The organism is Mesorhizobium sp. WSM4307, assembly GCF_007003945.1.
Taxonomy (GTDB): Bacteria; Pseudomonadota; Alphaproteobacteria; order Rhizobiales; family Rhizobiaceae; genus Mesorhizobium.
Genome location: NZ_VFTB01000011.1, coordinates 113,070 through 226,925, shown reverse-complemented (window position 1 = coordinate 226,925; position 113,856 = coordinate 113,070). Strand labels below are relative to the sequence as shown.

The following is a 113,856-nucleotide window of genomic DNA, read 5'->3' as shown; positions in this document are numbered from 1 at the left end:
GTCAGCGCCGCCAAATGGTTCGACGATCCGGTCAAGATGGCACAGATCGCCGACATCGACGTGTTCATCGAACTGATCGGCGGCGACGAGGGGCCGGCGCGCCTGTCGGTCAAGGCGGCGCTCGAAGCCGGCCGCCACGTCGTCACCGCCAACAAGGCGCTGCTCGCCAAGCATGGCGTGGCGCTGGCCGAGATCGCCGAGAAGAAGGGCGTGCTGCTCAACTACGAGGCGGCGGTGGCCGGCGGCATTCCGGTCATCAAGACGATGCGCGAGGCGATGGCCGGCAATTCGGTCAATCGCGTGTTCGGCATTCTCAACGGCACCTGCAACTACATCCTCACCCGCATGGAGGCCGAGGGCATTTCGTTCGACGCCTGCCTGAAGGACGCGCAGCGGCTGGGTTACGCCGAGGCTGATCCGACCTTCGACATCGAGGGCCACGACACCGCGCACAAGCTGTCGATCCTGACCAGCCTTGCCTTCGGCACCAGGATCGCCGCCAACGACATTTATATGGAAGGCATTTCCAACATCACCCAGGCCGACATCCGTGCGGCCGGCGATCTCGGCTACCGGATCAAGCTGCTCGGCGTTGCCCAGCGCACCGAAAGCGGCATCGAGCAGCGCGTGCATCCGACCATGGTGCCGACCGCTTCCGTCATCGCGCAGGTGCATGGCGTCACCAATGCGGTGGCGATCGAGACCGACATTCTTGGCGAATTGTTGCTTTCTGGCCCCGGCGCCGGCGGCAACGCCACTGCCTCGGCCGTCATCGGCGACATCGCCGACATCGCCAAGAGCCGGCCCGGCTTCCAGCATGGCCCGGTCTTCGGCCTGCCGGCGAAGGAGCTCAGGCCCTACAAGAAGGCGCAGATGCGCAGCCATGCCGGCGGCTACTTCATCCGGTTGACCGTGCATGATCGCATCGGCGTCTTTGCCGCGATCGCCAAGCGCATGGCCGACAACGATATTTCGCTGGAATCGATCGTCCAGCATGCGGTCAGCGGCGAGGCGGCGGCGCAGAAGACGGTGATCCTCGTTACCCATGAGACCACCGAGGCCGCCGTGCGCAAGGCCGTCGACGGCATCACCAAGGACGGTCACCTGACCGACAAGCCGCAGGTCATCCGCATCGAGCGGGCAGGGTAGTCGTCCCCCGGCCGGTAACGTCCTCGCCGGCGCCTGCGGTCGACAGATGGCGACCAGCCGCGCATTGGCCGGAACGAATTCGTTGCGGCGCCGTTCTCTTGGTCAGTAACCAAGGGAGCTGCTTCATGGCCGATACCAGCAAGTCCGACACCCCCTCCATCGACGATATCCAGAAAACGCTGGAAAAGCAGATCGCTGAACTGCGCAAGGAGATCACCAAGATCAACAAGAGCATTTCGGCAAGGGGCGCGGAAATGCTCGATGATGCCAGCGAACAGGCTTCGGATTTTTATGAGACGGCCGCGGCGCGTGCATCGCGCACAGCACAGCAGCTGCGCAGCCAGGCTCAGGCGGTTTCGGAAGTCGCGCGCGAAAACCCGGGCACGACGACAGCCGTGATCGGCGTCGTCGGCCTGCTTGGTTTTCTGGCCGGGATCGCCGTCGGCCAGTCGATGAACAACGACACGCCCCGCCGTTGGTATTGAGCGTGCCGGTAACGGGCTGGCAGTGCCGGCTCGTTTCCCGTTTCAGGAATTCATTTGAAGGAGGGCATCATGGCTTCATCCATGTTGATAGGCATACTGATCACATTCCTCGTCATCATTCTCGTTCTCTATCTCGTGCAGCGCCTGCCGCTCGACGCCAGGATGCGGCAGATCGTGCAGGTCATCGTTATCATCATCGGCATCATTTCGTTGCTCAGATATCTCGCGGTTTTCTAGATCGCGGCGGCAATCCTCAGTGCTTCTTCAAGGCGGCCCGGTCGTTTCCGACCGGTCCGCAATCTTGTCGGAAATGCGGTTCAATCGATTGATATTGCTGGCTTTTCGATAAAACGTCCGGCAGGTCTTGCCGTTGTCATGCTCGTTTGACAAAACAGGCCCGCCTCCGGCGGGAGGCGCTATGCCAACGAGGATTTGCCGAACATGAATGTGGCCCAGAACATCGTTGCCGGCCTTGACCGGATACTCACCATGGAACTGGTGCGCGTCACCGAAAGGGCCGCCGTGGCGGCTGCCAGGCTGCGCGGCCGTGGCGATGAACAGGCTGCCGACCAGGTCGCTGTCGACGCCATGCGACAGGAGCTCAACCGTCTTGCCATCAAAGGCACGGTGGTGATCGGCGAGGGCGAGCGCGACGAGGCGCCGATGCTCTATATCGGCGAAGAGGTCGGCACCGGCAAAGGACCGGCAGTCGACATCGCGCTCGATCCGCTCGAAGGCACGACGATCTGCGCCAAGAACCTGCCCAACGCGCTTGCTGTCATCGCCATTGCCGAGAAGGGTAGCCTGCTGTTCGCACCCGACGTCTATATGGACAAGATCGCCATTGGTCCGGGCTATGCCGAAGGCGTCATCGATATCGATGCTTCTCCGGCCGAGAACATCGCGAGCCTGGCGCGAGCCAAGGGCGTCGCGGTCTCGGACATCACCACCTGCATCCTCGACCGGCCGCGCCACGCCAAGCTGATCGATGCCGTGCGCGCCACGGGAGCCGCGATCCGGCTGATCGGCGACGGCGATGTCGCCGGCGTCATCCACACCACCGACCCGGAGGAGACCGGCATCGACCTCTATCTCGGCACCGGCGGCGCCCCGGAAGGCGTTCTGGCCGCGGCCGCATTGCGCTGCACCGGCGGCCAGATGCAGGGCCGGCTGATCCTCGATACGCCGGACAAGGTCGCGCGCGCCGCCAAGATGGGCATTTCCGATCCGAAGCGGATCTACCATGCGGAAGACATGGCGCGCGGCGACGTGCTGTTCGCGGCGACCGGCGTCACCGACGGCAACATGCTGGCCGGCGTCAAGTTCGGCCGCACCTATATCACCACCCACACCATCGTACTGCGCTCATCGTCGCGGACCGTGCGCGAGATCAAGGCGCGGCATCAGGATCTGGATAAGTTCTAGGCCTCCTTGCGAAGCCGCACCGCAGTTGCTAGCCCTTGGCTGCATCTGAAGCCTGGCGGCGCAAGGATTGACGATGAATGTGTTCGACTGGCACGCGGATCCGATTTCGTGTGCCGCGCCCATCACGAAATCCTATCGCAACACCCAGAATGTGCGCCGCTATTTCACCCGCGAATGCGGCGATACGTTCAGGTTCGATCGGCCTTTCATGGCCTGGCTAAAGGACGGTCGGGACAAGACAATGGGCGACGCCGCCGACGAATGGATCAGGCGCGCCTGGCTGAAAAGCGGAAAGCGTGGTTTGTCTTGAATTCTCCTGCGACGCCACCCGCCGCGAACCACCTGGTTTTGCCCGTCTTTGGCCCTAAAGCGCGTCGCGTTCACGCGCAGCACTTTAGGCTGTTGTCCGCGCATGTCGTTAGCCCAAAACCGCTGCACATTTTTGCGCGACATGCTCTATCCTGCGGCCGACCATGAATTGGCAAAGCGCATAATGGGCGAAAGGCGCCTTTTCCTCGATGTCAGGCAGTCGGCGACCGGTCTCTCCTGGGAGCACCGGCTGACCGAACGGCAGGACATGGTCGCGCTTGCCATCGCGCAAGGTCATGGCGTGCCCGACATCGTCGCGCGTGTTCTGGCCGGACGCGGCGTTACCGCCGACGAGACCGAGCGCTTCCTCGATCCCACGATCCGCGACCTGTTGCCCAATCCGGTGTCGCTGACCGACATGGACAAGGCCGCAACCCGAATCGCGGCGGCGGTGATGGCGCGGGAAAAGGTAGCGATCTTCGGCGACTACGATGTCGATGGCGCCGCCTCGTCGGCCTTGCTGAAGCGGTTTCTGGCACATTTCTCCATACCGTCGGAAATCTATATTCCGGACCGTATCTTCGAGGGTTACGGTCCCAATCCCGATGCCATGCGCGAACTCGTGTCGCGCGGCGCGACGCTGATCGTCACCGTCGATTGCGGCACCAACAGTGCCATTTCCGTCGATGCCGCCAACGAAGCCGGCGCCGATGTCGTGGTGCTCGACCACCATCAGGTCGGCGGCGCGTTGCCGGCCGCGATTGCGGTGGTCAATCCAAACCGTGACGACGATCTTTCCGGGCAGGGGCATCTGTGTGCCGCCGGTGTCGTGTTCCTCGCCCTGGTGCAGACCGCGAAAATCCTGCGTGGCCTGAGCGATGTCGCGCCGCCAGACCTGCTTTCGCTGCTCGATCTCGTGGCGTTGGCGACCGTTTGCGATGTGGTGCCGCTCACCGGCGTCAACCGTGCCTTCGTCGTCAAAGGCCTGCAAATGGCGCGCCAGCAGAAGAATGAAGGCTTGGCCGCATTGGCGCGGGTATCGCGCATTGGCGAGCCGGTCAGCACCTTCCATCTCGCCTATCTGATCGGGCCACGCATCAATGCCGGCGGGCGCATCGGCGATGCGGCGCTTGGCAGCCGGCTGCTTGCGACCGACGATCCGGTCGAGGCGCGGACCATCGCCGAGACGCTCGACCGGCTGAACCAGGAGCGGCAGCTGATGGAGCAGGAGATGCTGGCCGCGGCGCGCGCCGAGGCCGATGCCGAGCTTGCCGGTGGCAGCGGCCCGGCGATCGTCGTCACCGCCAGCAACAACTGGCATCCCGGCATTGTCGGCCTGCTCGCCTCGAGGCTGAAGGATCATGCGCGCCGGCCGGCTTTCGCCATTGCCTTCAACGCTGTGGGCATCGGCACCGGTTCGGGCCGTTCTGTGTCGGGCTTCGACCTCGGCCGGCTGGTGCGCGAAGCCGCCGATGTCGGGCTGATCGTCAAGGGCGGTGGTCATGGCATGGCGGCCGGCATCACTGTGGAGCGCGCCAGGCTCGGCGAACTCAGGTCGTTCTTCGAGGAACGGGCGGCTGCCGACGTGTTTCGGCTACAGGACGAGGAGAGCCTGGCGATCGATGGCGCGCTTGCGGCCGAAGGCGCGACGCTCAGCCTGCTCGACGCGCTGGAAAAGGCCGGCCCCTTTGGCGCCGGCCACGTCGCGCCGGTCTTCGTGCTGCCGCGCCATCGGCTGGCCGACGCCAGGCCGGTCGGCACCAACCATATACGCTGTGAATTGCAGTCGGACAGCGGCGGCCGTATCCAGGCGATCGCCTTTCGTGCCGTCGATACGGTGCTTGGCGAATTCCTGTTCAAGAACCGTGGCAAGAGCGTGCATGTCGCCGGCTCGCTGTCTGGTAATTACTGGAACGGCAACCGCACGGTGCAATTCCGCATTGTCGATGCGGCGCGGGCGTAGCCGCGTCAGTATCTATGCAGCTTGGTTGGCCGGCGCATAACGCATTAGCGTCACATCCTGGGGCAGGCTTTCCCTGCCGAGCGGTTTCAGCCTCAGCGACAGGCCGGACTGGAAGTACGGCTTGCCGCCCCCCAGCACGACCGGGTGCATGTACAGCCGGTATTCATCGATAAGCCCTGCTCGTGCCAGACCGGCGGCAAGGTCTGCGCCGCCGAGGATGACGAGGCCATCCGTCTTTGACTTGAGCGATCTCACCGCGGTCTCGGCATCGCCATTCACCAGCCGGGCATTGGGCCCGACCTGCCGAAGCGTGGTCGAGAAGACGATCTTCGGTGTCTCTCGCCATGCGCGGGCAAAGTCCCGCTCGACCTCGGTGGAGCCGGTCTCGCGCTCAGGGCTGTCCCAGAAGCGCATCGTCTCGTACATCCGCCGCCCGGCAAGCACTGCTGAGGCTAGCCTCATCATGTCATTGAAATACTGATGCAATTCTGTCTCCGGCACTGGCAGTGCTATGTCCTCGTCCGATCGGGCGATATAGCCGTCCAAAGAGGTGAGCATGGAATAAACGAGCCTGGCCATTGGCGCCTCCGTATAAAGCAGCACAGGCCAGCATAACCAATTGCGTTTTGCAATCAGTTTTTCACACAACAGGCAAATGAAAAGGCCGCCAACGCTTCAAGGGTGCAGCACCACTCCGTCGATGGGACGCAACGGACGGTGTTTCGGACAGCGGCTGGCCTCAGGCGAGAACGGTCTGCAGCCGGGTCAGTTCGCCGATCTGGGCCATCGTCGCCTGATAGCCGAGCTGGATCGCCTCGTCGGCGCGATGGAATTCGGTGAGGCCGATATGGCTGAGTTTGGGCTGCAGCGACATATCTGGCGGATCGCCCGCCAGCCTGGCGCGCGAGATGCGGTCCTGGATGATGTTGAAAGCCTCGACCATGACGCCGGTGATGCCGAGGCGGGTCTGATGCGACTGGTGCTCGGTGCCGACATGGCCGGGGCGCGGCGCGTCCTTTTCGACAACAAGTTCGCCGGCGCTGTGTTTGATCACGGCGGCGCGGCCGAACAGGTCGTAGTGAAGGTTGACCGCCACGACGAGCGGCTGCTCGTAGGCGCGGCAAACCGATACCGGCACCGGATTGACCAGCGCGCCGTCGACCAGCATGCGGCCGTTGCAATTCACCGGCTCGAACACGCCAGGCAATGCGTAGGACGCGCGCATGGCCGTGATCAGCGAGCCGTGCGACAGCCAGATCTCGTGGCCGGTGCGGATTTCCGATGCGACGCTGACGAAGGGTTTTGGCAGGTCTTCGAAACGGACGCCCGCCACATGCTCGCGCAGACGGGCATCGAGTTTCAAGCCGCCGAACAGGCCGCTGCCGCGCAGATTGAGATCGAGCAGGCCGAAAATGCGCCGCTTCGTCAGGCTGCGGGCGAACTCTTCCAGCTCATCCAGTTTGCCGGCGAGATAACAGCCGCCGACCAGCGCGCCGATCGAGGTGCCGGCGATCATCGAAACTTCGATGTCGGCTTCATCGAGCGCGCGCAGCACGCCGATATGAGCCCAGCCTCTTGCGCAACCGCCGCCCAAAGCGAGCGAAATGGCTGTTTTCTTGGGAGATTTCGTTTCGGACGCGCCGCCGGAAGAGGTCAGGCCGTTGGCCTCCCTGACATCTGGTCTGTTACGCAATGACGCCCACTCGAGCATCATGATCTCCCTTGTCCCAAGACTAATATACGGACAGGCCGTATCGAAATGATGAATCTGTGTGGTTGGTGTGAGGCAGATGGTTCAAGACGATGGCTTCCGATACGTGAATTCCGCATCGAACAGCGGCTTGCTGCCGTCGTCAACAAGTGTCCCCTTGCCGTCGACGAGTCCCACCGTCCGATAAAAGCATGAACGCCGGCCGGTGTGACAGGTTGCGTCGTGGCCCAACACTTTGACGCGCAGCCACAATGCATCCTGATCGCAGTCGGTGCGCATCTCGACGACATGCTGGAAATTGCCCGAGGTTTCGCCCTTCTTCCAAAGCGCGTTGCGCGAGCGCGACCAGTAGTGGGCGATGCCGGTTTCCAGTGTCAGCGCCAAGGCTTGCGCATTCATATGCGCGACCATCAGCAGCATGCCGTCTTGGGCATCGGTGACGACGACGGTGACCAGGCCGGCGGCGTCGAAGCGCGGCGAAAACACCGCGCCTTCCTCCAGGGCTTTCTTGTCTGATGGAGTTTTGGGAAATTCCAGTGCCGACATCGCCGGTGTATCTTCCTGTTTGACCATGATCTTACCCGAAAACCGGTCCGCGTTTTTCAGGATCATGGCCTAGCGATATCGGCCTAGACGTTATGCCCCGCCGCCGCGAACCATGGTGACGAAACGAACCTGCTCCTCGGGCGTGTCCTTGAAAACGCCGGTGAAGGTGGAGGTGAGCGTGGTGGAGCCCTGCTTGCGGATGCCGCGCATGGCCATGCACATGTGCTCGGCCTCGATCATGACGGCGACGCCGCGCGGGTTGAGCACATCCTGGATGACGCCGGCGATCTGCGCGGTCAGCGCTTCCTGCGTCTGCAGGCGATGGGCGAAGATATCGACGACCCGCGCGATCTTGGACAGGCCGACGACCTTGCCATCCGGCAGATAGCCGACATGCGCCTTGCCGATGATCGGCACCATGTGGTGCTCGCAATGCGAATGGAACTGGATATCCTTGACGATGACGAGATCGTCGTAGCCGGCGACCTCCTCGAAGGTGCGGCCGAGTTCATCGGCCGGGCACATGTCGTAGCCGCCGAACATTTCGCGGTAGGCCTTGGCCACGCGCTTGGGTGTGTCGATCAGCCCCTCGCGGTCCGGATTGTCGCCGGTCCAGCGCAGCAATGTGCGCACGGCGGCCTCGACCTCGGCCTCGCTCGGCCTGTCGGTGACCGGCTTTTCCATGTAGGCGGCCTGGGGCATGAGTTTCTTGATGACGGCATCCATAAAAGGCGTCTCCCGTAGTTCCTCTCCAAGGAGGAACGAGTTGAACGGACCACGACCTTTCGGTGTCGGAAACTCGCCCCGTTTCCAGCCCCGTAAGCGGCGTGAACTTCCCGGCCAGGACAGCGGCGCTCATCGCTTGTCGTTACCGGACTGCCAGCATTATATAAGGTCGCAGCGAGCGAAAGGAAGACGCAGCAGCGGCAATCGCTGTTCGCTTGGCGGCGACGGATTGGAAAATAATGATCAACGATGTCTACAACGCGAAAATTCTCGGTTTTGCCGGAAACATCGCCCGCATCGGCCGGCTCGAGCATCCGGACGCGACCGCCAAGGCGCATTCCAAGCTGTGCGGTTCGACCGTTACCGTCGATCTCAAGATGGAGGACGGCGTGGTCACCGACTTTGCCCATGACGTGAAGGCCTGCGCGCTCGGCCAGGCGTCGTCCTCGATCATGGCGCAGCATGTCGTCGGCGCGAGCGCCGAGGAATTGCGCACGGTGCGCGACGCCATGCTGAAGATGCTGAAAGAGAATGGCGCGCCGCCGGAAGGGCGCTTCGCCGACCTCAAATATTTGGAGCCGGTGCGCGACTACAAGGCACGGCACGCCTCGACCATGCTGACCTTTGACGCCGTGGTAGACGCCATCGGCCAAATCGAGAAGAAGCGCGCCGAACAGGCGGCCTGATCTTGCCATTTCCCGTTCTGACGATGCGCGGACTTCGCGGCAGCCCGCGACACCGACCCTTTCATGGCCTGGTGTTCGTCTGGAGCCTTGCCGGCGCACTCATGTCAGGCTGTGGCTCGAGCCGGGCCGACGTGGCAGTCACGCGGGATATCCACGACTATCTCATGAAGGCTATCCAGACCTGTTGGGCAGTGCCTGCAAATGCCACGAGTGTTGCGCGCGTCCGGATCAGCCTGAACAAGGACGGCTCTCTCGCCGGTCCGCCAAAAATCCTCGATCCTGTCACACCACAGCCGGACAAGGTCGCCGAGGCTGCCGTCCGGGCCATCAAGCGTTGTGCGCCGTTTCCCGGCCTGACGTCCTATGCGGCGCACTACGATCTGTGGCGCGAGGTCGTCCTCACATTCCACCCGGCACAGGACACGTCGGGCGGGCGTCCAGCAGTCGGGGTAAACGACATCGACAAGCTTCTCGATAAATACAAGAACGCAAAGTAGCGGGAGCTCCGGCCCGGAAACCGGCTTAGACCTTTGCTTCCAATGTCCGTCTGCTTGAGGCAAATTCACTTCGGATCCAGTCGGCGAACGCTGCGGCCGGCTCGGAAAGCTCCTTCAAGCTCCTGGCCACCAGCCAGTAGCCGCCGGACGCAACGTCGATGTCGAACGGCTTGACCAGCGCGCCGGTTTCGAGCTCGTTGCCGATCTGCAAGAGATCGCCCAACGCCACGCCATGTCCGAGCAGGGCGGCCTGCTTTGAAAGCGATATATCCGCCAGCATCGGCCCGCGCGCGGGCACGGCATCGGCCTGCACGCCGGCGGCTTCGAACCAGCGCGTCCAGCCCTGGCGATTCTCCTCATGCAAAAGTGTGTAGCGGGCAAGGTCGATCGGCTTTTCGAGGGGAGGGCCCGAGGCGAGCAGCGCCGGCGACAAAACCGGTGAATCGACTGTGGAGGCAAGCCGCTCCGCCTGGTTGCGCGGCCACGAGGTCGCCTTTGCGCTGAAGCGCAAGGCAAGCTCGGGCTGATCGCTGCGGAATTCGATCAGCCTGGCATCGACTTCGAGGGACACGTCGATATCGGGCCGCAACTGGCGAAACCGGTTGAGCCGAGGCACCAGCCAGACGGAGGCAAGCGACGGCTCGACGCTGACGCGAACCACGGATTGCGCGGGGGCGGCGACCAATTCCGAAAGCAGTTTGTCGATGTCGTCGAAACTCCTGACCAGTTGGGCGAGCAGCCGGCGGCCGGTGTCGGTCAGTTCGACGCGGCGATGGTGACGTTCGAACAAGGGCTGGTGCAGGAAGGTTTCAAGTTCGCGGATCTGGCGGCTGATCGCCGCCTGGGAAACGAAAAGCTCCTCTGCGGCCTTGCTGAAGCTCAGGTGCCGGCCCGCCGCCTCGAAACTTCTCAATGCAGTCAACGGCAGCCGCCCGCGCTTCATTCGCATAACCCAGGATTATCCGAAGTGGAAATTATACTCGTTTGAAGGCCAAGGCCAGCGGCGATCTAATCGCGTCAAAGGAGACCGACCATGATCCAGTTCCTGAGCATCCTTGGCGATGTCATGCGGATCGCAACATTCCAATGGTGTGACGAAAGCCACCATGCAAAGTGCGGCGAGGAGCCTGTCCGCAACGGCCGCTGGGCGCCTCCGGTTGACAGGCTGCCGTCTCGTCGCTCCCGCCCATGACAGCACAGGGGGCAAGGGGCAGGGATTGCGTTCTCCCGACGAAGCTCACATCTATCGCACGGGAAACGCGATACGGAGACTGCGGTGCACGACCCGCACGGGCATGCCCATACTGTCAGACCGCCGGGGCGAGGGCGCAACTGGCCCGGCCCGTGGCGCAAGACGCCTGGCCGTCTCGTCGGCACTTCGCTCGTGCGTCTCTACCAGCTGACGCTGTCCGGCTTTGTCGGCAATTCCTGCCGGCATCTGCCGACCTGTTCCGAATACGCGCATGAGGCGATCGCCCGCCACGGCCTGTGGGCCGGCGGCTGGATGGGGTTTTTCAGGGTGCTGCGCTGCGGGCCGTTCGGCACGCACGGTGTCGACCTCGTGCCGGAGTTGCTGGCGGATCGCTACGTCTGGTTCATGCCGTGGCGATACTGGCGGATCGGCAAGAAGCGTGGCGAAGCAAAGGGCTGATCGCACCTGACGGGTTTTGCGCGGGCGTCTCGTTCTTTACGAACTGGTAGGGTTAACGCCAGCCTGCACAACAACTGCGCATTTGAGACAAAATCGAGACAAGAGACCTCGCTAAGCCCGCTCGCGAACACCCTTCTGGAGCGAGCATCAATGCGTAACATCGACCGTCTTCCCTTTATCCTGGCTGGAGTCCTCTTCCTGCTCGCCTGGTTGCTGGGGTTCCCGATGCGCGCGCAATCGGCGCCGCTTGGGGATGTGCAGTGCACCCTCATTGCCGATGCGGCGAGCGGCAAGGTGCTTTACCAGGACGGCACCTGCGACCAGCGGTTCAGCCCGGCCTCGACGTTCAAGGTGCCGCTTTCGCTGATCGGCTATGACGCCGGCATCCTGGGCGACGAGCACACGCCGAGCTGGGACTACAAGCCAGAGTTCGCGGCCGTGAAGCGGGACCAGAAGACAGTCGACCCGACGATCTGGGAGAAGGATTCGATCCTCTGGTATTCGCGTGAAATCACTCGCAAGCTTGGACCCGAGAGCTTTGCCGGCTATGTCTCGAAACTCGACTATGGCAACAAAGACGTTTCCGGCAATCCCGGCAAGAATGACGGGCTTACCCATTCCTGGGTCAACTCCTCGCTCAAGATCACGCCGGTCGAGCAGGTCGATTTCCTGCGCAAGCTGCTGGCGCGCAAATTGCCGGTCTCGGCCAAGGCCTACGACATGACGTCAGCCATCATCCCGACGTTCCAGGCCGGAGGCTGGACGGTGCAAGGCAAGACCGGCAGCACAAGGCTGGCCAGTGATGCCGACAAGATCAGGGACAAGCGTTCGCTCGGCTGGTTCGTCGGCTGGGCGAAAAAGGACGGCCAGCAGATCGTCTTTGCCCGCCTTGTTGTCGATGCCACCCGCACCGATATGCCAAAAGGCCTCAAAACGCGGGCGGCGTTTCTGAAAGACCTGCCACTGCTGGTGAAATAGGTCGCTCAGATGCTCCGGCGCGCGCGGATGATGTGGCCGCCGGAATTGTTCGTCATTTCCTTCGGGGCCTCGGAAAAACGGGCGGCGATATCGCCGCTCTCGATATCTTCAATCTCGTCGAAGCCGAGCTCCCCCATGGATTTCGCCAGCTCGGCCGGCACGAAGAAGCTGATCCATGGCTCCCCGACAGACGCGACGCGGGCCGCATGGAAGGCCAGCGCCGCCTGTCCCGCCGCGCTGCGGTTCGCAGCCGGTTCGCTGTAGTCGAACACGACCTCCGAGCCGGGGACACTCGCTATCCAGGACAAGGTTTTGAAGATCGCTTCCTTCGTCAGGTAGGGAACGACCCCCAGCCAGATGAAGAAGCTCGGCGCGGTCGACTGCAAGCCGGCCGCGGCCAGTTCCGCAGACAGGCTTTGCCGCTCGAAATCGACCGGCACGAATCTGGTGGCGGCTGGCTCGGCGAGACCGTTGTCGGCAATGCATTTGCGTTTCCAGGCTTGCGTGGCCGGGTGATCGACTTCGAACACGCTGAGGTCCCGATACGGATTGCGCAGCGAAAACGTATCGAGGCCAGCGCCAAGCACGACGAGTTGCCGGACACCGCGACGCACCGCCGCCGCCAGCCAGTCCTCGGCGAAGCGTGCGCGCGCTGCCACGAACAGGCGCATGCGCCGGCGGCGCTCGTCTTCCTGTTCAAGCTCGCGCGCCGCGGGAGCGGCTTCACCCAGAATCGCGATCGCGTAGGGATCGCGAAACAACCCTGCCTGCGGTGAAAATTGATGCAGAGCCCTCATGCGGGCGACGCCAAGGGCGGTTCGGCTGGGTGTTGCGTTTTCCATATCGGCAATTCCAGACGATTGCGGGGATGTTCGCAAGCCTGGGCGGAGGGCTGCGACATCACTGCCGACATTTCCTGACGGCCGGCCAGTCAGCACTCTTTACCTGGCCCGGCACTGCCTCTAAAACCCGCGCGCTGCCGTTTGTCCATGTGATTGGCGCATCCGGCTTTATCTTGTGTATGTCGTAACCCCAGGACCATCATACATTTTTGGGTGACATGCATTTCAACCACCCGCGCTCGTTTGCGGGACTGGATAGGAGAACCATATGCTGAATTCCGTTTCCCTGACATTTCCCGATGGCTCCGTCCGCGACTACGACGCGGCGATGACCGGTGCCGGCCTTGCCGAATCGATCTCGAAGTCGCTGGCCAAGAAGGCCGTCGCCTACGCTATTGACGGCACCGTGCGTGACCTCAGCGACCCGCTCGGCAAGTCCGGCAAGGTCGAGATCATCACCCGCGACGATGCGCGCGCTCTCGAGCTTATCCGCCACGACACAGCGCACGTGCTGGCGGAGGCCGTGCAGGAATTGTGGCCGGGAACGCAGGTGACCATCGGTCCGGTGATCGAGAACGGATTCTATTACGACTTCGCCCGCAACGAGCCGTTCACACCGGACGACTTTCCGGTGATCGAGAAGAAGATGCGCGAGATCATCGCGCGCAACAAGCCGTTCACCAAGGAAGTCTGGTCGCGCGACAAGGCGAAAAAGGTCTTCGCCGACAAGGGCGAGCGCTACAAGCTGGAATTGATCGACGCCATTGCCGAGGATCAGGACCTCAAGATCTATGCCCAGGGCGACTGGTTCGATCTCTGCCGTGGCCCGCACATGGCCTCGACCGGCCAGATCGGCAACGCCTTCAAGCTGATGAAGGTGGCCGGTGCCTATTGGCGCGGCGATTCGAACAACCCGATGCTGACGCGCATCTACGGCACGGCCTGGGCCGACCAGGCGCAGCTCGAAGCCTACCAGACGATGCTGGAGGAGGCCGAGAAGCGCGACCACCGCAAGCTCGGGCGGGAGATGGACCTCTTCCATTTCCAGGAAGAGGGGCCGGGCGTTGTCTTCTGGCACGCCAAGGGCTGGAAGATGTTCCAGAACCTGGTCAATTACATGCGACGCCGCCTCGACGAGCAGGGCTATCAGGAGGTCAACGCGCCGCAGGTGCTCGACAAGAGCCTGTGGGAAACGTCGGGCCATTGGGGCTGGTATCGCGACGCCATGTTCAAGGTGACGGTTGCCGGCGACGATACCGACGACGACCGCGTCTTCGCGCTAAAGCCGATGAACTGCCCTGGCCACGTGCAGATTTTCAAGCATGGGTTGAAGTCTTATCGCGATCTGCCCGTAAAACTTGCGGAATTCGGCAATGTGCATCGCTACGAACCGTCGGGCGCGCTGCATGGGCTCATGCGTGTGCGCGGCTTCACGCAGGATGATGCGCATATCTTCTGCACCGAGGAGCAGCTGGCGTCGGAATGCCTGCGCATCAACGATTTGATCCTGTCGACCTATGCTGATTTCGGTTTCGACGAAATCAGCGTTAAGCTGTCGACGCGGCCGGACAAGCGCGTCGGCACCGACGAGGCCTGGGATCATGCCGAGGCGATCATGGGCAGCGTGCTGGAGACGATCAGGACGCGGTCCGGCAACCGGATCAAGACCTCGATCAATCCGGGCGAGGGCGCCTTCTATGGGCCGAAGTTCGAATATGTGTTGAAGGACGCCATCGGCCGCGAATGGCAATGCGGCACCACGCAGGTCGATTTCAACCTGCCGGAACGCTTTGGCGCCTTCTATATCGGCTCGGATTCGGAGAAGAAGCAGCCGGTCATGGTGCACCGCGCCATCTGCGGTTCGATGGAGCGCTTCCTCGGCATCCTGATCGAGAATTATTCCGGCCATTTCCCGCTGTGGTTCGCGCCGCTACAGGTGGTGGTGGCAACGATCACATCGGAGGCGGACAGCTACGCGACCGAGGTGGTGGCAAAGCTGAAGGCCGCCGGTCTGCTGGCGGAAGCCGATCTGCGCAACGAGAAGATCAACTACAAGGTCCGCGAACACTCGCTGGCCAAGGTGCCGGTCATCCTCGTGTGCGGCAAACGCGAGGCGGAGGAACAGACGGTCAACATCCGCCGGCTCGGCTCGCGCGACCAGGAATCGCTTGGCCTTGCCGAGGCGATCGCGCAACTGACCGAAGAGGCCGTTACGCCGGACCGCAGGCGCAAACGCGCGGCCTGATCCGTTAGTTCCCAGGAATGGCGGTGGAGCGATCCACCGCCATTTTCATATCCCTGTCACGCCAACCTTGTAACGAGCCCTCATGCTCAAGCTGAAGACGCGCGAAAAACCGTTTCCCGAGCTTTCCTATGCCAATCCGCGACAGCCGGCGCTGACGCGCTGGGTCATCCATTCCATTGAAGGCCTGTCGGGGCGCGACCGCTATGCCGCGCTCTATGATTTCTGGCGCCGCCAGGTGGTGCCATCAGGCGAGCGCGTGTTCAGCCGCATGCTCGACCTGATCGACGTGCGGATCCGCACCGCCGACCAATGGCCGCCCGCACCATTGCCGGACACACCGCTGGTGATCGTGGCCAACCATCCGTTCGGCATTGGCGACGGCATTGCCGTGCTGTCGCTGGCGGAGCAGTTGGGGCGGCCGTTCCGGGTGATGATCCACAAGGATCTGCTCAAGATCCGCGAGATGGAGCCCTATTCGCTGCCGATCGACTTTTCCGAGACCAAGGAAGCGCTGAAGAACAACATGGCCGTGCGCCACGAGGCGGTACGGCTGCTGAAGGAGGGTGTCACCATCGTGGTGTTCCCCGCCGGTGGCGTCGCCACCGCGCCGAAAGGCTTTGGCCGGGCGCGCGACCTGCCATGGAAGATGTTTCCGGCGCGTCTGGTGCAGGATGCCAAGGCGTCCGTCATTCCGATGCATTTCTCCGGACAGAATGGCAGGCTGTTCCATCTGGTCAGCGGGCCGATGAACATGGCCGAGCGCGATGGCCGCGTGGCCAAATTCGTCGGCAAGGCTTCGCTGACGCTGCGCCTTTCGATGCTCATCCACGAATTCGCGCGGCTGTCCGGCAAGGCGATCGACGTGCGCGTCGGCGACGTTCTGAGCTGGAGCGAACTGGAGCCGCTGCGCGACCGCAAGGCATTGCTCGACCGGCTTTACCGCGGTGTGTTCGACCTGGCACCGCAGGTGCCGCGCCGCCGGATTCCCTTCCTGCCCGCGCGGACCAAGCTGGCCGCCTGAAAGCTAGAGAATTCGCAGCGGAGGCTAGTCCGCGCCTTCTTCGGGGTCCATGGCCGCCGCTTCGGTCGCCAGAACCTCGATTTCCTGGTTCTGCCCGGCCACGACCGTGAAATCCTTCTGATAGATGCGGTCGCGGTTCTTGGCGATGATGGTGTAGTCGCCCTCGGCAAGCACCATCGAGGCGAAGGCACCGACGGTCTCCTTGATCGGATCGCCGGATTCGTTCAGCAGCGACCATGACGTGTCGGCGATGGCCTCGCCACCGGCTTCGCGCACCAGCTTCATGGTGATCTCGGCGGCATGATGCTCGACAGTGGCTTCCGTCAGCTTGCCGGCCTCGACGCGAATGTCGGAGCGGATCACCGCATTGACCGCACCGTAGGTCGAGACGACATGGTAGATGCCGGCATTGAGCCGCACGACGCTGTTGGGTTCGACATCGGGAATGATCAGCGCGCGGTCGCCATTGGCCTCGGCGGTGCCCTCATAGATCGAGAAGCGCAGTTTTTTCGGGGGAATGCGCACGCCGCCGGACAGGACCGCGTCGAGCTTCAGGCCACCGGCGTCGAGCACCAGGCTTTCGCGCTTGGCTTCCTTGCCGACAGTGATGCGCTTGGTGGCGCCGGCGCGGCCATAGGAGGCATGGACCAGATAGCTGCCGGGTTCGAGCTGGAAGACGGCGCTGCCGCCATGCGCCGAGGCGACCATCGGCAATTTGCCGTTGACGGCTTCGGGCTTGAAGACACGCCAGACGAGGCCGCGGGTGATATCGGTGCCCTTGTCGGTCAGCTGCGCCGACAGAGTGATGGCGCCACCGCCGCCAAGCGCCAGCGGGGCTTCGCTCTTGGGCGTCGCGTAGCTCGAAATTCCGGGGAGTTTCAGGTCGCTGACGCCGTCCTTTTCCTGCCCAGCAGCCAGGGAGACCGGCAGCAGGAACAGCGCGGCGCAGAGCCAGACCAGGAAAAGACGCAGTCGCCCCTCAAACATGCCTTGCGTTGAAGCCCATGGCGGTGGCAATTTCAAGGCTTAAGAGTCCGATCGATAGACTCTTCAGCCGGCGCTTGCGCGCCTTTGCCCGAGCCGCCCGAATTCCCGATGGTGCGCTTCAGCTCAAAACAGAGTGTTCAGGAGACTTGCGCCCATGGCGTCGCCGATCATCGACTTCCTGCTGACCCGAAATTCAGCGCCGATTCCGGACCTCAAGGAGCCGGCGCCGAGCGACGCCGATATCGCAACGATGATCGCCGCCGCCACGCGCGTGCCTGACCATGGCCGGCTCGAGCCCTGGCGCTTCATCCTCTATCGCGGCGATGCCCGCATCGAGATCGGCAGGAAGCTAGCGACGCTTGCCGAACAGCGGGAAGGGCCGCTGCCCGAGGGCCGCCGCAACCAGGAACTGGCGCGCTTCTCCCGCGCGCCGCTGGTGATCGGCGTGGTGTCGGTGCCGAAAGAGAACCCCAAGATCCCGCAATGGGAGATGTTCCTGTCCGGCGGCATGGCGGCGATGAACCTTATGATCGCAGCCAATGCGCTGGGATATGGCACCAACATGATCAGCAACTGGTATTCCGACGTGGCGGAGGGCAGGGCGATCCTCGGACTGGCGCCGCAGGAGCGCGTCGTCGGTTTCATCCATATCGGCTCCTATGCCGGCCCGGCGCCGGAGCGGCCACGGCCCGATCCGGCAAAGCTCTATGCCGACTACTCAGGAGCCTGGGCAGGCTGAATGTTCTACGAGCCGCCCAAGGGACACGGGCTGCCGCACGATCCGTCGAAGGCGATCGTGGCGCCGCGGCCGATCGGCTGGATATCGACGCTGAACGGGGCAGGCGAGATCAACCTGGCGCCATACTCCTTCTTCAATGCTGTTTCGACGCGGCCCTTCATCGTCTGGTTCTCCTCGGAGGGCGAGAAGGACAGCGCCACCTTTGCCCAGGAGACCGGCGAGTTCGTCGCCAATCTGGTCAGCCGCGATCTCGCGGAGAAGATGAATTATACGTCCGTCAACGCGCCGCGCGGCGTCAACGAGTTCGTCTATGCCGATCTCGCCATGGCGCCTTCGCGTCTCGTGAAGCCACCGCGCGTGGCGGCCGCGCCTGCCGCGCTGGAATGCCGGGTGACGGAGGTGTTTCGCCCGAAGGCGCTGGATGGAACGCCGACGAGCGCCGTCGTTGTCGCCGGTGAGGTGGTCGGCGTGCACATTGACGACGCCTTCCTGAAAGATGGCCTGTTCGACATCATCAAGGCTGGCAATGTGGCTCGGCTCGGCTACATGGACTACGCCTGCGTCAATGAAGTCTTCTCGATGCGCCGGCCACGCTGGGGCAAGGAGTAGGTTTCTGGACCTGGCAAGTCACCGCGCCTTGTCGGCTTTCCGTCGGGCCGTCATGACGGCTCTGATATAGCCGGGTTCCCCGATCCGAATGCTGCCGTCGGGAAGGCCGAGGATGCGGTCGAGAGCGATTTCGTAGAGCCTGACGCGTTGTTCCAGGACTTTGATCGCGACCTCCATATCGGCGTCGCTACCGCCGGTGATCGCCTTGGCGACGACATCGTGCGTGGCCAAGCCGAACTGCATGACGATATCGGCGACACCCTCCGGATCGAAGGTCCTGAAGGTGCCGTCTTCGACACCTTGCCGGATGATCTTGACCAGCAGGGGCGAAAACGACGCGTTGGCCGCCAGGTTGATGCGGTGGAAAAGCACCAGATTCTCCGGCCGGAACATCGTTTCGAAAAGAGCCCAGGCCTCCGCCGCGGTCTCGATCTTGGCCTGCCGCGACTGGCTGAGCAGGCTGTTCAGCCGGCCAAGTGGGTCGAGGCCGGGATCGTCGAGTATACCCTGGACCCCAGCCAGTGCCTGCCGCGCGAAACGGTCAGCCAAGGCTTCCAGAAGAGCCTCCTTGGAGGGGAAGTAGTGATAGAAGGCGCCCTTCGAGATGCCGGCGGAGGCAATCACGTCGTTGAGGCTCGCTCTGTCGTAGCCCTGCGTCAGGAACAGGGCCTGGGCATGGTCCAGAATGTCTTCTCGCCTGATCTCTGGATGCTTGATGACACGGGGCATGACGAAACCTTCTGCACGCGACGGCCGTTCCCGTCCAGCACGGATATCAGATAGTCCGCTTGAATTACAGACCAGTGGTCGGTATGATAGACCATTGGTCTGTTTCAGCCAATGCGGGCGAGGGGCATAACGTGGAAGGTCGATCATGATCGCGAAATTGGTGTTTCAGACATTCATCTGGTTCGGCGTCATGGGCGCCTTGCTCTTCCTGTCGGCCGGAACGCTGCATTGGCCGGGGGCGTGGGTCTATCTGATGGTGATGGTGGGGCTCAGCCTCACCATGGGCGTGGCGCTGGCGCGGCGCGATCCGGGCCTGATGAACGAGCGGCTGAGCCCTCCCATCCAGAAGAATCAGACCGCGGCCGACAAGGTCCTGCTCTCCATACTTCTCATCGGCATCTTCGGCTGGCTGAGCTTCATGGGATTCGACTTCCGTTTCGGCTGGTCGGCGGTCCCCTTCTGGGCGCAGACGGTCGGCGCGCTGGTCCTGCTGGTCGGAATCTGGATCTGCTACCTGACCATGCTGGAGAACAGTTTCGCGGCACCCGTGGTGAAGATCCAGGCCGAACGTGGACAGCGCGTGATCACCACGGGACCCTACAGCTACGTTCGCCACCCGATGTATGCCGGCGCCATCCTCTTCTTCGCCGGCACCGCACTCCTGCTTGGCTCCTGGTGGGGGCTGGTATCCGTGCTCGTGTTCATCGTTCTCCTCGCCATGCGCACCTTCATCGAGGAGAAGACCCTGCGCACCGGCCTGCGCGGCTATGACGACTACGCAACCCGGGTCCGCTACCGCCTGATCCCGATGGTCTGGTAGCCGCCGCACCAGACCGGCGCGTCAGGTTCGCCTCACGGCGGCTTCCTTGGCAGTGACCGCGAAAAACGATTCCCCTTCCTCCGAACACACGCTAAGAGAGCGGCTTCGGCGATGCGTTGGGGTTGGCGCATCGACCTTGGGGATAGTGCGGGGGCACCACTGGCATGAAGAGACGAGACACGCTGGAAACCCGGCTGCGCTACGGCTTTGACAAGAGCATGGCCGCCGGCCCGATCGCGCTGATCGGCTGGCTTGCAGTCGTTTCCCTGCTGATCATCATCGCCGCCGCGGCTTTCCTTGCCGTGACCCGCATCGCGCCGGAGGGTGGCGAGCCGCTGAATTTCTTCGAGGCGTTCTGGGAATCGCTGATGCGCACGCTCGATTCCGGGACGATGGGCGGCGACACAGGCTGGGCCTTCCGCCTCGTCATGCTGGCCGTCACGCTTGCCGGCATCTTCGTCGTATCGGCCCTCATCGGCGTGCTCAGCGCCGGCGTCGACGGCAAGCTCGACGAATTGCGCAAGGGCCGTTCTCGGGTGCTGGAGGCCGATCACACCATCATCCTCAACTGGTCGCCGTCGATCTTCGACGTCATCTCCGAACTCGTCATTGCCAATGCCAGCCGTCGCCGTCCGCGCATCGTCGTCATGGCCAATATGGACAAGGTCGCGATGGAGGATGAGATCGCGGCCAAGGTCGGCAAACTGGGCAACACGCGCATCATCTGCCGCAGCGGCGATCCGACCGATCTCTATGATCTCGCCATCGTCAATCCGCAGACCTCGCGGTCGGTCATCGTGCTGTCGCCGGACGGTGACGATCCGGATTCGCAGGTCATCAAGACGGTGCTGGCGCTGGTCAACGACCCAAGCCGGCGCACCGACCCCTACAACATCGCCGCCGAGATCCGCGACGGCAAGAATGCCGAGGTCGCCCGCGTCGTCGGCGGGTCCGAGGTGCAGCTCGTGCTGGCCGATCAGCTGATCTCGCGCATCGTCGTGCATTCGAGCCGGCAGTCGGGCCTCAGCGGCGTCTATTCGGAGCTGCTCGATTTCGACGGCTGCGAGATCTACACGACCGCGCAGCCGGAACTCACCGGCAAGACGTTCGGCGAGGCGGTGATGGCCTATGAGCATTGCGCGCTGATCGGGCTTTGCGACCAAAGGGGGCGCGTCAATCTCAACCCGCCGTCGGATACGGTGATCGGCAAGGACATGCGCGCCATCATCATCGCCGAGGACGATGCCGCGATCAGGCTCGGCAGCACCGGGATCAAGATCAATGCGGCGGCGATCCGCGGCCCCCGGCCCGTCGAGGCGAAGCCGGAGCGCACGCTGATCCTCGGCTGGAACCGGCGCGGTCCGATCATCACCTATGAACTGTCGCGCTATGTCGCGCCTGGTTCGATCCTGACCATCGCCGCCGATACGCCTGGCCTCGAGCAGGAAGTTGCCGGACTGCCGGTCGCCGGCGACAATCTGGAGGTTTCCTGCCGCATCACCGACACGTCGAGCAGCACGGCACTTTCAAGCCTAGACGTGCCTTCCTACAACCACGTGCTGGTCCTCGGCTACAGCGAAACCATGGCCGCGCAGCCGGCCGACACGCGCACGCTGGTGACACTGCTGCATCTGCGCAAGATCGCCGATGATGCCGGCCTGCACATCTCCATCGTCAGCGAGATGATCGACGTGCGCAACCGCGAGCTTGCGGCGGTGACCAAGGCCGAAGATTTCGTCGTCAGCAACCGGCTGGTCAGCCTGATGCTGGCGCAGGCGTCCGAGAACCAATATCTCGCCGCGATCTTCGATGATCTGCTCGACGAGCAGGGCTCCGAAATCTACATGCGGCCGGTCGCCGACTATGTCGCCATCGACCAGCCCTTGACCTTCTGGACGATCGCGGAATCGGCGCGGCTGCGCGGCGAGATCGCGATAGGCTACCGGCGCATCCGCGCCGGAGTTGCCGACCAGCGGGCGCTGGGCGGCGTCACCGTCAATCCCCTGAGGTCGGAAGCGCTGGCCTATCTGCCGGAGGACCGGATCATCGTGCTGGCGCGGGACTGACGAGCAAAGGCTCGCCAGACTAAGCGGAGAGCCCGGCTGCCTTGGCGCGTGCCAGCAGCCGTTCGGCCAGCCGCAGATGCGGGCGGTCGAACATCTTGCCGTCAATGCCGACGACGCCGGGATTCCCGGCCGCCTCGAACGCCGCGACGATCGCCGCCGACTGCTTCACCGCCTCGGCCGAGGGCGTGAAGGCGGCGTTGATCACGGGCACCTGATCGGGGTGGATGGCCATCTTGCCGGTGAAGCCGTCGCGCTCGGCCTCCGCGCATTCCGCGGCGAAGGCCGCCATGTCGCGAAAATTCGGGAACACGGTGTCGATCGCCGCGACCTCCGCGGCTGCGGCCGCCAGGATGGTCGTCAGGCGAGCGTGGCGGAACACGTCGGTGTAGCGTCCGTGCTCGTCGCGGGCCGTGCGCGCCCCGACCGCCGCAGACAGGTCTTCCGCGCCCCAGGTGAGACCGGCGAGCCGCGCGCTTGCGCCGGCGTAGGTCGCGGCGGCGAGCACACCCGCCGGGGTTTCGGTTATGATCGGTACAATCTTGATGGCGCCGTCGGCCAAGCCGTTCTCGGCCTCGCGCACCCTGAGTTTTGCCGAGAGCTGCTGCACATCCTGGCCGCAGTTGGACTTCGGCAGCATGATGCCGTCCGGCTTCGCCGGTACGAGCGCGGCAAGATCGTCATCCGTCAATCCGGTCGACAGGTCGTTGACCCTGATATAGATGGCCGAGCTGGTTTGCCCCCTGCGTTCGGCGATAAAGCGTGCCGCAATGTCTCGCGCCGTCGCCTTGTTCTGCGGCGCCACGGAATCCTCGAGGTCGACGATCACGACGTCGGCGCCGGCGCCGAATCCTTTTTCCAGCTTTCGCTCGGAATCGCCGGGGACAAACAGCAGCGAGCGCATCAGGCGACCTTCTTCAGCATCATCGCTTGCCTGGTGCACTTGGCGACCAGGTCGCCATGCTGGTTGTAGGCGCGATGTTCGAATTCGACGATGCCGCGATCCGGCTTCGATTTCGATTCCCGCACCGAGATGACAGTGGTCTCGACGCGGATGGTGTCGCCGTGGAAAACCGGATGCGGAAAGGTGGTTTCCTTCATGCCGAGATTGGCGACCGTCGTGCCGACCGTGATGTCATTGACCGAAATGCCGATCATCAGGCCGAGCGTGAACAGCGAGTTGACCAGCGGCTTGCCCCATTCGCTTCTGGCGGCGAAATCGAAGTCGATATGCAGCGGCTGCGGGTTCAGCGTCATCACCGAAAACAGCATGTTGTCGCTCTCGGTCACGGTCTTGCGCAGCGTGTGCCGGAAGACATGGCCGACGACGAACTCTTCGAGGTATAAGCCGGCCATTTTTCAGTCTCCTGCGCTGATTGACGGTTGATAGGCGCTGCATCCGGCGGTCGCAAGCCAGTTAATGAACATGGTGAACCGTTCGTAAACCATTTCTGCCTACCGTCTTCAGCGGGGCCGGAAACCTTCCGGCAAGGGGCGTAAGCAGACGGGCATGGTTGTTGTTTCGCATTTCCTGAAATGGATCTACACGGCAAGAGTGTCCGAGCGCGCAGCCGCGGCCAATGCGCTGGCCCGGGCCTATGTCAATTCCGAATTGCCGTTCGAGGACCGCTGCGCCGCCGAGGCGGCGCTGACGCTGCTGCTCGACGATGCCTCGTCGAAAGTGCGGCTGGCGATGGCCGAAGCGCTCTCCATGAGCCACCACGCGCCGCTGCAGATCATCAGTGCGCTGGCGTCCGACCAGCCGGAAGTCGCCGGTGTGGTGCTGGCGCGCTCACCGCTGCTTACCGATGCCGATCTGATCAACCGCGTGGCGGCGAGCCAAAAGGCGACGCAGAAGCTCATCGCCGACCGGCCTGTCGTCTCGATGGCGCTGGCGGCGGCAATCGCCGAGATCGGCGAGTCGGAAGCCTGCGCGGTGCTGCTCGCCAATAGCGGCGCCGACATCGCGTCGCTGAGCTTCCGCCGCATGGCCGAACGCCATGGGCATCTGCCGCTGGTGCGCGAGGCGCTGATTTCGGACGCCCGTCTTCCGGCCGACTGCCGCCACATGCTGCTCATAAAGCTCGGCGAGACATTGAAGACTTCACCGCTGGTCATGGCATTGATGGGCGCCGCGCGGGCCGATCGCGTCCTGCGGGACGCCTGCGTCAAGGCCTCGGTGACGCTGATCGAGGGCACGCGCCAGGAAGAACATGCCGCGCTGATCGAGCATCTCAGGCTGCGTGGCGATCTCACCGCGAGCTTCCTCATCCGCACCATCGCGCATGGCAAGGTCGATTTCTTCGGCTCCACGCTGGTGGCACTCGGCCAGCAGTCCGAACCGCGGGTGAGGGCGCTGCTGGCTGGCGGCCACGATGTGGCCTTGCAGGCATTGTTCCGCGGCGCAGGCCTGGCTGCGGCAACGCATACGATCATCCTGCGTGCGCTGAAAATCTGGCGCGAGGTCGCCAATGGCAAGCGCGTCGCCGGCGTGCAGGAAGTCAGCTGGCTGATGCTCAAGGAGTTGGGCGGGCAATCCGCGGAAGGCGATCTCGCCGCCCTGGTCAAGTCGATCCATCTCGACGCGCTGCGCGAAAACGCACGCGGCCATGCGTTGGCGATAGCGGCGGCTTAGCCTCGGTCTTTCGCGAAGAAATCCGGAAAATCCTCCATCGCTGCGGCAATGATGCGCAGGGATGCCGCGATCTGCAGCATGTCGCCGGTGGCGTTGCGCTGGGCGATGCTCGCCGCATACTGCCGGGCGACAGCGACCGTCGCTGTCTGCGGATCACCCGGAGCGCGGAACAGCAGCTCGCGCGCCAGCCCTCTCAGGAAATTGGCGATCGAAAGTGCGGTTTCGGACGGGATGGCATGGTTTTGGTTTGTGCCGCGCAGCCTCAGGATCTCCAGGCCGACCGTCACGGCAGCAACGCCGCCGCCCAACACCGCCTCGCCCTTCCTGCCGGAGTTCTGCACCAGCGGCATCAGCTGGTTGACGCGGTCATAGGCGAGGCTTTCGAAGGCTGAACGCCTCGGCACGCGCTCGTGCAGGCAAAGCCGTGCCAAATCCTCGCGCATGGCCCGCACGATGCGGTTTGCCGCGAGCCACGGATCGGCGGGCAGCACGGCAATGAAGACGCCGATGGCCAGCAGGATGCCAACCAGCACGGACGCCGAGCCGGCGAAGAACGGGCCAGGATCGTAGGTCATCGCCTGATGCGGACTGAGGAAAGCGAGGAAGTTGATGGCGAAGGCCGTGGCCACGCCGACATAGCGCGGATTGGCCATGCCCAGCGCCGTCGGCACCAGGATCGGCACGACAAACAGGACGAACCAGCCGAAGCCGGGCAGGGCGGGCAACGCTATCTGGCCTATGAGAAAGGCAAAGGGCAGGGCAAGCAGCGTTCCCTTGAAGAAGCCCCAGGACACCTGCACCGGATCGGGGCGAGCGGCGAAAAGGCTGGATACGACGGCAACGAGAATGACCGTACCCGCTGCCTCGGACCATTTCGTCGTCAGCCAGAAGGCCGCGACCAGCAAGGTGGCAAGGGCAGCGCGCACGGCATTGCGCGATGCGCCGGGGTAGTCGCGGTGCACCACCAGCGCAGGCTGCCTGCTGGCGCGGCCGGTACGTGTGACCGGCGCGCGCAAGGCATCGAGCCCGCGCAGCACCTGCTTGAGCGCCTCGGCAAAATCGGCGGCGATGGTGAGGCGCGTGATGGTGCCGACCCTGTCGTCGCCCTGGTCGACCGAGGCATCGGGCAGTTGCCGGGCCTTGGCCGAGATCGCGTCGAGCCGTTCCACCCAGGGTGCCGTATCGTCCAGTGCGCCGGGCTTTGCCGCCAGATCGCCGACAAGGGCCTGCAATTCCGAACGCACCGGGATGAGGGCGGCGTTTTTCGGCGCGGCGTGAGAATGCAGCGCAAGTGCCGCCGACAGGGCCGAGAGCAATTGTCCGATGGTGCGCCGAACCGGGTGGGCACGCGGCGCGAAGCTCGGCGCTTCCAGCCTGGCATAGGCGCGCATTTCGCCAAGTGTCTGGGTGTCCGCGACGAGTTTGCGATGGAGTGCGGAAAGTGTCGCTGTATCACCTCCCGAGAAGGCCCCTGCGGCATAGGTGGCAAGGTCAAGAATGCAGCGCTTCAGCCGCGATATGATGGCATCGCTGGCCAGTTTCGGCAGGATCAGCCTGCTGGTCACGCCGGCGCAGACGATGCCAAGCACGATTTCCGCGCAACGGGCGACAGCGAGATCGACGACCAGATGCGGCTGTCCGAAGGCAGGCAGGCCGATGATCATCGCCGTGTAGCCGGCAAGAGCCGCACCATAGGCTTCGGGATTGCGCAGCAAGGAGGAAACGAAGGTGCAGATGCCGATCCAGACGGCGAGCACCGTCACCAGAACCCATGGGTTGGTGCCGAAGACAGTGGTGATGCCGATCGCCGCCAGCCCGCCGGCCAGCGTGCCGAGCAACCGGTAGAAGCCCTTCGCCAGCACCATGCCCGCGACCGGCTGGGCGACGATGAACACCGTCATCATCGCCCATTGTGGGTGGTCGAGCTTGAGGGCATAGGCGGCGAGCAGCGCGATCAGGCCGGCCGAAACGGTGCGCAAGGCGAAAATCCAGTCCGATCGCGTCGGCTGCGTCAACCCGGCCAGGCTCGTCTCGAAATAGGCCTTCAGCCGCGCCCAGGTCACATGCCGGTCTCCTTATCGGAAGCGCAAGCTAAACTGGCCAGCGGCTAAATATCCAGCACTTCCGTCTCGGCGAATTCGGCACGTTCCTGGATAAAGCGGAAGCGCGCTTCCGGCTTGGTGCCCATCAGAGCGTCGACTGCGTCCTTCGTCGCTGCCTCGGCGTCGATCACATCGACCCGCAGAAGCGTGCGCTTCCTCGGATCCATTGTGGTCTCCTTGAGCTGCGAGGCCATCATCTCGCCCAGGCCCTTGAAGCGGCCAAGTTCGACCTTGCCGCGCCCGGTGAATTCGGTGCGCAGGAGCTCGTCCTTGTGTGCGTCGTCGCGGGCGTAGGCGACCTTGCCGCCTTGCCGGATCGAGTAAAGCGGCGGCACCGCCAGATAGAGATGGCCGCCACGCACCAGCGCGGGCATTTCCTGGTAGAAGAAGGTGATCAGCAGCGAAGCGATATGGGCGCCGTCGACGTCGGCGTCGGTCATGATGATGACGCGGTCGTAGCGCAAATCCTCGTCGCGGTACTTTGATCGCGTGCCGCAGCCGAGCGCCTGGATCAGGTCCGATATCTGCTGGTTGGCGGCCAGCTTGTCATTGCCGGCGCTGGCCACGTTGAGGATTTTTCCGCGCAATGGCAGTACTGCCTGGCTGGCGCGGTCGCGCGCCTGCTTGGCCGAGCCGCCGGCGGAATCACCTTCGACGATGAACAGTTCGGCACCGGCCGCCGCGTTCTGCGTGCAGTCGGCGAGCTTGCCCGGCAGGCGCAATTTGCGCACCGCACTCTTGCGCGACACTTCCTTTTCCTGGCGCCGGCGCACCCGCTCGTCGGCGCGCGCGATCACCCATTCCAGCAGTTTCGAGGCTTCCTGCGGATTGTCGGCCAGCCAATGGTCGAACGGATCGCGGATCGCGGTCTCGACAATTCGAATTGCCTCGATCGTCGCCAGCCTGTCCTTGGTTTGGCCGACGAATTCGGGTTCGCGGATGAACACGGACAGCATGCCGGCCGCCGAGATCATGACGTCTTCCGAGGTGACGATCGAGGCGCGCTTGTTGCCGACGAGATCGGCATAGGCCCGCAAGCCGCGCGTCAGCACGTTGCGGAAGCCGGCCTCATGGGTGCCGCCTTCGCCGGTCGGGATGGTGTTGCAGTAGGAATTGATGAAGCCGTCGCCGCCGAACCAGGTCACCGCCCATTCGAGCGAGCCATGGCCGCCTTGCTTTTCGCTTTTTCCCGCGAAAATTTCCCGCGTCACCTGGAAGTCGTCGCCGAGCGACGCCTTGAGATAGTCCTTCAGGCCGCCAGGGAAATGGAACTCCGCCTTGGCTGGCGTCTGGTCCTTTTCCTTGATCAGCGAGGGATCGCAGGTCCAGCGGATTTCGACACCGCCGAACAGATAGGCTTTCGACCGCGTCATGCGGTAGAGCCGCGCCGGTTCGAAGGCCGCGCCCTTGCCGAAGATCTGCTCGTCGGGATGGAAGCGGATTTTCGTTCCGCGCCGGTTGTGGACCTCGCCAAGCTGCTCCAGGCCGCTCACCGGAATGCCGCGCGAAAAGCGTTGGCGATAGAGCTGCCGGCCACGCGCGACCTCGACCTCGAGATGATCCGACAGCGCGTTGACCACGGAAACGCCGACGCCGTGCAGGCCGCCGGAGGTTTCATAGACCTTGGAGTCGAACTTGCCGCCTGAATGCAGCGTCGTCATGATGACTTCGAGCGCCGGCTTCTTGAATTTCGGATGCGGATCGACCGGGATGCCGCGGCCATTGTCGGTAACGGTCAGAAACCCGTCGGCCGAAAGCTCGACATCGATGAAGGTGGCATGGCCGGCAACCGCCTCATCCATCGAATTGTCGATGACCTCTGCGAACAGATGGTGCATCGCCTTGTCGTCGGTGCCGCCAATATACATGCCTGGCCGGCGGCGCACAGGCTCCAGGCCTTCCAGCACCTCGATGTCGGCGGCGCTATAGCCCTCGCTGCCATCCTTGGTCGCGGCCGGGCGCTTGGCTGCTGCCTGCACAAGCGGGTCGGCCGGGCGCGCCGGCGAGCGAACCGGCTGCGGCTGCTTGTCCATATTGCCGAAGAGATCGTTGTTGTCGTCCATGCCTGCCATAGGGTCCGGTGCTGCGAATCACCCGTCGATACTGCCACGCTTTTCAGCGCCAAGCGACGGAGGTTCCTGTTACGTTCGGGGATTTGACCCGTCTTATCCTAAAACCATTCGATAACCAAGCGGGCGGAAATAGGTCGAATGCCGCCTTTCAAAATTCCTGTTTCTTTAACAAACCCGCCTAGCGTGAGCCCCAACAAAACAAGAAACGACGGGCATCAGGGGTTTCGGCGTGAGGGGCAAGGCCATAACGATGATCGGCATCGCCGCCGTTTTCGGCGCGATCTCGATCTTTGCCGCGGATTTCTGGGTCAAGAGCCAGGCCAAGGCCGATGCCGAAGAGAAGACGGCGTCGATCGCCGCTCCCGCCCCGCCCAGGATCGAATTCAAGACCATCGTGGTGGCGAAAGCGCCGCTGCGCTACGGCCAGGAACTCGACCGCGCCAAGCTGATCGAGATCCCGTGGCCGCAGGATTCGCTGCCGCAAGGCGCCTTTGCCACCATCGACGGATTGCTCGGCGAGGGCAATCGCATCGTGCTGTCGCCGATCGAGGTCAACGAGCCGCTGCTGCTGACCAAGCTGTCGGGACCGAACGGTCGCGCGACGCTCTCCAACATGCTGACGCCCGGAATGCGGGCGGTGACCATCCGCACCGACGAGATCGCCGGTGTCGGCGGCTTCGTCACGCCGGGCGACCGCGTCGATGTGGTGCTGACGCGCGATGCCGGCGAAATCCAGGAAGTCGCCAAGAACGCGCAAGGCGCGGCCGGTTCAACCGTCACCTCCGAGATCGTCGTTGCCGACGCCAAGGTGCTGAGTGTCGGCCAGGGTGCCGACGAGCGCCAGACGACGCCGCAGATCACGAATTCCGTGACCATCGAAGTGACGACCGAAGGCGCGCAGAAAGTGGCGCTTGCCCGCACCGTCGGCACGCTGTCGCTGTCGCTGCGCTCCGCCAGCGAAGGCGGCGACGGCAAGAACGGCGTCACCACCATCTCGTCCTTTGGCGGATCGGTGGCGGCCAAGGCTCAGGCCGCGGCCGGCTCGCTGTTCGACGCAGTGACCAAGGAGCCGGAGAAGCCGAAATTCAAGACGGTCATCGTGACGCGCGGCACGAAGGCCGAGGAATATCAGGTTCCTGAGCGGGACCAGAATTAAAGGCCGGTGGGGACCGGACGGGACAGGGCAATGTTGATGCGTACCCTATATCGAATGATGGACCGATCGCGCTTTGCGCGCGCCTTGGCGATGGCTGCTGCGCTGGTTGCCGGCGGGATGCTCGCCTTGCCCGGCCTGGCCAAGGCGGACAATGACATCGTCTATGTCTCGGCGACCAAGAATGCGTCGATCAAGGTCGCCAAGGGCAAGCCCAAGACGATCGTGACGAGTGCCGCCTTCTACCAGATCGTCATCGGCGATCCTGAGATCGCCAACGTCAATCCGCTGACCGACAAATCCTTCTATGTGCTCGGCAACAATCTCGGCACAACCGGCATTGCGCTGTTCGACGAGAAGAAGCAACTCGTCGGCACCGTCGACATCGAAGTGACGCTCGACACGGATCAACTGGCCAGCACCATCCGCGCCAGCGTGCCGGACGCCAAGATCAAGGTCGGCTCGGCCAATGGCCGTGTCGTGCTATCGGGCGAGGCGGATGATGCGGTCGCCGCCGAAAAGGCGAACAAGATCGCAACGCGCTTTTCCGGCACCGAGGAAGTGATCAACTCGGTCAACATCTCGTCGTCGCAGCAGGTTCAGCTCAACGTACGCTTCGTCGAGATCAACCGCCAGGCGGGGCAGGATCTGGGTGCCAAATACGCTGCCAATTTCGCCTACGGTTTCGGCGGGCGCGATGTTTCGCTCGACCCAGGAACCGTGCCGACGGCCGGAACCGGTGAAATCATCGGCCGGCTGCTATCGAACGGCGTGTCGATCGACATCGCCATCAAGGCCCTGGAAGAGCGCGGCCTCGCCCGCCGGCTGGCCGAACCGAACCTGATCGCCCGCTCGGGCGAGACGGCGAGCTTCCTGGCCGGCGGCGAATTCCCGATCCCGGTCTCTGAAGACAACGGCAAGATCTCCGTCAGCTACAAGAAATACGGCGTCAGCTTGGACTTCACGCCGACCGTCCTCAAGGATGGGCTGGTCAGCCTCGACATCGCGCCGGAAGTCTCCTCGATCGATGCGTCGTCCTCCTACAACATCGGCACCATCTCGGTGCCGGGATTCATCGTGCGCCGCGCCAGGACCTCGGTCGATCTCAAGAACGGCCAGAGCTTCATGATCGCCGGACTGCTGCAGTCGCAAAACGACATCACCACGTCGCGCATTCCCGGCCTCGGAAAGATGCCGGTGCTCGGGGCGCTGTTCTCGTCGAAATCCTATCAGCGGCGCGAGACCGATCTGGTCATCATCGTCACGCCCTACCTGGTCAAGCCGGTCGATCCGTCGAAGAAAATGGTCGAGCCGACCGACGGCACGCGGCCGGCCAGCAATGTCGACTATTTCCTCAACAACACCGAGGAGGTGAAGGCGTCGGACACTGGCCGGGCGCTGGCGCTGGCCGATGGCAGCGCCGCACGGACCGCTCCCGCCACCACGGTCGGGCACTTCCTCGACCTGCCGAAGGACTGAAGCCATGCGTGTGGCCTTGAAATCGAGTGTCGCCTTGCTTCTTGCCGGCTTGGCCAGTGGCTGCACCAGCGACGATTACATACGCACCGAAGGGGTGACGCCGGGCTCCGGCGACGCCCAGGCCGCCAACACCGTCATGCAGATGGTCGATCCCTGGAAGTACGGCGTCCAGAACACAAGGCTTCTCGTGCCTGCCAAGCGCGGCGATGCCGTGCCGGTCACGCCGGATCAGGCCGCCGCTACGAAGGCTTCGCAACAGACCACGGGCAACTGACCCCAAAGGGCGATCGCGCTCACAGGCTGACAAAAATGGCAAACGGCATCAAGACCAAGAAGATCCTGCTCGTATCGACGGACAGGACCTTCGTGCAGGACACGCGGACCGCATTCGCCGCCTCCGAGATCATCCAGCTCTCGACAGTGGAAAAGAATGTCACCGAACTGCGCGGCGAGATCCAAGAAGCGGACTTCGGCGCCATCATCGTCGACATGGACGCGGCGAGACTGGAGGAGGTCGAGTCGCTGCAGCGCGTCATGCGCCGGCTGGAGGGCAAGGCGCCGGTGGTCGTGGTCACCCAGGAGTTCAACGCCGCCGCCGTGCGCATCCTAGTGCAGCTCAAGGTCGCGGACTTCCTGGTCAAGCCGATCACCACGGCCGATCTGGTGCGCTCGGTGGTGCGGGCCCTGCAAGGGCCGGGGCGTGAGGAAAACACCGAGTCGCAGATCTACACCTTCATGCCGGCCGCCGGCGGCGTCGGCACCACGACGCTGGCGCTGCAGACTGCGTTCCAGCTGCATCACTCGGTGACGCGCGGCGCCTCGACCTGCGTGGTCGACCTCAATTTCCAGCAGGGCGCCTGTGCCGAATATCTCGACCTCGAGCCGCGTTTCGACATCACCGAGATCGAAAACCAGCCCGAACGCCTCGACCGGCAATTGCTCGACGTGATGCTGTCCAAGCATGCCAGCGGGCTTTGCGTTTTGGCCGCACCGACGCATCCGGCGGAGATGCGCTCGTTCAAGACCGACGTCGTGGTGCGCATGCTGGACCTCGTCTCGGCCTATTTCGACAATGTCGTCATCGACATGCCGCGCACGTGGTTTCCCTGGACGGAGACCGTGCTGCTTGGATCCAACAAGCTCTATATCGTCGCCGAAATGACGGTGCCGTGCCTGCGCCACACGCAAAGGCTGATCCAGGCGGTCTATGAGACCGCCGGCAAGGAAGTGAAGCCGAATGTCATCGTCAACCGTTTCGAGCAGAAGATGTTCGACAACGGCATCAAGCAGGCGGATGTCCAGGAGATCCTTGGCGAGCATTTCGTCGGCGGCATCGCCAACAATTACCGGCTGGTGCGCGAGGCGGTCGACCGCGGCGTGCCGCTGCACGAGATCGATCCCAATGCCAATGTCGTCAACGATCTGAAGAAGATCATCCTGCCGGAGGAGGCGGTCGCGACCGGAGCCAAATCGAAGTCGCTGTTCGGTCTCGGCAAGGGCTTCTTGAAGAGGAAGGCCGGATGACCAGCCGTTTTTCCACCCTGCAGAACCGCGATGCGCGTCCGCAGCGCCCGGCGGAGTCGACGCCGGTCGCGCATCATGCGGTCGTCATCCCGACCAGCCGGAAGGCTTTGCCGGCAAAGCCGGATGTCGCGCCGGCAAAGAACGCCAACAAGGTGCTCGATGCACGCGTGCGCATTCATCGCATGCTGCTCGAGGAAATCAACCTGGTGGCGCTGGAGCGCTTGCCCAAGGAGGAGATGCGCCGTCAGGTGCATGATTTCGTTTCGGAAAAAACCCGCCAGGAGCGGATGGCGATCAACACCGCCGAACTCGAAGCGCTGGTCGACGATATCGTCGACGAGATGGTCGGCCTTGGTCCGCTCGAGCCCTTGCTCAAGGATCCCGACATCAATGACATCCTGATCAACGGCCACCAGAACTGCTTCATCGAAAAGAAGGGCAAGCTGCAGCAGGTCCATATCCCGTTCAAGGATGAGGCGCATCTGCTTAGAATTATTAACAAAATCGTCGCTGCGGTTGGCCGCCGCGTCGACGAATCGCAGCCGATGGTCGATGCCCGCATGCTGGACGGCTCGCGCTTCAACGCGGCCATCCGCCCGGTCGGCGTCGACGGGCCGCTGGTGTCGATCCGCAAATTCTCCAAGAACAAGCTCGGCCTGCACAAGCTCGTCGAATTCGGCGCCATCACCCAGAACATGGCCGAGGTGCTGGCGGCGGCCGTCCACGCCCGCAAGACGACGATCATTTCGGGCGGCACCGGCACCGGCAAGACGACGATGCTCAACGCGCTGTCGGCCTTCATTCCCGAAGACGAGCGGTTGATCACCATCGAGGATGCGGCCGAACTTCAGCTCCAGCAGCCGCATGTCGCGCGCATGGAGACGCGCCCCGCGAACATCGAGGGCCATGGTGAACTCAAGCAGCGCGATCTCGTCAAGAACGCGCTGCGCATGCGCCCCGACCGCGTCATCCTCGGCGAGTGCCGTGGCGAGGAGGCCTTCGACATGCTGCAGGCGATGAACACCGGCCATGAAGGGTCGATGGCGACGATCCACGCCAACACGCCGCGCGATGCCATTTCGCGCCTCGAGCAGATGCTGGGCATGACCGGCATGCCGATGACGGTGCAGTCGATCCGCAGCCAGATCGCCAGCGCCATCGACATCATCGTGCAGTTGACCCGGCTTTCCGACGGCAAGCGCAAGGTGACGAGCGTCGCCGAAGTGACCGGCATGGAAGGCGACGTCATCCAGATGCAGGAGATCTTCCGCTTCGTACGCACCGGCATGGATGCCGATGGCGGCATCCTCGGCTATTTCGAGGCGACCGGCATCCGGCCGCGCTTCCTTGAGGATCTGCGTGCCATGGGCATCGAGTTTCCCGGACGGTACTTCGAACCCGGCCGGCCGCAGGAGTAGCCAGGTGTTCGACGGGCTGAGCGCAATCTATGTCGTCTATGCCGGGGCTGCACTTACCGGCATCATGATCGCCGAGGCCTGCTATCTCCTCTATGCCGGACGCAGCGACAAACGCACCGCCATCAACCGGCGCATGAAGCTGCAGGAAAGCAAGATCAGCCAGGAGCAGGTGCTGATCCAGCTGCGCAAGGAGCGCGGCCTCGACGCCGGCACCTCGCTGTTCTCGCCGGACCGGTTCCGCGCGCTGCGCACACAGTCGGGCATGATCATGCCGCTGTCGAAATTCCTGATGATCACCTCGGGCATGGCGATGGCCGTGGCCCTGGTCGCCATCTGGCATGGCTTGCCGCTGCTGATGGGGCTTCTCCTGTTCGTCGTGCTGATGCCGCTGGTGCCGGTGATGGTGATGCGCTCCAAGCGCAAGCGTCGGCTCAAGCGCTTTGGCATGCAGCTGCCCGAGGCACTGGAGCTGATCACGCGCGGCCTCAAGGCCGGTCACCCCGTGCCGGTGGCCATCGCCATGGTGTCGCGCGAAATGCCCGATCCGATCGGTACCGAGTTCGGCGTCATCGCCGATGAGGTGACCTATGGTTCCGACCTGGTCTCGGCGTTGAATTCGCTGTTCGACAGGGTCGGTCATGAGGATCTGCCGCTGTTCATCACCGCCGTGTCCATCCAGTCCAGTTCGGGCGGCAACCTGCGCGAAATTCTTGACGGCCTGGCGCTGACGATCCGCGAGCGCGGCAAGCTTCGCCGCAAGGTGCGCGCCATCTCGACCGAAGGCCGCATGTCGGCCTACATCCTGACGGCGATACCGGCGCTGCTGTTTGCCGCGATCATGGCGCTGATGCCGGGCTTCTACCGTGATGTCTGGGACGAGCCGAAAACCTGGTACCTGATCGGCGGATCGGTGACCTGGCTGATGCTGGGCAATCTGATGATGTTCAAGATGTCGAATTTCAGGTTCTGACATGCAGGGCTTCATCGAATTCCTCGCCTCGCTCGCACCGACCTCCCTGATGCCGGTGGCGATCCTGCTTCTGGCCTTGGGCAGTGTCGCCGTCGCCTGGCCGATGGTGGCGGCGAAGGGCGACCGCAACGACGTCAAGCGCCGGCTCAAGGTCGACCATGGCGCCGTAGCCGCGAAGCCCGAGCCGCTGCAGAAGAAGAACGCCAATGTCGTGCGCGAAAAGGCGGTGAAGCGGGCGCAGGAATTCTACGCCAAGAGCGATCCGGAAAATGTCGCCCGGTTGCGCATGAAGCTGATCCAGGCCGGCTACATGGAGCCGCGCGCCGTCGGCACGTTCTTCATCATACGCTTCTCGGCGCTGGTCGGCGGCGCGATCGGCGCCTTTGTCCTCAACCAGTGGCTGGCCAGCGCCGAAGCGACGATGACCAGCCGCTGGGCTTTCGTCATCCTGTCGGGCGTGGCAGGCTATTTCCTGCCCGGCCTGGTGCTGACCCAGCAGGTGCGGGAGAAGATGCGCGAGTACCGCAACGGCTTTCCCGACTTCATGGATCTGATGATCGTCTGTTCGGATGCCGGCATGAGCATGGAAGCCGGTATTGAGCGCGTCTCGAAGGAACTCGCCAAGACCTATCCGGCGCTCAGCCAGAATTTGCAGCTTGTGTCGCTGGAACTGAGGGCAGGGCGCAGCCTCGACGATGCGCTGAAGGCGCTCGCCGACCGCCTCAGCCTGGACGAGGTTCGCTCCTTCGCCACGCTGCTGCAGCAGTCGAAGGAACTCGGCACCAGCCTGTCGGGCGCGCTGCGCGTCTTCTCCGACGAAATGCGCCACAAGCGCATGTCGCTGGCCGAGGAAAAGGCACATGCCTTGCCGGCCAAGATGTCGATACCGGTGACGGTGTGCATCCTGCCCGTTGTACTGATGATCGCTGTCATCCCGATCATCGTCAAGATGACGGGCAGCCACTAGGCGACATCGATGTTCAGCGGCCAGCCTGGCACATGGCGGCTTGCGGGGCTTAATGCCAAGCTGGGCCGACAGCCCGAACTCGGCCCTTCAACATGAGGATCCCATGCGAATACTGTTATGTGCCGCCGCTCTCGCCGCCAGCCTGTGGCCCGCCCTGGCCGCCGCCGACGATTGCGGCGATGCCGCCGCACTGTTGCGGCAGGCTTATCCCAAGCTTCAAAAGAGCGCCGACGGCCGCTCTTTCACGCTCGAACCGCATACCAGCATCCCGCTCGCGGTTCCTCAGGACAGTATTCCGGGCCTGGTCTGCAAGGTCTGGCCCGCCCATGACGATCTTCTGCTGGCCGCGGTGCCGCTGATCGACAGCGCCCAATCCGTCGACGGCCAGCATGTTGGCGACATCGAGCTTCTGGTCGTCGACAGGAAAACCCTGCAGGTACGCCAGCGACTGCTCCAGCCCAGGCAGATGAACGACGATGCCGTCGCCATCCGGGGCATCGAATTCGATACCGCTCGCTATGGGCTGGCGCCCGGTGTCACGGCCTTCGGCCTGCGCATCGACATGGCCAATCATTCACAGCCCAATCCCTTCAACGAAACCGACCTGCGGCTCTACGCCATATCAGGCAACGCGCTACGTGCGGTGCTCGACGGGCTTGCCGTAGCCGGCTATGGCGGCGAAGGCGACGCCAGTTGCGCGGGGTCCTTTCATTCCAGCCAGGTCAGCCTGGCGATGAGCCCGACGATCCATCGCGGCTATCATGACATCATCGCGGTCGAGCGGCAGGATACCGACGAGCCGTTGCCCGACAAGGATGGCGAGTGCCAGTCCCACCCCGGCAAGTCGGTGAGCCGGACCCACCGGCTGCGCTATGACGGCAGCCGCTATCCAGTTCCGGCGGCGCTCAAGGCCATCGATCCGCCGTGAGAGAACCTCCTGCGTCCGCCTGAGGCGTTGGGGCCCAGTGGTTAATGGCTGGTATTGCGGAACCCAAATCTTAGCTGCATTTCTGCACCGAAGCTTAATCGATTTGCTCTAAAGTCTTTACCTGAAGAACGACCCGGCAAATCGGGCGACGGGGCAGGGCATGCGTCAGACACAATTTGCGGCGGTGGCCACGATGGCGGCCGTCCTTGTTATCACCGGGTGTACGACGAACAACAACGTCGACACGACCAAGACGACCGCGATCCAGCCGGCGGCGAAGGATGTCGACACATCCGACCTGGCGCAGGGCAAGGCGCAGTTTCGCGACGCCAATTATGGTCTCGCCGAACAGCATTTCCGCAAGGCCGTCGAGCTGAAGGCCGACAATGCGGAGGCCTGGATGGGGCTGGCCGCCTCCTATGACGAGCTCGGCCGCTTCGACTTCGCCGACCGCGCCTATGGCCAACTCCTGAAGGTCGCAGGCCGCAAACCGCAGATCGTCAACAATATGGGCTATTCGCAACTGCTGCGCGGCAACAAGAAGAAGGCAAGGGCGCTGCTGCTCGAGGCGAAGGCCGGCATGGCCGACCCGACGGTCGTCAACGCCAATCTCGCTTTGCTGAACAAGGGCTGATGCGCGTTCGATCCTCGCGCCGGCCAAGGGTCCGATTTCCGGCCAGGCACTGTCGACGCTTTGTAAACCCTAACCGCAGCTTGGGTCGAAAGACCGGCTGAAAACCATGTTCGAGGGCTGCCGCTGACCTAGAATGCGGCGTAACCGCCGACGCTGGAGAGGCTCCCGCCCGATATGCTGGATTTCAGTTCGCTCCTGCTCGCGGCCGCGCTGTCGGGCACATGCCTGGCCGTCACCATGTTTGCCATCTGGCTCACCGCGCCGCGGGCGCGTTTCGTGTTTACGGTGGCGTGCGGCATTATCGTGCTTGTCGCGCATGTGATCCTGTTCTGGCGCTACACCAAGGAACCCGATCCTCTGCTTTGCCAGATAGCGCTGGCGCTGCTCAGCCTGGGCTTCCTGATCATCTGCCTTTCGGCCATGCAGTATCTCGGCGTGCCGGACCACAGGCGTGCGATCGCGCCGACACTTGCCGCCATGGCGGTCTGCGCGGCCTTCACCTTTCTCGGTCTTGACGGTGTCGGCTTCATTGTCACCTACACGACGGTGACCGTGCTGCTGGCGACGATCGGAGCCATGTTCTGGGTCAATGGCAGCCACGATCGCCGGATCCTGCTGGTGGTTTCCTTCCTGAGCGGCACCTGCGCGGTGTCGTTTGCCCTTTGCGGTGTGGTTCTGATGGCCAAGGGGCAATGGGCGCTCGGGGCGGCGCCCGACAACTGGGCCGAACGTCTGAATTCCGTCGTGGCGGTGGCTTGCATGACGGGCCTGGGTGCCTTGACGCTCTCGCTGCACCATCTGCAGGCGCAGATCGAGCTGAAGGCCGAGACGATGACCGATCCATTGACCGGGCTGATGAACCGTCGCGGGTTGATGTCCCTCCACGGCGAGCGGCCGTTCGGTCCGTTCATGGCGGTCGTCATGTTCGACCTCGATCATTTCAAGAGGACGAACGACATCTATGGTCACCCGGTCGGGGACCAGGTGCTGTGCCGCTTCGCCACCGTCATCCGGAAATATGCCAGGACCGGCGTCGACGCCTTTCGCCTGGGCGGCGAGGAGTTCGCCATCGTCATGTCGCGGATGACGGAAGAGCGGGCCCATGATCTCGCCAGCAGGATCGGCGTGGCCTTCGGCACTGAAATCGTTCCTACCGCGCTCGGTCCGTTGCGCAGCACGGTCAGCGGCGGCATCGGCTTTGGCGGCGCCGACGGCAGCAGCCTCGACGAGGTGCTGGCCGAGGCGGACGTCGCGCTCTACGCGGCCAAGCGCGCCGGCCGAAACTGCGTCATCAGCCGCTACAGGATGGGCAAGGCCGAACCGGTCAAGCCGGCCTTGCGCTCTGCGTAGGACTGCTACTCAGCCGCTCCGAGATAATCCGATAGCGGCGGGCAGGAGCAGACCAGATTGCGGTCGCCGGCGACATTGTCGATGCGCGACACCGGCGGCCAGTACTTGGCCGCTGTATCGGCGTCGCCGGCGGGATAGGCTGCTTCCAGGCGCGAGTAAGGGTGGGTCCACTGGCCGGCCAGCGTCTCGGCGGCGGTGTGCGGCGCGTTGACCAGCGGGTTGTCGGCCAACGGCCAGTCGCCCCTGGCGACTTTCGCGGCTTCGCCGGCAATGGCGATCATCGCCTCGCAGAAGCGGTCGAGTTCGCGCTTCGGCTCCGATTCCGTCGGCTCGACCATCAGCGTGCCGGCGACCGGAAACGACATGGTCGGGGCGTGAAAGCCGTAGTCGATCAGGCGTTTGGCAATGTCGTCGACGCTGATGCCTGCGCTCTCCTTGAGCACGCGGGTGTCGAGGATGCATTCATGCGCGATGCGATCGTGCCGGCCCTTGTAGAGCAGCGGGAAGTGCGGCGCGAGCCGTGTCGCCACATAATTGGCCGAGATGATGGCGGTCTCCGTCGCCTGCTTCAGTCCGGCGGCGCCCATCATGCGGATATACATCCAGGTGATCGGCAGGATGGAAGCGCTGCCGAAGGGGGCCGCCGACACGGCATGCGCCGAGCCTTCGGTGACATGGCCCGGCAGATAGGGCTTCAGATGCGCCTTGACGCCGATCGGGCCGACGCCGGGGCCGCCGCCGCCATGCGGGATGCAGAAGGTCTTGTGCAGGTTCATATGGCAGACATCGGCGCCGATGTCGGCGGGCCGGGCGAGCGCGACCAGCGCGTTGAGGTTGGCGCCGTCGAAATAGACCTGGCCGCCATGCTCGTGGATGAGGGCGCAGAGATGGCGTGCGCCTTCTTCATAGACGCCATGCGTCGAGGGATAGGTGAACATCAGCGCGGCGAGGTTTTTGGAATGCTCGTTGGCCTTGGCCCGCATATCGTCCATGTCGATATTGCCGTCTTCCAGGCAGCGCACGACGACGACGCTCATGCCGGCCATCGCCGCGCTCGCCGGATTGGTGCCATGCGCGGAGGAGGGGATCAGGCAGACCGTGCGATGGCCTTCGCCGCGCGAGCGGTGATAGGCGCGGATGGCGAGCAGGCCGGCATATTCGCCCTGGCTGCCGGCATTGGGCTGCAGGCTGACCGCGTCGAAGCCGGTGATTTCGGATAGCCAGCCTTCCAGCTCGCCGATCATGGCGCGATAGCCGGCCGAATGGCTGGCCGGTGCGAAGGGATGCAGATTGGCGATGCTTGGCCAGCTCACCGGCATCATTTCGGCCGCCGCGTTGAGCTTCATGGTGCAGGATCCGAGCGGAATCATGGAGCGGTCGAGCGCCAGATCCTTGTCGGCCAACCGGCGCAGCAGGCGCATCATGTCGGTCTCCGACTTGTTCTCGTTGAAGACCGGCTGGGTCAGAAACTCCTTTCCACGCGGCTTGCCGGGAACGGTGCTGTCGGCCGAAGAGGCAGCCTTGGCACCGAACAGGGAAGCGATCGCATCGAGATCGGCATCGGTCGAGGTCTCGTCGAAGGCGATGCCGACATGGTCGGCGTCGAGGATGCGCAGCAGCCGGCCGGTCTTCTCGGCGGCTTCGGCGATTTGCGCGGCCTTGCCTTTCGCCTCAACCGTCACCGTGTCGAAGCGGCTGGCGCCGAGCACCGAAACGCCCGCCGCCTTGAGGCCGCTCGCCAGACGGTTGGCCAGAGCGTGGATGCGTCCGGCGATCGCCTGCAGCCCGGCGGGGCCGTGCCAGATGGCATAGGCCGTCGCCATGTTGGCGAGCAGCGCCTGCGCGGTGCAGATGTTGGAGGTCGCCTTGTCGCGGCGGATATGCTGTTCGCGCGTCTGCAGGGCCAGGCGGTATCCGGGCCGGCCCTTGCTGTCGGTCGACTGGCCGACGAGGCGGCCGGGCATCAGGCGCGTCAGTTTATCGGAGACGGCGCAGTAAGCGGCGTGCGGGCCGCCGAAGCCCATCGGCACGCCAAAGCGCTGCATCGGGCCGACGGCGATGTCGGCACCGAGCTTCGCCGGCGCTTCGGTGAGTGTCAGGCCAAGCGGATCGGCGATGAAGACGACCAGCGCGCCAGCGGCGCGGGCCTTGTCGATCGCCGCCTTATGGTCGCCATAGACGCCAAGAGTGTCGGGCCAGGAGACGAGCAAGGCAGCGGTGTTGTCGTCGATCGTCTCGCCGTCGATCTCGATGCCGAGCGGTTCGGCGCGGGTGCGCACCACATCCAGCGTCTGCGGATGCGGCGTGCCGGCGAACGCCACCTTAGTGCGCTTGTCGCGGTGGTGGCGCAGCGCAATGCCGACCGCTTCGGCGACAGCGGTTGCCTCGTCCAGCAGCGAGGCAGACGCCACCGGCAGTCCGGTCAGTTCGGTGACCAGTGTCTGGAAATTGAACAGCATTTCGAGCCGGCCCTGGCTGATCTCGGCCTGATAGGGCGTGTAGGCCGTGTACCAGGCCGGATTCTCGAACAGATTGCGCTGGATGACCGGCGGCACGTGGACGCCGTGATAGCCGGCGCCGATGAAACTTTTCAGCACCGTGTTCTTCGCCATGATGGCCGACAATTCGGCCAGCGCTTCGGCCTCGCTGGCCGGCGCGGGCAAGGTCAGCGGCAGATCGAGGCGAATCGACTGCGGTACGGCCTGGCTGATCAGCGTCTCGACGGAGGGAACGCCGATAACGGCAAGCATGGCCCTGACATCGTTGACGCCAGGACCGATATGGCGGGCCGAGAAGGGGGTAAGTGCTGCGGTCATCATCTCTGTGTCCTGATTTCAGGCGATATGGGCTTTGTAGGCGGCCTCATCCATGAGGCCGGCGAGCTGACTTTCGTCGGCAAGCTTCATCTTCCACAGCCAGCCGGCGCCGGTTGCCGCCGAGTTGACCAGCGACGGGTCGGAAGACAGCGTGCCGTTGGCCTCGGTGATCTCGCCGTCGACCGGTGCGTAGACGTCGGAGGCCGCCTTGACGGATTCGACCACGACGGCGGTGTCGCCCTTGGTCAGCTTCTTGCCCGTTTCCGGCAGTTCTACGAAGACGAGGTCGCCGAGCTGCTCCTGTGCGTAGTCGGTGATGCCGACGGTGGCGATACCGCCGTCGACGCGGAGCCATTCGTGATCCGATGTGAAATAGGTCTTTGCCATGGAGATCATCCTTTGCGGTAGCGATGAGGGGTGAAGGGCAGGGAACTGATATCGACGGGGATCTTCGTGCCGCGTACCTCGGCGAACACGCGTGTGCCGGGCTTTGCCAGCGATGCGGCGACATAGCCCATGGCGACCGGATGGCCGGCCGAGGGGCCGAAGCCGCCCGATGTGACATGGCCGGCGGGATTGCCATCGGCGTCGAACAGAGCGGCGCCGGCGCGCACCGGCTGGCGGCCTTCCGGTTTCAAGCCGACGCGTTTCCACCACGGCCCCTGCGCGACCTTGCGCAACACGTCGGCGCCGATAAATGTACCGGTGGCACGAACATCCTTCGGGATCGCCCACATCAGTCCGGCACTGGCTGGGTCGGTCTCGGACGTGATGTCCTGACCGTGCAGGCAAAGCCCGGCCTCAAGCCGCAGGCTGTCGCGGGCGGCAAGGCCGATCCACAGCACGCGCTCATCGCCAAGCAGTTTGGCTACGAGATCGCGCGCGTCGGCCTCCGGCAGCCCGATCTCGAAACCGTCCTCGCCGGTATAGCCAGACCGGCTCATGAACCAGTCTTTCCGCGGTTCGACACCATGCATGAACAGCAGCGAGCCGGTCTCGATGCCGGCGCGGGAAAGAGCCGCCCATGCCTCCGGGCCCTGGATGGCCAGGAAGACGCGATCGAGCGGCTCGACCTTGGCGTCGAAATCTTGGGCAAGCGCACGCAGATGCTTTTCGTCGGCGACCGCGTTGCCTGCATTGGCAACCACCATGAAGCGCTCGTTGCCGAGCCGGGTGACGATCAGATCGTCCAGGATGCCTGCGTGGTCATTGAGAAAGAAGGACAGTTTCGACTGCGAGATTTCGAGCGCGCCGGCATCCAGGGGGCAAGCGCGGTTGAGTAGTGCAACCGCCTGTGGCCCGCTGACCTCGAACAGTTTCATGTGCGAGATATCGAAGAGACCGGCATGCTCGCGCGTGTGCAGGTGCTCCTTCATGACGCCGGCCGGATAGGTCAGCGGCATCGACCAGCCGGCAAAGGCGCCGAAGCGCGCACCGGCGGCTGTGTGGATATCTTCCAGGGGAAGGTGTTTTGAGTCGTCGCCCGTCATGTCGTCTCCAGAGTCGCACGCAATCGGCCGCGAATGGCGACCAGTCCGTGCCCCTCTGTCTGAAGCCTGAGAGACTCGCGCAGCCGGAACTCTGTCAGCGGCGCTTACACCTTCGGCGCGGGGGCAAGCCCCGACTTTCCAGAGTGTCTTTCCCGTCCACGGTTCTTTTGCCTGAGAGATTTCGGGCGATTTCCCCTTCGGCGGCAGCTCTCGCTGCTCTCTCCCGCAAACAGGTAGGACTCAGAATCCTGAGCCCTCGACGCGCCATCCATAGCCCGTCGGCGACACCTTGTCACCTCCCAGCGACATGTTACCGACAAGTCTTCGCTAACCACGCCGTTTGCCGGTTTTTCAAGACACTCCTGATATAGCAGGCCGAGGTAACGCTTTGGGGCGGACGGGGACGACAATGGGCGAATTGATCATGAGCGCGCCGGTGGCGGGGCTGACCTCGAAGAATCGCATTGCCCCGGAGGATGTGGTGATGCTGCGCCGCGACGTGTTTGCCGATGGCGTGGTGATCCGAGGCGAGGCCGAGGCGCTGTTTGCTCTCGACCAGACGGCCCAGGACAAATGCGCGCAATGGGCACCGTTCTTCGTCGAGGCGGTGACCGACTACATCGTCCATCAGGAAAAGCCGTCCGGCTATATATCGCAGGACAATGCGGACTGGCTGGTCCGCACGATCTCGCGCGACGGCATGGTCGACAGCCGCACCGAACTCGAATTGCTGGTCCATGTGCTGGAAAAGGCGAGATCCACGCCGAGCAAGCTTTGCGTCTATGCGCTGGAGCAGGTCGCCCATGCCGTCATCGACGGCAAGGGGCCGCTGATGCTGGGCGGCGCGCTGGTGCCCGGACTGATCGCCAAGGCGGAAGTCGAGCTGCTGCGCCGCATCCTGCATGCCCATGGCGGCGACGGCAACATCGCCATCACCCGCGGCGAGGCCGAGCTGCTGTTCAGGATCAACGAGCAGACCGCCCAGGCCAAGAACGATCCTTCGTGGAACGACCTTTTCGTCAAGGCGATCGCCAATTTCGTCATGTGTTCGGCCGGCTATGAGGCGCCGACCCGCGATGTGGCGCTGCGGCAGGAAAGCTTCCTCGAGCGCGCCGATCCGGAAATCGGCGGCTTCTTCAGCCGCATGGTCTCCGGCGGCCTTGCCGGCATCATCGAGGCCTATCGGCCCCCCGATGACATCGAGGCCGAGTGGGAGGCCAAGAACAGGGCGGCCGAGGCCCTGGCCCGCCGCGCTGAGACGATCGATGCCGGCGAAGCCAAATGGCTGATCGAGCACATCGGCGTGGACAGGCCCCTGTACGAAAACGAGCGCGCGCTGCTGACCTTGATCAAGCATGCCTCGCCGGAGATCCATCCGGCGCTAAGGCCGCTGCTTGAGAAGGTTGCCTAAAGTGCACCGTCCGCTGCTGTCGTTTTACAAAGGATGATGTTGGAGTGGCCTTCGGGCCATTGCGCCAGTTCGGCGATGCGCCGGAAGCCAGCCTTCTCGTAGAGGCCCGGCGCCTGGAAGTCGTGGCTGGAGACCCAAATTCTCCTGACTCCTCGAACGGTTGCCTCAGCCACAAAAGCGCTGAGCAACTGCGTTGCATAGCCGCGACCGCGATAGGCCTCGTCAATCCACATCAATGTCAGCTCGGACGTGCTCGCCCAAGAGTAGCCGGCGGCAACGCCGATGGCATGTCCCGCACCGTCACGAATAACGAAAGCCAGTCCCCGGTCATCGGCGCAGCCTGTCGCGCGCCGGTTGTCGGTGTGGAGGCGTTCCTCGAGCGAACTTAGCTCGATCGGCGACAGATAGTGCTCGGCCTGCATGCGGATGGTCATCAAATCCCGCCGTACCAGTCGTAGCCATTGTCTTCCCAATAGCCGCCGCGGCCGCCGCCGACATTGGCAAAGCCGTCGACCAGCTCGATCTTGTAGAGGTATTTCGGCATCTTGTAGCCGAGCTGGCGTTCGACGCGGACGCGCAGCGGCGCGCCGTTCTCGACCGGGAGCGGTTTGCCATTCAGGCCATAGGCGAGGATCGTCTGCGGGTGGCGGGCGTCAATCAGGTCGATCGTGCCATAATATTTGATGTCGCCGGACAGGCTGCGGTCGATCGTGTCGAGGCAATGGAACATGACGTAGCGCGCCTGCGGCTTGACCACCGCCTGGTCGAGCACCAGCGACAACGGCGTGCCGGTCCATTTGGCGATGCAACTCCAGCCCTCGACGCAGTCGTGGCGGGTGATCTGGGTGCGGCTCGGCATGTTCTGGAGTTGCTCGCGGCTGAGCGACAGCGGCTTTTCGACAAGACCCGACACCTCCAATCGCCAATCGGCGAAATTGTTGGCGAGCAGGTCCTTGTAGGTGTCATCGTCGGGGGCGGTAACGCCGTTCGGCCGCTGCGGCTGGCGGATGTCGGCCTCGCTGAATTCCGGCGCCAATGCATCGCGGCCGGCGAGCAGGCGTTGCGCGCGGTACGTCAGGCCATTGGCGTTTTCGAGGAAACTGCGCAGGCCGCTGCCAATGCTCAACTGGCTGTCGAAGGCGTCGCAGCCTGACAGCATGATGCCGGAGGCGCCAAGGCTGGCGGCGGTCAGGAATTTCCGGCGGCTGATCTCAAACTTGGCCATGTCAGGCACTCCTCTCGGTCGTCTCGTCGTCATGCGCGGGAGGGTCGGTGCGGTACCAGCCGGTGATGATCGAGCGCAGTTCGTTGATCGGGCCGGCGGCCAGGATCATCAGAATGTGGATGATGAAGAAACCGACCAGCAGCAGCATGACGGTGAAATGGATGGTGCGCGCCGTCTGCCGGCCGCCGAGCACCTCGTTGAGGAAGGGCAGCACCGAATTCATGCTGGGCGACATGGCAAGGCCGGTGATGATCATCAGCGGCAACAGCACGAACAGCACGCCGCCATAAGCCATCTTCTGCAGCGTGTTGTATTCGCGCGTGTGATGGAATTTCAGTTTGGCGTGGTCGACTATGTCCCGCGGCAGGCGCTTGAGGTCGTCGACGCGCGGGGCGAGGTCGCGCCTGATATGGCCGTTGACCAGGCTGGCGACCAGCCAGACGATCAAGGTGGTCGTCAGGATCCAGGCGAAGAAGAAATGCACGACGCGGGCGGTGCCGAGGTCATAATAGGATGGAATGGTCGCCCAGGACGGGAAACCGCGCGCCGTCTCGTTGCCCGGCGGACCCGACCAGCCGAGCACGCCTGTCGTGTCGAAGCGATGCCCGAAGATTTCGGTGTAGCCGCGCGCCCCGGCGCTCGTGTTTTCGGCGCCGATTTCGAAGATGGTGTTGTTGTAGCCGAAGCCGGATTGCTTACCGATATAGAGCTGCGGCCGGGCGTTGAAGATCTGCAGCCCGGAAAGCAGCATGAAGAACAGCGAAATGGCCCAGATCCAGTGCGTCAGCCGCGTCCAGCGCGACTGCCGGTAGATCAGCGTGCTGTCACTCGACACGGGAGCGTCCGGTCCGGTGGCGGATTGGCTTCTGGCAACGGATTCCATCTTGTCTCGTCTCCCGGCCTCGCGGCGTGGCCTGCGCGTTCATTGTCCTCCTGATACGTCGCGATCCAAACCGATGTTTCACCCGATCACGGATTTATTACGGAGCACCCAGGCTGACGGCGAGATTGACGGCCGCGGCGACGATGACGGTGTTGAAGAAAAACGACAGGATCGAGTGAACAAGCACGACACAGCGCATATGCGTGGTCGATATGTTGGTGTCCGCGGTTTGCGCGGTCATGCCGATGACCGCCGAGAAATAGAGGAAATCCCAGCCTTCCGGCCGTTTGTCGCCTGGGAACAGCAATCCGCCGACCGGGATTTTCTTATTGGTTTCGGCCTCCACCGCATCGCCGTCCATCCAGTAGACATGCGCATAATGAAGTGCGGCCATGGCATGGATGGTGAACCAGCCAAGCGGGATCGACAGCAGCGCGAAACCAAGTTCGACGGAATTGCCTCTGTTCTTCTGATTGATAAGCAGGAACAACGAGACAACGGCGACGACAACGACGACGAGCGTCACTGCGAAGATGACCAGCACCGGCTGGTCGGTGGCGCGCGCATTCTTGCTCAGATATTTGCCGGTGAATTTGGGCATCTGGCTGACGACAAGAATGACGTAGGCGGCGAAAAAGGTATTGGCGCCGATCGAGTAGGCGAGCGGGGCGTGCAGCAGCAACGCCACAAGGAGCGCGAGCGCGCCGAAACACGCCGACATTGCGAACAGCATATGGCGCTGCATTGGTCCCTGGATCGGGGTTTCGGTGGCCATGACGTCTCCACCCTCGCGCTCGGTTTCTAGCCGGGTGTGGCGGATTTCAGCGCGCGCCGCAAGATGCGGTCGAGTTCGCCGAGGAACCGCGAGCGGTCCTGTGGCGCGAAGGAGGCGTTGTAACCCTTGCTCTCGCCGGTCTCGCGCAGATGCTGCTTGAGGTCGCGCATGGCCACCGCCATGCCGATGGTTTCGGGCGTAAACGGCCGCCCGGTAGGCCCGAGCACATGGGCGCCTAGCGTCACCGCGCGGGCGGCAAGCGGAATGTCTGCCGTCACCACGACATCGTTGGATCTGGCGTTCTCGACGATCCAGTCGTCGGCGGCGTCCGCGCCCTTGGAGACCACGACATTGCGGATCATCGGATCGCGAGAGGGCCGCAAGCCGCCATTGGAGACGTAGGTGACGACGACGCCGAGGCGCTCGGCGACTTTCTCGACCTCGGCCTTGACCGGGCAGGCATCGGCGTCGACGTAGATGGCGGGTGCGGACATTGTTTCTCCGAGACGGACAGGGGCCGGAAGCGTGTCCGGCCCCTGCCTGAAATCCTGCAGCGTTCAGGCCGGCAAGGCGCCAGACTTCTTTGCCGTCCAGGTGGCGATATAGTCCATCAGGCCGGGGTTGAGACAGTCATATGGTTCGAGCCCGATTGTCCTTAGCTGCGCGCGAATACCATCCATCCGCTTTGGATCGACGCCGGATTCGATGATCGACGAGACGAAGGCGGTGAAACCCGGCGGCGACCAGCCGTCCTCGACGAAGCGCTCGGGGTGGATGAAGGTCAGGCCCTTGAACGGATGGTCGCGCTCGACCGGGCCGTGCATGTGGACGCCGCAGCCGGTGCAGGCGTGGCGCTGGATCAGCGCCGAGGGGTCGACCACTTTCAGCTTGTCGCCGTTCTTGCTGACGGTGACGTCGCCCGTGCCGGCGACGGCAACCACCGAGAATATAGCGCCTTCCGGCTTCCAGCATTTGGTGCAGCCGCAGGCGTGGTTGTGGGCGATCTGGCCCTTGACCTTCACCTTGACCGGCTTGCTGGTGCAAGCGCAGACTAGCGTGCCGCCGGCAAAGCTCGCGCTCTCCTTGGGCAGGCCATTGTCGATTTTCGGATGCAGTTTCTCCGCCATTCTTTTCTCCTCCCAGTTGTGAACCACAGAGGTCGCAGGCCGGTCGGTCGGCGGCGTGTGGCTTGCTTCAGTAAACGACGACGCTGCGGATCGACTTGCCCTCATGCATGAGGTCGAACCCCTTGTTGATGTCTTCCAGCTTCAGCAAATGGGTGATCATAGGATCGATCTGTATCTTGCCGTCCATGTACCAGTCGACGATGCGCGGCACGTCGGTGCGGCCGCGCGCGCCGCCGAAGGCGGTGCCCATCCAGGTGCGGCCGGTAACCAACTGGAACGGCCGCGTCGAGATTTCCTGGCCGGCGCCGGCGACGCCGATGATGACCGACTTGCCCCAGCCGCGGTGCGAGGCTTCCAGCGCCTGGCGCATCACCTTGGTGTTGCCAGTGCAGTCGAACGTGTAGTCGGCGCCGCCGATCTGGTCGGCGCCGCGCTTGGTCATGTTGACGAGGTGCGGGACGATGTCGCCGTCGATCTCCTTCGGATTGACGAAATGCGTCATGCCGAACCGCTCGCCCCATTCCTTCTTGTCGTTGTTGAGGTCGACGCCGATGATCATGTCGGCGCCGGCAAGCTTCAGGCCCTGGATGACGTTGAGGCCAATGCCGCCGAGGCCGAAGACCACGGCGGTGGCGCCTTGCTCGACCTTGGCGGTGTTGATGACCGCACCGATGCCGGTGGTCACCCCGCAGCCGATGTAGCAGATCTTGTCGAAAGGGGCGTCGGGATTGACCTTGGCCAGCGCGATCTCGGGCAGCACGGTGAAATTCGAGAAGGTCGAGCAGCCCATATAGTGGAAAATCTTGTCCTTGCCGATCGAAAAGCGCGACGAGCCGTCGGGCATCAGGCCCTGGCCCTGCGTGGCGCGGATGGCAGTGCACAGATTGGTCTTTCTCGACAGGCAGGACGGGCACTGCCGGCATTCGGGCGTATAGAGCGGGATGACATGGTCGCCCTTCTTGACCGAGGTGACGCCCTTGCCGACATCGACCACCACGCCAGCGCCCTCATGGCCGAGAATGGCCGGGAACAGGCCTTCGGGATCGGCGCCCGACAAAGTGAACTCGTCGGTGTGGCAGATGCCGGTCGCCTTGATCTCGACCAGCACCTCGCCTTCGCGCGGACCGTCGAGGTCGACCTCCATGATCTCCAGCGGCTTTCCGGCGGTGACGGCAACAGCGGCGCGGGTTTTCATAGGGCGTCCTCCAAATGCGAATTTTTTTCCAAGGTTTCAGGTTTTTTCGACACGATCAACTGGAAGCTGGCGCCGAGACTGGGCCACAGCGATGAATTGGAATCGCAAATCGATTGAAAGGCAGTGATTTGCATGGTCGGCTTGACCCCGCAAGCACAGGTCATAAAAGGAACGACCGACCGGAGGGGAACGACCTCAGCATGTTCACGAAAATCCTGATCGCCAACCGTGGCGAGATCGCCTGTCGCGTCATCAAGACGGCGCGCATGATGGGGATTGCCACGGTCGCGGTCTATTCCGATGCCGATCGCGATGCCGTGCATGTCGAGATGGCCGACGAGGCGGTGCATATCGGGCCTTCGCCCGCCGCGCAAAGTTATCTTGTCCCTGAAAAGATCATCGCCGCCTGCAAGGAAACCGGGGCTCAGGCCGTGCATCCCGGCTATGGCTTCCTGTCTGAACGGGCCGCCTTCTGCGAAGCGCTGGAGAAGGAAGGCATCGTCTTCATCGGCCCGAAGCCCAAGGCGATCAAGGCGATGGGCGACAAGATCGAATCGAAGAAATTCGCCAATGCCGCCAAGGTTTCGACGGTCCCGGGCTGGCTCGGCGTCATCGAGAATGCCGACCATGCCGAGAAGATCGCCGGCGAGATCGGTTATCCCGTGATGATCAAGGCCTCGGCCGGCGGCGGCGGCAAGGGCATGCGCATTGCCTGGAACCAGTCGGAAGTGCGCGACGGCTTCGACCGGGCGCGCTCGGAGGCCAAGAGCTCGTTCGGCGACGACCGCGTGTTCATCGAAAAATTCGTCGTCGATCCGCGCCATATCGAGATCCAGGTGCTGGCCGACGCGCATGGCAATGCGCTCTATCTCGGCGAGCGCGAATGCTCGATCCAGCGCCGCAACCAGAAGGTCGCGGAAGAGGCGCCGTCGCCATTCCTCGACGCCAAGACGCGCAAGGCCATGGGCGAGCAGTCGGTGGCGCTGGCCAGGGCCGTCGACTATCAGAGCGCCGGCACGGTCGAGTTCATCGTCGACAAGGACAAGAACTTCTATTTCCTTGAAATGAATACACGATTGCAAGTCGAGCACCCCGTGACGGAGCTCGTCACCGGCATCGATCTGGTCGAGCAGATGATCCGGGTCGCCGCCGGCGAGAAGCTCGCTTTGAAGCAAAGCGACATCAAGCTGAATGGCTGGGCGGTGGAAAGCCGGCTCTATGCAGAGGATCCCTATCGCAATTTCCTGCCGTCGATCGGCCGGCTGACGCGCTACCGGCCGCCGGAGGAAGGGCAATTCGGCGATGTCGTCATCCGCAACGACACCGGCGTCACCGAAGGCTCCGAGATTTCGATGTTCTATGACCCGATGCTCGCCAAATTGTGCACCTGGGCGCCGACGCGCATCGAAGCGATCGACGCCATGTCGGAAGCGCTCGACAGTTTTGTGGTGGACGGCATCGAGCACAACATTCCGTTCCTGGCGGCGCTGATGCAGCATCCGCGCTGGCGGGAAGGGGCGATATCGACCGGCTTCATAGCAGAGGAATATCCCGACGGTTTTGCGCCCATCGTGCCGAACAGCGAAGAAAAGGCGGTGCTGGCCTCCATCGTGACCGCGGTGGAACTGCTGCGACGCGACCGGCTCGACCGGCTGGGTGGGCGGCTGGCGCCGCATTCGGGCGTACTCAAGCGCGATTGGGTGGTGAAGCTCGGCGGCGAATATCTCCAGGCGTCCATCCTCGAAGGCATGATCTCCATTCCGATGGAGATCGACCTGTCGATCGACGGCGGCAAGGCGCTGACCGTTTCATCCGACTGGCGGCCGGGCGACCTGATCTGGCGCGGCACGGTCGGCAAGCGCTCCGTTGTCGCCCAGATCCGGCCTGTCGCCAACGGTCTTCGCATCGCCTGGAAAGGCATGTCGGTGACCGCGCGCGCCATGCTGCCGCGCATCGCCGAGCTGGAACGGCTGATGCCGGAGAAGGTGGCGCCGGACACGTCGAAACTGCTGCTCTGCCCTATGCCCGGCCTCGTCGTGTCGATCGCTGTCACCGAGGGCCAGGAGGTCAAGGCCGGCGAGACCTTGGCCGTAGTCGAGGCGATGAAGATGGAAAACGTGCTGCGCGCCGAGCGCGATCTCATCGTGTCGAAACTCAACGCCAAGCCCGGCGACAGTCTCGCTGTGGACGCAGTGATCATGGAGTTCGCCTGAACAAGCGGCAAGCCTGTGATTGGCGGTCGTTTGTGCTGGACTGGTATCGCCCGGTCCCGGACAATACATCTCCATCGACTCAGAGCCTTCGAGTGCGCGAGAAACCATGGCGGATGACAGACTTCCACGCGATCCCTTGAAGCGCGAAGCCGCCATTGCGGCCGCGCGGCCGGAGGTGCCGGCGCGGCCGTTCGTGCATCTGCGCGTGCATTCGGCCTATTCGCTGCTCGAGGGCGCGCTCCAGCTCGGCAAGATCGTCGGCCATGCCGTGAAGGACGAGGCGCCGGCGATCGCCGTCACCGACACCAACAATCTGTTCGGCGCGCTCGAATTCGCGCAGAAGGCGGTGAAGGACGGCATCCAGCCGATCATCGGCTGCCAGATCGCGCTCGCCTTTTCCGGTGAGAACAGCGATGGCCAGCGCGACCGCCGACGTCAAGGCCCGGAGATGCGGCCGGTCGTTCTGCTCGCCGCGACCGAAGCCGGCTATTCCAACCTGGTCAGGCTGGTCAGCCGCGTCTACCTGGAAACGCCGCCCGGCGAAGCGGTGCATCTGACGACTGAGATGCTGGAGGGAAAGGCCGATGGGCTGATCTGCCTCAGCGGTGGGCCGCGCGGCCCGATCGGCAACGCCTTGAAGGAGGATCGCCGCGATCTGGCCGAGGCGCGGCTTTTGACGCTCAAGGCGATGTTCGGCGACCGGCTCTATGTCGAATTGGACCGGGTCGCGGGCTACGACCGGGTCATCGAACATCAGACGATCGATCTCGCCTACGCGCACGAACTACCGCTTGTCGCCACCAACGAAGCCTTCTTCTCGTCGCGCGACGATTATGAAGCGCATGACGCGCTGATTGCCATTGCCGAAGGCTCCGTCGTCGCCGTCGACACCCGCCGCCGGCTGTCGCCGGACAATTTCCTGCGCAGCCAGGCCGAAATGGCGCAATTGTTCGCCGACCTGCCGGAAGCGATCGACAACACGGTCGAGATCGCGCAGCGCTGTTCCTACTATCCAAAAACCCGCAGCCCGATCCTGCCGCGCTTCACCGGCGGCGATGGGTCCGATAAGGATGCGGCCGAAAAGGCCGAGGCCGCGGAGCTGGCGCGCCAGGCGCGCGAGGGGCTCGACGCGCGGCTTGCGCTGCACGGGCCGACGCCGGGCTACACGGTCGAGCAATATCGCGAACGGCTCGAGTTCGAGCTCGGCATCATCGAGAAGATGAAATTTCCGGGCTACTTCCTGATCGTTGCCGACTTCATCAAATGGGCCAAGGCGCAAGGCATTCCAGTCGGACCGGGCCGTGGTTCGGGCGCCGGATCGCTGGTCGCCTATTCGACGACCATCACCGATATCGATCCGCTGCGCTTCTCCCTGCTGTTCGAGCGCTTCCTCAATCCCGACCGCGTGTCGATGCCCGACTTCGACATCGACTTCTGCCAGGATCGTCGCGAAGAGGTGATCCGCTACGTCCAGCAGAAATACGGCCGCGACCAGGTCGGCCAGATCATCACTTTCGGTACGCTGCAGGCGCGCGCCGTGCTGCGCGACGTCGGCCGTGTGCTGCAGATGCCTTATGGCCAGGTCGACAAGCTGTCCAAGATGGTGCCGCAGAACCCGGCCAATCCGGTCAAGCTCGCGGATGCCATCGCCAACGAGCCGCGCTTTGCCGAAGAGGCCGAGAAGGAGCCGATCGTCCAGACGCTGCTCGACATGGCGCAGAAGCTGGAAGGCCTTTACCGCCACGCTTCCACACACGCCGCCGGCATCGTCATCGGCGACCGGCCTTTGTCGGAACTGGTGCCGATGTACCGCGATCCGCGCTCGGACATGCCGGTCACCCAGTTCAACATGAAATATGTCGAGCAGGCCGGGTTGGTGAAGTTCGACTTCCTCGGCCTGAAGACGCTGACCGTGCTGGAGACGGCGGTGAAGCTGATCCGCCGGCGCGGCATCGACATCAATCTGGCGACGATCCCGCTCGACGACCCCGAGACCTACGCCATGCTGTCGCGCGGCGAGGTGGTCGGCGTGTTCCAGGTGGAAAGTGCCGGCATGCGCAAGGCGCTGATCGGCATGCGGCCCGACTGCATCGAGGACATCATCGCGCTCGTTGCCCTCTACCGGCCGGGCCCGATGGAGAACATCCCGACCTACAATGCCAGAAAGCATGGCGAGGAGGAGATGGCCTCGATCCATCCGAAGATCGACCATCTGGTGAAGGAGACGCAAGGCGTCATCGTCTACCAGGAACAGGTGATGCAGATCGCGCAGGAGCTGTCTGGCTATTCGCTCGGCGAGGCCGACCTTCTGCGGCGCGCCATGGGCAAGAAGATCCGCGCCGAGATGGACAAGCAGCGCGAGCGCTTTGTCTCGGGTGCGGTCGAGCGCGGTGTCAGCAAGCCGCAAGCCGACTTTATTTTCGACCTGCTGGCCAAGTTCGCCGACTACGGTTTCAACAAGTCGCACGCCGCCGCCTACGCCGTGGTCTCGTACCAGACCGCCTATCTCAAGGCGCATTATCCGGTTGAGTTCCTGGCCGCATCGATGACGCTCGACATGGGCAATACCGACAAGCTTGCCGACTTCCGCCAGGACGCACTGCGCCTCGGCATCGAGGTTCTGGCGCCGTCGGTGATGACGAGTTTCCGGCCTTTCGAGGTCGGCGAGAACCGCATCTATTACTCGATGGCGGCGCTCAAGGGCGTCGGCGACGCGGCGGTCGAGCACATCGTTGCCGTGCGCGGCGAAAAGCCGTTCAAGAATCTCGCCGATTTCTGCGAGCGGGTCGATCCCAAGATCGTCGGCAAGCGCGTCTTCGAAAGCCTGATCATGGCCGGCGCGCTCGACTGCTTCGGCCATGACCGCGCCCAGATGATGGCTGGCGTCGAACGGATGATGGGATTGGCGTCACTTGCCCAGCAGAACGCCGTTTCCGGCCAGGCCGATATTTTCGGCGCCTCGCTCGGCGCACAGTCGCAGGCGCTGAACCTGCCGGCGACGGACCCATGGCTCGCGGCCGACCGGCTGCACCGCGAATTCCAGGTCGTCGGGTTCTATCTCTCGGCCCATCCGCTCGACGAATACAAGGCGGCTTTGCAGAAGATGCGGGTGCAGAACTGGGCGGAGTTCTCGGCCGCCGTCAAACGCGGCGCTTCCGCCGGCCGCCTGGCAGGCACGGTGACCAGCAAACAGGAGCGCAAGACGCGCACCGGCAACAAGATGGGCGTCGTGGCCTTTTCCGATACTTCCGGCCAGTACGAGGCCGTGCTGTTTTCCGAAGCGTTGGCGCAGTACCGTGACCTGCTCGAAGCTGGCCGCTCCGTCGTGATCACCGTCGCGGCCGAGGACCGGCCCGAGGGCGTCAATTTGCGCATCAACTCCGTGCAATCGCTGGAGGAGGAGGCAAGCCGCATCCAGAAGGCGCTGCGCATATTCGTCAGGAACGATGGACCCGCCTCGATAATCCAATCCCAGCTCACCCAGCGCGGTGAAAGCCAGGTGAGCATCATCGTGATCAAGGAAGAGGCCCAGGGCGAGGTCGAGATCGCCTTGCAGGGCGGCTACCGCGTTTCGCCGCAGATCGCCTCGGCAATGCGCGCCGTGCCCGGTGTGGTCGAAGTGGAGTTGGTGTGACCCCCGCCCTTGGCAGGCGTCGGCACATGCCGCCCATGTCATCGCGATCGGCATGAAGGCCGCGGACAAGCGAGCATCACAGGATCGTTCCGCCATGGCGCGGCTGCGCGACACGCTGCGCAGGCTCTATCATGGGCGCACGCCCGCCGCCTTCCGGTTTCAGGTTGCGGCAATCGTCATCGATCTCGCCATTGTCGCCTTCTCCATTGCGACACCCGTCATCCAGCAATCGGCCTCGTTCCTATGGCTGGATTATGCGGTGGCCGCGCTCGTCGGCGCCGATCTGATCGCCCGGCTGCTGGCCTCAAACGACATGCTGCGCCTGATGAAGCAGCCGACTTCCTGGGTGGATGTCTTCATCCTGTTGACGCTGCTGATGCCGACGGCGCTCGCCAATCTCGGTTTTCTGCGGATCCTGCGGCTGTGGTCGCTGTCGCGCAGCGGTTCGATCTGGCGGCATTTCGAGATGCGTGGGCTCAGGCCCTGGCGCGAGGCAAGCCATGCGGTCATCAACCTCCTGACGTTTCTGTTCGTCATCACCGGCTTCGTCTACACCTTCTTCTTCCGTAATGGAGCCGGCCTGGAAAACTACATCGACGCGCTTTATTTCACCGTCGCCACGGTGGCGACGACCGGCTTCGGCGACATCGTGCTGCCGGGAATGGCCGGCAAGCTGACGGCGATCGTCACCATGATCATCGGCATATCGCTGTTTGTCAGGCTGGCGCAGGCGATGTTCCGGCCGGCCAAGGTGCACTGCAAGGCCTGCGGGCAAGTCCTCAACATACCGAACGAAGGCGACTGACGGGCCGAACGCTACGATGCCGCCACTTCAGCCGGCTGTACCGGTTTGCGCTGCAGATTGAGCAGATTGCCCATCAGGATCAGCAGCGCGCCACCAGCGGTGAAAGCGTCGATCTGCTCGTGATAGAGCAGCCAGCCGACCAGCGCCGACAAGGGCACCCGCAGGAAATCCATCGGCGAAATGACGGTCGCATCGGCATAGGTAAGCGCGCGGGCCATGCAGAAATGTGACGACATGCCGGTGAAGGCGATCAGCAGGATCCAGGGCCAGAGTTCAAGCGATGGGGTGCGCCACACGTAGAGCGCGGGGATGAGGCCGAGCACCGACTGGATGATCAGCATCCAGAAAATGATGCGCACGACGCTGTCGGTGCGCGTCAGCGATTTCACCAGCACCAGCGATATGCCGAAACAGACCGCGGCGCCCAGCACGACCAGATGTCCGGGATCGACCGCGTCGACGCCTGGACGGACGATGACCACCACGCCGATCAGGCCGAGCACGACTGCCGCCAGTTTCGGCCGGCTCAGCCTTTCGCCGAGAAAAGTCACCGCCAGGATCGCCGTCCAGATCGGCGTGGTGAATTCGATCGAGATCAGCACAGCCAGCGGGATCAGCGTCAAGGCGTAGAGCCATGCCGCCTGGCCGCTATAGTGGACGACGTTGCGGGCGAGATGGGCGAGGGGACGCTGCGTGCGCATTGCCGCGAAGCCGCCGCTCGCCAGCACCAGCGGCAAGAGGATGAAGAAGCCGATCACCGAGCGCAGTTCCAGCACCTGGAAGACGTTGAGTTCGGCCGTCGTGGCGCGGCCGGCGACCGACATAGCCAGGAAAGAGCTGATCGACAGCGCCATCCAGAACGCGGCCTTGGGGATCGAGGGGGTGGGTGCCATGGCAGCTATCTCGCAGGCTGCGGCTTTTGCCGCAATTGCTAGTCACTCCATTCTTCTGGGCCAGTTGCAGTGGCGTGATGTGCAAAACGGTCATGTCGCGAGCGGAACCCGATAGGGCAGTGGGCGTTGAGTCCCGGTATTCAGCCGAGCTTCGCAGGACGTCTTTCAGCGTCGACAGGGAGAATTTCGATGAGACCATTCGCGCAATTTGCGCTTGCCGGCTGTCTCCTGGTCGCGGCAGGCACGGCACATGCCGACGAGACCAAGTTTCTCCAGTCGTTCAAGGGCAGTTTTGCCGGCAAGGGCACTGTCCAGTTGACCACCGATGTGCCGAACGTCAGTGTTTCCTGCAGCTTCAAGTCGAACGCGACCTCGACCTCGCTCTCGCTGGATGGCAATTGCCGCGGTCTCGTTTTGGTGACGCGGGCCATCAGTGCCAAGTTGAAGGTGACGGGTGCGAAATACAGCGGCGTCTATGTCGGGTCGCGCACCGGGCCGGCACAGCTGAACGGCAGCCGTTCGGGCGACGCGATCAATCTTGGCATCCGCTGGGCCCAGGAGGTCAATGGCGATCGCAAGGCGCGGATGACGGTCGAGAAGCGAGGCGAGAACGGCATCCGGCTCACGGTCACCGATACCGATCCGAAAACCGGCAAGAACGTGGTGATGAGCCGGATCGATCTGACGCGCGTCTGACGGCAGGATCCGACTGAATCTCGACACATCCGGTATCCAGGCTCAGTCTTCCAGCGGCTCCGGCGGATGGGCATCGCGACCCCTGCCGAACGTATAGCCGGTCTCCACCGCCTTGCGGCCGAATTTGTCGCGCAGCGCATCGATCGCGCCTTCGGCCATGGCGCGTTTGCGCGACTTGACGTCGACCAGATCCGGCGGGTCGGCCTTGTCGTCGTCGGAGAGGTCGCTGACGCCGATGCCGAGCAATCGAAATTTCGTGCCGTCCGTTTCCCTGCGAAGAAGCTCTACCCCGGTCTGGAAGATACGGTCCGCGAGCCGCGTCGGGTCGCCGAGCTGGCGGTTGCGCGTGCGCAGTTTGAAATCCTGGGTCTTCAGCTTCAGCACCACGGTGCGTCCGGCAATGCCTGACTTTTTCAGCCGCGCCGAGACCTTTTCCGAGAGCCCTCTCAGCACCGCGACCAACTCGTCCAGCGACGCGATGTCGGTGTCGAAGGTGGTTTCGGCCGACACGCTCTTGGCGTCCTGGTCGGGGTCGACGCGGCGAACGTCCTCGCCACGCGAAAGCCGGTAGAGCCGGTCGCCCATCACGCCGTAGCGGCGCATCAGGTCGCCACGCTCCATCGTCTGAAGCTGGCCGATGGTGCGGATGCCGTCGCGTTCCAGCGTGGCGTTGAACGCCTTGCCGACGCCCCAGATCATGGTCACCGGCTGCGTCGCCAGGAAGCCGACCGCCTCGGCCTCGCCGATGACCGAAAAGCCGCGCGGCTTGCGGAAGTCCGACGCGATCTTGGCGAGGAACTTGCAGTAGGAGAGGCCCGCGGAAACGGTGATGCCGATCTCTTTCTCCACGGCCAGCGCGAAGCGCGCCAGAACCACGGCCGGCGGCAGGCCGTGCAGCCGTTCGGTGCCGGCGAGGTCGAGAAACGCCTCGTCGATCGACAGCGGCTCGACCAGCGGCGTCAGCGCCTGCATCATGGCGCGCACCTCGCGGCCGACACGTACGTACTTTTCCATGTTGGGCGGGATCACGACCGCCTCGGGGCAGGCCTCGAGCGCCTTGAACATCGGCATGGCGGAGCGCACGCCCCGGATGCGGGCGATGTAGCAAGCGGTGGAGACGACCCCGCGCTTGCCGCCGCCGATGATCAGCGGCTTGTCCTTGAGCGCCGGGTTGTCGCGCTTTTCGATCGCCGCGTAGAAGGCGTCGCAATCGATATGGGCCAGATGCAGCCGGTAAAGCTCGCGATGACGGGCAAGGCGAGGGCTGCCGCAGCGCTGGCAGCGGCGCGATTCACCGCGCTGAAACGTCAGGCAGTCACGGCAAAAACCGTGATCGGGATTGTTGACAGGGGCCGCCATCACTGCGAACATAAAGAGAACAGAGGCAATGGTACGACAGTGCAGGGCTAGCGACAAGCTTGGCCTGGGGAGAACCATATGAGCACGACCGTAGTACCGCTGGCGCCCGAGCTGTGGCCTGATTTCGAGGACCTTTTCGGCAAGCAGGGCGCCTGCTACGGCTGCTGGTGCACGCATTTCCGGCTGGCGCCGGCGGCGAGGCGCGAGAGCAGCCGCGAACGCAACAAGGACCATATCAAGGCGCGCATCGAGGCCGGCCCGCCCCCCGGCCTGCTGGCCTTCGAGGACGGCAAGGCGGTCGGCTGGATGCAGATCGGGCCGCGCGCCGACGTGCCTGAATGGAACAACAAGGGCAGGGGCTCGGCGCCGATCGATCCCGCCGACGCTTCCGATCCGGCCGTCTGGGCGATCTCCTGCTTCTTCGTCCGCGCCAAGGCGCGGGGCCGGGGCATCACGCACCGCCTCGTCGAAGGCGGCATCGATTTCGCCCGCGGCAACGGCGCACGGCTTGTCGAGGCCTGCCCGATCGACCTGTCGCGCGATTCGCGCTCGATCGGCCTGTTCGTCGGCTCGTCGGGGGTGTTCGAGAAAGCCGGGTTCGAGAGGCTGGTGGAACGCAAGGCGGGCCGGCCGCTGATGCGGCTGGTGCTTTGATCTCGTTTTTGTCGGCGGGCGTTGTTGATTTCATCTTGCAGTTGTGGCGGTAACTTCATACCCGCATGAAAGAAACGGAGAATTTTTGTGAAACGTGCCCTGCCTTTCGCTTTCATGGCGACGGCAGCCAAGACGGTGACGGCGATGCAGGCGCGAAACAGAGCCCCTGAGGGTATAGCTTCACAGCGCTGATAACCGGCTCCTGCTTTTGGCTGACAGCCTGACTGTCATCATCTTGCAGTTGTGATGGTATTTCCCTACCAGAAGCACGAAACGATTTTTGCCTTTTCGATCAACGGAGACTTCCCGTGAACCGTAAGTTGCCAATTGCCTTTGCCGCGCTTCTCTTCAGCGCGCCCGCCTTCGGCCAGACCGTCGACAGCAAGGGTGCCAAGCAATTGTCCGATGACCTGTCCCGCTATGTCGGCAAACAGGCGCTCGACAAGGGCATTCTGAAGGTTTCGGTCGAAGGCGACGCCTACAAGGTCGCGTTCGATCTCAAGGCGCTTGCCGCGACGGTTCCCGCACAGGGAAAGGTGAAACTCGACTTCGCGCCCTACGCCGTGCTGGTGAAGCCGCGCAGCGACGGGACCTGGGATGTCTCGATGGATTTTTCGCAGAGCGGATCCTTCGAGTTCAACGGGCCCGAGGGGCTGCAGAGCACCCAGTTTTCGATCAAGGACGGCAAGGGTTCCGGCATCTATGATCCGAGTCTGGCGGCATTCATCAGCGGCACCAGCTCGTTGGCCGGCATGACGATGGCATCGAAGGATGCCAAGCAGCAGATGGAGGCCAGCACTGGCGCCGGCACCGCGACCATCGCCGCCACCAAGGCCGCCAATGGCGGCGTCGATTTCACAATGTCGCAAAAGATTTCGAATTTCGCCGAGGCGATCAAACTGGACGATCCCGAGAACGGGCTGAATTTTCCGGTCACCATCAAGTCGCCGGAATTGTCGGTGGAAGCCAGCGGCAAGGGCGTGCAGACGAGGCCGCTGCTCGACCTCCTGGCATTTGCCGTGGCCAATGAGGACGAGAAGACGCTGAAGGCAAACCAGGCGCAGCTCAAGTCCCTTCTGCGCGCAGCGCTTCCGGTGTGGGAGCGCATCGACGGCACCTATGGCTTCAAGGATTTCGCGGTCGACAGCCCGATCGGCACTTTCGGCGCAACCCAGCTCAGCACCGCGTTCGGCAGCGACGGCGTTTCCCAGAGCGGCAAGGTCACCTACGGCATCAAGGCGTCGGGCCTGACCGTGCCGCAGCAGCTTTTGCCGAGCTGGAGCGTGGCGTTGCTGCCCACCGATATCGACCTGAACTTCGGCGGTGCCAATATCGATCTCGACACCATGGCGAAGAAGGCGATCGAAGCCTTTGATCTCAATCAGGATCCGCCGCTGTCGGCCGAGTTCGGCGACCAGCTCAAGACCGACTTCCTGGCCAAGGCGCCGAAGGTCGTCATTAGCCACAGCGTTGTGAAGAACAAGGACATGGAGATCGCGCTGGAAGGCGAGATGACGAGCTTCGGCCAGAAACCCGACGCAAATCTCACCGTCGATGTCGCCGGCTTCGACAAGATCATGGCGCATCTGCAGGAAGCGGCAAAGGCGGAACCGGAGGTCGGGCAGTACGTGCCTGTCGCTCTCATGGTCAAGGGCTTTGCCAAGACGCTGCCGGACGGTCGGCTGGAATGGGCCGTCAGCACCAAGGCCGATGGCTCGGTCACCGTCAACGGCGTCATGCTGAAGCCCGCCGATCCGGCGGTGGACGACAGCGTCGACGACGGTGACGGCGCGGACGACAGCAGCGGCGGCGACAATGGCGATGGCGCCAATGGTGGCGGCAGCGACAATGGTGGCGACAGCGATAATGGTGGGGCCGGCGCGAAGCTGAATCCTTGAGGTTGGGCTTTCCAGCAATTCCAGGAAAAACGCACAGCGTTTTTCCCTTGGGAATTGCGTGTAACGTTTTAGAGCCCCAGCGCGCCGACGATCTTCGGCGCGGCTTCGTGCCAGTCCTGGACGACGATGACATCGTCCGGGACGGGCGGCAGGAACGCACGCAGCGAATTGTCCGCCATCAGGTGGAAAAGATTGGCGTCGGTGACCGATTCCCGCACCGACGCCAGATTGTGCGGCTGATCGTCGACGAAGGCCACCGGCCGGCCGCTCTTGCCGCGCAGCCTGGCCACTGCCGGTCCCTTGGCCATTTCGGTGGTCAGCAGCGGATAGTTCAGACCCAAGGCATCGAGATGCGCGCGGCGCACGGCACGATGCCGGTGCGGCATGGCCGTGAGCATTATGATTTCCGCGCGGTCGCCAAGCCTTGCCAAGGATTCCGCGGCGCCGTCGGTTATGCTTTGCCAATCGGCCTGCGCGTCAAAGAAATCACCCAGAAGTGCCGTGACTTCCGGCTGTTCGATCAGCCGGCCGCTGGCCGTTTCGGCAATGTTGCCGGTCAGCCGGAAGGACGCCAGCGTCAGCCCATAGCCGCGCGACTTCAAGAAATGCGGGAAGGGGCGGATGAATTCGAGCACGACATCGTCGACGTCGAGCACCAGCAGCGGCCGGTCGTCCGCTGACAGTTCCTCGATCTGGCGCGCGGTCTCGGGATCATCGCTCATATGGACCGCTCATGGTTGTCGTCGCCGAGCGGCAGTGCGCGCAACGCCTTGCCGACGGCGGCCGGCGGCGTGCCGGTTTCCTCGGCAAAGCGCATCAGGGTCGGCTCATGGGCAAGTATGAACTGCAGCACGCCGGCCAAAAAGCCGGGCTCGCCTGCGGCCTTGCGGATCGAATGCGCCTCTATTCCGGTGATCGCCAGAAAGCGCGGCAACAGCTCCGGATCAGAGGCGACGAAGCCCAACGCCTTCACGGCAATGGTTTCCGCCTCTTCGCGCATTGACGCCGCGTTTGCCATCACTACCTTCGGTACGTGGAATGAGTCTCTTCCGCAGTAATGGCAAGAGTTGCTTGCGGCAAGCCTTTACAGCGCCGCGCGCCGTTTGGACGCGCAGCGAGGCGAGGTGGAATTCGCGCTGCTTTGCAGCCCGGAGGTTTCCGTTTCGTCAATTATATTGCCGTATAGTGAAGCAGGGTTTGGTGCGTTCAACCGGGAGCGCATGACGGCCACCTTCGAGCGGAAGGACGGCCGGGACGGGATGTCGATGCCTAAGAAGGTCATGATCGTCGAGGACAATGAGCTCAACATGAAGCTCTTTCGGGACCTCATCGAAGCGAGCGGTTACGAGACAGTGCGCACCCGCAATGGTCTGGAGGCGCTCGACCTGGCACGTCAGCACAGGCCGGATCTCATCCTGATGGACATCCAGCTGCCCGAAGTGTCGGGGCTGGAAGTGACCAAATGGCTGAAGGAAGATGACGATCTGCACGTCATCCCGGTCATCGCCGTGACCGCCTTCGCCATGAAAGGCGACGAGGAGCGCATCCGCCAGGGCGGCTGCGAGGCCTATATTTCGAAGCCGATCTCGGTGCCGCGTTTCATCGAAACCATCAAATCTTACCTGGGCGATGCCTGATGTCCCTTTCCAGCCGAGCCGGAGCCTTGTGAAATGACCGCGCGGATCCTCGTCGTCGACGACATCCCTGCCAATGTGAGGCTGCTGGAGGTCCGGCTGCTGGCCGAATATTTCGAGGTGCTGACCGCCACCAACGGGCCTGACGCCATCGAGACCTGCGAGAACGGCAAGGTCGATGTCGTGCTGCTCGACGTGATGATGCCCGACATGGACGGGTTCGAGGTCTGCCGCCGGCTGAAGAGCGACCCCGCGACGTCGCACATCCCGGTGGTGATGATCACCGCGCTCGACCAGGTTTCCGACCGCGTGCGCGGGCTCGAGGCCGGCGCCGACGATTTCCTGACCAAGCCAGTCAACGATCTGCAACTGATGACGCGCGTCAAGAGCCTGGTCCGGTTGAAGTCTCTCACCGACGAGCTCAGGCTGCGTGCCTCGACGACGCGCAACATCGGCATCGAGGAGCTGCTCAGCCGCAATTTCGCGTCCGAGGACACGACGCCGAAGGTGCTGTTGATCGACGAGCGCAAATCGTCGGTCGAGCGCATCCAGAAAATGCTGCGCGACCGCGCCGATCTCGATGTCATCGGCGACCCGCATGCCGGGTTCTTTCAAGCCGCCGAGACGTCCTATGAATGCGTGATGATCTCGACGGCCTTCGCCGATTTCGATCCGTTGCGGCTCTGCTCGCAATTGCGCTCGCTCGACCGCACCCGTTTCGTGCCGATCATCCTTTTGGCCGAGGAGGGCGAGGAGGAGCGTATCATCCGCGGCCTCGAGCTCGGCATCAACGACTATCTGATGCGGCCGATCGACCAGCAGGAGCTGACGGCGCGGCTGCGCACCCAGGTGCGCCGCAAGCGCTACAACGACCAATTGCGCGCCAGTGTCACCCAGACCATCGAGATGGCGGTGACCGACGGTCTGACCGGGCTGCACAACCGCCGCTATCTCGACAGCCATCTGCAGACGCTGTTCGACCGCGCCGTGGCGCGGCGCCGGCCGCTGTCGGTGATGATCACCGATCTCGACCGTTTCAAGTCGATCAATGATGCGTATGGCCATGATGGCGGCGACGAGGTGCTGCGGGAATTCGCGCGGCGGCTGCGCAAGAATGTCAGGGGTATCGACCTTGCCTGCCGGTTCGGCGGCGAGGAGTTCGTCGTGGTGATGCCGGACACCGATGGCGCCGTGGCAGAGAAAGTGGCCGAACGCATCCGCGCCGAAATCGCCCAGAAGCCGTTCGCCATTGGCGCCGACGGCAAGACGATCGAGGTCACCGTCAGCGTCGGCGTGTCGTCGGTGCTGAAGGGCGTGGACACGGTGGCGGCACTGATGAAGCGCGCGGATCTCGCGCTCTATGAAGCCAAGAGCGGCGGCCGCAACCGCGTCGTAGCCAAGGCGGCGTAGGCGCCCGCGACCGATTCCACGGTCAATCCAATAAGGTTAGCTATTTACCTTAATCCAAGCGATTCGCGAGCCTTGGTTAAGAAATTGTTGATTTTCATAAGCTCTTGCGCAAATGTGAAGGCCAAGACGAAGCCGGCACGAGGGTAGTCAACCGGCTCGATCCCTGAAATACCCCATGATGCTCAGGTCCGCCGCATCTCCTGGGTCCGTGGGGTCGGCCGGCCGGCGCTGGCACATAGTGGCCTCCTCGTACCGCTGCCAAACGCCGACCGGCCCCCTTCCTCCAAACAGAACATCAGAACTTCGTGCCAAGGCACGAAGTTCTCTGATTTTTTTGCCTGTGAGCAATCAGGGCTCCCGTCCTCGATCCACGGCCGTCGGCCGGCCAAGCGATCACGGCGGCAGAGTACCCCTTCCATTTCATACATATGGCGCACAAGGGGCTTGCGGCAAGACCCGTCTCCTCCCGTAAAAACCACGCGATCAGGCGCGAAAACGGGAGTAGCGATTAATGATTTCGGAGCATGCGGTGGCGATCGCCGGGGGCGGTCCGACAGGATTGATGCTGGCGGGGGAGCTCGCTTTGGCGGGCATCGACGTTGCCATTGTCGAGCGGCGCCCGACCCAGCAGCTGGTCGGGTTGCGCGCGGGCGGCCTGCACGCGCGCACCATCGAAGTTCTCGATCAGCGTGGAATTGCCGACCGGTTTCTCTCGCAAGGGCAAAGCTTCCCGACCGTCGGCTTCCACATGATCCGTTTGGATATCAGCGATTTTCCCAGCCGGCACAACTACCTGCTGGCGCTGCGGCAAAACCATATCGAACGGATATTGGCCGACTGGATCGACGAGTTGGGGGTGCCGATCTATCGCGGACAGGACGTCACCGGTTTCGCGCAGGATGATGGCGGCGTCGACGTGGAGCTGTCCGGAGGCCAACGGTTGCGGGCACAATACCTCGTTGGCTGCGACGGCGGGCGCAGCACGATCCGCAAGGCGGCGGGTATCGAGTTCCCCGGCTGGGATCCGACGATAAGCTGGATGATCGCCGAGGTCGAAATGTCCAGTGAGCCGGCACTGGGCTTTCGCAGCGACGCCTACGGAATTCATGCGATAGGCAAGATCGAAGACAGCGACCGGCTGGGTGTCGTTCTGACCGAGAGACAATTGACCATCGGCGGCGAACCGACGCTGCAAGATCTCCGTGAGGCGCTTGCTGCAGTCTATGGCACCGATTACGGGATCCACAGTCCGACCTGGATCTCGCGCTTTACCGACATGACACGGCAGGCCGCCGCCTACCGGGACAGACGTGTCCTGCTGGCCGGCGACGCCGCGCACATCCATCCGCCGATGGGCGGGCAGGGCCTCAACATCGGCGTGCAGGACGCGGTCAATCTGGGGTGGAAGCTGGCCCAGGTGGTCAAGCGGACCTCACCGGAAAGCCTTCTCGACAGTTATCACGCCGAGCGTCATCCGATCGCCGCTCGCGTGCTGCGCAACGCGAAGGCACAGGTTGCGCTTCGCCGTATGGATGCCAGCACCAAGGCGTTGAACGACATCTTTACCGAACTGCTTGGCATGGATGAGCCGCGCAAACGGATCGCGGGGGAGATGTCCGGTCTGGGTGTACATTACGATCTCGGCGAGGGACATCCACTGCTTGGGCGGCGGATGCCCGACCTCGACCTGGCCACCGCCAACGGTCCGGTGCGGGTCTTCAGTCTGCTGCATGACGCCCAACCGGTGCTTCTCAACCTCGCTGAGCCAGGCGGACTGGACATTGCGCCCTGGGCGGATCACGTCCGGCAGATGGAGGCTGGATATGACGGCCCCTGGGATCTGCCGGTTCTCGGGACGGTGGCCGCGCCGGCCGCCGTGCTGATCCGGCCCGATGGCTATGTGGCCTGGGTTGGGGTCGGAACCCAACAGGGGCTGGCTGAGGCGCTGACCACCTGGTTCGGACCGCCCGCCGGCTAGCGCATAGATGGAGGCGGGTCCACGCGATGCCCTGAAGCCGCATCGCGTGGCAGCTTGCTACAAGGCAGAAGCCGACAGTCCTCCTGACAATCAGTTGACAGGAGGTTTCATCTGTGCAGAAATTGGTTGGACCATTGGACCACTTGAAGTCGGGAGGATTTGTGGACCAGAACAGCCTGCCACCCATTCAGACGACGGCGCGCGATGACGCCGTGCTGAAGGCGTTGGTTGGGTTTGTTCGCGCCGAGGCCTTGCAGCCCGGCGACCGGCTTCCGACCGAACGCATCCTGGCCGAGCGGCTGAAGGTCAGCCGCAACACGGTGCGCGAGGCGCTGACGCGGTGGGAGGGGCTTGGCTTGGTCGAGCGCCGGCAAGGCAGCGGCACCTATCTCAAGGCGGCTGTTTCGCCCGACATGCTGCACATGCCGCTGACGCTGGCAGGCGGCAACGACTTCACCAGCCTGATGCATACGCTTGAAATTCGCCGCGCGCTGGAAGCGGAGGCGGCGGCCCTTTGCGCCGAACGCGCCAGCCCCGCGGACATTGCCGAGATCATGCGCAAGCTCGACATCATGGAGCAGGCCTTCCGCACCCGCGACGGTATGTCGTCGGAAGAGGACTGGGAGTTCCACCAGGCGATCTACCGGGTCTCCGGCAATCCGCTGTTCGAGCAGATCATCGCCGCCATGCACGAGCTGTTCCATCGCTTCTGGGAGCATCCTCTGGGCGTGCGCGATTTCGGCCACGCCAGCTTTCCCTATCACCGCACCATCTACGAATGCATTGCCGCACGCGACCCGCAAGGCGCCCGTGCCGAGGCGCTCAAGCTGATCGCCACCGTCGAGGACGATCTCAAGCGCGGTGCTGCGAAACTCAAACTTTCGAGCCAGACATGAACGAGCATCCGACCGGTTTCGATCACGATTATCTTGCCGAGGCGGCGACATTGCTGGCGCATGATGAACCGTTCCCCGGCGGCGCGGTGGTGCCGCCGATCTATCAGACCTCGCTGTTCACTTTCGCCAGCTATGCCGAAATGGCCGATACATTTGCCGGCAAACGAAAACAGCCGATCTATTCGCGCGGCGACAATCCGACCGTGATGGAGTTCGAAGCGCGCGTCGCCGCGCTCGAGGGCGCCGAGGCCGCGCGCGGCTTTTCCAGCGGCATGGCGGCGATCAGCGCCACCGTGCTTGCCTTCGTTGGGGCGGGCGAGCGCATTGTCGCTGTGCGCAACTGCTATGGCGATGCCTACCGGCTGTTCGAACGGTTGTTGCCGCGGCTCAACATCAAGGTCGACTATGTCGACGGCTCCGACCCGGATGCGGTCGCGGCGGCACTTCCCGGCGCCAAGCTGCTCTACCTGGAAAGCCCGACCTCGATGATGTTCGAACTCCAGGATATCGCGCATTTGACCCGGCTGGCGAAAGAGCAGGGCATCGTCACCACGATCGACAATTCCTGGGCAACGCCGGTGTTCCAGAAGCCGATCTCGCATGGCGTCGACCTGGTTTTGCATTCGGCCTCGAAATATCTCGGCGGGCACAGCGACACAGTCGCCGGCGTGGTGGCGGGCTCGGCCGCCCATATCAGGCATATCAACGAGCAGACCTATTCTTATCTAGGCGGCAAGCTGTCGCCATTCGAGGCCTGGCTGCTGCTGCGCGGCCTGCGCACGCTGCCGCTGCGCCTGCCGCACCACATGAAGAGCGGCCTCACCATCGCCGAACGGCTGAAGGCGCATGCCCATGTCGAGCGCGTCAACCATCCAGCCTATTCGAACCATCCCGGCAAGGCGACGCTGGCCGGCTATGCCGGCCTGTTCTCCTTCGAGGTCACGGACGATATCGACATCCCGGTCTTCGTCGACGCGCTGAAGTATTTCCGCATCGGCGTCAGCTGGGGCGGGCATGAAAGTCTGGTCGTGCCGGCCAAGGCGTCGCTGGAGCAGACGCCGGGACTGAATTCGATGGCGCGCTTCGGCGTCAGCCCCCGAACCATCCGCTTCAATGTCGGATTGGAAAGTGTCGAAGACCTCTGGGCCGACGTCGCCCAGGCCTTCGAAAAAGCCAGAAAATAACAAGCGGGTTCAAAATGGGAGTCTTGAACATGAAAAAACTGACCGTCATGCTTGCCACCGTTGCGGGGCTGGCAATTTCCGCCGGGAGCGCGCTGGCCGATTCGACCCTGAAGATGGTCGAAGTCATCACCAGCCCGCCGCGCACCGAATTCCTGAAAAAGCAGATCGCCGAGTTCGAGGCCGCCAATCCGGGCGTCAAGGTCGAGCTGATCTCGCTGCCCTGGGGCCAGGCCTTCGAAAAGTTCCTGACCATGGTGCAGGCCGGCGACACGCCCGACGTGGTCGAGATGCCGGAACGCTGGATGGGCCTCTATGCCAACAATGCCCAGCTCGAGGATCTCGGTCCCTACATGGCCAAATGGGATGACGCCAAGACGCTCGGCGAGCGCGCCAAGCAGTTCGGCTCGACGGTCAACAACACCCAGTTCATGATCCCGTACGGCTACTATGTGAATGCGCTGTTCTGGAACAAGAAGCTGTTCAAGCAGGCCGGCCTCGACGGCCCGCCGGCGACGCTCGACGAGTTCGTCGCCGACTCCAAGAAGATCTCCGCCATTCCGGGCAAATACGGCTACTGCCTGCGCGGCGGACCGGGCGCCTTCAACGGCATGCACATGTTCATGAACATCGCCCAGGGCAAGGGCGGATACTTCAACGAGGACGGCACCTCGACCATCAACGAGGAGGGCTCGGTCAAGGGCCTGCAGATGCTGGCCGACATGTACAAGGACGGGCTGGCGCCGAAGGATGCGGTGAGCTGGGGCTTCAACGAAACCGTCACCGGTTTCTATTCCGGCACCTGCGCCATGCTCAACCAGGATCCGGACGCGCTGCTCGGCATCGCCGACAAGATGAGCGCCGACGACTTCGCCGTGGCGCCGCTGCCGGTTGGCCCGAGCGGCAAGTCCTATCCGACGCTCGGCTATGCCGGCTGGGCGATGTTCGCGAACTCGCAGCACAAGGACGATGCCTGGAAGCTGATGGCGACGCTGCTCTCGCCCAAGGACAATCTCGAATGGGCCAAGGAAGTCGGCGTGGTGCCGATCCACAACGGCGCCGACCAGGATCCGCATTTCAAGACCGAGCAGTTCAAGGGCTGGTTCACGGAGCTCAGCGACACCTCCAAATATGAAATGGTGACGCCGCCGACGCATCTGGAAAACCTCGGCAATTTCGTCGACCAGGTGGCGATCAAGAATTTCCAGGAAGTGCTGCTTGGGCAGAAGACCGCCAAGGATGTCGCCGACCAGTGGGCCGCCTTCCTGACCAAGGAACAGCAGGACTGGCTGGCGAAGAACAAGAAGTAGTTCTTCTTCCCTTCTCCCCATTTACGGGGAGAAGGTGGCCCGAAAGGGCCGGATGAGAGGCGGCTCCAAGTTTTGAGAAGCCAGCGCCGCCCTCATCTGCCTGCCTGCATCTTCTCCCCCGTCGAACGGGTGAAGGACGCTGTTTTGCCTTCCGGCACCATCCTCCACCGTAGAGCCAAATCGATGACCTACGCCGTGTCCGAAATCCGATCCGCCAGCAAGCCGCGACGAAAGCGGCTGTCGCACGCCGCCATCGAGCCCTGGCTCTATCTCAGCCCGGCGATCATCCTGCTGGTCGTGGTGCTTTTGGTGCCGCTGGTCATCGGCATCAGCTACTCCTTCCGCAAATTCTCGGCGTTCAAGTCGGAATATGTCGGGCTTGGCCAGTATCAGGCGATGCTGTCGGACCAGGTGCTGGGCCAGGCGCTGGTCAACACGCTGTGGTGGACGGTTGCCAGCCTGTTCTTCCAATTCTTCCTCGGCCTTGGCCTGGCGCTGCTGCTCGACAAGCCGTTCCGCGGCCGCAAGGCGGTGCAGGCGCTGGTGTTCCTACCCTGGGCGGTGCCATCCTTCCTGTCGGGCCTGACCTGGGCCTGGCTGTTCAATCCGATCATCGGGCCACTGCCGCACTGGTTGTTCGCGCTTGGGCTGAAGGCGGAACCGACCAATGTGCTCTCCGATCCTGCTACGGCGATGTGGGGACCGATCGTCGCCAATGTCTGGTTCGGCATTCCGTTCTTCGCCATCACGCTGCTGGCGGCGCTGAAGTCCATTCCGTCGGAACTGCACGAGGCTGCGGCGATCGACGGCGCTTCGCCCTGGCAGCGCTTCACCAAGGTGACGCTGCCGTTCCTGGCGCCGACGATTGCCATCACGGTGATGCTGCGCACCATCTGGATCGCCACCTTCGCCGACCTGATCTTCGTCATGACCGAGGGCGGACCGGCCGGCTCGACCAACACGGTACCGGTCTACATCTATGTCAGCGCCTTCAAGTCGCTGGACAAGGGCTATGCCTCGGCGGTGGCCGTGCTGCTGCTTGTGTTGCTGATCGCCTATGCCATCGCGCTGATCGGCATACGCCGCTCCCTGGTGAGGCACGTCTGATGATCGCGGGACGCTCAACCTCACAACGGTTCTTCGGCGGCGTCGGCCTCTACGCGGCGATCGCGGCCTATGTGGTTTTCGCCTTGTTCCCCATCTACTGGACGCTGAAGATCTCGGTGACGCCGGAACGGCTGCTCTATTCCGAAGGCATCACCTTCTGGCCATCGCGCATGACGCTGCAGAACTTCGTCACCGTGCTCGAGGCCACCGATTTCCCGCGCTATTTCCTCAACAGCGTCATCGTCTCGGTGTCGACCGCGGCCTTGGTGACGATCATCGCCACGCTTGCCGGCTACGCCATGTCGCGCTTCACCTTTCGCGGCAAGGCGGCGCTGGCCTTGATGCTGCTTTTGACCCAGACGTTTCCGCTGGTCATGGTCATTCCGCCAATCTACCGCGTCATGGGGCAGATCGGCCTGATCAACAGCCTGACGGGGCTGATCATCATCTACACCGCCTTCAACACCGCTTTCGCCACCTTCCTGATGCAGTCCTTCTTCGATGGCATCCCGAAGGATCTGGAGGAAGCGGCGATGATCGACGGCTGCACCCGTGCGCAGGCGATGCGCAAGGTGATCGTGCCGCTGACACTGCCCGGCATGGGCGCGACGCTCGGCTTTGTCTTCACCGCCGCCTGGAGCGAACTCCTGTTCGCCCTGATGCTGATCTCCAGCGACGACCAGAAGACTTTCGCCGTCGGCCTGCTCACCTTCATCGGCAAGTTCGCCGTCGACTGGGGGCAGATGATGGCAGCGTCCATCCTGGCGCTGATCCCGGTCTGCATCTTCTTCGCCTTCCTGCAACGCTATCTCGTCACCGGCCTGACCGCCGGCGCCGTCAAAGGATAGATCGATGGCCTCTGTTACGCTCGAAAAAGTCCGCAAGGATTATGGCGCCGTCCGCGTCCTGCATGCGGTCGATCTTGAAATCGCCGATGGCGAGTTCGTCGTCCTGGTCGGGCCGTCCGGCTGCGGCAAGTCGACGCTTTTGCGCATGATCGCCGGACTGGAGGAGGCTTCAGGCGGCGAGATCCGTATCGGCGAGCGGCTGGTCAATGATGTGGCGCCCAAGGACCGCGACATCGCCATGGTGTTCCAGTCTTACGCGCTCTACCCGCACATGGACGTGTCGAAGAACATGGGCTTCAGCCTGCTCCTGAAGAAGGCGCAGAAGTCCATGATCGATGCAAGGGTGGATGGCGCGGCCAAGCGGCTCGGGCTCGACACATTCCTGCAACGCTTGCCACGGCAATTGTCGGGCGGCCAACGCCAGCGCGTCGCCATGGGCCGCGCCATCGTGCGCGATCCCAAGGTTTTTCTCTTCGACGAGCCGCTGTCCAACCTCGACGCCAAGCTGCGCGTGCATATGCGTGCCGAGATCAAGGCGCTGCACCAGCAGTTGAAGACCACCTCGGTCTATGTCACCCACGACCAGATCGAAGCGATGACCATGGCCGACCGGATCGTCGTCATGCATGACGGGCTGATCCAGCAGGTTGGTGCGCCGCTCGATCTCTATGACCGGCCGGCCAACATGTTCGTTGCCGGCTTCATCGGCTCACCGGGAATGAATTTCCTGCCGGCAACCGTGGAGAAGGCCGGAAAGGTGGACGCGGTGCTTTCCGATGGCCAGAAGCTGCGGCTGCCGGATGGCTTGCCGCTGAAGGACGGCGACGCGATCACCATCGGCCTGCGGCCTGAACATATAAGGCTGGCCGATGACGGCGCGCTGCAGGGTGAGGTGGTGGTGGTGGAGCCGCTCGGGCTTTCGACGCAGTTCTACGTCAAACTGGCCAACCAGCAGCTCTGCGTCTTTGCCATGGGGCGGGCCGGCGTGAGGCCCGGCGACACCGTGCGGCTGGCGGCCGATCCTGCGGCGCTGCATCTGTTCGATCCGAAAAGCGGCGATCGCATCGGCTGAAAGAGATTTCGGGCGGGGCCGAGGGAACCCAACTCGCAGCCTCAGCAGGCGCTGCGCTGCAATTGCCAGGGAGGTACACCGCTTCACCAGATTTACGAGGCTCCCTCGCTCCGAAAGGAGAAGCGGGTCTTTCATGCCCCAAGGCCCGCACCGTGCGGGCTATTTGTTGGGCTACCTCGGCGGCCGACTTTTCGGGAAAGGCACGACCGTCAGCGGCGACTTCTGAAATTCCGCAGCCGCTATTTCTTCGATCATTACATCCAGCCTGGCCCGTATGCTTTGGCTTGTTTCGTCCTCGCCGCACAGGCGGTTTTGTGCGCATTCCAACAGCTCGCGCGCCGCTGCAAAGTCGCTTTGCATCGCAACACCCACTAGCCAACCCAACGCCGCATCGTCCTCCCACTTAGTTTAGAGATTGCTAATAGAAAATCGGCAATTTAAGGAATAGCGGCTCGTGGTTTAGGCACATTGGCTACCCGACGCGTTATGCTGGCCGCTATGCCGTCCATCGCCTGTCTTAACGAAAACAATGACTTAGAAACAAAAACGCCGCCCGATGGGCGGCGTTTTTGTTTGCAAGGGCAAAACCAGATTACTTGATCTTGGTTTCCTTGAATTCGACGTGCTTCTTGGCGACCGGGTCGTACTTGCGGAACGACAGCTTGTCGGTCTTGGTACGGCTGTTCTTGCTGGTCACGTAGAAGAAACCAGTGTCGGCGGTCGACAGAAGCTTGATCTTGATGTTTGCGGCTTTGGCCATGGTATCAGTCCGTTTGTTCGTGGGGTTTTGGCCGCTGGAGCACGGGAAAACACCCGGACGCGGGAAACTTGGCGAGACACATAAAGAACGTGCCTGGAAAGTCAAGCCCGGCGGAGCTTCTCCGCCCCACTGGAACTGCCCATGGCCTCAAATCATGCGGTTTCTGTCTCCGGCGCCGCAATCTTTTTCCAGTCCCCGGTGGTGTTCCACCAGCGATTCGGATTGGCACGGTCGTCCAGCCCCTTGGAGCGGCTGGCGAGGATCGGCTGGATGCGGATCACCGGCTCCTGGTAGGAATGGGCCTGGAAAATCGCCTCGACGACACGGCTGGCCAAAGCTTGGTCATCAGGCAATTCGAAGGAAACCTCGACCGTGCCCGGGCGGCGGCGCAATTCGGTCTCGGCGCCGGCTGCGGCCCCCTCAAGCGGCCTGTAGCGCTCGATGCCGTGCGCCGACTGATAGGCGTTGCGGTCATATTTGCCCATCGCCAGCGGGGCGATCGCAACCACCGCGCCCATGATGCGGTCGACATCCGCCGCCGGGGCCTGGAAGGTCACGAGCAGCAGAAGCGTCATTCTCAGGGATGTGGTTTCAAAGCCGCTGTCGATCATGGGAGTGTCCTCAACTTCCGATGTTTGGGGACACTCTTTTACCGCGCTGCTGCTGACATGGTTCTGTCAGCAGCCTGCCGCGTACGCGAACAGAATCGCTGTCCCGGTCGCGCTACAAAAGGATCTTGCGCACCAGCCTGAAGCAGACCAGGGCGATATAGGCGCCGAAGAACAGGCCGAGCGACCAGCCGAAGCCGGAAGGCCCGAAGCTGTCCATGCCGATGCCGATCGCCTGCGGACCAAGCACCATGCCGACGCCGTAGCACAGCACGAAGGCCGCGTTGGCCGACGCCAGTTCGTGGCCGGAGAGCTGCGAACCGAGATGGGCGAGGCCGATCGTGTACATGGCCGCGACGACACCGCCCCAGACGAACAGAAGCGCTGCCATCAAGTGCCAGTTCGCGGCAAAGAAGGGCATGAACAGCGTACCGGCGAGGCCAACCGTGGCGCAGGCGAGCAGCAGATGGCGCCGGTCCGAAACGCGGTCGCTGATCATGCCGATCGGAATCTGCAGGAGCACATTGCCCAGCCCGATCATGGTCAGCAGCAATGCGGCGTCGGCTTCGGAATAGCCGATGCGGTTGCCATAGACCGGGAACAGCGCGAAGCCGCCGGTTTCGACCGCGCCGAATACCAGCACGGCAAAAGTCGCGGTCGGCACCAGCCAGACGTAGCGCAGGAAATTGCTGGTTTCGCCATCGGCCACGATGGAGGGGCTTTCGTTGCGCGCGGCCAGCACCGGTACGGCGGCCAGCGTCACCAATGCAATGATTACGCCGAACGGCCTGAAGCCGGAGCTGCCGAGATGCGCGAACAGCCAGGGGCCGGCGGCAAACCCGAGCGACAGGACGGTGGCGTAGATGCCAAGGACAAGGCCGCGCCGGTGCGGCGGCGCCGACGTGCTGATCCAGAATTCCGACAGGATGAACAGCACCGTCAACGCGACATGCAGCACGATGCGCAGCGGGAACCACATCCAGAAATTGGGTGCGAAATGGAAGCCGACGAAGGCCAGCGCGCCGGTGGCGATCATGGCGATCATGGTCCAGGCGACGCCAAAGCGCATGGCGAGCGGCGTCGCCAGCGGCGCACCGGCGATCGAGGCCAGGCCGGCGACGGCGGTGTTGAGGCCGATCATCGAAGCCGAGTGGCCGCGCGTTTCGAGGATGACGCTGAGCAGTGGCATGCCGAGGCCAATGGCGATGCCGACGACGCTGATCGACGAGATCGCCGCCACCATCGGCAGCCAGTGTACGCGTTCGTCGCCCTTTGGTTGGGTATCGACCGTCATGGGATGCTGAATACTCTGTCTCGTTGATCTTGCGCAATTCCGGGCGGAAAACCGCGTCACCCTCTTCCCGGAATTGCTCTACAAAAGTTCGCGGGTGAAGCTGTTGCGGACAAGCCGGTAGAAGGGCACGGGGCCGCCCGGACGCAGCAGCGGATCTTGGGCGAGGCGTTTTTCCAACTCGTCCAGGATCATTCGGGTGATGTCGGGTATGTCGGCTTCCCTGGCCTTGGCAAGCGGCAGCCAGACCAGTTCCTCGAGTTCATTGGTCGGGCCGCCGCCCGGCAGTTCAACGGCGACGTCGCTGCGCCAGGCGCTGAAGAAACGCGTGTCGAAGCGGCGCACCCGGTTGGGCGGAGTGATGGCGCGCGCGATGAAGCGCAGCGTTTCGAGCGAAGGCTTTACGCCGTGTTCGACAAAACCTTGCCAGTCACGCTTGTCGGTGGCAAAGGCGGCCCTCTCGCCGATGAGCAGACCGGCTTCCTCATAGGTCTCGCGAATTGCCGACAGAGCGACAGCGCGGGCCCGCGCGGCACTGGTGCGGCCGGGACCCGCACGCAGCTTCGCTTCCTCGTCGCGATGCAATGCCGTGGCCGTCGCGATGCGGCTGTCGGCCGGGTCGGTACGGCCACCGGGAAACACGAATTTTCCGGGCATGAAGGCGTGGCCGGCGTGACGGCGCCCCATCAGCACCAGCACCTCATCGCCCTCGCGGTCGAGAAGAATCAGCGTCGCGGCGTCACGCGGACGCAGGGGCCGGCCGCCATGTGCGGCAAGACCCTTGTCGAGCTTGTCGACATCCGCCTTGGTCATTGCTTCCATGCGCAGGGACCTAGCGGAAACTTCTTGCATGCGAAAGTGGCCTTAGCGATTGGCGTGTTGCGCCAGCGGCGCATCAGGCGCCGTGGGGGGAGCCCGCCCCATCCTTTTCGCCACCGAATCCGTGCATATAGAACGCCCATTGCAGTCCGATGACGGCGCCTTTGACAGGCTGCAGCAGCGCAACCGACAAGATGATGGTCAACGGCACCCAGATGAGGATGTGCTGCCAGGTGGACAGCGTCGATGCCGCTTCGACGCCCATGAAGGCGCCGAGAACGATGTGGCCGACGATGACGATGACCAGATAGGCCGGCAGGTCGTCGGCGCGATGGTGATGGATTTCCTCGCCACAGACGCTGCAGGTCTCGACAGTCTTGGTGAAGCCGCGAAACAGCTTGCCTTCGCCGCAGTTCGGGCAGCGGCCCAAAAGGCCGCGCTTCATCGCCGTCCACAAGGGGCGGGCGACCCGACCCGTGTGATGTTCGCCGCCGAAAACCTGTTCTTGTATCCCTAATTCCTCTGGCATCATCGTCTCCTGCCGCGCGAACCCGGTCGCGATTGCGACGCACGGGCGCGGCCCTTAGCCTTGTGAAACGACCTGGTAGAGCCTGGCAGGGGCTTCGGGTCGGTCAGCATCTCGAAGCGCATGGCGCCGGCCATCGGTGCCACCTCGACGAGCCGGACCTCGACATGGTCCGCGAGCTGGTAGCCTTTGCCTGAGCGTTCTCCGAAGAGCGAGCGAGCCGTTTCGTCGTATATATAGTAATCGCCGCCCAGAGTTGACACGGGGATGAAGCCATCGGCACCATATTGCGGCAATTGGACAAATAGTCCTGATTTGGTGACGCCGGAGATTCGGGCGTCGAACCGGTCGTCGATGCGCTCGGCGAGATAGGCTGCAATCAGCCGGTCGACCGTGTCGCGCTCGGCCGCCATGGCACGCCGTTCCGTGCCGGAGATCAGGATCGCAACGTCTTCGAGCCGGGCTGCTTCGTCCTGCGTCAGTCCTCCCTGACCGAGGCCGAGTGCGGCAATAAGCCCACGATGCACGATCAAATCGGCATAGCGGCGGATGGGCGAGGTGAAATGCGCGTAGCGCCTGAGGTTGAGGCCGAAATGGCCGATATTCCCGGGCGAATATTCAGCCTGGCTCTGCGAGCGCAGCACCACTTCGTTGACCAGTGCCTCATTGTCGGCGCCGCGCACGCGCTCGAGAATGCCGTTGAACTGGCTGGGTCGCATCTGCGCGCCGCGCGCCAGCGACAGGCCGAGCGTCTGCAGGAATTCGCGCAGCGATTCCTGTTTGGCGAGCGACGGCGCGTCGTGCACGCGGTAGACCAGCGCCTGCTTCTTCGCCTCCAGCGTCTCGGCGGCGGCGACATTGGCCTGGATCATGAATTCTTCAATGAGCTTATGGGCATCGAGGCGTTCCGGCACGATGACACGGTCGACCGTGCCATCCGGCTTGAGCATGATCTTGCGCTCCGGCAGGTCGAGTTCGAGCGGCTGGCGGCCGGCGCGACCGCGCTTGAGGATCGCATAGGCATCCCAGAGCGGCTTGAGCACCGTGTCGAGGATCGGACCAGTCTTGTCGTCGGGCACGCCGTCGATCGCCGCCTGCGCCTGCGGATAGGCGAGCTTCGCCGCCGATTTCATCATCACGCGGTGGAAAGAGTGCCGGATCTTGTGGCCATCGGCGGAGAAGGTCATGCGCACGGCGAGGGCCGGGCGATCCTGGCCCTCGCGCAGCGAACAGAGATCATTGGAAATACGCTCGGGCAGCATCGGCACGACGCGATCCGGAAAATAGACCGAATTGCCGCGCTTCAAGGCTTCGCGGTCCAGCGCGGTGCCGTAGCGGACATAGGCGGCAACATCGGCGATCGCCACCGTGGCGATCACGCCGCCAGGGTTCTTTTCGTCGAGATCAGGCGTCGCAAAGACAGCGTCGTCATGGTCCTTGGCGTCGGCCGGATCGATGGTGACGAGCGGCAGGTCGCGCCAGTCCTCGCGGTGGTCAAGCGTCGCCGGCTTGACGGCTTCGGATTCGGCGATGACGTCAGCCGGAAAGATGTGCGGGATGTCGTGGGCGTGGATGGCGATCATCGAGACCGCTTTTTCGCTGGTCAGCGAGCCCAGCACATTGAGCACCTTGGCTCTCGGTAGCCCGTAGCGGGAAGCCCGCGCGGGCTCGACCTCGACGAGGTCGCCATTCTTGGCGCCGTTCTGGAATTCCTTGTCGACGATCAGTTCCGGCTGGCGCCTTTCCACCGGTTCGATGCGGAAGGTGCCGTCCTTAAGCACGCGGAAGACGCCGAGGACGGCATCGGTGCGCTTTTCGAAAATCTTCATTACCCGGCCGGTATAGGCGGGGCCTGACGGATCATCGGTCGGGAAGGTCTTGGCCAGGACGCGGTCTCCAATGCCCGGCGCCGGACCGTTGCCGCTACGCGAAACGCGGATCGAGACGACAGGTGGCTCGCCGGTGCCAACGGACTCCGCCGGATGCGCCAGCAAAATGCCGTCGCCGTCACGGCCAAAAATGTCGAGCACGGCGACATGGGGCAGGGCGCCGACGCGGGCCAGCCGCTTGCGCTCCTTGGTGAGCACGCCTTCATCCTGCAGGTCGCGCAAAATATCTTTCAGCCAGATGCGGTCGTCACCACGCAGCGCGAAGGCCTTGGCGATGTCGCGCTTTCCGGCACGGTCGGGATTTTCGGCGATATAGCGCAGGATTTCGTCGCGCGAGGGCCGGTAGTCGTCCTTGACCTTGGCCCTGGTGTCGGCGGTGCGCGGATCGCCGTGGCTCCGTCCGGTGATCCTGCGCGCCACGCCGTCCTACCCTTTTTTCTTCGCTGCCGGCTTCTTGGCCGCGGTCTTCTTGGCTGCCGGCGCTTTGGCCGCGGCAGCCTTGCGGAACGGCTTCTTGCCACCGCCCTTGGCTTCCTTCTCGGCGATCAGCGCCAGCGCATCCTCGATGGTCACCGATTGCGGATCCTTGCCCTTTGGCAGCGTGGCATTGACCTTGCCGAAATTGACGTAAGGCCCGTATTTGCCGTCGCGCACGACGATCTTGCCGCCGCCATCCGGATGGTCGCCAAGCTCCTTCAGGGCCGCCGGCGTGCCGCCATTGCGGCCGCCCTTGCCCTTCGACTGCTTCTCGGCAATCACCGTGACGGCGCGGTTGAGGCCGATCGAGAAGACATCCTCGATGCTGTCGAGATTGGCGTAGGTGCCATCATGCAGCACGAACGGGCCGTAGCGGCCGAGCCCGGCCGAGATCATCTTGGACGTCTCGGGATGCTTGCCGATATCGCGCGGCAGCGCCAGCAACGCCAATGCTTTCTCATGGTCGATGGTCTCGGGCGTCCAACCCTTGGGCAGGCTCGAGCGCTTGGCTTCCTTGCCGTCGCCGCGCTGGAGGTAAGGACCGAAGCGGCCCGAGCGCAGGGTGATTTCCTCCGCCGTGTAGGGGTCCTTGCCGAGCACCTTGATGCCGTCCTCGCCGCCGCCATTCTCGCCATTCGGATTGGCGGCGTCGCCGAGCTGGCGGGTGAAGGAACATTCGGGATAGTTCGAGCAGCCGACAAAGGCGCCGAACTTGCCGAGCTTCAGCGAGAGGTTGCCGGTGCCGCATTTCGGGCAGATGCGCGGGTTGGAGCCGTCTTCGCGCACCGGGAAGACCAGCGGCGCCAGTTCCTCGTTCAGCGCATCGAGGACGTCGGTGACACGCAGCTCCTTGATGTCGGCGACCGCGCCCGAAAAATCCTTCCAGAAATCGCGCAGCACGTCCTTCCAGGCGAGCTTGCCGTCGGAAATCTCGTCGAGCTTTTCCTCCAGCGATGCGGTGAAGTCATATTCGACATAGCGCTCGAAGAAGCTTTCGAGGAAAGCTGACAATAGACGGCCCTTGGCCTGCGGCACCAGCCGGCGCTTGTCGATCGTGACATAGTCGCGGTCCTCAAGCGTCTTCAGGATTGCCGTATAGGTCGAAGGCCGGCCGATGCCGAGCTCTTCCAGCTTCTTGATCAGCGTGGCTTCGGAATAGCGCGGCGGCGGCTCGGTCGTGTGCTGGGTGGCGTTGATTGCCTGGCGGGCAAGCTGCTCGCCGGCGCGGATTTCCGGCAGACGGCGGCTTTCCTCGTCCTCCGCGTCATCGTCCTTCTGATCGGTGTAGGCGGCGATGAAGCCGTCGAAGCGAACGACCGAACCGACCGCGCGAAGCTCGGCGCTGCGGGCGCCGTTGACCGCCTCTATCTCGACCGTGGTGCGCTCGATCTCGGCCGGCTGCATCTGGCTGGCGATGGCGCGCTTCCAGATCAGTTCATAAAGCCGCATCTGGTCGGAATCGAGATATTGCCGAACCGAGGCCGGGGTGCGCATGAAATCCGTCGGGCGGATCGCTTCGTGCGCTTCCTGGGCATTCTTGGCCTTGGTCGTGTAGAAACGCGGCTTTTCCGGCAGGTATTTCGGGCCGAATTCCTTGGCGATGGCCTCACGGGCAGCGTCGATCGCCTCGGGCGCCATCTGGACGCCGTCGGTTCGCATGTAGGTGATCAGGCCGGCGGTCTCGCCGCCGATCTCCATGCCTTCATAGAGCCGTTGCGCCACCTGCATGGTGCGGGTGGCGGAGAAACCGAGGCCCGATGAAGCGGCCTGCTGCAGCGTCGAGGTGGTGAAGGGCGGGCCTGGATTACGCTTGGTCGGCTTGGCTTCCACCGACAATGCCTTGAAGGTCGCGCCCTCGAGCATTGCCTTGATGTCGTCGGCCTGCGCCTTGTTGGCAATGTCGAGCTTTTGCAGCTTCTTGCGCTCGAAGGCGGTCAGCCGCGCCTCGAAAGTCTCGTTGCGTGGCGTGCCGAGGATGGCGGCGATCTGCCAATATTCCTCGCGGATGAAGCGTTCGATCTCGGATTCACGGTCGCAGACCAGGCGCAGCGCCACGGACTGGACGCGGCCGGCCGAGCGGGCGCCGGGCAATTTGCGCCACAGCACCGGCGACAGCGTGAAGCCGACGAGATAGTCCAGCGCCCGGCGGGCAAGATAGGCATCGACCAGCGGCGCGTCGATCTGGCGCGGATTGGCCATGGCCTCCAGCACCGACGATTTGGTGATGGCGTTGAAGACGACGCGGCTGACCGGCTTGTCCTTCAGCGCACGCTTCTGCCTCAGAACTTCCAGCACATGCCAGGAAATGGCCTCGCCTTCGCGATCCGGGTCGGTGGCGAGGATCAGGCCGTCGGCATCCTTGACCGCCTTGGCGATGTCGGCGAGCCGCTTGCCCGAGGCGGTGTCGACCGCCCAGGACATGGCGAAGTCTTCATCCGGGCGCACCGAGCCGTCCTTGGCCGGCAAATCGCGGACATGGCCGAACGAGGCCAGAACCTTGTAGTTCTTGCCGAGGTATTTGTTGATTGTCTTCGCCTTGGCCGGCGATTCGACGACGACGACGTCCATGAGGTCTCATATCAGCTGTGATGCGGCAGAAGAATTCCGCTGCGCGCGACGAAATCTCGTTCTATTTGCCGCTCACATGGCCGCGCTTTTGCATCCGGTCAAGGGGAAGCGCCCAAATTGCGGGGCTGTTCGCAGCAATACACTCTTAGAGTGTATGGAGAAAATCACAGATTTTGGCTGGGAGGGATGACGTCGCTTGCTCGGGGCGAACGGCCCGATTCATTTTGCGTCGAGTCGCGGCGAAGGCGGCTTGCGTACGATGCCGGGACGACGAGGGGAAAGGCCGCCTGACGCTGGCCGCCGGCCCGCATGGAGGATGCCCGGCGACCAGCCTTGTCCCGCCGTCAGGCGGGCGATTGTATCGAGGATCAATCGGCTTTCAGCATGTGCCAGACGCCGGCGACACCGTCACCGTTCACATCGCCGGCCTTCTTGTCCTTGATGAAGGTGTAGACCGGCTTGCCGTCATAGGCCCACATCTTGGTGCCGTCGGTGCGGTCGATGACGCTCCATTCGTCGTCCGCCTTGGCGCCGGCCGCGGCCTTCAGCGCCGGCCAGTTGGCGGCGCATTTGTCGTAGCAATTGGTCTTGCCCTTCTCATCCTTGTCATAGGTATAGAGCGTCATGCCCTTGGCGTCGGTGTAGATCTTGGTGCCGTTGACCTCGGCTTTCTTCCACGCGTCGGCGGCGAAGGATGCGGCGGTGCTGAGAAGCAGCGCGGCCAGCCCTATGGTCATGGAAATCTCCCTGGCTGATATTGGAGAGGCGCGGGAAATCGCGGCCTCTTTGATATCAACGTCCCATGCCGCCGCTTTCGTCCCCCATGTCGGTATGCCGCTGACGTTCCACATAATGGTGATTGGCAGACAGGCCTGGCCGTCGCTATATCCGGCCGGGAGCAGTTGGAGTTTTGGAATGGCATTGGACATCGGCTATGTCAGCGCCGTCGGGGCGGGAGCCATCTCGTTCCTGTCGCCTTGCGTGCTGCCGCTGGTGCCGCCCTATCTCTGCTACATGGCAGGCGTGTCGGTCGACGATTTTCGCGGCGATGCGGGCGTGACAGCCCGCGAAGGCACGCGCGGCGCGCTGCTCTATTCCTCGATCGCCTTCGTGCTCGGCTTCTCGACGGTGTTCGTCGCGCTCGGCGCCGGCGCCTCGACCATCGGCCGGTTGCTGCGCGTCTGGCAGGAGCCGCTGGCGATGGGCGCCGGCGTGCTGATCATCCTGATGGGCCTGAATTTTCTCGGCATACTGCGTATTCCGCTTCTGTCGCGCGAGGCGCGCTTCCAGTCGCAAGGCAAGCCGGCCAACGCTATCGCCGCCTATGTCATGGGGCTCGCCTTCGCCTTCGGCTGGACGCCCTGTATCGGCCCGGTGCTGGGGCCGATCCTGACGCTGGCCGGCGGCCGCGAAACCGTAGGCGAGGGCGCGCTGCTGCTCGCCGCCTATTCGCTAGGGCTGGGCATCCCCTTCCTGATCGCCGCGCTGTTTTCCGGCGCCTTCATGCGCTTCCTCGGCAGATTCCGCGTCCATCTCGGCCGCGTCGAAAAGGCGATCGGCGCGTTGCTGGTGGTCGCCGGCGTGTTCTTCCTCACCGGCGGTGTGCAGACGGTATCTTACTGGTTGCTGGAGAATTTTCCGGTGCTGGGGCAGCTGGGCTGACCCGGCCAATCTGGAACGATGCCTGAGAGCCAGCGTTAGCCGGCCGTGTTCAACAGCTGTGCCGAGACGAAAATGGTAGCCAAGGCAGACGTGCAAAAATTCTTCAGAGCCTATGAGAAGATCTACAATGACGCGATAGCCGGAAACGCTGACATGAACGATGTTGGCAAGATGTATTCAACCGGTTTTGTCTCCGTGACCCCGGCAGCGGTGATGGTCGGCGAGAACGGCCAGCAGTTGAAAGACATCATGAAAAAGGGTTTTGAGGCCTATCGTGCCATCGGCAGCAAGAGGATGACCTGTACCGATGTTTCGGTGACATCCATCGATCAGGACCATTGCGTGGCCAAGGTGCAATGGTCGGGCGACTATGAGCGAAAGGATGGGAGCGCTTTGACTATCGATTTCAAGGTCGATTATCTCGTCGAAAGACGCGACGGTCGTCTGAAGGTATTTGGCTGGATCGCCGGCGATGAACAGGCTGAGTACAGGAAGCACGGCCTGATGTAGATGCAAACCCGCTGATCAAGAGTCAGCTGCTCCGCCATCTCACCGGAATTTAACCGCATTGGTGCAGCATGGCGCCACTGCTATCTTGTCTTGATTCCCAACCCTTTTCACACGGTTGCCCATCCATGAGCCAGAGATCCTGCCTGTCCGTCATTCTCGCCGCCGGCGAAGGCACGCGCATGAAGAGCGCGCTGCCGAAGGTGCTGCACCAGATCGCGGGCCTGCCGATGGTCGCTCATGTGGTGAAGGCGGCCGACGCCGCCGGCGCCAGCAGCGATGCGATCGTCATCGGCCATGGTGCGGACGAGATGCGCAAGGCGGTGGCGAAGTTCTCGCCCAAGGCCGAGACCTTCGTGCAGGAAAAACGCTTGGGTACCGCGCATGCTGTTCTTGCCGCACGTGAAGCGATATCAAGGGGTTATGACGACATCCTGGTGATGTTCGGCGACACGCCGCTGATTGATGCGGAAGCCCTGAACCTGGCTCGGCTGAAGCTCGCCGAAGGCGCGGCGGTCGCGGTGATCGGCTTCCGGACGCCCAATCCAAACGGCTATGGCCGGCTGGTCGAAAAAGGCGGCAAGCTGATTGCCATCCGCGAGGAAAAGGACTGTTCCGAGGCGGAGAAGAAGATCGGTTTCTGCAATGCCGGCATGATGGCGGTGGCCGGCGCCCATGCGCTGAAGCTGCTCGACGCGGTCGGCAACAAGAATGCCAAGGGCGAATATTATCTCACCGACATTGTCGAGATCGCGGGTGCGCAGGGCCTTGATGTCGTCGCCACCGAGGCCAGCTTCGAGAATGCGCTCGGCATCAACAACCGCGCCGAACTGGCCCAGGCCGAAGGCATCTGGCAGGCACGCCGCCGCCAGGAAGCGATGCTGTCGGGCGTGACGCTGATCGCGCCGGAGACCGTGTATTTCTCGCACGACACCGAGATCGGCGCCGACACCATCGTCGAGCCGAATGTCTGGTTCGGCCCGGGCGTGACGATCGCCGGCGGCGCCAAGATTCATGCCTTCAGCCATATTGAAGGCGCAACCATCGCCGCGAACTGCGATGTCGGGCCGTTCGCGCGGTTGCGGCCGGGGGCCGATCTTCGCAACAAGGCAAAGGTCGGCAATTTCTGCGAGGTCAAGCAGGCTGTCATCGAGGAGGGCGCCAAGGTCAACCATTTGACCTACATCGGTGATGCCCGTGTCGGCGCGGGGGCCAATATCGGCGCCGGCACCATCACCTGCAATTATGACGGCTATTCAAAATTCTTCACCGACATCGGCGAGGGCGCCTTCGTCGGTTCGAACTCCTCGCTGGTGGCGCCCGTATCGATCGGCAAGGGTGGCTACATCGCCTCCGGCAGCGTGATCACCGAAAGCGTGCCAGACGATGCGCTGGCCTTCGGCCGCGCCCGCCAGAAGACGATCCCCGGAAAGGGCAAAGAATTGCGCGAGCGCTTTGCCTCGGCCGCGGCGGCGAAGAAGAAAGCGGCTGGCGCCGATCACTAGCGGTCAGCCAGCGGGTTTACTTCCCGCCGAAGCAATCGAAAAACCGACCAATTGCAGTAACCGGATTGCAACAGCGGTCTGTCATGGTGCATGGGTGCACAACCGTCCGTTACACCGGGCGAAATGCAATGTGACTTTCGCGGTAGACCGGCCATCCCTAAGTATCGCTGGTTTTCCATGGGGAATCGGGGGCTATCTGCATGTGCGGTATCGTTGGAATCGTCGGCCACTCGCAGGTTGCGCCGCTCATTGTCGATGCGCTGAAGCGGCTGGAATATCGCGGCTATGACTCGGCCGGCGTCGCCACCATCGAGCATGGCGAGCTCGCCCGCCGCCGCGCCGAAGGCAAGCTGGTCAACCTCGAACGCCGGCTCAAGGAGGAGCCGCTCGACGGCACGATCGGCATCGGCCACACACGCTGGGCCACCCATGGCGTGCCCAACGAGACCAACGCGCATCCGCATTTTTCCGACGGCGTCGCCATCGTCCACAACGGCATCATCGAGAATTTTGCCGAGCTGCGCGACGAACTGGTGCGCGACGGCTATGCCTTCTCGTCGCAGACCGACACCGAGGTCGTCGCCCACCTGGTGGCGCGGGAACTGGCCAGGGGGCTGAAGCCGGTCGAAGCCGCGCACCAGGCGCTGAAGCGACTGGAAGGCGCCTTTGCGCTGGCCATCATGTTCAAGGGCGACGAGGACCTGATCGTCGGCGCCCGCAACGGCCCGCCGCTGGCCGTCGGCCATGGCGACGGCGAGATGTTCCTGGGTTCCGACGCCATCGCGCTGGCGCCGTTCACCAATTCGATCACCTATCTCGAGGATGGCGACTGGGCGGTGGTGCGCCGCGACAGCGTCGCCATCTTCGACATCGACGGCAGACAAGTCGAGCGCAAGCGCCAGCAGTCGCTGTCGACCTCCTTCATGGTCGACAAGGGCAACCGGCGGCATTTCATGGAGAAGGAAATCCATGAACAGCCCGAGGTGATCTCGCACACGCTGGCGCATTATGTCGACTTCGTCTCCGGCGTCTCGAAGCCGCTCGACCTGCCGTTCGACTTCGCCAGGATCGGCCGGCTGGCGATTTCGGCCTGCGGCACCGCCTATCTCGCCGGCCTGATCGGCAAATACTGGTTCGAGCGTTATGCGCGGCTGCCGGTCGATATCGATGTCGCCTCGGAGTTCCGCTACCGCGAAATGCCGCTGTCGGCCAATGATGCCGCCTTCTTCATCTCGCAGTCGGGCGAGACCGCCGACACGCTGGCCTCGCTGCGCTATTGCCGCAAGGCCGGCATGAAGATCGGCGCCGTCGTCAATGTGCGCGAATCGACCATGGCGCGCGAATCCGACGTGGTGCTGCCGACACTCGCCGGCCCCGAGATCGGCGTCGCCTCGACCAAGGCTTTCACCTGCCAGCTCTCTGTCCTGTCCTCGCTTGCGGTGCGCGCCGGCGTGGCGCGCGGGGTGATTTCGCAGGAGCAGGAAAAGACCCTGGTGCGCGCGCTTTCGGAAGCGCCGCGCTATGCCAACCAGGTGCTCAAGCTCGAAGAGCAGATCGAGCGGATCGCGCGCGAACTGTCACGCTACAAGGATGTGCTCTATCTCGGCCGCGACACCAATTTCCCGCTCGCCATGGAAGGCGCGCTGAAACTCAAGGAAATCTCCTATATCCACGCCGAGGGCTATGCGGCGGGCGAGTTGAAGCATGGGCCGATCGCGCTGATCGACGAGAACATGCCGGTCATCGTCATTGCGCCGCATGACCGCATTTTCGAGAAGACCGTGTCGAACATGCAGGAAGTGGCGGCGCGTGGCGGCAAGATCATCCTGATCACCGATGCCAAGGGTGCCGCACAGGTGAGCGTCAAGACGATGGAGACGATCATCCTGCCGGACGTTCCCGAAATCATCTCGCCGATCATCTACGCGCTGCCGATCCAGATGCTGGCCTATTTCGCCGCCGTGTTCATGGGCACCGACGTCGACCAGCCGCGCAATCTGGCGAAATCGGTGACCGTGGAATAGCACTGTCACTGCTTGCTTGGCGGGCAGCAATTCGAAGTCCAGCTGGCGATAGCCCTTCTTTCGTCATCCACGGGCGGAGCAAGAGCAAAGCTCCTGCGCAGACCCGAGGATGACGAGGGAGGGATGTTTCGGCCTAATCGCGAACGGCAGCAGCTTCCGTTTGGAACACTGAGAGCCGCGTCATAGAGCGAGTCCTTTTAAAAACTTCGCAGTTCCAAACGGCGTCCCGGTTCACTAATGTTGCGCCGCAACCCGCGCCCGGTGAACCATGTCCGATGCTTCCAAGACCTCAGGCATGACCCGGCTGAGGAACTATTTCCTCACGGGGTTCGTCGTCTGCGCACCGCTGGCGATCACCGCCTATATCGCCTGGTCGTTCATCGGCTGGGTCGATTCCTGGGTAAAGCCCTATATTCCGGCGCGTTACAGCCCCGATACCTATCTGCCGTTTCCGGTCCCCGGGTTCGGGCTGATCGTCGCACTGATCCTGGTCACGCTGATCGGTTTCCTCACCGCCAACATTGTCGGCCGCGCCATTGTCGGTTTCGGCGAGCGTCTGCTTGGCCGCATGCCGCTGGTGCGCGGCATCTATGGCTCGCTGAAGCAGATCTTCGAGACCGTGCTGTCGAACAAGGGCGACATGTTCCGCCAGGTCGGACTGGTCGAATATCCGCGCAAGGGCGTGTGGTCGCTGGTGTTCGTCGCAAGCGAGAAGGAAACCGAGATCAATGAGAAGCTCGATCAGGAAGGCGACCCGCTGATCGCCGTGTTCATGCCCTGCACGCCGAACCCGACGACCGGGTTCCTGATGTATGTGCTGAAGTCGGACATCGTGCTGCTCGACATGACGATCGAGGACGGCGCCAAGCTGATTGTTTCGGCCGGACTGGTGGCGCCCGAGGTGAAAAGCAAGATGGTGACGCTGAATGGCGAGCCGATCAACGGAACCGTCGCCAATCCGCCATTGGGGCCTCACCCGGCGCGCAAGAGCCGAACGGCCGCGTCGCGGCCGAACAAATAGAGCAGCAGGCGCAGCGCCTCGCCGCGGTCGGATTGCAGCTCCGGGTCGCGTGACAGGATAAGCCTTGCATCGTCGCGGGCAGCCTCCAGGAGATCGGCATGCGCCTCGATGCGCGCCACCTGGAAGCCGGGTGTGCCGGACTGGCGGGTGCCCAACAGCTCGCCTTCGCCGCGCAATTTCAGGTCTTCCTCGGCGATCAAAAAGCCGTCCTCGGTCTCGCGCATCACCGACAGCCGGCGTTTTGCCGTCTCGCCGAGCGGGTCCTTGTAGAGCAGCACGCAAGAGGATGGCTTGTCGCCGCGCCCAACCCGGCCGCGCAACTGGTGCAGTTGCGCAAGGCCGAAGCGCTCGGCATGCTCGATGACCATGACGGTGGCGTCGGGCACGTCGACACCGACCTCGATGACCGTGGTGGCGATCAGGATGCGTGTCTCGCCCTCCTTGAAGGCGCGCATCGCCTCGTCCTTCTCGGCGCCCTTCATGCGGCCGTGGACAAGGCCGATGCGGTCGCCGAACAACGGTTTCAGCGAGGCAAAGCGATCCTCGGCCGACATCAGCTTGATCTCTTCGGATTCCTCGACCAGCGGGCAGATCCAGTAGATTTTCTGGCCCCCGGCGACGGCATCCTCCATGCGGTCGACCAGTTCGTCGAGACGCTCCAGCGGCAGCGTGACGGTGCGGATCGGCTGTCGCCCGGCGGGCTTTTCCGTCAGCTTGGAGACATCCATGTCGCCGAAGGCGGTCAGCACCAGCGTGCGTGGGATCGGTGTGGCGGTCATCACCAGCATGTCTGGCGCGTCGCCCTTGGCGGTGATGGCAAGCCGCTGGTGGACGCCGAAACGATGCTGCTCGTCGATGACGGCGAGCACCAGATCGTGGAAGGTCACCGTCTCCTGGAACAGCGCGTGGGTGCCGACGACGATGTCGAGCTCGCCGCTTGCCAGGCCGGCCAATGTTTCGGTGCGTTCGCGGCCCTTTTCGCGGCCGGTGAGGATGGCGATGCGCAGGCCGACCTTGGCGGCGAGCGGCGCGATCGTCGCCAGATGCTGGCGCGCCAGGATTTCGGTCGGTGCCATCAGTGCCGCCTGGCCGCCGGCCTCGACGGCGCGCGCCATGGCAAGCAGCGCGACCACCGTCTTGCCCGAGCCGACATCGCCCTGCAGCAGCCGCAGCATGCGCTCGGGGTCGGCAAGGTCGGCATTGATTTCGGCCAGCGCGAATTCCTGGCTTGCGGTCAGCGAATAGGGAAGGGCTGCACGGAGTTTCTCGACGATGCGGCCGTCGCCGACCAGGGGGCGGCCGGACAGGCGGCGGATCCTTGCCCGCACCAGCGCCAGCGAGACCTGGCCCGCCAGCAACTCGTCATAGGCAAGACGCCGCCAGGCCGCACCGTCGATGGAAACGTCGATGGGATCGGCCGGATTGTGGATGCGGGTAAGCGCTTCGGCAAAGCTGGGAAAGGTGTGCCGGCGCATGAAGGCGCCGTCCTGCCACTCCGGAAATTCGGGCAGTCGCGCCAGCGCCTGGCCGATCGCGCGGCGCAGCACCTTGCCCGAGAGGCCCGCGGTGAGCGGATAGACCGGCTCGACCAGCGGCAGGTTCTCCGCTTCGCTGGCCAGCGCGATGTGGTCGGGGTGAACCATGGTCGGGCGGCCGTTGAACCATTCCATGCGGCCCGAGACCACGACATGCTCGCCCACGGGCATTGCCTTTTCGAGATAGGCGGCGTGCGCATGAAAGAAGGTCAGGCCGATCTCGCCGGTATCGTCATGGGCGTAGACCCTGTAAGGCACCGACCGGTTGCCGCGCGGCGGCGGCTGGTGGCGGTCGATGCGCACGTCGAGGGTCACGATCTGGCCTTCCGCGGAACCGGCAATGCCCGGCCGACTGCGGCGGTCGATGACGGTATGCGGCAGCACGAACAGAAGGTCGCCGGCGCGGGCCGCTCGATCACCAAGATCAGCGGTGACGACCTTCTCGATCAGCGCGCCGACCTTCGGTCCGACGCCGGCAAGCGAAGTGATCGGAACAAACAGCGGATCGAGGATGGAAGGACGCATGATGTCAGCTTATGTCGCGACGGCTACAGCGCAAGGCTGACAGCCCCTTCTATCCACGCTATATGCGCCGCAGCAAGTGAGGATGCGCCACAATGACCGGAACGAAACGATCAAGCGAGGGGCTGGACGCCCACCGCCGCAAGCTGTTGTTCCGCTCCTGGCATCGCGGCATGCGCGAGATGGATCTCATCCTCGGCACCTTCGCCGACGCCGAGATCGGCGCCTTGACGGCTGATGAAATCGAACAATATGAGGGGCTCCTCGACATTTCCGACACCGAATTCCTACCGCTTATCACCGGTGAACGCCCGATCCCGGCGGATATCGATTGTCCTGTCCTGCAAAAGATCCTGGCGTCCCGCCGGACCATGACTTTCTGAACAACAGCAATTCCAGGAAAAGTGCGAAGCGGTTTTCCCACAGGAATTGCGACAAACAAAGACCGTGATTTGATGAGCCTCATTCCCACCATTGGTCTGCCGAAAGGCCGTGCCGGCCAATTCATCGTCGATGGTGTCGCCGATGGGTACGAGGCGTTCGCACTGGTGCAGGCCGCACTCGAGATCGCGCCCGACAAGCCGGTGCTGTTCGTGGCGCGTGACGGCCAGCGCCTGCCTGTTATCATCGAGGCACTGGCCTTTGCCGCGCCCGGCCTGCCGGTGCTGGAACTGCCGGCTTGGGACTGTCTGCCCTACGATCGCGTCTCGCCCGGCTCGGATGCCGCCGCCAAGCGCCTCGATGCCCTGACAGCGATGATCGCGCTGGCGAAGAAGCCGCATCGCGCCGTCATCCTCACCACCGCCAATGCGCTTCTGCAGCGCGTTCCGCCGGCCGACCTGGTCGAGGCACAGACCTTTCATGCCAGGCCTGGCAACCAGATCGACATGAACGTGCTGATTGCGCGGCTGGAAACGTCCGGCTTCGAGCGGGTGCCGACAGTTCGCGGCATCGGCGAGTTCGCGGTGCGCGGCGGCATTCTCGACCTGTTTGCTCCGGGTTGGACCGAGGCGCTGCGCCTCGATTTCTTCGGCGATACGCTGGAATCGATCCGCGTCTTCGATGCCGCCACCCAGCGCACCACCGGCCAGCGCAAGTCGATGGCGCTGCAGGCGATGAGCGAAGTGGCGCTGACGCCTGAAACCATCAGCCGCTTCCGCCGCTCCTATATCGAAGCGTTCGGCGCGCCGCAGCGCGACGACGGGCTCTACACGGCAGTCAGCGAGGGCAGGCGGTTCGCCGGCATGGAGCATTGGCTGCCGTTCTTCTATGAGCGGCTGGAGACGGTGTTCGACTATCTGCCGGATACGCCTGTCGTTTTCGACCATCTGGCGCATGAAGCGCTGGCCGAACGCCACACGCTGATCCTCGACCATTATGAAGCGCGCAAAAAGCAGGCCGACGCCGCGCTGAAGGATGCGGTGCCCTACAAGCCGGTTGCGCCCGATCTGCTCTATCTCTCGCCGGAAAACCTGATCGCCTCGCTCGGTCCGCGCGAAGCGATCGACTTCACGCCCTTCGACGCGCCCGATGCCGGCGCGAAAAAGGTCTGCCACGCCGGCTCGCGCCATGGCCGCAGTTTCGTTGAGGAGCGCGCCGATCCGAACGTCAACGTCTTCGACGTCGTCGTCAGGCATATCGCCGACGAGCGCGCGGCACGTCGGCGTATTGTCATCGCCGGCTGGACGGAAGGTTCGCTCGACCGGCTTGGCCAGATCCTCACCGAGCATCACCTCGGCAATCTCAAGCAGGTCGGGACGCTGGCGGAAGCCGAACAGCTCGAGCCGGGGCAGGCGGCATTGGCCGTGCTGCCGCTCGAATCCGGCTTCGAGACCGAAAAACTGGTCGTCGTTGCCGAACAGGATATTCTGGGCGACCGGCTGATCAGGCGTTCAAAGCGCAAGAAGCGCGCCTCCGACTTCATTGCCGAGGCTTCGGCGCTGTCGGCCGGCGATATCGTCGTCCATGCCGACCATGGCATTGGCCGCTTCATCGGTCTGCGCACCATCGAGGCGGTCGGCGCGCCGCATGATTGCCTGGAAATCCACTATGCCGGCGACGACCGGCTGTTCCTGCCGGTGGAAAACATCGAGCTGCTGTCGCGCTACGGTTCTGACACGGCCGAAGCGACGCTGGACAAGCTCGGCGGCGGCGCCTGGCAGTCGCGCAAGGCCAAGCTGAAGCGGCGCCTGCTCGACATGGCCGGGCAGCTGATCCGCATCGCCGCCGAGCGGCAGATGCGCGCCGCGCCGGCGCTGGTGCCGGCCGAAGGCCTCTATGACGAATTCGCCGCGCGTTTCCCCTACGAGGAAACCGACGACCAGCAGACGGCCATCGACTCCGTCAGGGATGACCTCGGCACCGGCAAGCCGATGGACCGGCTGATCTGCGGCGATGTCGGCTTCGGCAAGACGGAAGTGGCGCTGCGCGCCGCCTTCATCGCGGCGATGGAAGGGTTCCAGGTCGCGGTCGTGGTGCCGACGACGCTGTTGTCGCGCCAGCATTACAAGACGTTCTTGCAGCGTTTCTCAGGCCTTCCCATCCGCGTGGCCCAGGCCTCGCGGCTGGTCGGCGCCAAGGAACTGGCGGAGACGAAGAAGGCTTTGGCCGAGGGGCAGGTCGACATCGTTGTCGGCACGCATGCGCTGCTCGGTTCGTCGATCTCGTTCAAGAATCTCGGCCTGCTGATCATCGACGAGGAGCAGCACTTTGGCGTCAAGCACAAGGAAAGGCTGAAGGATCTGAAGACCGACGTCCATGTGCTGACGCTGTCGGCGACGCCGATCCCGCGCACGCTTCAACTGGCACTGACCGGGGTGCGCGAGCTGTCGTTGATCGCCACGCCGCCGGTCGACCGCATGGCGGTGCGCACTTTCATCTCGCCCTTCGATCCGCTGGTCATTCGCGAGACGCTGCTGCGCGAGCGCTATCGTGGCGGCCACTCCTTCTATGTCGTTCCACGTATCAGCGACCTCTCGGAAATCCATGATTTCCTGAAAGAATCCGTGCCCGAACTGAAAGTGGCGGTTGCCCATGGCCAGATGCCGCCGGGCGAGCTCGACGACATCATGAATGCCTTCTATGACGGGCAATACGACGTACTTCTGTCGACCACCATTGTCGAATCCGGACTCGACATCCCGACTGCCAACACGCTGATCATCCATCGCGCCGACATGTTCGGCCTGTCGCAGCTCTACCAGCTGCGCGGCCGGGTCGGGCGCTCGAAGGTGCGCGCCTATGCGTTGTTCACGCTGCCGGCCAACCGCAAGCTCACCGATACGGCCGAGCGCCGGCTGAAGGTGCTGCAATCGCTCGACACGCTGGGCGCCGGCTTCCAGCTCGCCAGCCACGATCTCGATATAAGGGGCGCCGGCAATCTCCTGGGCGAAGAGCAGTCCGGCCATATCAAGGAGGTCGGCTTCGAACTCTACCAGCAGATGCTGGAAGAGGCTGTCGCCGAGGTGAAGGATTCCGGCGAGGTCCTGGATGGCGGCTGGTCGCCGCAGATCGCCGTCGGCACGGCGGTGATGATCCCCGAAAGCTACGTGCCGGACCTGCAGCTCAGGCTGGCGCTCTACCGCCGCCTCGGCGACCTCGAAGACACTGAGGAGATCGACGCTTTCGGCGCCGAACTGATCGACCGTTTCGGCCCGCTGCCGGACGAGGTGAAGCATCTGTTGAAAATCGTCTTCATCAAGGCGCTTTGCCGCAAGGCCAATGTCGAGAAGCTCGACGCCGGGCCGAAGGGCGTCGTCATTCATTTCCGCAAGCGCGAGTTCTCCAACCCGGTCGGCCTGGTCAAGTTCATCGGCGAGCAGGGTTCGCTGGCCAAGATCCGCCCGGATCACAGCGTCGTCTTCGCCCGCGAATGGCCGACCGCCGAGAAACGGCTGGCGGGCTCGGCGGTGGTCATGACACAACTGGCGCGCCTGGTTGAGAAGGCTGCGTAGCCCCCCGACCCATTCGCCAGCGCTGAAATTCCGGTCTAGAATAGGAAATCGGCTTCGTGTATGGAGCCGCCAACCCATATAGGGGCGGAAATGGCGGGCGAGGGTGCTCGCCGGAAAGAGTGTTGGGTGCAGCGATGACGAAATGGTCGCCGAATTCGTGGAGAGCAAAGCCGATCAAGCAGGTTCCTGCCTATCCGGACCTTGCCGCGCTGAAGAACACCGAAGCCCAACTCGCCACCTACCCGCCACTGGTCTTTGCCGGCGAGGCGCGCAAGCTCAAGAAGCAGCTCGCGGCGGTCGCTGCCGGTGAGGCGTTCCTGCTCCAGGGCGGCGACTGCGCCGAAAGCTTTGCCGAACACGGCGCCGACAACATCCGCGACTTCTTCCGCGTCTTCCTGCAGATGTCGGTCGTGCTGACCTTCGCCGGCGCACAGCCGGTGGTGAAGGTCGGACGTGTCGCCGGCCAGTTCGCCAAGCCGCGTTCGTCTGACAATGAGACCAAGGGCGAGGTGACGCTGCCGAGCTATCGCGGCGACATCATCAACGGCATCGAATTCGACGCCAAGTCCCGTATTCCCGATCCTGCCCGCCAGGAAATGGCGTACCGCCAGTCGGCGGCGACGCTCAACCTTCTGCGCGCCTTCGCCCAGGGCGGCTATGCCAGCCTGGAGAACGTGCATAGCTGGATGCTCGGCTTCGTCGCCGACAGCCCGCAGGGCGAAAAATACGGTGAGCTCGCCAACCGCATCACCGAGACGATGGACTTCATGAAGGCCGTCGGCATCACCTCGGAGACCAATTACGCGCTGCGCGAGACCGATTTCTACACCAGCCATGAAGCGCTGCTGCTTGGCTATGAGGAAGCTCTGACCCGCGTCGATTCGACCTCCGGCGACTGGTATGCCACGTCGGGCCACATGATCTGGATCGGCGACCGCACGCGCCAGCCCGATCATGCCCATGTCGAGTATTGCCGCGGCATCAAGAACCCGCTCGGCCTGAAATGCGGCCCGTCGCTGACCGCTGACGGCTTGCTGGAGCTGATCGACCTGCTCAACCCCGAGAACGAGCCCGGTCGGCTGACGCTGATCGCCCGTTTCGGCTCCGACAAGGTCGCCGACCATCTACCGAAGCTGGTGCGCGCGGTGCAGAAGGAAGGCCGCAGCGTGGTCTGGTCGTCGGATCCCATGCATGGCAACACGATCGAGGCCGCCGGTTACAAGACGCGGCCGTTCGACCGCATCCTGAAGGAGGTGCAGACTTTCTTCGAGGTGCACCGCGCCGAAGGCACGCATCCGGGCGGCATCCATGTCGAGATGACCGGCAAGAACGTCACCGAATGCACGGGTGGCGCGCGCGCCATCACGGCCGAGGAATTGCAGGACCGTTACCACACGCATTGCGACCCGCGCCTCAATGCCGACCAGGCGATCGAGCTCGCCTTCCTGGTGTCGGATCTCCTGAAGAAAAGCCACCCGGTGCAGCACAAGCAGGCTGTCAACGGCTGATGCCGGCCAATGACCCGATTAAGGAAAGGCGCTGGAGAAATCCGGCGCCTTCTTCGTTTTAGCTCACGTTTGTGTTCTCGGCAGCTGCCAGCGCGATCAGCTGATAGAAGGCGTCAATCCTTCTTGTAGAGCAGCCAGCTCTTGCCGGCGCGGCCGGCCATCGTCGAATGCTTGGTGACGCGGTTGCGGCCGCTCACTTTCGAACGGTAGAGTGCACGGTCGGCCTTGGTGTAGAGGTCCTCCGGGCCTTCGGCCTCGGATGCCATGCAGATGCCCATCGAGACGGTCACGGTTCCGTAATTCATGCCGGTCTGGCTGCTGGTGAACGGCGTCTGCTCGATCAGGGCGCGAATGCGCTCGGCGATCTCGTAGGTGGCGTCTTCGCTGGCACCCTCGATGATCAGCGCGAACTCCTCGCCGCCGGTGCGGGCGACGAACATGTCGCCGCGAATGCTGGTTTGGAAAATCTCGGCGATGATCTGGATGATCTTGTCGCCGACAGGATGGCCGTAGCGGTCGTTGATGTCCTTGAACCGATCGATGTCGGCAAGGATCAAGGCGTTGAACAGGATACCCTTGTTGCTGGTGTAGATCCGGGTGATTTCCTTGTCGAAGGCGCGGCGGTTCCGAATCTGGGTCAACGGGTCCGTATCGGCCAGCCGCTTGTATTCCTCGAGCTTCGACTTGACGCTTTCGAGTTCGGCCGTCTTGTCGCTGAGCGTCGAAGCGATCTGCTTGCCGTGATCGATCGTCGAATTGGTGGCAACGGCCATGGCGTTGGCGATTTTTTGCAGAAGGTCCTGCGAGAGCAGGCTGCGGCCACTCAGGCCGTTCGATGTCTCGTCGAGGATCCTGCCGTATTTTTCGATGTGGCTGCGTTCGCTCCGCAAAAGCGCCGCGACCTCCTCGAGTTCCCGGGCGATGACGTCCCGCGCATGCTCGACGATGCCGGGGCCGTGGTTCTGGGCAAAGAAGGCGCGTCCGATCTTATCCAATTCATCCTGCGTCGGCCGGCTGCTCAGCGACACGACGGCGAGACTGAGCTCGCGGTTGGTGCCGCTCAATGCCTCGTAGAAGATTTCGTAGTTGCGCGGCAGGCCGAGGACGCCAAGCTGGCGCATGGTCGCGACAACCGTGGCTGCGATGTCGGTGTTTCGTTCGGTCGTGGCTGCTGCCGGCTGCATGTCTGATCCACTCTTCCCCTCGGATCCCGACGCGGAATTTGCGGGTTCCATTGATCGCCGACCTGGGGAGCGCGACCCGATAGTCCAGAACATCTTGCGAAGAGACGCGTCCCCACCCGCCATCTTCGCTTGGCGTGACCATAGATGCGGTGGCGCTAAAGTTTCCTTAATCCGCACGACCTCCATGGGTTTTTCGCTACCTGTGGCTGTAGAAGCATAAATCTTGTACCACCACAGCGGGAAAGCGTCCGGTTTGAGGGCTTTGACTTCGAAATCCGCCTGTTGTCCCGATGGAATTTCGAATCTGTCACGCCAATCGATGTCGCATTTGCTTGCGCGCAACCACCGCAAAGCTGGAATCCTGGCAATGATGCTGGGCGAGGTTTCTCCAGGAGCGCCGAAATGAGTGACAGTCACCAGGGATCATGCCTGTGCGGAGCGGTCCGCTTCCGGACAAGGGGAGCATTGCGCGGCGTCGTCTACTGTCATTGCTCGCAATGCCGGAAGCAAAGCGGGCATTTCTATGCCGCGACCAATGTCGCCGACGCCGACATCGTGATCGAAGGCGCCGAAAGCATCACATGGTATGAAGCGTCCGCTTTCGCCGGGCGCGGCTTCTGCAAGACTTGCGGCTCCGTGCTGTTCTGGAAGCCAAGGGCTCAAGATTATATTTCGGTCATGGCGGGAGCGTTCGACAAGCCGACAGGTCTCAAGGGCGACTGTCATATCTTCGTTGGTGACAAGGGCGACTATTATTCGATCGACGACGGGTTGCCGCAGTTTGAAAAGTCGACACCTTCGATAGCGGTCGCTGAATGAATTTTGGACAAGACGCCTTATTCCCTTGATCGGGCCGTTGCTTTATCTCGTGCCGGTAACTCGGAAAGAGGTTTGGGCATGCAGCGGCTGATCGACGCTTTTTTCAATTCGGTGCGGGCGTTTCGCAAGCTGGCCGCCAGCGAGAAGGCTTTCCAGCAGGAACTGATGCTGCTGGTGCTCGCCTTGCCCGCTGCGTGGTTCGTTTCAGTCTCCTGGCGTGGTTATGCGCTTCTGGTCGGGGCGGTGCTGTTGCTGATCATGGTCGAGGTGCTGAACACCGGCATCGAGGCGGCCTGCGATGCCTTCAGCCGCGAGTTCAATGTCGACATCCAGCTGGCCAAGGATTGCGGTTCGCTGGCGGTGCTGATCTCGGTGGTCATCGTCGCCGGCGTCTGGGGTATCGCGCTCATCGAGCGGATCACCGGCTTTCCGATCTGACCTTCCGAGCGAGGCCGGCGGCATCACTGCTCCCGGCGACGTTCCCGCTTGGCGATGTGGCGGGCGACAAGCCAGGCCAGCACGGCCACGGTGAGGCCAATGCCGAGCCCGATGAACAGCCGCTCGTGGCGCATCAGCGCCTGGCCGACGAAATGCTCGGCGCCCAGCCCGAAGACATAGCCGATCGTACTGAACAGCACCGCCCAGATCGTCGATGAGATGGCGTTGAGGATGACGAAGCGGGGTGCTGCTATGGTCGACAGGCCGGCCGCGATGCCACCAACCAGGCGCATGCCGTAGACATAGCGATTCGACAGCACGAAGATGTTGGGATGGGTGTTGAGCAGACGGTAGGCGCGGCGGAAGCCCGGCCGCCTGCGCAGCCTGACGACATGGCGGTTATCGGCAAAACTTCTGCCCAGGATGAAGAAGCAGGTGTCGCCGGCGAAGGCGCCGAGCGCTGCCGCGACAACAGCGTGCCACAGCACGAAAACATTCTGGTGGGCGAAGAAACCGCCGAGGATGGCGGCGCTTTCCCCTTCGGCGACGCAGCCGAGAAAGACGGCAAGCAGCCCATATTGTTCGATGAAAGGATGGATCGCTTCGGTCATGAGGCCGACTGCTGCCGCGCCAGCCTCTCGTCGATGCGCTTGACCGCTTCCGTCAGCCGCACGATCTCGTCGCGCATGCCGATGATCTGGCTGTGGCGCAGTTCATCGAGTTTCTCGTGCAGCGCCATGATCTCGATCTCGGCCTTCAGATTGACCTCATAATCATGGGCGGCGTCGATGCGGTCGCGTTCGGTCTGGCGGTTCTGCGCCATCATGATCACCGGCGCCTGCAAGGCGGCGACCATCGACAGCACCAGATTGAGGAAGATGAACGGGTAAGGGTCGAAGGCATCGCGCGTCAAAAGCCAGACATTGCCGACTGTCCAGACAACCAGGAAAGCGATGAAGCCCAGGATGAAGGACCAGGAGCCGCCGATGCGGGCGATCGTATCGGCGAGGCGGTCGCCAAAGGTCTGGTGGAAAGCGACGGCCTTGTTGGTGTCCCTGGAGATCGTGGTGCGCTCGAGCGTCGATTGCAGCACGCGGCTCTCCAACTGGCTGAGGCCGTCCGGCCGTCGCTTGAGCCAGCGGTTCGCCAGGTCGTCGATTGTCTTGTTCATGGCCGTCTCCGTCGTCAGTGGAGATAGACGTAGAGGCTGCCGCCTCTCGCGGGAAGTGTTACATTCAAGCCAACAGCGAGGGACCCATGGCCGATTTCCAGAAAATTCGCCTGCGCGCGGCAAAGCGCAAGGGCGGCGAAGCCGAGCTTGCAACGCTGCTCGGGCCAGTGCCCGACAACGCCGCGGTCGCCGATACCCCGGACGACCGCATTCTCTCGACCATGGCCGAGCGGATCTTTGCCGCCGGTTTCGTCTGGCGGGTCATCGAGCAGAAATGGCCCGGTTTCGAGGAGGCGTTTCTGCGCTTCGAGCCGAAGCGGCTGTTGTTCCAGCCTGACGATTTCTGGCACGATCTGGCTTCCGACCAGCGCATTGTGCGCAACCCGCAGAAAATCAAATCCGTGCGCGACAACGCTGCCTTCGTCGAACGCGTGTCGAAGGAGCATGGCGGCTTCGGCGAATTCCTCGCCAACTGGCCTGCCGACGACCAGGTCGGGCTGATGGCCTATCTCGGCAAGCATGGCAGCCGGCTGGGCGGCAATACGGGCCAGTATTTCCTGCGCTGGCTGGGCTGGGATGCCTTCGTCATCTCGGCCGACATGGCAGCAGCGCTTCGTGACGCCGGCCTCGACATCGCCGAAAGCCCGACCTCGAAGAGGGACCTCGACAAGATCCAGGCGCAGATCAATCAATGGGTGGCGGACACCAGCCTGCCGCGCCGGCACATTTCGCGCATCCTGGCGATGTCGATCGGCGAGAACCATTCTCCGCAGTCGCTGCGCGAATATATGGGCGACGACTGACCGGCGGTCTCGGTCGGGGTGGTCCAAGCCAACGCCATTGCGAGGCGAATTGTGCCGCGCTAAGTCAGCAGGCATGACCAAGAAGCCCGACCTACTGCGCATCGCGATCGCCCAGCTCAACCCGACCGTCGGCGATGTCGCCGGCAATCTCGCCAAGGCCCGCGAGGCGAGGGCGGATGCCGCGCGGCAGGGCGCCGATCTCGTGCTCTACACCGAGCTTTTCCTCGCCGGTTATCCTCCCGAGGACCTGGTGCTGAAGCCGGCCTTCCTGAAGGCCTGCGAAAAGGCGGCGCAGGAGTTTGCCGCCGATACATCGGATGGCGGCCCCGGCGTCATCATCGGCACGCCGCTGAAGCGGAAGAGCGGCACGCACAATTCGATCGTCGTCGCCGATGGTGGCAAGATCATCGCCGAACGCTACAAGCTCGACCTGCCGAATTATGGCGAGTTCGATGAGAAGCGCGTGTTCCAGGCAGGACCCGAGATCCAGGGACCTGTCAATTTCCGTGGCGTGCGCATCGGCATTCCGATTTGCGAGGACATCTGGGGCGATGTCGGCATCTGCGAATCGCTGGCGGAAAGCGGGGCAGAAATCCTGCTGGTGCCGAACGGCTCGCCTTACTATCGGGCCAAGATCGATGTCCGCCATCAGGTCGTCATCCGCCAGGTCATCGAATGCGGATTGCCCATCACCTATGCCAATCAGCTTGGCGGTCAGGATGAGCTGATCTTCGACGGCGCGTCGTTTGCCATCGGCGCCGACAAGACATTGGCTTTCCAGATGAGCCAGTTCGAGGAAGCAGTCGACGTCATCACATGGAAGCGCGGGGAGGACGGCTGGGTCTGCTCGGAAGGGCCAATGTCGAAGATCCCCGAGCGGGAGGAGGCCGACTATCGCGCCTGCATGCTGGGCCTGCGCGACTACGTCAACAAGAACGGCTTCAAGAATGTGGTGCTCGGCCTGTCCGGCGGCATCGATTCGGCGATCTGTGCCGCCCTTGCCGTCGACGCGCTCGGCGAAGAGCGGTTGCGCGCGGTGATGATGCCCTACCGCTACACCTCGAAGGATTCGCTCAAGGACGCCGAGGATTGCGCCCGCGCGCTCGGCTGCCGTTATGACATCGTGCCGATCTTCGAGCCGGTCGAAGGTTTCCTGCATGCGCTGACGCAGCTCTTCGAGGGCACCAAGGAAGGCATCACCGAGGAAAATTTGCAGAGCCGTGCGCGCGGCACCATCCTGATGGCGATTTCCAACAAATTCGGCTCGATGGTGGTCACGACAGGCAACAAGAGCGAGATGTCGGTCGGTTATGCCACGCTCTATGGCGATATGAATGGCGGCTTCAATCCGATCAAGGACCTCTACAAGATGCAGGTCTACGCGCTGTCGCGTTGGCGCAACAGCCATGTGCCGCCGGGCGCGCTCGGGCCATCGGGCGAGATCATCCCGAAGAACATCATCGACAAGGCACCGTCGGCGGAGTTGCGCGAGAACCAGACCGACCAGGATTCACTACCGCCCTATCCGGTGCTGGACGACATCCTCGAATGCCTGGTCGAGAATGAGATGGGCGTCGACGACATAGTCGCGCGCGGCCATGACCGGGCGACGGTGACGCGCATCGAACACCTGCTTTACATCGCCGAGTACAAGCGCCGGCAGGCGGCACCGGGGGTGAAGATCACCCGTAAGAATTTCGGCCGCGATCGCCGCTATCCCATCACCAACCGTTTCAGGGATCGTGGGTAACGCGCAGTTCGTCCAATGGGCGAAAATTCGCGATGCCGCGAGGCGAGACAGCCATGCTGGACTGTGAGATCAGCTTCGACCTTGCGCGAATCGACTTCCGTGCGACCTCCAACCTGCTGATGGCGAGCTATTGGGGGGCTGGACGCAGCGACGAGTTTCATCGCCGGGCCTTCGCCAATTCGTTCTGCGCCGCCGCCTACATCGACGGAAAGCAGGTCGGTTTCGGCAGGGCGATCACCGACCGCACGGTGTTCGCCTATCTCGCCGACATCATCGTCTGGCCCGAGAATCGCGGGCAGGGCATTGGCCGGCGGCTGGTGCAGGCACTCATCGATCATCCCGAGCTCGGCACCGTCTCGCACTGGAGCCTGTCGACCGGTGATGCGCATGGGGTCTACGAAAAGCTGGGCTTCAAGGCATCGACCGATGGCCGATACGTGCGCTTGGACCGCACGCCCCAGTGACCGCAACGCGGCGAAAGCTCCCGCCGCCGTTGTTGCAAAATAATCGCACTGGTTGCACTGGATACGCTTTTTGGCAAGGCCCGTCTTGGCGTTGCATCAGAGCGTCTCTATAAGGACCACTCCGCGATTCATTTGCGGGAGGTCCGAATGGCAGTATTTAAAATGGTAATGCGAGGCCGCGAAGCCTAGGCCTCATCTGGCGCCGCGCGAAGGTCCGTCCTTTCGCATCGGAGCCAAATTGAGCACAGGCTTATGCCGATGCCGGTCGCCGCCCGACTACGGGCGTGACGCCAAAATATGCCATTCCGCTTCTGGGCAATCATTCGCCCCTTGCGCGGCTTCTTCAATTTTCGACCTTACTGGGATCGGGCTCGTTTGCGCCCGAATGACATCATGGCTCGTTTCAAGATCGATTTGCGCGCGAGCGCCTTTCGCAGCGTTCTTGGTTTCACACTTACCCATTGGCGGCGCCAGCCCTGGCGGCTTTCGCTGATCATGGGTGGTTTCCTGCTGTCGACGCTGGCCGACGTCCTGACGCCGCTCTATTCTGGCCGCCTGGTCGACGCCGTCGCCAGCAGCGCCGGCGCGGACGCCATTGCCTGGAACGCCGCCATGACGGCGTTTTCGATATTGATGGCGCTTGCCTTGACGGGCGTCGTGCTGCGCAACCTGGCGTTCATGGGCATCGTCGAACTGACGCTGAAGATGATGGCCGACATTGCCGCCGATGCCTTCCATCGCGTCCAGCGCTTTTCCACCGACTGGCACGCCAACAGCTTTGCCGGCTCGACCGTGCGCAAGGTGACGCGCGGCATGTGGGCGCTCGACCTGCTCAACGACACCATCCTGATCGCGCTCTTGCCATCGGTCGTCATGCTCGTCGGCTCGACGCTGCTGCTTGGCTGGTTCTGGCCGCTGATGGGTGTGGTCGTTGCCGCCGGCTCGGTGCTGTTCATCACTGTGACGGCGATGCTGTCGCTTGGCTTTGTCGCGCCGGCGGCCAGGCTCGCCAACACCTGGGACACGCGCCTTGGCGGTTCGCTTGCCGACGCTGTCAGCTGCAACGCCGTGGTCAAGGGCTTTGGCGCCGAGGTGCGCGAAGAGCGCCGCCTTGCAAGGGTTGTCGCCAAATGGCGGGCGCGCACGCGGCGCACCTGGGTGCGCGGCACCGTCAACGGCACCACGCAAGGGGCGTTGCTGCTGGTCATGCGCGCCGCGGTGATCTGCCTGTCGCTGCTGCTGTGGTCGTGGGGGCAGGCGAGCGCCGGCGACGTAGCCTTCGTGCTGACCTCGTTCTTCGTGCTGCAGGGCTATCTCAGGGATATCGGCACGCATATCCGCAATTTGCAGCGTTCGATCAACGACATGGAGGAACTGGTCGATTTCCAGTCCGAACCGCTCGGCATCGAGGACCGGCCCGGCGCCAGGCCGATCCGGATCACGCAAGGGTCGATCAGCTTCGACAAGGTCACTTTTCACTACGGCAATCACCGGTCGCCGCTCTATCGCGACTTTTCGGTCGATATCGCGCCGGGTGAACGCGTCGGGCTCGTCGGTCACTCCGGTTCGGGCAAGACGACATTCGTCAAGCTGATCCAGAGGCTCTATGACGTCAATGCGGGCAAGATCCTGATCGACGGCCAGGACATCTCGCAGGTGGCGCAGGCGTCGCTGCGCGGGCAGATCGCGATCGTCCAGCAGGAGCCGATCCTGTTCCATCGCTCGCTGGCCGAAAACATCGCCTATGCCAGGCCAAACGCGACGCAGGAGGAGATCGAGCATGCCGCGAAGCTGGCCAGCGCGCATGACTTCATCACCAGCCTGCCAAAGGGTTATGGCACGCTGGTCGGCGAGCGCGGCGTGAAATTGTCGGGCGGCGAGCGGCAGCGCGTGGCCATCGCGCGCGCCTTCCTGGCCGATGCGCGCATCCTGATCCTGGACGAGGCGACGTCGAGCCTCGATTCGGAATCGGAGGTGCTTATCCAGCAGGCGATGGAGCGGCTGATGGTCGGCCGCACCACGCTGGTCATCGCGCACCGGCTGTCGACGGTGCGAGCGCTCGACAGGCTGCTGGTCTTCGATCGCGGCAACGTCGTCGAGGAAGGCTCGCATGACGAACTGATCCGGCTGAAGGGTGGCATCTACCGCCGCCTGTTCGAGCGTCAGGCGCTCGAACTCACCAAGGGACTGGTCATCTGACCTGAGATGGCCTCCGCCATCGGCCGGAGGCCATCTCCATCAGGCGCTGTCAGACAGAGTGACCTGCGCGGCATACTTTTTTATAATGCCGGGGTACAACACGCTATTTCTACCACTGGTTGCGGGTTGTTTACGCAAAAGCAACCCAGGGATCGTAAGCCCGTGCCCTGGGATCAAACTGGTCAGCGCAGGATTTCGGCTTCACTATGCATCTTGCTTCCGAAGATACCGGTGCGGAAAAAGTAGCTGCGCCGCCGGTGCTGGCAATTCACCATGGCTCGGTTCGGCCACTCGCCGCCGAAGATCTCGAGCGGGTCGCCGCACTCTTCCTGACGAAGTTTCGCCGTCGGCGACGTCACCTCCTCGATCGCGCCATCGCTGAGACGGCCGAGTATATGAGAAAGATCTATCTCGACCCTGCCGGCCAGCCAGGCGCGAGCAACGCTCTTGTCCAGATCAACCCGCAGGGAGATCTGGGTGGCTTCCTCGGTGTCCTGAAGGCCCGCTACGAGCTCAGCGGCGCGACATTGAATGCCGCGATCATCGGTCCGCTCATGGCTGACACCGGCACCGATCACGGTTCGGCCGGGCCGCAATTGCTGCGTGCCGTGCATCAAGGCGAATTCGATCTGCACCTGACCGATTCGGCCAACCGGGTATCCCTGGCCTTCGCGCGCCCGATGAAATACCAGTTGCTGCCGACGCATTGTCTGGGATGGACCCGCATTTTCCGCCCGGCCGCGGTGGCATCGGCCGTGGCGCGCGGTAAATGGCCGGGCCTGCCGCGCTTCGTGCTCGATCCCTGCGCCCGAGCATTCGATGCTTTTACGAGAAAAAGGTTCGAGCCGCCTGTCCAGCATTCCTCGTCACACCGGATCCATCGCGAACCGATGGATGCCGCGCTATTTGCGGAGCGGCTGCCGACCCTTGTCTCAGATTACTCGCTGCGGCCGCGCTGGCAGGATGGCGAGCTGCCACGGCTGCTGGCGCTGGCGGCCGAGAAACGGGCCGACGGCCCCCTTCATTTTGCTGGGACCTACGACGAAGCCGGTAAAATGCTCGGTTGCTACGCTTTCTACGGTCAGGCCGGCGGCATCGCGAACCTGCTGCAACTCCAGTCCTCTGGACCTCACTGGGGTGCGACGCTGGATGGCGTGATGGACGACGCGTGGAATATGGGCTGCGCCGGCATCATCGGGCAGACGCAGAGCAGGTTCATGCCGCAACTCTTCAGCTACAAGAATGTCTTCTTCCGCTATGCCGGGGGGACGATGGTGCGCTCGCGCATCCCCGAGGTCGCGCAAGCGGTCCGCTCCGGCGACATCTTTATCGGTGGGTTGATGGGCGACCGCTGGACCCGCCTCAGTTCCGACGACTTCGGCCGCTGATCGCTTTCAACCAGCTGTTCTGATCGGATAAGGGCCATGCGCCGCGCATGGCCTCAGTCTTTTCATCGCCCGCGTCATGTTCTATGTGTGCCGACCAGCGCGGGGGCGCATCTTGTCAATCACAAAGGCATCCGGTACGCCCCGCTCATGACAGTTACCGTTCGTTTCGCCCCGTCACCGACCGGCCGCATCCATATCGGCAATGCGCGCACCGCTCTGTTCAACTGGCTGTTTGCCCTGAACAACAAGGGCCGCTTCATCCAGCGCTTCGACGACACCGACATTGGCCGTTCGAAGCAGGAATTCGCCGACGCCATCCTCTACGACCTGCATTGGCTGGGCATCTTCCCCGATGCCACCGAATATCAGTCGCGGCGCTTCGAGGTCTATGACGCGGCGGTCGAGCGGCTGAAGGCGGCGGGCGTTCTCTACGCCTGCTATGAAACGCCGGAAGAACTCGACCTGAGGCGCAAGGTGCGCCGCACGCGGGGCCTGCCGCCGGTCTATGGCCGCGAGGCCCTGGCGCTGACACAGGAGCAGGTGGCCGAATACCAGGCCGACGGGCGCCGGCCGCACTGGCGCTTCCTGCTGCCCAATTTCACCAGCGATCCGCTGCAGCCCGAACGCACGGAGGTTCATTGGAACGATCTGGTGCGTGGCGAGGAAACGGTCGATCTCGCTTCGCTCTCGGATCCAGTGCTGGTGCGCGAGGACGGCACCTATCTCTACACTTTGCCATCGGTCGTCGACGACATCGAGATGGGTGTCAGCCACGTCATCCGCGGCGACGACCATGTCACCAACACCGGCGTGCAGATTGCCCTGTTCAAGGCGCTGAGCGCCGAGCCGCCTGTCTTCGGCCACCACAATCTCTTGACCACCGTCTCGGGCGAAGGGCTGTCTAAGCGCAGCGGCGCACTCTCCATCGAAAGCCTGCGCGAGGATGGCATCGAGCCGATGGCCGTCGCGTCGCTCGCCGTTCTGGTCGGCACCTCGGAGAATGTCGCGGCCGCGCATGATCTCGCCGATCTCGCCGGCCATTTCGACCCGGCCGCGACCTCGAAATCATCGGCCAAGTTCGATCCGGACGAACTGTTCGTGCTCAACCGCGTGCTGCTGCACCACATGCCGTTCGACGAGGCGCGCGACAGGCTGATGGTGCTTGGCATCTCCGGCGAACAGGCCGAGCCGTTCTGGCTGGCGGTACGCGGCAATCTCGACCGGCTCGCCGATGCGGTGGGTTGGTGGCGCATCCTGCGCGAGGGGCCGCAGGACAGACCGGAGTTCTCCGACGACGATCGTGACTTCCTCGGACAGGCCTTCGAAGTCCTGCCCGAAGAGCCCTGGAACGGAGCGGTCTGGAAGGACTGGACCGGCAAGATCAGGGAAGCGACAGGGCGCAAGGGCAAGGGGCTGTTCATGCCACTGAGGCTTGCCCTTACTGGACTGCCTTCCGGGCCGGAGCTTGCAGATTTATTGCCGCTGATGGGTCGGGAAGGAACGTTGGCCCGACGACCCTGACCTTGCGCTGCTCCGGCGGCAAGGCGGATACCGGCGACGTCACCGGCTTGGCGGAAAGCCGCTTGATGGCCTCGCGGTCGAGCCCACCGTCCCTGTTGGCCAGGGTTTCCGGGTCGGCCCCCGGATCGGGCTTGGAGGCCGGCATGGGAACCAACGGTGCCGCTTCCGTTTCCGGCAGCGACTGTTGCGGGGCCGGCGGGTTGCCGCCAATGATCTGGAAGTTCTGCGCGGCATTGCAGCCGCAGGCCGGCGGCCGCGACATGTTGGACTGCTTGTAGAGATAGGCGGTCGGCAGCTCGCTGTAGGGCCTTCCGGTGACCGATGAGGTCATCGAGGCCGAATCGTCGTCCATGCCGCGCGAATAGAAGACCTGCATCTCCGTGCCGGGGCAGCTGGATTCGCAATTCTTCTGGTCTCGCTCGAAATCGCCGACCGAGGCGGCATTCGACATCGGGAAGAAATAGCCGTCGCAGGTGCGCACGCAGGTGGTGTGGAACTCGCCGCCGGTGCCCGGAGCGTCTGGAACGCCGGGCAGGTTCAGGACGCGGCCGACATTGCGTTCCTCGCCGGGATCGTCCGGCTGGTCAGGCGTGTCGCTCGGCTGGTCGTCGCCGCCGAAAAGCTGGTCGAACAGGTTGGCGTTGCCGTCTTCTGCGCGGCCGGCTTCCTGCAACGGCGCGCGGCGCGGTGCAACCGTGTCGTCGCGGCAGCCATTGGCGTCGAGCGCGGCCAGGATGCGGCCACGGTCGCGACGCGAGCCGCCGCCACCGGCGAGTTGGGCACGCTTGGCCTGGAGACCGTCGAGATTGGCGTTCATGCGGTCGATGGTGGCGTTGAGCCCGGCGCATCGATTGATGTTGCGGGAAAACAGCGAAAACCCGCAACCGGCATTGTCCGCCTGGCTGCGGGCCTTGGAGATCTGTTCGCGCTGCCGGTCGATCGCGGCATCGTATTTGCGGATCATTGCCGGACCACCGCCGCCGCCACGCGAAGCCGCGGCAAGATCGGCCTCCAATTGACGGCAGACCCGCGAGGCGGCCTGTGGTTCGGTGATGGTGGCGCCGGACAGCAGGAGGCCAAGCAGCATGGCAGCATGCGCCCGCTTCAACCCTCCGCTTGTCATCCGCCTCAATCCCGCTGGCCTGTGCCCGCCAAACTACCCCGTAGCCGGTTAATCGTCTATTTCGGATGCGGTCCGCTACCTGCCCTCGATCGCGGCAGCGGGCGGGGTTCAATCAGCCGGAAAGCGACGGGGCGCGGCAGATCTCTCCACCGACTGTCAGAACTTGTAATTCATACCGATCTTGACCGCGTTGAACGTGTTGTCGAACGTGGTGTTGGAGTTCGGGGCATAGTCGATGGTCTGGTCCCTCAGATCGACATATTGATATTCGAACTTCGCCGACCAATGGTCCGTGATCGCCTGCTCCAGTCCGGCGCCGATGGTCCAGCCAACCTTGGTGTTCTTCTCGGAAAAGCTATCGAGGGGACCGTCGAGATACCGGTTTTCGACGTTTCCAAACGCCAGGCCACCGGTGCCGTAGATCAGGCTACGATCGAGCGCGTAGCCCGCCCTGGCGCGCAGCGTACCAAACCAGTCCACCTTGGTGTCGTAAACATCGCCCAAGCCGGAGGTGATCTCGTCGGAGTGCCCCTTGATGTCGGCTCCGGAAACATCGGCCTCGACGCCAAGAACCGCGGAGTTGATCTGATAGTTGTAGCCGATCTGCACGCCGCCCAGGAAACCATCGGTATCGTAATCCTGCGAACCCCGGATCGTTGGGGTGTTCGGCAAATTGTAAGTCGCGTCAGTCCGTCCAAAACCGTAGCCGATCTGACCGCCGACATAGACCCCGGACCAGTCATGAACCGTCGCGGGCTCGGCAGTGATGGCGTCCGCGGCCAGAGCTTGTCCGCCGATCAGCGACAGCAATGCGGATGCGAGCAACAAGCCTTTCATGACGTCCTCGCCGTCAGATCTGATGCGCAACCATATCAGGTCGGTCTTCCCCGCGAAATCCGCTTCCGGGCAACGTTGATTTTCCGCAATCGCAAGTTGCCGGTCGGCAACACCCCCGTTTGCAACAAAGTTGTCGCCGGCACGTGAGGATGCCGCCCGGAAGACCGGGCCGGCCTGCTGAAGCCGGCTTCGGCCTAGTCCAGATTGGCGACGGCCTGCGCCTTGTGCGCTGCCTCGACCACGGCGAGAGCCGTCATGTTGACCACACCGCGCGACGTGACCGAGGGCGTCAGTATGTGCGCCGGCTTGTCGGTGCCGAGCAGGATCGGCCCCACATGCAGCGCATCCATCATGGCGCGCAACGCCGTCAGCGTGATGTTGGCCGAATCGAGGTTGGGGAACACCAACAAATTGGCTTCGCCCTTGAGCCGCGAATGCGGATAGACGCGCTGGCGTAGATGCTCGGACAGCGCGGAATCGGCGTGCATTTCGCCGTCGCACTGCAACTCCGGCGCGATGCGCGCCAGGATTGCCGCCGCCTGACGCATCTTGAGCGCGCTTGGTGAATCGCGCGAACCGAAATCCGAATGCGACAGAAGGGCCGCCTTCGGCTCGATGCCGAAGCGCTGGATTTCCTCGGCCGCCAGCACGGTCATCTCGGCGATCTCCTCGGCCGTCGGGTCGACGGAGACGTGGGTGTCGGTGAGGAAGATGATGCCGCGCTGCGAAATCAGCATCGAAAGCGTCGACAGGTCATAGTCCTTGATGCCGGCGCGAGGGCCAATGATGAGCGTCACGTTGCGCAGATGCCGCTCGAAGCGCCCTTCGAGGCCGCAGACCATGGCATCGGCGTCGCCACGCTTGAGCGCCAGCGCTGCGATCACCGTGTTGTCGGTGCGCACCATGGTGCGCGCGGCTTCCGTCGTCACGCCGCGCCGGCCGGCAAGTTCGATCAGCAGGTCGACATAGTGGCGATAGCGCGGATCGTCCTCGGGATTGATCAGGCCGAAATCGACGCCCGGCTTGATGCGCAGTCCGTAGCGCTTCAGCCTGACCTCGATGACGTGCGGGCGACCGATCAGGATCGGCTCGGCGATGCCTTCCTCGAGCACCACCTGGGCGGCGCGCAGCACGCGCTCGTCCTCGCCATCGGCATAGATGACGCGCTTGGCGCTCGATGCCTTGGCGGACGAGAATACCGGCTTCATCACCAGGCCGGAGCGGAAGACGAAGCGATTGAGCTTGTCGATATAGGCGGCGAAGTCGGTGATCGGCCGTGTCGCCACACCGGTGTCGCAGGCCGCCTTGGCGACGGCCGGCGCGATGCGCAGGATGAGCCTGGGATCGAAGGGCGAGGGAATCAGGAAATCGGGTCCGAAGATCGGCGTCTCGCCCGAATAGGCGCGTGCGGCGACGTCCGAAGGCTCTTCGCGGGCAAGGGCGGCGATGGCCCGCACCGCAGCCATCTTCATCTCCTCGTTGATGGCGCTGGCGCCGCAGTCGAGCGCGCCACGGAAAATGTAAGGAAAGCACAGGACGTTGTTGACCTGATTGGGAAAATCGGAGCGGCCGGTGCAGATCATGGCATCGGGACGCGCCGCGCGCGCCACTTCCGGCATGATCTCGGGATTGGGATTGGCGAGCGCCAGGATCAGAGGTTTTGGCGCCATGTGCTGCAGCAGTTCCGGCTTCAGCACACCCGCCGCTGACAGGCCGAGGAAAACGTCGGCGCCAGGGATGACATCGGCCAGCGTGCGCGCCTCGGTATCCTTCACATAGGGGTCTTTCCAGCGGTCCATCTCGTCGGTGCGGCCCTTGTAGGCGACGCCGAAACGATCGGTGACCCAGATGTTTTCGATGCGCACGCCGAGCGAGACCAGCAGGTTCAGGCAGGCAAGGGCGGCGGCACCGGCGCCGGAGGTGACGACCTTGATGTCCGAGATGGTCTTGCCGGCGAACTCCAGTCCGTTGAGCACGGCGGCGGCGACGATGATGGCGGTGCCATGCTGGTCGTCGTGGAACACCGGTATGCTCATGCGAGCTTTCAGCCGTTCCTCGACTTCAAAACACTCCGGCGCCTTGATGTCCTCGAGGTTGATGCCGCCGAAAGTGGGTTCGAGAGCGGCGACGGTCTCCACCATGCGCTCGATCTCGGGTGCGTCGATCTCGATGTCGAAGACGTCGATGCCGGCGAACTTCTTGAACAGAACCGCCTTGCCTTCCATGACCGGCTTGGAGGCCAGCGGGCCGATATTGCCGAGGCCGAGCACGGCCGAGCCATTGGAGACGACGCCGACGAGGTTGGCGCGCGCCGTGTAATCGGCGGCGGTTGCCGGATTGTCGCGGATCTCAAGACAAGGCGCCGCCACGCCGGGCGAATAGGCGAGCGCCAGGTCGCGCTGGTTGCCGAGCGGCTTGGTTGCCTGGATCTCGAGCTTTCCCGGCGTCGGGTGCTTGTGGAAGTAGAGGGCGGCTTCGTCGAGGTCCGAACGTGCCGTTTTCTTGTTCTCGCCTTCCATACGGCCGCTCCCTCGAAACCTGTGTCGGGAGTCCTTTTAGCATGCGGCCAAGATTTTTCGCGACGCTAATTGACGCGCCGGCAGCATTAAGTGACGGCGCGTCGAAAAGCAAAAAATATCAAATGCTTATGATCATTTCATGCCACACGAGTCGCGCCGCTTCGCAGACCTTGCGATCAAAACGCGCTGACGTAGAGGCCGCCATCGACCGGTATGTTCTGGCCCGTGAGATAGCCGGCATGGACCGAGCAAAGGAAGGCGCAGATCTGGCCGAATTCCTCCGGCGTGCCGAGCCGCTTGGCCGGGACATCGGCGCTGATGCGGCTCTTGCGCGCGGCTGCCGCGGCAGGGTCCTCGACGGTGCCGGCCTCATGCGGGCCGCGCAGCCGGTCGGTGTCGAGCTTGCCGGGCAAGAGGCTGTTGATGGTGACGTTGCGGTCGATCACCGTTCGCGCCACGCCGGCGAGGAAGGAGGTCAGGCCGGCGCGCGCGCCCGACGACAGGTCGAGACCGGGAATTGGGACATAGACCGACAGCGAGGT

The 113,856-nt window shown here is 63.4% G+C and carries 101 protein-coding genes and 1 riboswitch (2 of these 102 running past the window's edge); of the genes, 59 read left to right on the top strand and 42 right to left on the bottom strand.

All coding sequences use genetic code 11. From position 1 onward, the window contains the following. The 6 genes from FJV83_RS26595 to recJ all read left to right on the top strand — a co-directional run. Positions 1–1,149, top strand: partial view of a homoserine dehydrogenase gene (locus tag FJV83_RS26595; RefSeq protein ID WP_142876306.1) — the 3' portion only. Its footprint begins 165 nt before the window's first position; 1,149 of the gene's 1,314 nt are visible here — the last part of the coding sequence; its start codon lies beyond the left edge, outside the window; it ends in the stop codon at positions 1,147–1,149. Between the two features lie 125 nt (positions 1,150–1,274). Beyond that, positions 1,275–1,634 carry a hypothetical protein gene (locus FJV83_RS26590; protein ID WP_095772817.1) on the top strand — a complete coding sequence of 120 codons (360 nt, stop codon included), beginning with the start codon at positions 1,275–1,277 and terminating at the stop codon, positions 1,632–1,634. Between the two features lie 69 nt (positions 1,635–1,703). Next, positions 1,704–1,871, top strand: a complete 168-nt coding sequence (locus FJV83_RS26585; protein ID WP_010909767.1) for a Thivi_2564 family membrane protein — start codon at positions 1,704–1,706, stop codon at positions 1,869–1,871. Between the two features lie 204 nt (positions 1,872–2,075). Next, positions 2,076–3,059, top strand: coding sequence for a class II fructose-bisphosphatase (glpX, locus tag FJV83_RS26580; protein WP_142886286.1), 984 nt, complete (start codon positions 2,076–2,078; stop codon positions 3,057–3,059). A gap of 73 nt (positions 3,060–3,132) precedes the next feature. Then, complete coding sequence (locus tag FJV83_RS26575; RefSeq protein ID WP_142886285.1) at positions 3,133–3,369, top strand: DUF6434 domain-containing protein; 237 nt, start codon at positions 3,133–3,135, stop codon at positions 3,367–3,369. A 180-nt stretch (positions 3,370–3,549) separates the two neighbouring features. Beyond that, complete coding sequence (gene recJ / locus FJV83_RS26570; protein ID WP_142886329.1) at positions 3,550–5,331, top strand: single-stranded-DNA-specific exonuclease RecJ; 1,782 nt, start codon at positions 3,550–3,552, stop codon at positions 5,329–5,331. Positions 5,332–5,343: 12 nt separating this feature from the next. On the opposite strand, the gene FJV83_RS26565 is transcribed toward recJ, so the two are convergent. From FJV83_RS26565 to folE, 4 genes are all read right to left on the bottom strand, one after another. Next, positions 5,344–5,910, bottom strand: coding sequence for a dihydrofolate reductase family protein (locus tag FJV83_RS26565; RefSeq protein WP_142886284.1), 567 nt, complete (start codon positions 5,908–5,910; stop codon positions 5,344–5,346). A gap of 160 nt (positions 5,911–6,070) precedes the next feature. Then, positions 6,071–7,042, bottom strand: a complete 972-nt coding sequence (locus tag FJV83_RS26560; protein WP_142886328.1) for a patatin family protein — start codon at positions 7,040–7,042, stop codon at positions 6,071–6,073. A gap of 84 nt (positions 7,043–7,126) precedes the next feature. Continuing rightward, positions 7,127–7,588: a phosphoribosyl-AMP cyclohydrolase gene (gene hisI, locus FJV83_RS26555; RefSeq protein WP_095773083.1), complete on the bottom strand. Its 462-nt coding sequence runs from the start codon at positions 7,586–7,588 to the stop codon at positions 7,127–7,129. A gap of 90 nt (positions 7,589–7,678) precedes the next feature. Beyond that, on the bottom strand, positions 7,679–8,314 hold the full coding sequence (gene folE / locus FJV83_RS26550; protein ID WP_140890395.1) for a GTP cyclohydrolase I FolE: 636 nt from the start codon (positions 8,312–8,314) through the stop codon (positions 7,679–7,681). A 239-nt stretch (positions 8,315–8,553) separates the two neighbouring features. Here folE and FJV83_RS26545 point away from each other — a divergent pair, with 239 nt between their 5' ends. Both FJV83_RS26545 and FJV83_RS26540 read left to right on the top strand, forming a co-directional pair. After that, the gene (locus tag FJV83_RS26545) at positions 8,554–9,000 is read left to right on the top strand and encodes an iron-sulfur cluster assembly scaffold protein (protein ID WP_095790049.1); all 447 of its coding nucleotides are present in this window, start codon (positions 8,554–8,556) and stop codon (positions 8,998–9,000) included. 2 nt (positions 9,001–9,002) lie between these two features. Beyond that, a complete protein-coding gene (locus tag FJV83_RS26540) occupies positions 9,003–9,497 on the top strand; it encodes a cell envelope integrity protein TolA (RefSeq protein ID WP_142876303.1) in 495 nt (164 codons plus the stop codon). Between the two features lie 25 nt (positions 9,498–9,522). Here FJV83_RS26540 and FJV83_RS26535 read toward each other — a convergent pair whose 3' ends face one another. Further along, a complete protein-coding gene (locus FJV83_RS26535) occupies positions 9,523–10,440 on the bottom strand; it encodes a LysR substrate-binding domain-containing protein (protein ID WP_142886283.1) in 918 nt (305 codons plus the stop codon). A 333-nt stretch (positions 10,441–10,773) separates the two neighbouring features. On the opposite strand from FJV83_RS26535, the gene yidD reads away from it, so the two are divergent. Together yidD and blaOXA are read left to right on the top strand one after the other, a co-directional pair. Next, complete coding sequence (gene yidD, locus FJV83_RS26530; RefSeq protein WP_095772810.1) at positions 10,774–11,148, top strand: membrane protein insertion efficiency factor YidD; 375 nt, start codon at positions 10,774–10,776, stop codon at positions 11,146–11,148. Between the two features lie 150 nt (positions 11,149–11,298). Next, positions 11,299–12,126 (top strand): class D beta-lactamase, encoded by an 828-nt coding sequence (gene blaOXA, locus FJV83_RS26525; protein ID WP_095772809.1) that lies wholly within the window; start codon positions 11,299–11,301, stop codon positions 12,124–12,126. A 5-nt stretch (positions 12,127–12,131) separates the two neighbouring features. On the opposite strand, the gene FJV83_RS26520 is transcribed toward blaOXA, so the two are convergent. Then, the gene (locus FJV83_RS26520) at positions 12,132–12,968 is read right to left on the bottom strand and encodes a class I SAM-dependent methyltransferase (protein ID WP_142886327.1); all 837 of its coding nucleotides are present in this window, start codon (positions 12,966–12,968) and stop codon (positions 12,132–12,134) included. 268 nt (positions 12,969–13,236) lie between these two features. On the opposite strand from FJV83_RS26520, the gene thrS reads away from it, so the two are divergent. Both thrS and FJV83_RS26510 read left to right on the top strand, forming a co-directional pair. Next, positions 13,237–15,213 carry a threonine--tRNA ligase gene (gene thrS / locus FJV83_RS26515; RefSeq protein WP_095790055.1) on the top strand — a complete coding sequence of 659 codons (1,977 nt, stop codon included), beginning with the start codon at positions 13,237–13,239 and terminating at the stop codon, positions 15,211–15,213. A gap of 82 nt (positions 15,214–15,295) precedes the next feature. Continuing rightward, positions 15,296–16,234 carry a GNAT family N-acetyltransferase gene (locus FJV83_RS26510; RefSeq protein WP_095772806.1) on the top strand — a complete coding sequence of 313 codons (939 nt, stop codon included), beginning with the start codon at positions 15,296–15,298 and terminating at the stop codon, positions 16,232–16,234. Between the two features lie 24 nt (positions 16,235–16,258). Here FJV83_RS26510 and FJV83_RS26505 read toward each other — a convergent pair whose 3' ends face one another. Beyond that, positions 16,259–17,221 carry a hypothetical protein gene (locus FJV83_RS26505; protein ID WP_095772805.1) on the bottom strand — a complete coding sequence of 321 codons (963 nt, stop codon included), beginning with the start codon at positions 17,219–17,221 and terminating at the stop codon, positions 16,259–16,261. Positions 17,222–17,375: 154 nt separating this feature from the next. Here FJV83_RS26505 and FJV83_RS26500 point away from each other — a divergent pair, with 154 nt between their 5' ends. Together FJV83_RS26500 and FJV83_RS26495 are read left to right on the top strand one after the other, a co-directional pair. Beyond that, positions 17,376–17,960, top strand: coding sequence for a nitroreductase (locus tag FJV83_RS26500; RefSeq protein WP_095772804.1), 585 nt, complete (start codon positions 17,376–17,378; stop codon positions 17,958–17,960). Beyond that, positions 17,961–18,569: a flavin reductase family protein gene (locus tag FJV83_RS26495; protein ID WP_095791010.1), complete on the top strand. Its 609-nt coding sequence runs from the start codon at positions 17,961–17,963 to the stop codon at positions 18,567–18,569. A gap of 18 nt (positions 18,570–18,587) precedes the next feature. Here FJV83_RS26495 and FJV83_RS26490 read toward each other — a convergent pair whose 3' ends face one another. After that, positions 18,588–19,298 carry a TetR/AcrR family transcriptional regulator gene (locus tag FJV83_RS26490; RefSeq protein WP_095791011.1) on the bottom strand — a complete coding sequence of 237 codons (711 nt, stop codon included), beginning with the start codon at positions 19,296–19,298 and terminating at the stop codon, positions 18,588–18,590. Between the two features lie 145 nt (positions 19,299–19,443). Between FJV83_RS26490 and FJV83_RS26485 the strand changes: the two genes are divergently transcribed. After that, on the top strand, positions 19,444–20,118 hold the full coding sequence (locus FJV83_RS26485) for an isoprenylcysteine carboxylmethyltransferase family protein (RefSeq protein WP_142886282.1): 675 nt from the start codon (positions 19,444–19,446) through the stop codon (positions 20,116–20,118). 164 nt (positions 20,119–20,282) lie between these two features. Then, positions 20,283–22,184: a hypothetical protein gene (locus FJV83_RS26480; RefSeq protein WP_142886281.1), complete on the top strand. Its 1,902-nt coding sequence runs from the start codon at positions 20,283–20,285 to the stop codon at positions 22,182–22,184. A gap of 19 nt (positions 22,185–22,203) precedes the next feature. Here FJV83_RS26480 and FJV83_RS26475 read toward each other — a convergent pair whose 3' ends face one another. Together FJV83_RS26475 and FJV83_RS26470 are read right to left on the bottom strand one after the other, a co-directional pair. Next, positions 22,204–23,085, bottom strand: a complete 882-nt coding sequence (locus FJV83_RS26475; RefSeq protein WP_095791013.1) for a CoA ester lyase — start codon at positions 23,083–23,085, stop codon at positions 22,204–22,206. Beyond that, positions 23,085–23,537: a MaoC family dehydratase gene (locus FJV83_RS26470; protein ID WP_095772798.1), complete on the bottom strand. Its 453-nt coding sequence runs from the start codon at positions 23,535–23,537 to the stop codon at positions 23,085–23,087. Before FJV83_RS26470 ends, FJV83_RS26475 begins: the two co-directional genes overlap by 1 nt. Positions 23,538–23,691: 154 nt before the next feature. On the opposite strand from FJV83_RS26470, the gene FJV83_RS26465 reads away from it, so the two are divergent. Continuing rightward, complete coding sequence (locus tag FJV83_RS26465) at positions 23,692–24,816, top strand: DUF2336 domain-containing protein (protein WP_095772797.1); 1,125 nt, start codon at positions 23,692–23,694, stop codon at positions 24,814–24,816. Here the strand turns inward: FJV83_RS26465 and FJV83_RS26460 are convergent. Continuing rightward, positions 24,813–26,879: an FUSC family protein gene (locus FJV83_RS26460; protein ID WP_142886280.1), complete on the bottom strand. Its 2,067-nt coding sequence runs from the start codon at positions 26,877–26,879 to the stop codon at positions 24,813–24,815. The two genes, FJV83_RS26465 and FJV83_RS26460, sit on opposite strands and share 4 nt — an antisense overlap. A gap of 44 nt (positions 26,880–26,923) precedes the next feature. After that, entirely contained in the window at positions 26,924–28,981 is a 2,058-nt protein-coding gene (gene parE, locus FJV83_RS26455; RefSeq protein ID WP_064984353.1) for a DNA topoisomerase IV subunit B, read from the bottom strand. A 238-nt stretch (positions 28,982–29,219) separates the two neighbouring features. On the opposite strand from parE, the gene cpaB reads away from it, so the two are divergent. The 10 genes from cpaB (at position 29,220) to FJV83_RS26405 (ending at position 39,413) form a co-directional block, all read left to right on the top strand. Next, the gene (cpaB, locus tag FJV83_RS26450) at positions 29,220–30,146 is read left to right on the top strand and encodes a Flp pilus assembly protein CpaB (protein WP_246691925.1); all 927 of its coding nucleotides are present in this window, start codon (positions 29,220–29,222) and stop codon (positions 30,144–30,146) included. A 90-nt stretch (positions 30,147–30,236) separates the two neighbouring features. Continuing rightward, complete coding sequence (locus FJV83_RS26445) at positions 30,237–31,622, top strand: type II and III secretion system protein family protein (protein ID WP_245318128.1); 1,386 nt, start codon at positions 30,237–30,239, stop codon at positions 31,620–31,622. Between the two features lie 4 nt (positions 31,623–31,626). Next, complete coding sequence (locus FJV83_RS26440; RefSeq protein WP_142886279.1) at positions 31,627–31,896, top strand: hypothetical protein; 270 nt, start codon at positions 31,627–31,629, stop codon at positions 31,894–31,896. 35 nt (positions 31,897–31,931) lie between these two features. Further along, entirely contained in the window at positions 31,932–33,146 is a 1,215-nt protein-coding gene (locus tag FJV83_RS26435) for a response regulator/pilus assembly protein (RefSeq protein WP_095772792.1), read from the top strand. Next, the gene (locus FJV83_RS26430) at positions 33,143–34,564 is read left to right on the top strand and encodes a CpaF family protein (RefSeq protein WP_095772791.1); all 1,422 of its coding nucleotides are present in this window, start codon (positions 33,143–33,145) and stop codon (positions 34,562–34,564) included. Before FJV83_RS26435 ends, FJV83_RS26430 begins: the two co-directional genes overlap by 4 nt. A 4-nt stretch (positions 34,565–34,568) precedes the next feature. Continuing rightward, positions 34,569–35,534, top strand: a complete 966-nt coding sequence (locus FJV83_RS26425; RefSeq protein WP_142886278.1) for a type II secretion system F family protein — start codon at positions 34,569–34,571, stop codon at positions 35,532–35,534. Position 35,535: 1 nt separating this feature from the next. Then, a complete protein-coding gene (locus FJV83_RS26420; protein WP_095772789.1) occupies positions 35,536–36,501 on the top strand; it encodes a type II secretion system F family protein in 966 nt (321 codons plus the stop codon). Between the two features lie 103 nt (positions 36,502–36,604). Next, positions 36,605–37,429, top strand: a complete 825-nt coding sequence (locus FJV83_RS26415) for a hypothetical protein (RefSeq protein ID WP_142886277.1) — start codon at positions 36,605–36,607, stop codon at positions 37,427–37,429. A 160-nt stretch (positions 37,430–37,589) separates the two neighbouring features. Beyond that, on the top strand, positions 37,590–38,063 hold the full coding sequence (locus FJV83_RS26410; RefSeq protein WP_095790068.1) for a tetratricopeptide repeat protein: 474 nt from the start codon (positions 37,590–37,592) through the stop codon (positions 38,061–38,063). 174 nt (positions 38,064–38,237) lie between these two features. Next, a complete protein-coding gene (locus FJV83_RS26405) occupies positions 38,238–39,413 on the top strand; it encodes a GGDEF domain-containing protein (RefSeq protein WP_142886276.1) in 1,176 nt (391 codons plus the stop codon). Between the two features lie 5 nt (positions 39,414–39,418). Here the strand turns inward: FJV83_RS26405 and gcvP are convergent, their stop codons facing one another. Genes gcvP through gcvT form a run of 3 tightly spaced genes read right to left on the bottom strand, consistent with a single transcriptional unit; the run spans position 39,419 to position 43,719 of the window. Then, entirely contained in the window at positions 39,419–42,232 is a 2,814-nt protein-coding gene (gcvP, locus tag FJV83_RS26400) for an aminomethyl-transferring glycine dehydrogenase (RefSeq protein WP_185973404.1), read from the bottom strand. A gap of 15 nt (positions 42,233–42,247) precedes the next feature. Further along, positions 42,248–42,616, bottom strand: coding sequence for a glycine cleavage system protein GcvH (gene gcvH, locus FJV83_RS26395; RefSeq protein ID WP_140890369.1), 369 nt, complete (start codon positions 42,614–42,616; stop codon positions 42,248–42,250). A gap of 5 nt (positions 42,617–42,621) precedes the next feature. Next, positions 42,622–43,719, bottom strand: a complete 1,098-nt coding sequence (gene gcvT / locus FJV83_RS26390; RefSeq protein ID WP_142886275.1) for a glycine cleavage system aminomethyltransferase GcvT — start codon at positions 43,717–43,719, stop codon at positions 42,622–42,624. Between the two features lie 149 nt (positions 43,720–43,868). After that, positions 43,869–43,955: riboswitch (glycine riboswitch) on the bottom strand. 173 nt (positions 43,956–44,128) lie between these two features. On the opposite strand from gcvT, the gene FJV83_RS26385 reads away from it, so the two are divergent. Next, complete coding sequence (locus FJV83_RS26385; protein ID WP_142886274.1) at positions 44,129–45,130, top strand: hypothetical protein; 1,002 nt, start codon at positions 44,129–44,131, stop codon at positions 45,128–45,130. Here the strand turns inward: FJV83_RS26385 and FJV83_RS26380 are convergent. The 7 genes from FJV83_RS26380 to FJV83_RS26350 all read right to left on the bottom strand — a co-directional run bounded on the left by FJV83_RS26380 (position 45,127) and on the right by FJV83_RS26350 (position 50,335). Beyond that, on the bottom strand, positions 45,127–45,564 hold the full coding sequence (locus FJV83_RS26380; protein ID WP_142886273.1) for a GNAT family N-acetyltransferase: 438 nt from the start codon (positions 45,562–45,564) through the stop codon (positions 45,127–45,129). The genes FJV83_RS26385 and FJV83_RS26380 overlap by 4 nt on opposite strands. Then, positions 45,564–46,355 carry a molybdopterin-binding protein gene (locus FJV83_RS26375; protein WP_142886272.1) on the bottom strand — a complete coding sequence of 264 codons (792 nt, stop codon included), beginning with the start codon at positions 46,353–46,355 and terminating at the stop codon, positions 45,564–45,566. The genes FJV83_RS26380 and FJV83_RS26375 overlap by 1 nt, the downstream gene beginning before the upstream one ends. Position 46,356: 1 nt before the next feature. Next, the gene (locus tag FJV83_RS26370) at positions 46,357–47,238 is read right to left on the bottom strand and encodes a cytochrome b/b6 domain-containing protein (protein WP_142886271.1); all 882 of its coding nucleotides are present in this window, start codon (positions 47,236–47,238) and stop codon (positions 46,357–46,359) included. A gap of 97 nt (positions 47,239–47,335) precedes the next feature. After that, on the bottom strand, positions 47,336–48,013 hold the full coding sequence (locus tag FJV83_RS26365) for a DUF1345 domain-containing protein (protein WP_095791022.1): 678 nt from the start codon (positions 48,011–48,013) through the stop codon (positions 47,336–47,338). 26 nt (positions 48,014–48,039) lie between these two features. Next, the gene (locus tag FJV83_RS26360; RefSeq protein WP_142886270.1) at positions 48,040–48,507 is read right to left on the bottom strand and encodes a YaiI/YqxD family protein; all 468 of its coding nucleotides are present in this window, start codon (positions 48,505–48,507) and stop codon (positions 48,040–48,042) included. Positions 48,508–48,570: 63 nt separating this feature from the next. After that, a complete protein-coding gene (gene gfa, locus FJV83_RS26355; protein WP_142886269.1) occupies positions 48,571–49,140 on the bottom strand; it encodes an S-(hydroxymethyl)glutathione synthase in 570 nt (189 codons plus the stop codon). 67 nt (positions 49,141–49,207) lie between these two features. After that, the gene (locus tag FJV83_RS26350) at positions 49,208–50,335 is read right to left on the bottom strand and encodes an S-(hydroxymethyl)glutathione dehydrogenase/class III alcohol dehydrogenase (RefSeq protein ID WP_142886268.1); all 1,128 of its coding nucleotides are present in this window, start codon (positions 50,333–50,335) and stop codon (positions 49,208–49,210) included. Between the two features lie 200 nt (positions 50,336–50,535). On the opposite strand from FJV83_RS26350, the gene FJV83_RS26345 reads away from it, so the two are divergent. The 3 genes from FJV83_RS26345 to FJV83_RS26335 all read left to right on the top strand — a co-directional run bounded on the left by FJV83_RS26345 (position 50,536) and on the right by FJV83_RS26335 (position 56,987). After that, positions 50,536–52,548, top strand: a complete 2,013-nt coding sequence (locus tag FJV83_RS26345) for an acetyl/propionyl/methylcrotonyl-CoA carboxylase subunit alpha (protein WP_095772776.1) — start codon at positions 50,536–50,538, stop codon at positions 52,546–52,548. A 106-nt stretch (positions 52,549–52,654) separates the two neighbouring features. Further along, on the top strand, positions 52,655–56,182 hold the full coding sequence (gene dnaE / locus FJV83_RS26340) for a DNA polymerase III subunit alpha (RefSeq protein WP_142886267.1): 3,528 nt from the start codon (positions 52,655–52,657) through the stop codon (positions 56,180–56,182). A 52-nt stretch (positions 56,183–56,234) separates the two neighbouring features. Next, the gene (locus FJV83_RS26335; RefSeq protein ID WP_142886266.1) at positions 56,235–56,987 is read left to right on the top strand and encodes a potassium channel family protein; all 753 of its coding nucleotides are present in this window, start codon (positions 56,235–56,237) and stop codon (positions 56,985–56,987) included. 11 nt (positions 56,988–56,998) lie between these two features. Here FJV83_RS26335 and FJV83_RS26330 read toward each other — a convergent pair whose 3' ends face one another. Continuing rightward, a complete protein-coding gene (locus tag FJV83_RS26330; protein WP_142886265.1) occupies positions 56,999–57,880 on the bottom strand; it encodes a DMT family transporter in 882 nt (293 codons plus the stop codon). A 189-nt stretch (positions 57,881–58,069) separates the two neighbouring features. Here FJV83_RS26330 and FJV83_RS26325 point away from each other — a divergent pair, with 189 nt between their 5' ends. Further along, positions 58,070–58,576, top strand: coding sequence for a hypothetical protein (locus FJV83_RS26325; protein WP_095772772.1), 507 nt, complete (start codon positions 58,070–58,072; stop codon positions 58,574–58,576). Between the two features lie 42 nt (positions 58,577–58,618). Here FJV83_RS26325 and FJV83_RS26320 read toward each other — a convergent pair whose 3' ends face one another. Next, the gene (locus tag FJV83_RS26320; protein ID WP_095772771.1) at positions 58,619–59,947 is read right to left on the bottom strand and encodes a DNA polymerase IV; all 1,329 of its coding nucleotides are present in this window, start codon (positions 59,945–59,947) and stop codon (positions 58,619–58,621) included. A gap of 66 nt (positions 59,948–60,013) precedes the next feature. Between FJV83_RS26320 and FJV83_RS26315 the strand changes: the two genes are divergently transcribed. Together FJV83_RS26315 and FJV83_RS26310 are read left to right on the top strand one after the other, a co-directional pair. Then, a complete protein-coding gene (locus FJV83_RS26315; protein ID WP_095772770.1) occupies positions 60,014–60,589 on the top strand; it encodes a GNAT family N-acetyltransferase in 576 nt (191 codons plus the stop codon). A gap of 308 nt (positions 60,590–60,897) precedes the next feature. Continuing rightward, on the top strand, positions 60,898–62,487 hold the full coding sequence (locus FJV83_RS26310; protein WP_185973403.1) for a hypothetical protein: 1,590 nt from the start codon (positions 60,898–60,900) through the stop codon (positions 62,485–62,487). Positions 62,488–62,555: 68 nt separating this feature from the next. Here FJV83_RS26310 and FJV83_RS26305 read toward each other — a convergent pair whose 3' ends face one another. Further along, positions 62,556–63,209 (bottom strand): hypothetical protein, encoded by a 654-nt coding sequence (locus FJV83_RS26305; RefSeq protein ID WP_095772768.1) that lies wholly within the window; start codon positions 63,207–63,209, stop codon positions 62,556–62,558. Next, positions 63,206–63,505, bottom strand: coding sequence for a DUF3572 domain-containing protein (locus tag FJV83_RS26300; RefSeq protein ID WP_032930433.1), 300 nt, complete (start codon positions 63,503–63,505; stop codon positions 63,206–63,208). The genes FJV83_RS26305 and FJV83_RS26300 overlap by 4 nt, the downstream gene beginning before the upstream one ends. A 247-nt stretch (positions 63,506–63,752) precedes the next feature. Between FJV83_RS26300 and FJV83_RS26295 the strand changes: the two genes are divergently transcribed. The 9 genes from FJV83_RS26295 (at position 63,753) to ugpC (ending at position 73,923) form a co-directional block, all read left to right on the top strand. Beyond that, complete coding sequence (locus FJV83_RS26295; protein WP_006334976.1) at positions 63,753–64,124, top strand: response regulator; 372 nt, start codon at positions 63,753–63,755, stop codon at positions 64,122–64,124. Positions 64,125–64,157: 33 nt separating this feature from the next. Continuing rightward, positions 64,158–65,531, top strand: coding sequence for a PleD family two-component system response regulator (locus FJV83_RS26290; protein ID WP_095790083.1), 1,374 nt, complete (start codon positions 64,158–64,160; stop codon positions 65,529–65,531). Between the two features lie 511 nt (positions 65,532–66,042). Next, entirely contained in the window at positions 66,043–67,509 is a 1,467-nt protein-coding gene (locus FJV83_RS26280) for an FAD-dependent monooxygenase (RefSeq protein ID WP_142876280.1), read from the top strand. 161 nt (positions 67,510–67,670) lie between these two features. Further along, entirely contained in the window at positions 67,671–68,405 is a 735-nt protein-coding gene (locus FJV83_RS26275) for a FadR/GntR family transcriptional regulator (RefSeq protein ID WP_095772765.1), read from the top strand. Continuing rightward, the gene (locus tag FJV83_RS26270; protein WP_095790086.1) at positions 68,402–69,589 is read left to right on the top strand and encodes a PLP-dependent transferase; all 1,188 of its coding nucleotides are present in this window, start codon (positions 68,402–68,404) and stop codon (positions 69,587–69,589) included. The genes FJV83_RS26275 and FJV83_RS26270 overlap by 4 nt, the downstream gene beginning before the upstream one ends. 29 nt (positions 69,590–69,618) lie before the next feature. Next, entirely contained in the window at positions 69,619–70,896 is a 1,278-nt protein-coding gene (locus FJV83_RS26265) for a sugar ABC transporter substrate-binding protein (protein WP_095773080.1), read from the top strand. Positions 70,897–71,079: 183 nt separating this feature from the next. Beyond that, complete coding sequence (locus FJV83_RS26260; RefSeq protein ID WP_095772763.1) at positions 71,080–72,003, top strand: sugar ABC transporter permease; 924 nt, start codon at positions 71,080–71,082, stop codon at positions 72,001–72,003. Next, positions 72,003–72,851: a carbohydrate ABC transporter permease gene (locus FJV83_RS26255; protein ID WP_095772762.1), complete on the top strand. Its 849-nt coding sequence runs from the start codon at positions 72,003–72,005 to the stop codon at positions 72,849–72,851. The genes FJV83_RS26260 and FJV83_RS26255 overlap by 1 nt, the downstream gene beginning before the upstream one ends. A 4-nt stretch (positions 72,852–72,855) precedes the next feature. Further along, the gene (gene ugpC, locus FJV83_RS26250) at positions 72,856–73,923 is read left to right on the top strand and encodes a sn-glycerol-3-phosphate ABC transporter ATP-binding protein UgpC (protein WP_095772761.1); all 1,068 of its coding nucleotides are present in this window, start codon (positions 72,856–72,858) and stop codon (positions 73,921–73,923) included. 592 nt (positions 73,924–74,515) lie between these two features. Here ugpC and rpmG read toward each other — a convergent pair. The 8 genes from rpmG to FJV83_RS26205 all read right to left on the bottom strand — a co-directional run bounded on the left by rpmG (position 74,516) and on the right by FJV83_RS26205 (position 83,598). Next, complete coding sequence (gene rpmG, locus FJV83_RS26240) at positions 74,516–74,683, bottom strand: 50S ribosomal protein L33 (protein ID WP_006201775.1); 168 nt, start codon at positions 74,681–74,683, stop codon at positions 74,516–74,518. A 152-nt stretch (positions 74,684–74,835) separates the two neighbouring features. After that, a complete protein-coding gene (locus tag FJV83_RS26235; RefSeq protein WP_095790088.1) occupies positions 74,836–75,294 on the bottom strand; it encodes a hypothetical protein in 459 nt (152 codons plus the stop codon). Positions 75,295–75,406: 112 nt separating this feature from the next. Then, entirely contained in the window at positions 75,407–76,585 is a 1,179-nt protein-coding gene (locus tag FJV83_RS26230; RefSeq protein WP_142886264.1) for an MFS transporter, read from the bottom strand. A gap of 78 nt (positions 76,586–76,663) precedes the next feature. Beyond that, the gene (locus FJV83_RS26225; protein ID WP_095772757.1) at positions 76,664–77,404 is read right to left on the bottom strand and encodes an NUDIX hydrolase; all 741 of its coding nucleotides are present in this window, start codon (positions 77,402–77,404) and stop codon (positions 76,664–76,666) included. A gap of 73 nt (positions 77,405–77,477) precedes the next feature. After that, complete coding sequence (locus FJV83_RS26220; protein WP_095773079.1) at positions 77,478–77,930, bottom strand: DUF983 domain-containing protein; 453 nt, start codon at positions 77,928–77,930, stop codon at positions 77,478–77,480. Next, positions 77,930–80,236, bottom strand: coding sequence for a ribonuclease R (rnr, locus tag FJV83_RS26215; protein WP_142886263.1), 2,307 nt, complete (start codon positions 80,234–80,236; stop codon positions 77,930–77,932). The genes FJV83_RS26220 and rnr overlap by 1 nt, the downstream gene beginning before the upstream one ends. A gap of 6 nt (positions 80,237–80,242) precedes the next feature. Continuing rightward, complete coding sequence (gene topA, locus FJV83_RS26210; protein WP_142886262.1) at positions 80,243–82,861, bottom strand: type I DNA topoisomerase; 2,619 nt, start codon at positions 82,859–82,861, stop codon at positions 80,243–80,245. Between the two features lie 368 nt (positions 82,862–83,229). Then, complete coding sequence (locus FJV83_RS26205; protein WP_142886261.1) at positions 83,230–83,598, bottom strand: hypothetical protein; 369 nt, start codon at positions 83,596–83,598, stop codon at positions 83,230–83,232. 178 nt (positions 83,599–83,776) lie between these two features. Between FJV83_RS26205 and FJV83_RS26200 the strand changes: the two genes are divergently transcribed. The 5 genes from FJV83_RS26200 (at position 83,777) to FJV83_RS26180 (ending at position 89,580) form a co-directional block, all read left to right on the top strand. After that, positions 83,777–84,523: a cytochrome c biogenesis CcdA family protein gene (locus FJV83_RS26200; RefSeq protein WP_142886260.1), complete on the top strand. Its 747-nt coding sequence runs from the start codon at positions 83,777–83,779 to the stop codon at positions 84,521–84,523. Between the two features lie 72 nt (positions 84,524–84,595). Beyond that, positions 84,596–85,033: a nuclear transport factor 2 family protein gene (locus FJV83_RS26195; protein ID WP_142886259.1), complete on the top strand. Its 438-nt coding sequence runs from the start codon at positions 84,596–84,598 to the stop codon at positions 85,031–85,033. A gap of 125 nt (positions 85,034–85,158) precedes the next feature. After that, the gene (gene glmU / locus FJV83_RS26190; protein WP_142886258.1) at positions 85,159–86,535 is read left to right on the top strand and encodes a bifunctional UDP-N-acetylglucosamine diphosphorylase/glucosamine-1-phosphate N-acetyltransferase GlmU; all 1,377 of its coding nucleotides are present in this window, start codon (positions 85,159–85,161) and stop codon (positions 86,533–86,535) included. A gap of 200 nt (positions 86,536–86,735) precedes the next feature. After that, positions 86,736–88,559 (top strand): glutamine--fructose-6-phosphate transaminase (isomerizing), encoded by a 1,824-nt coding sequence (glmS, locus tag FJV83_RS26185; protein ID WP_142886257.1) that lies wholly within the window; start codon positions 86,736–86,738, stop codon positions 88,557–88,559. 268 nt (positions 88,560–88,827) lie between these two features. After that, positions 88,828–89,580, top strand: a complete 753-nt coding sequence (locus FJV83_RS26180) for a DUF502 domain-containing protein (protein WP_142878474.1) — start codon at positions 88,828–88,830, stop codon at positions 89,578–89,580. On the opposite strand, the gene recG is transcribed toward FJV83_RS26180, so the two are convergent. Next, positions 89,532–91,640 carry an ATP-dependent DNA helicase RecG gene (gene recG / locus FJV83_RS26175; protein WP_142886256.1) on the bottom strand — a complete coding sequence of 703 codons (2,109 nt, stop codon included), beginning with the start codon at positions 91,638–91,640 and terminating at the stop codon, positions 89,532–89,534. The genes FJV83_RS26180 and recG overlap by 49 nt on opposite strands. Positions 91,641–91,732: 92 nt before the next feature. Between recG and FJV83_RS26170 the strand changes: the two genes are divergently transcribed. The 3 genes from FJV83_RS26170 (at position 91,733) to FJV83_RS26160 (ending at position 97,098) form a co-directional block, all read left to right on the top strand. Continuing rightward, the gene (locus tag FJV83_RS26170) at positions 91,733–92,020 is read left to right on the top strand and encodes a succinate dehydrogenase assembly factor 2 (protein WP_095775332.1); all 288 of its coding nucleotides are present in this window, start codon (positions 91,733–91,735) and stop codon (positions 92,018–92,020) included. Between the two features lie 72 nt (positions 92,021–92,092). Then, a complete protein-coding gene (gene mfd / locus FJV83_RS26165; protein ID WP_142886255.1) occupies positions 92,093–95,590 on the top strand; it encodes a transcription-repair coupling factor in 3,498 nt (1,165 codons plus the stop codon). Positions 95,591–95,724: 134 nt separating this feature from the next. Next, the gene (locus tag FJV83_RS26160; protein WP_095775334.1) at positions 95,725–97,098 is read left to right on the top strand and encodes a 3-deoxy-7-phosphoheptulonate synthase class II; all 1,374 of its coding nucleotides are present in this window, start codon (positions 95,725–95,727) and stop codon (positions 97,096–97,098) included. A 113-nt stretch (positions 97,099–97,211) separates the two neighbouring features. Here the strand turns inward: FJV83_RS26160 and FJV83_RS26155 are convergent, their stop codons facing one another. Next, complete coding sequence (locus tag FJV83_RS26155) at positions 97,212–98,282, bottom strand: diguanylate cyclase (protein WP_095775335.1); 1,071 nt, start codon at positions 98,280–98,282, stop codon at positions 97,212–97,214. Positions 98,283–98,684: 402 nt separating this feature from the next. Here FJV83_RS26155 and FJV83_RS26150 point away from each other — a divergent pair, with 402 nt between their 5' ends. Together FJV83_RS26150 and FJV83_RS26145 are read left to right on the top strand one after the other, a co-directional pair. Continuing rightward, a complete protein-coding gene (locus tag FJV83_RS26150; protein ID WP_095775336.1) occupies positions 98,685–99,101 on the top strand; it encodes a GFA family protein in 417 nt (138 codons plus the stop codon). A 78-nt stretch (positions 99,102–99,179) separates the two neighbouring features. Beyond that, on the top strand, positions 99,180–99,539 hold the full coding sequence (locus FJV83_RS26145; RefSeq protein WP_095775337.1) for a diacylglycerol kinase: 360 nt from the start codon (positions 99,180–99,182) through the stop codon (positions 99,537–99,539). 23 nt (positions 99,540–99,562) lie between these two features. Here the strand turns inward: FJV83_RS26145 and FJV83_RS26140 are convergent, their stop codons facing one another. Both FJV83_RS26140 and FJV83_RS26135 read right to left on the bottom strand, forming a co-directional pair. Beyond that, the gene (locus FJV83_RS26140; RefSeq protein ID WP_095775338.1) at positions 99,563–100,150 is read right to left on the bottom strand and encodes a DedA family protein; all 588 of its coding nucleotides are present in this window, start codon (positions 100,148–100,150) and stop codon (positions 99,563–99,565) included. Further along, complete coding sequence (locus FJV83_RS26135; protein ID WP_095775339.1) at positions 100,147–100,710, bottom strand: DUF1003 domain-containing protein; 564 nt, start codon at positions 100,708–100,710, stop codon at positions 100,147–100,149. The genes FJV83_RS26140 and FJV83_RS26135 overlap by 4 nt, the downstream gene beginning before the upstream one ends. A gap of 86 nt (positions 100,711–100,796) precedes the next feature. On the opposite strand from FJV83_RS26135, the gene FJV83_RS26130 reads away from it, so the two are divergent. The 6 genes from FJV83_RS26130 (at position 100,797) to FJV83_RS26105 (ending at position 108,835) form a co-directional block, all read left to right on the top strand. Next, positions 100,797–101,513 (top strand): DNA-3-methyladenine glycosylase I, encoded by a 717-nt coding sequence (locus tag FJV83_RS26130; protein ID WP_095775340.1) that lies wholly within the window; start codon positions 100,797–100,799, stop codon positions 101,511–101,513. A gap of 73 nt (positions 101,514–101,586) precedes the next feature. Next, positions 101,587–103,263, top strand: coding sequence for an NAD+ synthase (locus FJV83_RS26125; protein ID WP_095775341.1), 1,677 nt, complete (start codon positions 101,587–101,589; stop codon positions 103,261–103,263). Between the two features lie 53 nt (positions 103,264–103,316). Continuing rightward, a complete protein-coding gene (locus FJV83_RS26120; protein WP_095775432.1) occupies positions 103,317–103,727 on the top strand; it encodes a GNAT family N-acetyltransferase in 411 nt (136 codons plus the stop codon). A gap of 393 nt (positions 103,728–104,120) precedes the next feature. Next, positions 104,121–105,926: an ABC transporter ATP-binding protein gene (locus tag FJV83_RS26115; protein WP_142886254.1), complete on the top strand. Its 1,806-nt coding sequence runs from the start codon at positions 104,121–104,123 to the stop codon at positions 105,924–105,926. 206 nt (positions 105,927–106,132) lie between these two features. Continuing rightward, the gene (locus tag FJV83_RS26110; protein WP_142886253.1) at positions 106,133–107,314 is read left to right on the top strand and encodes a hypothetical protein; all 1,182 of its coding nucleotides are present in this window, start codon (positions 106,133–106,135) and stop codon (positions 107,312–107,314) included. A 147-nt stretch (positions 107,315–107,461) separates the two neighbouring features. After that, entirely contained in the window at positions 107,462–108,835 is a 1,374-nt protein-coding gene (locus FJV83_RS26105; protein WP_142886252.1) for a glutamate--tRNA ligase, read from the top strand. Here the strand turns inward: FJV83_RS26105 and FJV83_RS26100 are convergent. The 4 genes from FJV83_RS26100 to FJV83_RS26085 all read right to left on the bottom strand — a co-directional run. Next, positions 108,753–109,958, bottom strand: a complete 1,206-nt coding sequence (locus FJV83_RS26100; protein WP_142886251.1) for a DUF2865 domain-containing protein — start codon at positions 109,956–109,958, stop codon at positions 108,753–108,755. The genes FJV83_RS26105 and FJV83_RS26100 overlap by 83 nt on opposite strands. 156 nt (positions 109,959–110,114) lie before the next feature. After that, positions 110,115–110,795: an outer membrane protein gene (locus FJV83_RS26095; RefSeq protein ID WP_142886250.1), complete on the bottom strand. Its 681-nt coding sequence runs from the start codon at positions 110,793–110,795 to the stop codon at positions 110,115–110,117. 194 nt (positions 110,796–110,989) lie between these two features. Next, complete coding sequence (locus FJV83_RS26090; RefSeq protein ID WP_095789677.1) at positions 110,990–113,314, bottom strand: NADP-dependent malic enzyme; 2,325 nt, start codon at positions 113,312–113,314, stop codon at positions 110,990–110,992. Positions 113,315–113,490: 176 nt separating this feature from the next. Further along, a protein-coding gene (locus tag FJV83_RS26085; protein ID WP_095789678.1) for an SDR family oxidoreductase crosses the window boundary here: on the bottom strand, positions 113,491–113,856 show its final stretch. It continues 414 nt past the right edge of the window; 366 of the gene's 780 nt are visible here — the last part of the coding sequence; the start codon falls outside the window, past its right edge; the stop codon is at positions 113,491–113,493.

Bases quoted from the DNA above. Each gene is read 5' to 3' on its own strand.
- FJV83_RS26105 (WP_142886252.1), top strand. From the start codon at position 107,462: ATGACAGTTACCGTTCGTTTCGCCCCGTCACCGACCGGCCGCATCCAT.
- rpmG (WP_006201775.1), bottom strand. From the start codon at position 74,683: ATGGCCAAAGCCGCAAACATCAAGATCAAGCTTCTGTCGACCGCCGAC.
- FJV83_RS26470 (WP_095772798.1), bottom strand. From the start codon at position 23,537: ATGGCCGGCTTATACCTCGAAGAGTTCGTCGTCGGCCATGTCTTCCGG.
- folE (WP_140890395.1), bottom strand. From the start codon at position 8,314: ATGGATGCCGTCATCAAGAAACTCATGCCCCAGGCCGCCTACATGGAA.
- FJV83_RS26485 (WP_142886282.1), top strand. From the start codon at position 19,444: ATGATCGCGAAATTGGTGTTTCAGACATTCATCTGGTTCGGCGTCATG.
- thrS (WP_095790055.1), top strand. From the start codon at position 13,237: ATGCTGAATTCCGTTTCCCTGACATTTCCCGATGGCTCCGTCCGCGAC.
- FJV83_RS26220 (WP_095773079.1), bottom strand. From the start codon at position 77,930: ATGCCAGAGGAATTAGGGATACAAGAACAGGTTTTCGGCGGCGAACAT.
- FJV83_RS26115 (WP_142886254.1), top strand. From the start codon at position 104,121: ATGGCTCGTTTCAAGATCGATTTGCGCGCGAGCGCCTTTCGCAGCGTT.
- FJV83_RS26110 (WP_142886253.1), top strand. From the start codon at position 106,133: ATGCATCTTGCTTCCGAAGATACCGGTGCGGAAAAAGTAGCTGCGCCG.
- FJV83_RS26480 (WP_142886281.1), top strand. From the start codon at position 20,283: ATGAAGAGACGAGACACGCTGGAAACCCGGCTGCGCTACGGCTTTGAC.
- FJV83_RS26535 (WP_142886283.1), bottom strand. From the start codon at position 10,440: ATGAAGCGCGGGCGGCTGCCGTTGACTGCATTGAGAAGTTTCGAGGCG.
- gfa (WP_142886269.1), bottom strand. From the start codon at position 49,140: ATGGCGGAGAAACTGCATCCGAAAATCGACAATGGCCTGCCCAAGGAG.
- FJV83_RS26585 (WP_010909767.1), top strand. From the start codon at position 1,704: ATGGCTTCATCCATGTTGATAGGCATACTGATCACATTCCTCGTCATC.
- FJV83_RS26135 (WP_095775339.1), bottom strand. From the start codon at position 100,710: ATGAACAAGACAATCGACGACCTGGCGAACCGCTGGCTCAAGCGACGG.
- parE (WP_064984353.1), bottom strand. From the start codon at position 28,981: ATGGACGACAACAACGATCTCTTCGGCAATATGGACAAGCAGCCGCAG.
- FJV83_RS26490 (WP_095791011.1), bottom strand. From the start codon at position 19,298: ATGCCCCGTGTCATCAAGCATCCAGAGATCAGGCGAGAAGACATTCTG.
- glpX (WP_142886286.1), top strand. From the start codon at position 2,076: ATGAATGTGGCCCAGAACATCGTTGCCGGCCTTGACCGGATACTCACC.
- FJV83_RS26280 (WP_142876280.1), top strand. From the start codon at position 66,043: ATGATTTCGGAGCATGCGGTGGCGATCGCCGGGGGCGGTCCGACAGGA.
- FJV83_RS26495 (WP_095791010.1), top strand. From the start codon at position 17,961: ATGTTCTACGAGCCGCCCAAGGGACACGGGCTGCCGCACGATCCGTCG.
- FJV83_RS26320 (WP_095772771.1), bottom strand. From the start codon at position 59,947: ATGTTCGCAGTGATGGCGGCCCCTGTCAACAATCCCGATCACGGTTTT.
- FJV83_RS26385 (WP_142886274.1), top strand. From the start codon at position 44,129: ATGGGCGAATTGATCATGAGCGCGCCGGTGGCGGGGCTGACCTCGAAG.
- FJV83_RS26415 (WP_142886277.1), top strand. From the start codon at position 36,605: ATGCGAATACTGTTATGTGCCGCCGCTCTCGCCGCCAGCCTGTGGCCC.
- FJV83_RS26345 (WP_095772776.1), top strand. From the start codon at position 50,536: ATGTTCACGAAAATCCTGATCGCCAACCGTGGCGAGATCGCCTGTCGC.
- FJV83_RS26235 (WP_095790088.1), bottom strand. From the start codon at position 75,294: ATGATCGACAGCGGCTTTGAAACCACATCCCTGAGAATGACGCTTCTG.
- FJV83_RS26195 (WP_142886259.1), top strand. From the start codon at position 84,596: ATGGTAGCCAAGGCAGACGTGCAAAAATTCTTCAGAGCCTATGAGAAG.
- FJV83_RS26150 (WP_095775336.1), top strand. From the start codon at position 98,685: ATGAGTGACAGTCACCAGGGATCATGCCTGTGCGGAGCGGTCCGCTTC.
- FJV83_RS26465 (WP_095772797.1), top strand. From the start codon at position 23,692: ATGGTTGTTGTTTCGCATTTCCTGAAATGGATCTACACGGCAAGAGTG.
- FJV83_RS26510 (WP_095772806.1), top strand. From the start codon at position 15,296: ATGCTCAAGCTGAAGACGCGCGAAAAACCGTTTCCCGAGCTTTCCTAT.
- FJV83_RS26430 (WP_095772791.1), top strand. From the start codon at position 33,143: ATGACCAGCCGTTTTTCCACCCTGCAGAACCGCGATGCGCGTCCGCAG.
- FJV83_RS26520 (WP_142886327.1), bottom strand. From the start codon at position 12,968: ATGGAAAACGCAACACCCAGCCGAACCGCCCTTGGCGTCGCCCGCATG.
- FJV83_RS26360 (WP_142886270.1), bottom strand. From the start codon at position 48,507: ATGTCCGCACCCGCCATCTACGTCGACGCCGATGCCTGCCCGGTCAAG.
- FJV83_RS26170 (WP_095775332.1), top strand. From the start codon at position 91,733: ATGACCGGAACGAAACGATCAAGCGAGGGGCTGGACGCCCACCGCCGC.
- FJV83_RS26290 (WP_095790083.1), top strand. From the start codon at position 64,158: ATGACCGCGCGGATCCTCGTCGTCGACGACATCCCTGCCAATGTGAGG.
- FJV83_RS26255 (WP_095772762.1), top strand. From the start codon at position 72,003: ATGATCGCGGGACGCTCAACCTCACAACGGTTCTTCGGCGGCGTCGGC.
- FJV83_RS26420 (WP_095772789.1), top strand. From the start codon at position 35,536: ATGCAGGGCTTCATCGAATTCCTCGCCTCGCTCGCACCGACCTCCCTG.
- FJV83_RS26380 (WP_142886273.1), bottom strand. From the start codon at position 45,564: ATGACCATCCGCATGCAGGCCGAGCACTATCTGTCGCCGATCGAGCTA.
- FJV83_RS26405 (WP_142886276.1), top strand. From the start codon at position 38,238: ATGCTGGATTTCAGTTCGCTCCTGCTCGCGGCCGCGCTGTCGGGCACA.
- FJV83_RS26155 (WP_095775335.1), bottom strand. From the start codon at position 98,282: ATGCAGCCGGCAGCAGCCACGACCGAACGAAACACCGACATCGCAGCC.
- FJV83_RS26565 (WP_142886284.1), bottom strand. From the start codon at position 5,910: ATGGCCAGGCTCGTTTATTCCATGCTCACCTCTTTGGACGGCTATATC.
- FJV83_RS26445 (WP_245318128.1), top strand. From the start codon at position 30,237: ATGGCTGCTGCGCTGGTTGCCGGCGGGATGCTCGCCTTGCCCGGCCTG.
- FJV83_RS26160 (WP_095775334.1), top strand. From the start codon at position 95,725: ATGACGAAATGGTCGCCGAATTCGTGGAGAGCAAAGCCGATCAAGCAG.
- FJV83_RS26410 (WP_095790068.1), top strand. From the start codon at position 37,590: ATGCGTCAGACACAATTTGCGGCGGTGGCCACGATGGCGGCCGTCCTT.
- FJV83_RS26350 (WP_142886268.1), bottom strand. From the start codon at position 50,335: ATGAAAACCCGCGCCGCTGTTGCCGTCACCGCCGGAAAGCCGCTGGAG.
- FJV83_RS26335 (WP_142886266.1), top strand. From the start codon at position 56,235: ATGAAGGCCGCGGACAAGCGAGCATCACAGGATCGTTCCGCCATGGCG.
- ugpC (WP_095772761.1), top strand. From the start codon at position 72,856: ATGGCCTCTGTTACGCTCGAAAAAGTCCGCAAGGATTATGGCGCCGTC.
- FJV83_RS26205 (WP_142886261.1), bottom strand. From the start codon at position 83,598: ATGACCATAGGGCTGGCCGCGCTGCTTCTCAGCACCGCCGCATCCTTC.
- topA (WP_142886262.1), bottom strand. From the start codon at position 82,861: ATGGACGTCGTCGTCGTCGAATCGCCGGCCAAGGCGAAGACAATCAAC.
- FJV83_RS26260 (WP_095772763.1), top strand. From the start codon at position 71,080: ATGACCTACGCCGTGTCCGAAATCCGATCCGCCAGCAAGCCGCGACGA.
- FJV83_RS26200 (WP_142886260.1), top strand. From the start codon at position 83,777: ATGGCATTGGACATCGGCTATGTCAGCGCCGTCGGGGCGGGAGCCATC.
- FJV83_RS26130 (WP_095775340.1), top strand. From the start codon at position 100,797: ATGGCCGATTTCCAGAAAATTCGCCTGCGCGCGGCAAAGCGCAAGGGC.
- glmU (WP_142886258.1), top strand. From the start codon at position 85,159: ATGAGCCAGAGATCCTGCCTGTCCGTCATTCTCGCCGCCGGCGAAGGC.
- FJV83_RS26475 (WP_095791013.1), bottom strand. From the start codon at position 23,085: ATGCGCTCGCTGCTGTTTGTCCCCGGCGATTCCGAGCGAAAGCTGGAA.
- FJV83_RS26180 (WP_142878474.1), top strand. From the start codon at position 88,828: ATGTCCGATGCTTCCAAGACCTCAGGCATGACCCGGCTGAGGAACTAT.
- FJV83_RS26095 (WP_142886250.1), bottom strand. From the start codon at position 110,795: ATGAAAGGCTTGTTGCTCGCATCCGCATTGCTGTCGCTGATCGGCGGA.
- blaOXA (WP_095772809.1), top strand. From the start codon at position 11,299: ATGCGTAACATCGACCGTCTTCCCTTTATCCTGGCTGGAGTCCTCTTC.
- FJV83_RS26575 (WP_142886285.1), top strand. From the start codon at position 3,133: ATGAATGTGTTCGACTGGCACGCGGATCCGATTTCGTGTGCCGCGCCC.
- FJV83_RS26375 (WP_142886272.1), bottom strand. From the start codon at position 46,355: ATGGCCAAGTTTGAGATCAGCCGCCGGAAATTCCTGACCGCCGCCAGC.
- dnaE (WP_142886267.1), top strand. From the start codon at position 52,655: ATGGCGGATGACAGACTTCCACGCGATCCCTTGAAGCGCGAAGCCGCC.
- FJV83_RS26100 (WP_142886251.1), bottom strand. From the start codon at position 109,958: ATGACAAGCGGAGGGTTGAAGCGGGCGCATGCTGCCATGCTGCTTGGC.
- FJV83_RS26330 (WP_142886265.1), bottom strand. From the start codon at position 57,880: ATGGCACCCACCCCCTCGATCCCCAAGGCCGCGTTCTGGATGGCGCTG.
- FJV83_RS26225 (WP_095772757.1), bottom strand. From the start codon at position 77,404: ATGGAAGCAATGACCAAGGCGGATGTCGACAAGCTCGACAAGGGTCTT.
- gcvH (WP_140890369.1), bottom strand. From the start codon at position 42,616: ATGGCAAAGACCTATTTCACATCGGATCACGAATGGCTCCGCGTCGAC.
- FJV83_RS26505 (WP_095772805.1), bottom strand. From the start codon at position 17,221: ATGTTTGAGGGGCGACTGCGTCTTTTCCTGGTCTGGCTCTGCGCCGCG.
- FJV83_RS26300 (WP_032930433.1), bottom strand. From the start codon at position 63,505: ATGGCAAACGCGGCGTCAATGCGCGAAGAGGCGGAAACCATTGCCGTG.
- FJV83_RS26270 (WP_095790086.1), top strand. From the start codon at position 68,402: ATGAACGAGCATCCGACCGGTTTCGATCACGATTATCTTGCCGAGGCG.
- FJV83_RS26265 (WP_095773080.1), top strand. From the start codon at position 69,619: ATGAAAAAACTGACCGTCATGCTTGCCACCGTTGCGGGGCTGGCAATT.
- FJV83_RS26500 (WP_095772804.1), top strand. From the start codon at position 17,376: ATGGCGTCGCCGATCATCGACTTCCTGCTGACCCGAAATTCAGCGCCG.
- mfd (WP_142886255.1), top strand. From the start codon at position 92,093: ATGAGCCTCATTCCCACCATTGGTCTGCCGAAAGGCCGTGCCGGCCAA.
- FJV83_RS26435 (WP_095772792.1), top strand. From the start codon at position 31,932: ATGGCAAACGGCATCAAGACCAAGAAGATCCTGCTCGTATCGACGGAC.
- FJV83_RS26125 (WP_095775341.1), top strand. From the start codon at position 101,587: ATGACCAAGAAGCCCGACCTACTGCGCATCGCGATCGCCCAGCTCAAC.
- FJV83_RS26440 (WP_142886279.1), top strand. From the start codon at position 31,627: ATGCGTGTGGCCTTGAAATCGAGTGTCGCCTTGCTTCTTGCCGGCTTG.
- FJV83_RS26315 (WP_095772770.1), top strand. From the start codon at position 60,014: ATGAGCACGACCGTAGTACCGCTGGCGCCCGAGCTGTGGCCTGATTTC.
- FJV83_RS26090 (WP_095789677.1), bottom strand. From the start codon at position 113,314: ATGGAAGGCGAGAACAAGAAAACGGCACGTTCGGACCTCGACGAAGCC.
- FJV83_RS26230 (WP_142886264.1), bottom strand. From the start codon at position 76,585: ATGACGGTCGATACCCAACCAAAGGGCGACGAACGCGTACACTGGCTG.
- FJV83_RS26545 (WP_095790049.1), top strand. From the start codon at position 8,554: ATGATCAACGATGTCTACAACGCGAAAATTCTCGGTTTTGCCGGAAAC.
- FJV83_RS26140 (WP_095775338.1), bottom strand. From the start codon at position 100,150: ATGACCGAAGCGATCCATCCTTTCATCGAACAATATGGGCTGCTTGCC.
- gcvP (WP_185973404.1), bottom strand. From the start codon at position 42,232: ATGATGACCGCAGCACTTACCCCCTTCTCGGCCCGCCATATCGGTCCT.
- FJV83_RS26295 (WP_006334976.1), top strand. From the start codon at position 63,753: ATGCCTAAGAAGGTCATGATCGTCGAGGACAATGAGCTCAACATGAAG.
- FJV83_RS26145 (WP_095775337.1), top strand. From the start codon at position 99,180: ATGCAGCGGCTGATCGACGCTTTTTTCAATTCGGTGCGGGCGTTTCGC.
- FJV83_RS26560 (WP_142886328.1), bottom strand. From the start codon at position 7,042: ATGCTCGAGTGGGCGTCATTGCGTAACAGACCAGATGTCAGGGAGGCC.
- FJV83_RS26365 (WP_095791022.1), bottom strand. From the start codon at position 48,013: ATGGCCACCGAAACCCCGATCCAGGGACCAATGCAGCGCCATATGCTG.
- recG (WP_142886256.1), bottom strand. From the start codon at position 91,640: ATGCGTCCTTCCATCCTCGATCCGCTGTTTGTTCCGATCACTTCGCTT.
- FJV83_RS26305 (WP_095772768.1), bottom strand. From the start codon at position 63,209: ATGAGCGATGATCCCGAGACCGCGCGCCAGATCGAGGAACTGTCAGCG.
- gcvT (WP_142886275.1), bottom strand. From the start codon at position 43,719: ATGACGGGCGACGACTCAAAACACCTTCCCCTGGAAGATATCCACACA.
- FJV83_RS26590 (WP_095772817.1), top strand. From the start codon at position 1,275: ATGGCCGATACCAGCAAGTCCGACACCCCCTCCATCGACGATATCCAG.
- FJV83_RS26370 (WP_142886271.1), bottom strand. From the start codon at position 47,238: ATGGAATCCGTTGCCAGAAGCCAATCCGCCACCGGACCGGACGCTCCC.
- FJV83_RS26325 (WP_095772772.1), top strand. From the start codon at position 58,070: ATGAGACCATTCGCGCAATTTGCGCTTGCCGGCTGTCTCCTGGTCGCG.
- glmS (WP_142886257.1), top strand. From the start codon at position 86,736: ATGTGCGGTATCGTTGGAATCGTCGGCCACTCGCAGGTTGCGCCGCTC.
- hisI (WP_095773083.1), bottom strand. From the start codon at position 7,588: ATGTCGGCACTGGAATTTCCCAAAACTCCATCAGACAAGAAAGCCCTG.
- FJV83_RS26120 (WP_095775432.1), top strand. From the start codon at position 103,317: ATGCTGGACTGTGAGATCAGCTTCGACCTTGCGCGAATCGACTTCCGT.